Genomic DNA, 102894 nt, shown 5'->3' with positions numbered 1-102894 from the left:
TCGTGTTTCCCGGCAGCGCTGCGTTTTCAGCAGCAGAGAAGCGAGATTATGAACCGTGTTTCGCAGTTCGTCAACAACTTTTTAACATCAGCGTTGCGACTGCGGGGCTCAACTTCCAGGCCAGTTGTACGCGCCAGACTGCCGCACACCACCGACCCTGCTTCCCTCTTCCGCGCCGTGTTTCCGTTAGCGCGAAAGAGGCGTGATTCTAAGCACCCGCCCCCAACCACGCAAGCCCCTTTGTGAAAATATTTTGAAAAAGCCCCCGTGCGCTATCGCGCACGGGGGCTGGGGGGCTCGACGGGCCGCGTGATGCTGCCGACCTCCCGGTCGCCAGCAACACTTCCCTCTATATATAGAGGCGCGTCACTTGCCGCCCACCACTGCCTGCAGTTGCTCGATCGACACCGCATCGGCCATCGCCGCGTAGCCGGCGTCGCTCGGATGAATGCCGTCCCCGCTATCGTATCGACGCTGCAGCACGCTCGGGCGCGCCGGATCGCGCAGCACGGCATCGAAGTCGACCACGCCGTCGAACCCGCTACCGCTCCGGATCCACCGGTTCACCTCAAGCCGGATCGCCTCACGCTCCGCCGGCAGCCCAGCCGGCGTCAGCGTCGCGCCGAAGACCTTCACCCCCTGACGGTGCGCCGCTTCGATCAGCCGGCGGTAGCCGTCGATCAAAGATGCAGCCGTGACCTGCGTATGCGGGTGGTCGCAATCGAGCCCCGCGCGCGGCGGCATCGCCGCAAAGTTGATGTCGTTGATCCCGATCAGCACGATCGCGGCCTTCACACCCGCGCGCGACAGCGCATCGCGTTCGAATCGCGATGCCAGCGATGTGCCATAGCACGCCGAATCGCTGAGCAGCCGGTTCCCGCTGATACCAAGATTCGCGATGCCGATCGACTCCACGCCGGAGGCGCTCAGCCGACGCGCCAGTGCGTCCGGCCAGCGGTGGTTCCGGTTCACGCTCGAACGCAGCCCGTCGGTAATCGAATCGCCGATCGCCGCTACGCTGGCTCGCGCGGAACCGGCCTCGACCGCGAGCTCGCTCACCCATGCATATTGGGTAAAACGGGCGCGGAACGCGGCGGCGCCCGGATCACTCACGTGCCCTCCCGGTGCAGACACGTAATTGAACTGGTTCGACACACGGTGCCAGACCGTCATCCGTTGGTTCGGCCCCATCTGGAGGCTGATCGCATACGGCCGCCCGGCCGCCACTTCGATCGCTACCGGATCGCTTTCGAGTTCCTGGCCCGGCGCCAGCGTCACGGACGCCTTGCCGCCGAACCGGACCGGCACCGCCGCACCGGCAAGCGCCGCCCCTTCCCCGGCGCGCGCGAGGCTCGCCGCCTCGACGACCAGGGGCGCACGACCGTACGCATTGCTGACGCGGATCCGCGCGGCACGACCCGACACCGTCGGATACACGATCTGGCGCACGGCCCGTCCGGCCACGTCGGGTGCACGATAAAGCGGCGGCGGTGCGGCAAGGTCGGGAATCGGCTGCAGCGCGGTCGCCCACGCGGCCACCCATCCGGCCGGCTCGGCCGAGGCCGACGCCACGAGCGGCGAGACAAAGACGGCCGCACCCAGCACGGCCGCGGCGATACTGCTTCGGAATGACATCGGCAAAATCCTCGTCGGAAAGCGGGCATTGTGCCGCAGAAGACGCGAACCCCACGCGCCAGACCAGCACGATGCCACCCGATCGCGCCCCAACGTCCCTCGTTTACCCGAATCGCGCCGCAAATCCACAAGAAATTTATTAACCGACCGGTCGGTTGGTTTATACTTCGCACACATTCAACCGGACGAGAATCTCGCCATGTACACGCAATCCCTCGACATCCCCGGCAACGTCGCGCCGCTCGACGCCGCAGCCGAGTCGCCCGAGCAGGCGCGGTTCGATGCGGTCATGGCCGCCGACGGCAAGATCGAACCGCAGGACTGGATGCCCGACGCCTATCGCAAGACGCTGGTTCGCCAGATCTCGCAGCACGCGCACTCGGAAGTCGTCGGCATGCTGCCCGAAGGCAACTGGATCTCGCGCGCGCCGAGCCTGAAGCGCAAGGCGATCCTGCTCGCGAAGGTCCAGGACGAAGCCGGCCACGGCCTCTATCTTTATAGCGCGGCCGAAACGCTCGGCGTATCGCGCGATTCGCTGATCGACGCACTGCACGCCGGCAAGGCGAAATATTCGAGCATCTTCAACTACCCGACGCCGACCTGGGCCGACGTCGGCGTGATCGGCTGGCTCGTCGACGGTGCGGCGATCATGAACCAGATCCCGCTGTGCCGCTGCACGTACGGCCCGTACGCGCGCGCGATGATCCGCGTGTGCAAGGAAGAATCGTTCCACCAGCGCCAGGGTTTCGACGCGCTGCTGTCGATGATGAAGGGCACCGACGCGCAACGCGCGATGGTCCAGCAGGCCGTGAACCGCTGGTGGTGGCCGGTGCTGATGATGTTCGGCCCGAGCGACGCCGATTCGGTCCACAGCAATCAGTCCGCGAAATGGGGCATCAAGCGGATCACGAACGACGACCTGCGGCAGAAGTTCGTCGACGCGACGGTCGACCAGGCGAAAGTCCTCGGCGTGACCCTGCCCGACCCCGACCTGAAGTGGAACGAGGCGCGCGGCCACCACGACTACGGCACGATCGACTGGGACGAATTCTGGCGCGTGGTCAACGGCGACGGCCCGTGCAACAAGGAACGCCTCGCGACCCGCGTGAAAGCGCACGAGGACGGCGCATGGGTGCGCGAAGCCGCACTCGCCCACGAAGCAAAGCGCCGCGCGCGCGCCGAACAGCACGCCGCCTGAGCGGCGGCACACCATCGAATTCAGCATTCAGGAGAAAGTGATGAACAAGGAATGGCCGATCTGGGAAGTGTTCGTGCGCAGCAAGCAGGGGCTCGACCACAAGCATTGCGGCAGCCTGCACGCCGCCGACGCGTCGATGGCGCTGCGCATGGCGCGCGACGTCTACACGCGCCGCCAGGAAGGCGTGAGCATCTGGGTGGTGCCGTCGTCGGCGATTACCGCGTCCGATCCGAGCGAGAAGGCCGAGCTGTTCGAGCCGGCGGGCGACAAGATCTACCGTCACCCGACGTTCTACACGCTGCCCGACGAAGTCAACCACATGTAACGCCCGCGCCATGACGATCACGCCCGAACACCTCTCCTACGTGCTGCGCCTCGCGGACAACACGCTGATCCTCGGTCAGCGCAACGCCGAATGGTGCGGTCACGGCCCGATCCTCGAGGAAGACATCGCGCTCACCAACATGAGCCTCGACCTCATCGGCCAGGCACGCATGCTGTATACGCACGCGGCCGAACTCGAGCGCCAGCTCACCGGCGCAACGAAGACCGAGGACGACTACGCTTACTTCCGCACCGAGCGCGAGTTCGCGAACTTCACGCTCGCCGAGCTGCCGCACTACGGCCCGCTCGCCGGCACCGCGCACGCCGACAAGGACTACGCGGTGACGATCGTGCGCAACTTCCTGTACTCGGCGCTGATGCTGCACGTATGGACCGCGCTGGAAACGTCGACCGACACGCAGCTCGCCGCGATCGCCGCGAAGTCGGTAAAGGAAACCCGCTATCACGTGCAGCACGCACGCGAGTGGCTCGTTCGCCTCGGCGACGGCACCGACGAATCGCACCGTCGCGCGCAGGACGCGCTCGACTACCTGACGCCGTATACGCGCGAATTCTTCGCCGCCGATGCGATCGACGACGCGGTCGCAGCCGCGGGCATCGCTCCCGCACCGGCCTCGCTCGAAGCGGCATGGCGCGCTGACGTGGACGACGCGCTCGCGGAAGCGACGCTCACGCTGCCGGCCCCCGTGCAGCATGTGACGACCGGCAAGCAGGGCGAGCACTCGGAACACATGGGCTACCTGCTCGCCGAAATGCAAAGCCTCGCACGCCAGCACCCCGGCGCGACCTGGTAACCCCGACGCCACGGAGCCCGACGATGTCCGTCCAGACCGCCCCCGCTCATGTCGCGCCCACCGTGCACCGCGACGATCCGCTGCTCGCCCGTGCATGGGACGTGCTCGAAGCCGTGCCCGATCCCGAGATTCCGGTCGTGTCGATCCGCGAGCTCGGCATCCTGCGCGACGTCCGCCGCGCGGACGACGGCCGGCTCGAGGTCGTGATCACGCCGACCTACTCGGGCTGCCCGGCCATGTCGCAGATCGCGGAGGACATCGCCGCCGCGCTGCAGGCCGCCGACCTCCCGCCGCACCGGATCGAGACGGTGCTCGCGCCTGCGTGGACGACCGACTGGATCACGCAGGAAGCACGCGACAAGCTGCGCGCGTACGGCATCGCGCCGCCGGTCGGCCAGTGCGGCACCGCCGCGCCGCGGGAAAGCGTCGTGCGCTTCGTGCCGCGGCCGGTCGCGGCGCCCGCGTGCCCGCGCTGCGGCTCAGCCCGCACCGAGCGTCTCGCGCAATTCGCTTCCACGGCCTGCAAGGCGCTGTATCGCTGCGTCGACTGCCGCGAACCCTTCGACTACTTCAAACCTTATTAATCGATATGGCGACCCCGCAATTTCATCCGCTGCGTATCCGCGACGTGCGGCCCGAAACCGCCGACGCCGTCACCGTCTCCTTCGACGTGCCGCCCGAGCTGCGCGATGCGTACCGCTTCACGCAGGGCCAGTTCGTCACGCTGAAGACCCACATCGACGGCGAGGAAACGCGACGCTCGTATTCGATCTGCGTCGGCACGACGGACTACGACCGTGACGGCGAACTGCGCATCGGCATCAAGCGCGTGCGCGGCGGCCGCTTCTCGAACTTCGCGTTCGACTCGCTCAAGCCAGGCCACACGATCGACGTGATGACGCCGGACGGCCGTTTCTTCACCCACCTGAACGCCGATCACGGCAAGCAGTACGTCGCGTTTTCCGGCGGTTCCGGGATCACGCCGGTGCTCGCGATCGTGAAGACGACGCTCGAACTCGAGCCGCGCAGCACATTCACGCTGATCTACGGCAACCGCAGCGTCGACGCGATCATGTTCGCGGAAGAGCTCGAGGACCTGAAGAACCGCTACATGAACCGCTTCGTCCTCTATCACGTGCTGTCGGACGACCAGCAGGACGTCGCGCTGTTCAACGGCGTGCTCGATCAGGCGAAATGCGCGGAGTTCCTCGACACGCTGACGCCGGCCGACGCGATCGACGAGGCGTTCATCTGCGGGCCCGCGCCGATGATGGACGCGGCCGAGGCCGCGCTGAAGGCGGCCGGCGTGCCGCAGGCGAAGGTGCACGTCGAGCGCTTCGGCACGCCGCTGCCGCAGGCCGGCGCGCCGGTCGTCGAAATCACCGACCAGACGCCGGCCGCCGACCTGGAAATCGTGCTTGATGGCAAGAAGCGCAAGCTGCGGCTGCCGTACGAAGGCGTGAGCCTGCTCGATATCGGCCTGCGTGCGGGCCTCGCTCTGCCGTATGCGTGCAAGGGCGGTGTGTGCTGCACCTGCCGTGCGAAGGTGCTCGAGGGCGAAGTGCGGATGGAAAAGAACTACACGCTCGAAGCGCATGAAGTGAAGGACGGCTTCGTGCTCACGTGCCAGTGCCACCCGATCAGCGACAAGGTCGTCGTGAGCTTCGACGAGCGTTGAGCGACGTCGCGTCGCGGCGCCGGACGGTTTCTCGCCGTCACACATCTCGCTTACACTAGGGGCCGCCGGCCGGCTGGACATCGCAACGTCCGCCCGGCCGGCGGTTTTCTTTTGTTGACGACAGGCCGATGAGTACCATTCATGTGATTCAGGGCGGCACCGCCGCCGCGTCGCTGCGCGAGGCCCTCGCGCAAGCCGGACGCGACGAGCGCGTCGTCGGATTGCTCGACGATCTCGGGGTCGGGCCGCTCAAGGGCGCCGACGAGATGCCCGACACGCGCGCCGCCTTCTGGCAGCGCGTGCTCGGCGACCAGATTCCCGACTGGAACGCGGAGATCGAGGGCGAGTTCGCGCGCCTCGACCAGCTCGCGACGGATACGGGCCAGGTGGTCGTGTGGCATGCGCCGAGCGTCGGCGACAAACTGCTGCTGCGCCGCGTCGCCTATCACCTGCGCAACGTCCCGCAACGCCTGAACGAAGTGCGACTGTCGGCCGCCGACCTCGTCTCGGCGCAGCGCGCGGCGCTGTCGCGCACCGACCAGGCATGCGCGACCGGCATGTTCTCGCCCGCCGAACTGGCGCGGAAGCGCCCGATGGCCGCGCCGATCTCGGTGCTGCGCATCGGCCGCCTCGCGCTCGAATGGCAGGAGGCGAAGCACCAGAACGCCGAGTTGCGCTACTGGGTCAGCAACACGATCAAGAGCGGCCACTATGCGGACCTCGACGCGCTGATCGTCGCGCGCGCGGAAGCCGACTGGCGGCCCGCGGGGCGCCTCGTCGGCAGCATCATGGCCGACGCCGACCGCGGCGGGCTGTTCGTCAGCGACTCGATCGCCTGGTGGCGCTGCCGCGAACTCGCGGCGGCCGGCCGGCTCGAGCTGCAGGACGACGCGCCCGACGCCCTCTCTTCCACGCAGGTGCGCGCGGCCCGCACGGCCGCCACGCACCGCTAATCTTCCGCATTCGACCATGGCCCGTACCCGAGCGCCCGACCACGAATCCCAGCGCGAGCAGATCCTCGATCTGGCCGCTGAGAAATTCGCGCAGACGAGCTACCCGAGCACGTCGATGTCCGATCTCGCGACCGCGAGCGGCACGTCGAAGGCACGCCTCTATCACTATTACGAGAGCAAGGAAGCGATCCTGTTCGACTTGCTCGACCGCTACACGAAGCGGCTGATGCTGATCATCGCCGAGGTCGAAGGGGCGAGCCAGCGGCGCGGCCTCAGCGAGCGCGACGCGTTCGCGGAGCTGGTGCGCGCGTTCCTCGCCGAGTACGAAACGTCGCACAGCCGCCACGTCGCGCTGCTCAACGACGTGAAGTATCTCGAGGACGCGCAGCGCGAAATCGTGCTCGATCGCCAGCGCGACATCGTCGCGGCGTTCACACGGCAGCTCGCGCGCGCGTACCCGGACCGCATCTCGAAGGAAAACCAGACATCCGTGACGATGATGGTGTTCGGGATGATCAACTGGACGTTCACATGGCTGAAGCCCGGCGGCCGCCTCGGCTACCGCGACTTCGCCGAGCAGGTGATTGACCTGATCGAGCGCGGGCTGTCGACGGCTGCCTGATTGCCGCACAGCAGCAAACGTTGCAAGACAGGCACACTGCGGCCGCCTTTCGCGCATTTCATATGATGAATTTTAAATCTGTTAAAAATCAAATAGATACGAGATTAACTAAGCAGATTTAGAATTCATCCTCCAGTACAAACAAGGTCAAATACGGGTTTTCCCCAATCCAGGGGCTGACGGTCGGGTAAAATGCTGTTGCGTTGCACAACCCGCTGTACGGTCATACATTGAGGAACCCACGATGAACACGCAATTGAACGGCTCCGCCGATGTCGTCGGCACCGCCGGTAGTGCGCCGGTTCTCGTAAGGGAACTGGCTTCCAAAGACCGTGAGCAGATGCTCACCCACTTTCTCTCGCTCGACGAAGAGGACCGCCTGCTGCGCTTCGGCCAGATGGTGCCAGACCACGTGATCGAGAACTATGTCCGCACGATCGACTTCGGCCGCGACACCGTATTCGGCGTGTTCGACCACGACCTCGAACTGATCGGCGTCGGCCACCTGGCCTATCTGCCGGCCGACGGCGACAAGCGCACGGCCGAATTCGGCGTGTCGGTGCTCGAAAGCGCACGCGGCCGCGGTGTCGGCTCGAAGCTGTTCGAGCGCGCGGCGATCCGCAGCCGCAATACGCACGTGACGATGCTGTACATGCACTGCCTGTCGCGTAACGCGACGATGATGCACATCGCGAAGAAGTCCGGGATGCGGATCGAGTACGCGTACGGCGAAGCCGATGCGTATCTGTCGCTGCCGCCGGCCGATCACTCGACGATCATCGCCGAGATGCTGCAGGAACAGGCCGCGGTGTTCGACTACGCAATGAAGCGCCAGGCGCGCCGCACCACGAAGTTCATCGAATCGCTGATGCCCGCCGCCCTGACGGCGTAATGTCGGCCTGCCGGGCCGCGCCAGCGGCGCGCCTGGCCCCTCCCTTCCCCGCCGCGCACTAGCGCACCGAACGAATCGGCAACGCCGTCGTCTCCTTGAAGCATTCGAGCGAAAAGCTCGTCTTCACGTCGATCACCGACGGGTGATGCAGCAAGTGCTCCTGCACGAAGCGGGAAAAATGCGCCATGTCCTCGACCTGCACGCGCAGCAGGTAATCCATATCCCCCGTCATCGCGTGGCACGCGACCACTTCCGGCCAGGTCTGCACGGCCGCGCGAAACAGCTCCGCATGGGTCGCACCCGCACGCGCCGACGTCTCGTCGGCCCGCGCCGGCGCCAGGCCGCCGCGCTTCTCGAGCCGCACGCTTACGTACGCGAGCAGGTCGAGCCCGAGTTTCTGCGGATTCAGCAGCGCGACATAGCCGGTGATCACGCCGGTCTCCTCGAGCCGCCGAATGCGCCGCAGGCACGGGCTCGGCGACAGGTTCACGCGCTCGGCGATCTCCTGGTTCGACAGGCGCCCGTTCTCCTGAAGAATCGCGAGAATCCGCCGGTCGATGGCATCCAATTCGGCTTGCGCCATCTTCTGCCCTCCAATGAGTATTTTGAGACGGGAAATTGCGCCATCGTAGGTTGAGGCAATTAAGTTCGCAAGTTTACGCTCGCGGCTGCCCGCTACACTCTGTCGCACGTACCGATTCGTCGCGCACGCCGCCGCGTGCGCCACGTTCGACATCGAACCAGGCCGGACCTGCGCACGTCGCCCCGGCCGATCGCCCCCACTGGAGACACGCCATGCAGATCCCGAACTGGGACAACCCCGTCGGCACCGACGGCTTCGAATTCATCGAATACACGGCACCGGACCCGAAAGCGCTCGGACAACTGTTCGAACGGATGGGTTTCACCGCGATCGCGCGCCACCGCCACAAGGACGTGACGGTGTACCGCCAGGGCGACATCAACTTCATCATCAACGCCGAACCGGATTCGTTCGCACAACGCTTCGCGCGCCTGCACGGCCCGTCGATCTGCGCGATCGCGTTTCGCGTGCAGGATGCCGCGAAGGCGTACCAGCGCGCGCTCGACCTCGGCGCATGGGGCTTCGACAACAAGACCGGCCCGATGGAACTGAACATCCCGGCGATCAAGGGCATCGGCGATTCGCTGATCTACTTCGTCGACCGCTGGCGCGGCAAGAACGGTGCTCAACCGGGCGCAATCGGCGACATCAGCATCTATGACGTCGACTTCGAGCCGATCGCCGGCGCGAACCCGAACCCGGTCGGCCACGGCCTCACCTATATCGACCACCTGACGCACAACGTGCATCGCGGCCGCATGCAGGAATGGGCCGAGTTCTACGAGCGCCTGTTCAACTTCCGCGAAGTGCGCTACTTCGACATCGAAGGCAAGGTGACGGGCGTGAAGTCGAAGGCGATGACGTCGCCGTGCGGCAAGATCCGCATCCCGATCAACGAGGAAGGCTCGGATACGGCCGGCCAGATCCAGGAATACCTCGACGCGTACCACGGCGAAGGCATCCAGCACATCGCGCTCGGTGCCACCGACATCTACCAGGCGGTCGATGGCCTGCGCAGCAAGGATGTGAAATTGCTCGACACGATCGACACGTATTACGAACTGGTCGACCGCCGCGTGCCGAATCACGGCGAATCGCTGGAAGAACTGAAGAAGCGCAAGATCCTGATCGACGGCGCGCGCGACGACCTGCTGCTGCAGATCTTCACCGAGAACCAGATCGGGCCGATCTTCTTCGAGATCATCCAGCGCAAGGGCAACCAGGGCTTCGGCGAAGGCAACTTCAAGGCGCTGTTCGAATCGATCGAACTTGACCAGATCCGCCGCGGCGTCGTGCAGGACAAGGCCTGACGCAGCCGGCGGGCGGCGGCCCGGGGCAACCCGGGCCAGCCCGCACGATCCGGCGGCACAAAAAAAGGCGGGAATCCTCCGATTCCCGCCCTTTTTGCATTCCGGCGCGGCCCGCAGGCCGCGCGACCGGATCAACGCGCGTTCGCCTTCGACTCGACGGCGCGCTCGGCCGACGGCTGCGCGGCGGCGTCCTGGGCCGGCACGATCTGCTGCATCTGCGCGCCGGCTGCCGCCAGTGCGCTCGCGCCTCGCGCGTGCACCGGGCCGGTCATCGAGAAAAACGCGGCGGACACGATCAGGAAACTCTGGATATGACGTGTGTTCATTGCACCTCCTGTAAAACTGCCGGCGCCTCCCCGATTGCGTCGAAACGAACCCACGCGGCCGGGCACCTCCGGCAGGCCGACAAGATTAACGGCATTTGCCCGCAAATGGGGGCGGCTTTACATGCATTTACATGATGTAACGCATGGTCATGCCCTTTTTCAGCGGTGCGCCGCCGCATTTTGTCCGATGGGCGGCGGGTTTGCCCCAGTGCTACCATCGCTTGAAACCGGCCAATATGCCGGCCACTGCCGACGCGTCCACAAGATGCCGGAGGCAGTCGAGTTTTGGTGATCCCAAACTGGGTGGAGGAGACAGTTAATGAATGCCCCGCTAGACGCAGGCCAACGCGCATCGCTAGAAGCCGCGCTGAAGTCCGTCACGCTTGACGACAAATACACACTGGAACGCGGTCGCGCGTACATGAGCGGGATCCAGGCCCTCGTGCGCCTGCCGATGCTCCAGCAGGAACGCGATCGCGCCGCCGGCCTCAATACCGCCGGCTTCATCTCCGGCTATCGCGGTTCACCGCTCGGCGGCCTCGATCTGTCGCTCTGGAAAGCCAAGCAGCACCTGGCAGCCCACCAGATCGTCTTCCAGCCCGGCCTCAACGAAGATCTCGCCGCCACCGCCGTGTGGGGCTCGCAGCAAGTGAACCTGTACCCCGGCGCAAAGCACGACGGCGTGTTCGGCATGTGGTACGGCAAGGGCCCGGGCGTCGACCGCACGGGCGACGTATTCAAGCACGCGAACTCGGCCGGCTCGTCGCAGCACGGCGGCGTGCTGGTGCTCGCCGGCGACGACCACGCGGCGAAATCGTCGACGCTCGCGCACCAGTCCGAACACATTTTCAAGGCCTGCGGGCTGCCGGTGCTGTTCCCGTCCAACGTGCAGGAGTATCTCGATTTCGGCCTGCACGGCTGGGCGATGAGCCGCTACTCCGGCCTGTGGGTCGCGCTCAAGTGCGTGACGGACGTCGTCGAATCGTCGGCGTCGGTCGACATCGACCCGCATCGCACCGAGATCGTGCTGCCGACCGACTTCATCCTGCCGGAAGGCGGGCTGAACATCCGCTGGCCCGACCCGCCGCTCGTGCAGGAAGCACGGCTGCTCGACTACAAGTGGTACGCGGCGCTCGCCTATGTGCGCGCGAACAAGCTCGACCGCATCGAGATCGACTCCCCGCACGCGCGCTTCGGGATCATGACCGGCGGCAAGGCTTACCTCGACGTGCGCCAGGCGCTGACCGACCTCGGCCTCGACGACGCAACCTGCGCGCGGATCGGCATCCGCCTCTACAAGGTCGGCTGCGTATGGCCGCTCGAGGCACAGGGCGCGCAGGCGTTCGCGCGCGGCCTCGACGAAATCCTCGTCGTCGAGGAAAAGCGCCAGATCCTCGAATACGCGATCAAGGAAGAGCTGTACAACTGGCCCGACGGGCAACGTCCACGCGTGTTCGGCAAGTTCGACGAGAAGGACGGCGCCGGCGGCGAATGGTCGGTGCCGATGGGCAACTGGCTGCTGCCCGCGCACTACGAGCTGTCGCCCGCGATCATCGCGAAGGCGATCGCGACGCGCCTCGAGAAGTTCGAGCTGCCGTCCGACGTGCGTGCGCGCATCGCCGCGCGGCTCGCCGTGATCAACGCGAAGGAAATGGCGCTCGCGAAGCCGCACGTGCAGACCGAGCGCAAGCCGTGGTTCTGCTCGGGCTGCCCGCACAACACGTCGACCAACGTGCCGGAAGGCTCGCGCGCGATCGCCGGCATCGGCTGCCACTACATGACGGTGTGGATGGACCGCAGCACGAGCACCTTCAGCCAGATGGGCGGCGAAGGCGTGCCGTGGATCGGCCAGGCGCCGTTCACGGACGAGAAGCACGTGTTCGCGAACCTCGGCGACGGCACCTACTTCCACTCGGGCCTGCTGGCGGTGCGCGCGGCGATCTCGTCGAAGGCGAACATCACCTACAAGATCCTCTTCAACGACGCGGTCGCGATGACGGGCGGCCAGCCGGTCGACGGCGTGCTGACGGTGCCGCAGATCACGCACCAGCTCGCGTCCGAAGGCGCGAAGAAGATCGTGATCGTCACCGACGAGCCGGAGAAGTACGACAGCCAGAAGGCGCTGCTCGCGCCGGGCGTGACGATTCACCATCGCGACCAGCTCGACGACGTGCAGCGCGAGCTGCGCGAGATCGAAGGCACGACGATCCTGATCTACGACCAGACCTGCGCGACCGAGAAACGCCGCCGCCGCAAACGCGGCACGTATCCGGACCCGGCCAAGCGCGTCGTGATCAACGAAGCAGTGTGCGAAGGCTGCGGCGACTGCTCGGTGCAGTCGAACTGCCTGTCGGTCGAGCCGCTGGAAACCGAATTCGGCACGAAGCGCCAGATCAACCAGTCGAGCTGTAACAAGGACTTCTCGTGCGTGAAGGGCTTCTGCCCTAGCTTCGTCACGGTCGAGGGCGGCCAGTTGAAGAAGCCGAAGGCCGTGTCGGTCGACGGCAACGCACTGCCGCCGATCCCCGAACCGACGCTGCCGGACATCGACCGCGCGTACGGCGTGCTCGTCACGGGCGTCGGCGGCACGGGTGTCGTCACGATCGGCGCGCTGCTCGGGATGGCCGCGCACCTGGAAAACAAGGGCGTGACCGTGCTCGACGTGACCGGCCTCGCGCAGAAGGGCGGCGCCGTGATGAGCCATGTACAGATCTCGCACGCGCCGACCGACATCCACGCCACGCGGATCGCAATGGGCGAAGCCGACCTCGTGATCGGCTGCGACGCGATCGTCACGGCCGGCGACGAGTGCACGTCGCGGATGCGGCACGACACGACGCGCGTGGTCGTCAACAGCGCGCAGACGCCGACCGCCGAGTTCATCAAGAACCCGAACTGGGCGTTCCCCGGCCTGTCCGCCGAGAACGACATCCGTGCGGCTGCCGGCGAAGCCGTCGATTTCATCGACGCGAACCGCTTCGCGGTCGCGCTGCTCGGCGACGCGATCTACACGAACCCGTTCGTGCTCGGCTACGCGTGGCAGAAAGGCTGGCTACCGCTCACGCTCGCGTCGCTCGTCCGCGCGATCGAACTGAATGCGGTATCGGTCGAGAAGAACCGTGCGGCATTCGACTGGGGCCGCCGCGCTGCGCACGACCTGGCGAGCGTGAAGCAGGCCGCGGCCGGCGACGCGCGCCCCGCGCAAGGCGCCACGGTGATTTCGCTGCACACGAAGAAGGCGGTCGACGCGCTGATCGCGAAGCGCGTGGAATTCCTCACCGCGTACCAGAACGCCGCGTACGCAGCACGCTATGCGGCATTCGTCGACAAGGTGCGCGCGGCCGAGCGCGCGCTGGCAGACGGCGACACGGTGCAGGAACAGCTGACCGAGGCGGTTGCGCGCAACCTGTTCAGGCTGATGGCGTACAAGGACGAATACGAGGTCGCGCGGCTGCAGTCCGATCCGGCGTTCCTCGCGCGCCTGTCCGCGCAGTTCGAAGGCGACTGGAAGCTGAAATTCCACCTCGCGCCGCCGCTGTTCGCGAAGACGGACACGCACGGCCATCTCGTGAAAAAGGCATACGGCCCGTGGATGATGTCGGCATTCCGGCTGCTCGCTAAGGCGAAGTTCCTGCGCGGCACGGGGCTCGACCCGTTCGGCCGCACCGAGGAGCGTCGCACCGAGCGTGCGCTGATCGGCGAGTACGAAGCGCTGATCGGCGAGGTGCTCGCCAAGCTGAACGCGGCCAACCGCCCGCTCGCCCTCGACCTTGCGGCGCTGCCGGACGGCATTCGCGGCTACGGCCACGTGAAGGAGAACAACCTGCGCGCGGTACGCCAGAAATGGAACACGCTGCTCGCGCAGTGGCGGGCGCCGGCCGGCGGCCAGCCGCACCAACAGGTCGCGTAACGGCACACGGCGGGCCTTCGCGGTCCGGAGGCCCGCCGGCAAGCTGCTGCCGGTTCGCGTCACGATAAAAAAACGCCACGGAACGCAGGTTCCGTGGCGTTTTCCATTGCGCCGCGCGCGAAGCGCGGCACACGCGGGCGTGGACTTACTTCGTGTTCACGTTCGCGGCGGCAACGGCCGTCATGTTGATGATCCGGCGCACGGTCGCGGCCGGCGTCAGGATGTGGACCGGCTTCGCCGCGCCGAGCAGGAACGGGCCGACCGTCACGCCTTCGCCGCCGACCATCTTCAGCAGGTTGTACGCGATGTTCGCCGCTTCGACGTTCGGCATGATCAGCAGGTTCGCTTCACCCGACAGCGTCGTGCCGGGGAAGGCCTGCTTGCGGATCATTTCCGACAGCGCCGCGTCGCCGTGCATTTCGCCGTCGACTTCCAGGTTCGGCGCACGTTCGACGATCAGCTTGCGAGCCTCGCCCATCCGGCGCGACGATGCCGACGGCGCGCTGCCGAAGTTCGAGTTCGACAGCAGCGCAGCCTTCGGCACAATGCCGAAGCGCTCGATCTCGGCCGCCGCCTGGATCGTCATGTCGGCGAGCTGTTCGGCGCTCGGCAGCTCGTTCACGTACGTATCGCACACGAACAGGTTGCGGCCCGGCAGCATCAGCAGGTTCATCGCCGCGAAGTGCTCGGCGCCCTTCGCGCGGCCCAGCACCTGCTCGATGAACTTCAGGTGGCTGTGGAACGTGTCGATCATCCCGCAGATCATCCCGTCCGCGTCGCCCTGGTGCACGAGCATCGCGCCGATCAGCGTGTTGAACTTGCGCATCGCGGCCTTCGCGACTTCCGGCGTCACGCCGTCGCGCGCGCCGATCTCCTGATACGCCTGCCAGTAGCGGTGGTAGCGCGCATCGTCTTCCGGATCGACGATTTCGAAATCGGTGCCGGCCTTCAGCTTCGAACCGATCTTTTGCAGGCGCATGTCGACGACCGACGGACGGCCAACGATGATCGGCTTCGCGATCTTCTCCTGCAGCACGAACTGCGCGGCGCGCAGCACGCGCTCGTCCTCGCCCTCGGCGAACACGATGCGGGCCTGCTTCTGCTTCGCAGTCGCGAACACCGGGCGCATCACCATGCCGGTGCGGTAGACAGTCGCGCCGAGCTGCTCGCGGTAGGCATCCATGTCCTGGATCGGACGCGTCGCGACGCCCGAATCCATCGCGGCCTGTGCGACGGCCGGCGCGATCTTGATGATCAGGCGCGGGTCGAACGGCTTCGGAATCAGGTAGTCCGGCCCGAATTCGAGCGAGTGGCCTTCATACGCCTTCGCGACTTCCTCGCTCTGGTCGGTTTCCTGGGCCAGCTCGGCGATCGCGCGCACGCACGCGAGCTTCATTTCTTCCGTGATCGTCGTCGCGCCGACGTCGAGCGCGCCGCGGAAGATGAACGGGAAGCACAGCACGTTGTTGACCTGGTTCGGGTAGTCCGAACGGCCGGTCGCGACGATCGCGTCCGGGCGCACGGCCTTCGCGTCTTCCGGGCGGATTTCCGGTTCCGGGTTCGCGAGCGCCAGGATCAGCGGGCGGTCGCCCATCGTCTTGACCATGTCCTGCTTCAGCACGCCCGCGCTCGAGCAGCCGAGGAACACGTCGGCATCGACGATCGCGTCGGCGAGCGTGCGTGCGTCGGTGGTCGCCGCATAGCGCTGCTTCGACGGATCGAGGTTGCCGCGCCCTTCGTAGATCACGCCCTTCGAATCGGCGACGAGGATGTTCGACTTCGTCAGGCCGAGGTTCACCAGCAGGTCCAGGCACGCGATCGCCGCGGCGCCCGCACCCGAGCACACGAGCTTCACTTCGGACAGCTTCTTGCCGACGACCTTCAGGCCGTTCAGGATCGCGGCCGACGCGATGATCGCGGTGCCGTGCTGGTCATCGTGGAAGACGGGGATCTTCATGCGCTCGCGCAGCTTCTGCTCGATATAGAAGCATTCCGGCGCCTTGATGTCCTCGAGGTTGATGCCGCCGAGCGTCGGCTCGAGCATCGCGATCGCCTCGACGAGCTTGTCGGGGTCGGACTCCGACAGTTCGATGTCGAACACGTCGATGCCCGCGAATTTCTTGAAGAGGCAGCCCTTGCCTTCCATCACCGGCTTCGCGGCGAGCGGGCCGATGTTGCCGAGGCCGAGCACGGCGGTACCGTTCGTGATGACGCCGACGAGGTTGCCGCGCGACGTGTACTTCTGCGCGTCGAGCGGATCGGCGTGGATCGCTTCGCACGCAGCGGCGACGCCCGGCGAATACGCGAGCGACAGATCGAGCTGGTTCGACAGCGGCTTGGTCGGGGTGACCGAAATCTTGCCGGGTTTCGGGTTCAGGTGATAAGCCAGTGCGGCCTGCTTCAGTTGTTCGTCCATGATTGACCTGCGAGAGACATGCGAAATATTGACGGTTCAGTACACAGCACCTTCGGCCGCGTCTGCTTGAATCGAGGGGGTGATCGACTGCGAGACGGCACGCGACGCGCCGGGTCGGCACGCCATCGAACCTTGGCGGGTGGCAAGAGGAAAGTACAAAGTACTGAACGATTTCTAAGGGTCGCCTAGTGTACACCCCGCGCATGGCGCATGTTGGTGCAGCGCCGCATCCTCCGCATCAGCACGCGGGCGGTCAGGCCCCGTTTGTTTCGCCGGTGGTGAGCCGCGTGGCGAACCTGCGCGAATTCCGCCGAAAACCGGCCTGAATCGGGTAAAATAGCCGGCTACGCGCGCAGCGATGCGATTGGCCGTCCGATCGCGCCCCGGCCCCCTGGGCAGGTTCCCCTTGCTGCGCCACCGGGCCCGCGCCCGCTCTTCGCTCATCACCCAAGGAATGCCCATGACAGGCTACGATCGTCAGTCGATCTCGGATACGACCGCCAAAATCCTGCTCGAAGTACAGGCAGTGCACTTCAATGCAGAAAAACCGTTCATCTTCACGTCCGGCTGGGCAAGCCCCGTCTACATCGACTGCCGCAAGCTGATTTCGTATCCGCGCGTGCGCCGCGCGCTGATGGAGATGGCTGAAACGACGATCACGCGCGACATCGGCTTCGAGCAGATCGATGCGGTGGCGGGCGGCGAGACGGCCGGCATCCCGTTCGCGGCATGGATCGCGGACCGGATGATGGTGCCGATGCAGTACGTGCGCAAAAAGCCGAAGGGTTTCGGCCGCAACGCGCAGATCGAAGGCCATCTGGAAGAAGGCTCGCGCGTGCTGCTGGTGGAAGACCTGACGACCGACAGCCGCAGCAAGATCAACTTCGTCAACGCGCTGCGCACCGCAGGCGCGACGGTGAACCACTGCTTCGTGCTGTTCCACTACAACATCTTCAAGGAAAGCGTGTCGGTCCTGAAGGACATCGACGTCGACCTGCACGCGCTCGCCACGTGGTGGGACGTGCTGCGCGTCGCGAAGGCATCGGGCTACTTCGAGACGAAGACGCTCGACGAAGTCGAGAAATTCCTGCACGCACCGGCCGAGTGGTCGGCTGCGCACGGCGGCGCGACGTCCCCGAAGGACTGACGCCGCGTCGGCCCGCTGGCCGGCGTCCTGGCTGAACCAGCCGCCCGCTTCATCGCGGGCGGTTTTTTTTCGCCCGTCGATCCGCGCAGGAAACGATCGCGACCGCGGGTGGCGGCGTGCATCGCTCATCGAACCCTAATGCTAGACTTGATCCATCGCTGCCATCAGCTGCGCAGGCAACGCACTACGCCAACAATGCCGGACGCATCGGTCCGGCCCACGTGACGGGAGAAGCGCCATATGCGTGTGGATCGCCAGATCACTCCGCCTGCGCCATCGGGTCGCCCGTCGCCATTCCTCGCCGCCCTCCTTTACGCCGTCGCCCTCGCTGCCCTGCCCGCGCATGCGGAAGGTCCGTTCACCGTGACGAGCGACGACCTGAGCCCAGGCGGGCGCGTCCCCGCCGCGAACGTGTTCGACCGCGGCGACTGCAAGGGCGGCAACCGCTCGCCGCAACTCACCTGGCACAACCCGCCGCCCGGCACGCACGGTTACGCAGTCACGGTCTTCGATCCCGATGCACCGGGGCACGGCTGGTGGCACTGGGCCGTGGCGGGCATTCCGGCGACGGTCACGAGCCTGCCCGCCGACGCGAGCGCGTCCGGGTTCCTGCGGCGCATCGGCGCGAGCGAGGCGCGCAACGACTTCGGGATCGACGGCTACGGCGGCCCGTGCCCGCCGCCCGGCAAGCCGCACCGCTACGTGATCACCGTCTATGCGCTGAAAGGCGGCGACCTGCGCGTCGCGCAGGGCCGCCCCGCGCCGATGTTCGAGCACGAGATCGGCACGCTGGCGATCGGCACCGCGCAACTCACGGTCAACTACGGGCAGTAATGCGCATCGGGCGCCGGGCATTGCACGCCGCCGCACCGCGACTGCCAGCCGCCGCGGCATGACGGACTCCGCGAGCGCGCGGTTTCCCGTCATTTCGGCTTGCTAGACTGGTCGTCACCGGTCGCGGCGCCACGCCGCGCATCCGTCGCGCCGCCCGCCGGCGACGCGTGACGCGGCGCGCCTGCGGCCGCCGTTCCCGTTCCTTTCTGGAGAGCGCTTCATGTCGAACATCGTCATCGTCTATCACAGCGGCTACGGTCACACGCAGAAACTGGCCGAGGCCGTGCACGCGGGCGCGCAGGAAGCCGGCGCGACCGTGCGCCTGCTCGCCGTCGGCGACGTCGACGACGCGGGCTGGGCCGCGCTCGACGCGGCCGACGCGATCGTCTTCGGTGCGCCGACCTACATGGGCGGCCCGTCGGCGCAGTTCAAGCAATTTGCCGATGCGACGTCGAAAGCGTGGTTCACGCAGAAATGGAAGGACAAGATCGCCGCGGGCTTCACGAACTCCGCGACGATGAACGGCGACAAGTTCTCGACGATTCAATATTTCGTCACGCTGTCGATGCAGCATGGGATGGTGTGGGTCGGCACGAGCCTGATGCCGGCCAACTCGAAGGCGGCCACACGCAACGACATCAACTACCTGGGCGGCTCGACGGGCCTGCTCGCGCAGTCGCCGGCGGATTCGACGCCCGACGAGGGCCCGCTGCCGGGCGACCTCGAGACCGGCAAGGCATTCGGCCGGCGCGTTGCCGAAGCGACCGCCCGCTGGGTCGCCGGCCGCGGCTGAGCACGCCCCGGCGCCCGCGCCGCCGGGCGCCAAAGGGACACAAGACGGTCCGCCGGCCGTCTTTTTTTCGTCCCGCGCGGTGCAGGCGCGCCGGATGACGTCTTAAAATGGCGGATTCAGGGCGCGGGCCCCCGTTTCATTCAGTGAGAGCGAAATGAGCACCAAAGTTTTTGTCGACGGCCAGGAAGGCACGACCGGCCTCAAGATCTTCGAATACCTGTCGGCACGCAGCGACATCGAGATCCTGCGCATCGATGAAGCGAAGCGCAAGGACGTCGAAGAGCGCCGCCGCCTGATCAACGCGTCGGACGTCACGTTCCTGTGCCTGCCGGACGTCGCATCGCGCGAATCGGCGTCGCTCGTCGAGAACCCGAACACGACGCTGATCGACGCGAGTACCGCGTTCCGCACCAGCGCCGACTGGGCGTACGGTCTGCCGGAGCTGACCCGCGCGCAGCGCGAGAAGATTCGCACGTCGAAGCGCATCGCGGTGCCGGGCTGCCACGCATCGGCCTTCGTGCTCGCGATGCGTCCGCTCGTCGATGCAGGCATCGTCGCGCCGACGTTCGCCGCGCACAGCTACTCGATCACCGGCTACAGCGGCGGCGGCAAGTCGATGATCGCCGACTATGAAAACGCGGCGCCGGGCGGCAAGCTCGCGAGCCCGCGTCCGTACGCGCTCGGCCTCACGCACAAGCACCTGCCGGAAATGGCCGCGCACACGGGCCTCGCGAACCCGCCGATCTTCACGCCGATCGTCGGCCCGTTCCTGAAGGGGCTCGCGGTGACGACCTACTTCACGCCCGAGCAGCTCGCGAAGCGCACGACGCCGCAGGACGTGCAGCGCGTGTTCGCCGAGTACTACGCGGACGAAGCATTCGTGCGCGTCGCGCCGTTCGATGCGGACGCGAACCTGGACGGCGGCTTCTTCGACGTGCAGGCGAACAACGACACGAACCGGGTCGACCTGTTCGTGTTCGGCAACGAAGAGCGCTTCGTCACGGTCGCGCGCCTCGACAACCTCGGCAAGGGCGCATCGGGCGCCGCGATCCAGTGCATGAACCTGAGCATCGGCGCGGCCGAGGACGCGGGTCTCAAACGCTGATTCAACATCGCATGCAATGCAAAGCCGGCCACTGGCCGGCTTTTTATTTACTCGTATCAGGCAATATATAAAAAATCCCGGATCGCGCATTTACAAATATTTACAAGCTTTCCATTGCGTGATTACCAGTGAATTAATCCCACCCCTTCCTTATCCAGTCAATCCCGAATAGGGATAAACCGGATACCCGCCGCTTTAAACGCTGCCGTTATACGCAGGAAGGCTCTTCGCCGGCCTGTCCGGCGTCGTACATCCCCCACTCCGGCCGCTTCCGGCAGCCTGTCTCACGTTTTAATTCTTACTGAATGCCGCGTCAGACAAGGATTCAAAACACGATACCCGTTTCAATCGCCTTTTTTAGACGGGTTCATCAATTGACAGCAAAAATCAAGGCGGCGACATTAGCTCGCACAATTAAACGATTGGAGACAGCGGCATGTCGCACACCTTATCGAAGGGGGTGGCAACGGCCTTTGCCATTGCCCCTTTCCTGGTTGCATGTGGTGGGGGGGACGGCGGCGCACCCGCGCCGATCAATGCGCCCCAATGTTCCGGATCGAGCTGCGGCACGCAAGGGCCGCCGCCGTCACAGCCCGTCAACGGTTCGCTGTGCCCGGCCAACGCCGACATCGTGAAGAACACGTACCTCGGCGGCGCCGGTAGCGGCGAGATCGTCAGCGTCAACATCGACGCCGTGGCGATGACCTACACGCTCAAGTGGCTCGAATCGCCGATTCCGCTCGCGACCGGCACGGTCACGCCGAGCCGCGCAGGCACGACGATCACCGGTGCGGTCATGCACCCGCCGACCGGCACGCTGCCGACCGCGGAGCAGACGCGCTGCGCATTCATCCTCACGCCGGGCACGGGCAAGGCGCCGAACGGCACGACCTATTCGACGGCCGCCGACTTCAACCAGGCAAACCCGCCGATGCTGCTGGTCGGCATGGGTGTCGCGGGCGGCGGCATTCCGGGCGCGACGATCCAGTACGACGGGCTGACGATCATCCCGGGTCTCGTGCAAAACGTCGGCCAGGTACCGAACCGTCACTTCGACTTCTATCCGTTCCTCGGCTTCGCGAACACGACGACGGACCTCTCGAAGCTGCCGGGCACGTACAACGCGCTGATCTACCACCTCGTGCCGTCGGGCAACTACGCGACGAAGGGCACGAACTCGAGCGAGACGTTCGACGCGAACGGCGCCTGCACGTCGACGAGTTCGGGCGGCTGCCAGACGACCGGCAACCCGTGGACCGTGAACACCGCGAACGGCGGCTACTTCGACAGCACGAAGGCGCCGCAGACGCTGCCGCAAACGCAGTTGCCGATCGTCGGCGCGACCGGCAAGTCGGCCACCGCGCACATGGTGATCGGCCAGCTCAACGGCGCGACGGTGCCGGTGATCGTGCGCACGGGCAACGTGAACCTCGGCACGCCGCCGCTGCATACCGATGCGCAAGTCGACGACGAATCGGGCATCGCGGTGCTCGGCGCGGCAACGGCGATCACGTCGGGTGCGATCGACGGCGGCTACGCGGGCGCGGACTCGAACTTCAAGTACACCGCTGCGCTGATCCGCGGCAGCAACGCATCGTTCATCAACCCGAGTACGCAGGACGAGGAAGACGGTTTCACGCTCGACTACGGCCAGACGACGCCGGGCCTGCTCAACGCGACGACGATTCCGAAGAGCGGTAGCGCCGCCTCGGGCGTGGTGATCGCAACGGGCGGGCTGTACGCGGCGCTGATCCAGGGCACGGTGAACGGCGGCGTGACGCCGACGTCGGCGAATTCGACCACGTCGTCGGCCCCGTACTTCGGCGTGGGTGCGCAGATCAGCAAGTGACGAGGACGCGGCGGCGGCCGGCCCGCCGCCGCGTGATGCAGGGAAGGCACGAAAGCGCTCGGCACGGCGCAAGCAGGACGAGCACAACCAACAGAAGCGGCCGACAGGGAGCTGGCCGCCACACAAGACAAATCTGGAGGAGCAACATGAAGCGCAACCTCATTCTGGCGGCGGCCCTTGCCGCCCCCCTTCTTTCTGCTTGCGGCGGCGGCGACGACAATCCGCCCCCGCTCGTCGAAGACCGGCTCTGTCCGGCCTCGCTCGACTACACCACCGTGTTTACGGGTGGCGCGGGCAGCGGCGAACTCGCGAAGGTCCAGCTCGACACGACCAAGATGACCTGGCAGGTCACGTACGTCGAATCGGCGGTGCCGCAGACGACCGGCACCGTCGTGCCGACCCGCGCGGGCACCGTCGACAGCGGCACGCTCACGCAGGAAACGCTGCTGCCGACCAACAAGCTGAACCAGTGCGCATTCCGCCTGAACGGCGCGAGCCTCGATCCGTCGCGCCCGGCGCGCATCTTCGTCGGCATGGGCGTCGCGGGCGGCACGATTCCCGGCAAGGAAATCCAGTTCAACGGCGTGCTCGGCCAGGCCGCGGTGCCCGACACGAAATTCCCGTACTACCCGTTCATCGGCTTCTCGTCGATCGAGACCGACATCACGAAGGTTGCGGGCACATACAGTCACGTGGGCTTCGGTGAAGTGCCGTCGCAGAACTTCGCGCCGGCGTCGATCGACGCGAAGGTGACGATCAACGCCGACGGCAGCTGGACCAAGTGCGACACGACCGGCCAGTTCGCCGGCGGCGCGTGCACGCAGCAAGGCACGAACTTCGTGCAGTCGGCGGACGGCAGCGGCGCGTTCCAGTCGAACAACTACGCGAGCCAGCTGAAGCCGACGCTGTCGGCGACGCCGCAGGGCAAGGGCTTCATGATCGTCGGCAAGCTGCGCAACCAGCTCGTGCCGATCCTCGTCCGCACCGGCGTCGCGAACCCGAACCCGACGCCCGACAGCAACGGCGTGCCGGGTCTCACCGCCGACGACGAATCGAGCATCTCGATCCTCGCACCGCAGACGACGATCGCGGTCGGCTCGCAGAACGGCGAGTACATCGGCGTCGACAGCCAGTTCGACTACCGCACCACCGCGCTGACGAACAACCAGGCGACGCTGCTCGATCCGTTCAACGCGTCGCAGGCCTCACTCGCGACCGCGCTCGATCTCGACTACACGCAGAAGGTGCCGGGCACGGTCACGACGATCCACACGGGTGCCAGCAGCTCGACGCCGACCGGCAAGTTCATCTTCACGGGTGGCGTGTTCGGGTTCCTCGACAACGCCGGATCGACGCCGTATTTCACGATCGGCGCATTCGTCCAGTAAGCGGAGGGGGAAGCCGTGATGAAGAAAACCCTTCTCCGTGCCGCGGCCGGCGCCGCCGTGCTGGCGCCGCTCGCGGCGCACGCGCAGAGCGCCGGCAGCAACGTCGTCACGCTGGGCTGGTTCCACGTGATGCCGCAGCAGAGCAGCACGCCGATGGCGACCAACGTCGCGCCGACGCCGATCAACACGCCGCTGCGGCTGCCGCCGTCGTTCACGTCGCCGGGCACCGGGCTGCACACCAGCGGCGCCGACACCGTCGGCCTGACGGTCAGCCACTTCCTGACCGACCATATCGCGGTGACATCGGTGGCCGGCGTGCCGCCGGTGTTCAAGGTGTCGGGCCAGGGCACGATCAAGCCGCCCGGCCCTGCCGGCGCGCTCGGCACGCAGAACATCGGGCTGGCGTCGGTCAACCCGATCGTGAAGAGCGTGCGGCAATGGAGCCCGGCCGTGCTGCTGCAGTACTACTTCGGGCAGGCGACCGCGAAGTTCCGGCCGTTCCTCGGCCTCGGCGTGTCGTACAACTGGTTCAGCGACCTGCAGCTCAACACGAACTTCATCAAGCAGACGCAGGACAACCTCGGCGCGGTTCTCGCCGCGGGCGCGGGCAAGCCGGGTACGACATCGGTGGAGGCGAAGGCGTCGTCGTCGTGGCAGCCGGTGTTCAACGCGGGGCTGCAGTACAACATGACGGAGCATTTCGGGCTGGTCGCGTCGGTAACGTACATCCCGCTGAAGACGACGTCGACGGTGACGATCAAGGCAGCCGACGGCACGGTGCTCTCGGAGTCGAAATCGGACCTGAAGGCCGACCCGATCATCAGCTACGTCGGGATGACGTACAAGTTCTGAGCGCGGCGACGGACGACGAATGGAGGGCCGCGACAAAATCGCAGGCAAAAAAAAGCCCGCCTAAGAGGCGGGCTGAATCCATATCAGAGGAGACATGGAGGAGACAGGTGCAACTATAGCGAATCGGTTTCCGCAATGCAACATTTCCGTAGAGAAAATAAGGATTTTCCCTCGAAGTTCGCCTCTAGACTGGCTTCATTGCATCTGACCCCACCCTGTTTTCCCGATCGAGCACTTCGCCCAGCGCATCGCGCAGCAGCGCGACCGGCCGCGCCAGCCGGCCCGGCAGTGCGCCGTGCACGATCCACACGTTGATCCGCGTCTCGAGCCCCACCGTTTCCACCACTCTCAGCGCATCGCGATGCGCGCTGCGCGCCAGCGCGTTCGGCGCGGCGATACCGATGCCCGCGCCGCGCGCGACGAGCGACAGCTGCAACTCCGAACCGAATGCCTCGACCGCGACGTCGAACGGTAGCCCGGCCGCACCGAGCATGCGGCTCAGCGCCGAACGCATCCCGCAGCCGTCCTGGCTCAGCACCCACGGAAAACCCGACAGCGTGTCGATCGACAGCGGACCGTCCGGCAGCGGAAAGTCGCGCGCGGCGACGAGCACCGTCGGCTGCGTGCCGAGCAGCGTCGCGACGAACGCGTCGGGCAGCGCCGCACTGGCCGGCACCATCACGGCCGCGACGTCGAGCGCGCCACGCTCGACGCCCTGCATCAACGCGGGCGACCAGCCGGCCGTCACGCGCAGCGTGAGGCGCGGAAATGCGTCACGCAGCCGGTCGATCGGCTGCTCGAGCGCCAGCTCGGACAGGAACGGCGGCACGCCGATGCGCAGTTCGCCCGACGGCTCGCTGTCCGGCGCGCCCGCCGCCATCAGCGCGTCGACCGCGCACAGCACGTTGCGCGCGAGCGCGTAGACGTCGCGCCCGGCGGCGGTCGGCTTCAGCGGCTTGCTTTGCCGTTCAAGCAGCGGCATGCCGAGCAGCGTTTCGAGGTTCTGCACGCGCCGCGTCAGGCCCGGCTGCGTCAGGTGGAGTTTCGCGGCCGCGGCGACCATCGACCCGCTGTCGACCACCGCGACGAATGCCTGGAGATCACGCGTATTCAAAACAAACTCGCATAATCATGTTATTGATATTTCAATTGTCGCATAAACATCGGGCACCTACGATGGGTACTTCTTCGACCCACTCGCCAGGCTTCCGATGAACTGCCCTGCCACCCCTTGCCCCGCCGCCATTCGCACGCCGGTCAGCACGCCGCCCGCATTGAGCGCGGGCATGACGCTGTTCTTCGCCGCGACGGTCGGCGTGATCGTGATGGACCTGTTCGCCGCACAACCGCTGACGGGCCCGATCAGCGCCGACCTGCGCCTGCCGCCCGCCCTGGCCGGCCTCGTTGCGATGCTGCCGCAGCTCGGCTACGCGGCCGGGCTCGTGCTGCTCGTACCGCTCGTCGACCTGCTCGAGAATCGTCGATTGATCGTCACGACGCTGGCCGCGTGCGCGGCCGCGCTCGCGCTGCCGGCGTTCACGCGGTCCGGCACCGTGTTCCTGCTGGCGACGTTCGTGGCCGGCGCTGCGTCGAGCGTGATCCAGATGCTCGTGCCGATGGCCGCGTCGATGGCACCCGAGGCGCAGCGCGGCCGCGCGGTCGGCAACGTGATGAGCGGGCTGATGCTTGGCATCCTGCTGTCGCGGCCGCTCGCGAGCCTGATCGCGGGCTCGGCCGGCTGGCGCGGGTTCTACGTGCTGGCCGCGCTCGCGAACGCCGCAATCGCCGTCGTGCTCGCGCTGCGACTGCCGTCGCGCACGCCGTCGATCACGGCCGGCTACCGCGCGCTGCTCGCATCGATGGGGCGCCTGCTCGCCGACGAGCCGGTGCTGCGCCGGCATGCGCTGTCGGCCGCGCTCGCGATGGCCGCGTTCAGCGCATTCTGGACCGCGGTCGGGCTGCGGCTCGCGCAACCGCCGTTCGGCCTCGACCTGCACGGCATTGCGCTGTTCGCGTTCGCCGGTGCGAGCGGTGCGATCGTCACGCCGCTCGCGGGCCGCGCCGGCGACCGCGGCCATGGCCCGGCCGCGCAGCGGATCGCGCACGGCACGATGCTCGTAGCGCTCGTCGTGCTCGGGATCGCGGGCGCCGGCTGGTTCGGCTTCGACGCGCACGCCCATCGCAGCCTCGCGCTCGCGCTGCTGGCCGGCGGCGCGGCGCTGCTCGACGCGGGCGTCATCGTCGACCAGACAATCGGCCGCCGCGAGATCAACCTGCTCAACCCGGCCGCGCGTGGCCGCCTGAACGGGCTGTTCGTCGGGCTGTTCTTCATCGGCGGCGCGCTCGGCGCGGTGCTCGCAGGCACCGCGTGGGACTGGGGTGGATGGAGCGCGGTATGCGGCGTGGGGTTCGCGTTCGCCGGCGCGGCCGCCGTCTTCGGGCTCACGGACGGACGCCGGGCCGGCGCAACGGCGTTGACGCGCCCGCGTGCGTAGGCCAAGCGTGACGCAGGCCCGAAAGGCCGAACGCCCCGCCCTCTGGCGAGGGACGGGGCGTTCGGTGCACCGGTGCCAGTGCGAAATCAGTGACGGACCAGCGCCATCATCGCGCCGAAGCCGACGAACAGCCCGCCCGTCAGCCGGTTGAAGATCTTCGCCACGCTCTGGCTCTTCAACGTCGCGCCGATGCGCGTGCCGAACGACGCGTAGACGAGATACCAGCTCACCTCGATCACCGCGAACGTGACGACGAGCATGCCGAACTGCGGCAGCGTCGGCTCGGCCGCGTTGATGAACTGCGGCAGCAGCGCGGCCGCGAACAGGATCGCCTTCGGGTTGCTGCCCGCGACCAGGAATCCGTTGCGGAACAGCGTCCCGCGCGATGCCGGCGCGGCCTGGCGCGACACGGTTTCGACGTCGGCGGCGGGCTGCTCGCCGTCGACGCGGGCGCGCCACGCCTTCACGCCGAGGTAGATCAGGTAGGCCGCGCCCGCAAAGCGCAGCGTATTGAACATCGCCGGCCACGCTTCGAGCACCGCGCCGAGGCCCGCCGCCGACACCGACAGCATCAGCACCAGCGCGGTGAGACAACCGGCCATCGTCCACGTCGAACGCCGCAGCCCGTGCCGCGCGCCGTGCGTCATCACCAGCAGCATGTTCGGGCCCGGAATCGCCGACACGACGAACACCGTCGCCACGAAAAGCCACCATGTATGCAAGTTCATGCGCGCCTCTGCCTCGATGTAAGGGAAAACGAAACATCGATTATGCCGGTGCGCCGGCCTTCTGTCGCGCGACGGATCAGCGGCCCGCGCGGCGCAGCGCGACTTCGCCGAGCACCGCGAAATCCTGCTCGCCGCCGCCGTGTGCAAGCGCATCGAGCAGGTTGTCGCGCACGACGCTCGCCACCGGCAGCGGCACCGATACGGCGTCACCGGCTTCCAGCGCGAGGCGAACGTCCTTCAACCCGAGGCGTGCCTTGAAGCGCGCGGGCTCGTAGCGCCGCTCGGCGATCATGCCGCCGTAGCCTTCGTAGACGGGGCCCGGAAACACGCTGCCGGTAATGACGTCGAGGAAATCGCGCATCGCGACGCCATGCGCGCCGAGCAATGCAGCGGCCTCGCCGAGCGTCTCGATCGCCGACGCGAGCGTGAAGTTCGCGGCGATCTTCGCGACGTTCGCGTGCTGCGGCAGCGACCCGAACCGCCAGGTCTTCTGGCCGATCGCGTCGAACAGCGGCTGCACGCGGTCGATCGCCTCGGCCGGGCCGCCCGCCATGATCGTCAGGCGCGCGGCGGCCGCGACGTCGGGCCGCCCCATCACCGGCGCGGCGACGTAATGGATGCCGCGCGACGCATGCGCGTGCGCGAGCGATTCGGCCAGCGCGACCGACACCGTCGCCATGTTCACGTGAATCAGGCCGCGCGGCGCCTGTGCGAGCAGCGCATCGTCGAAGATCGCGCGCGCCGCGGCGTCGTCGGCCAGCATCGAGAACACCGCGTCGCCGCGAAACGCGTCGGCCGGCGTGTCGACGATCTGCGCGCCGACGGCAACGAGCGGCTCGGCGCGCTCGCGCGACCGGTTCCAGACCCGCACCGTGTGCCCGGCCTTCAGCAGGTTCGTCGCGATTGCCTGCCCCATTTCACCCAGCCCGATAAATCCGAGATCCATTTCCCGCTCCTTCGCTCCGTGAAGCGGGGAGTTAAACACAGATGTGCCGCGGCTGCAGGGCACGCAGCCGGCCATGCGCAGTGCCATACTGCGCGCATGCCGACCGCGACCTTCCGCTTCCACGACGAACTGAACGCCTTTCTCCCGCGCGCGCAGCGCGACCGCGCGTTCGGGCACGCATGCGCGCGCGACGCGACGCTGAAGCACGCGATCGAGGCGCTCGGCGTCCCGCATACGGAAATCGGCCGGCTGTGCGTGAACGATGCGCCGGCCACGCTCGACCGGCCGCTCGACGAAGGCGACCGGGTCGAAGCCTTTCCGGAACGCGCGCAGCCAGCGGCAAACGGGGCCGCCGTGCCGCCGCCGGCGCAATGGCGCTTCGTCGCCGACGCGCATCTCGGCGGCCTCGCGCAACTGCTGCGCCTCGCGGGTTTCGACACCCGCTACGACAACCACTACCGCGACGACGAGCTCGCGGCGCTCGCCGCGCGGGAGGGCCGGATCGTGCTAACCCGCGACCGCGAGCTGCTCAAGCGGCGCGCGGTCGAGCGCGGCTGCTACCTGCACGCGCTGCAGCCAGCCGACCAGCTGCGCGAACTGTTCGCGCGGCTCGATCTCGCGCCGCACATGCGACCGTTCCGGCTGTGCCTGCGCTGCAATGCGCCGCTGCATCCGCTCGACGCGGCGGCTGCAGCGCCGCGCGTGCCGGCCGGCGTCCGGCAGCGGCACCGGCGCTTCGCCGCGTGCGACGTATGCCGGCGCGTGTTCTGGGAAGGCTCGCACTGGCGGCGCATGCGCACGGTGGTCGACGCGATGCGCACGCCGCCGGCGGCGCCGCTGCCCGGCGAACCCGGCGCCTGAAAAAACAAGACCCCGCATGCGTGAACATGCGGGGTCTCGCGACGAGTGGCCGGCGGTGCCGGCCCCGGTCGAAGCGCTTAGTTGGCTGCGCCTGCGTCGTTCGTGCCGGCTGCCGATGCGGCTGCGGCCTTCGCCTTGCCCTTGGCCGAACCGTGGTGCTTCAGCGTGTGCTTCGGCTTGCTGTGATCCTTCTTCATCGGTGCGGAAGCCGGTGCCATCGCGCCTGCCGGCGCCGATGCCGTCTCCTGTGCGAATGCCGAAACCGATGCGAGTGCGAATGCTGCGGTCATGATCGAAGCGAGCGTCTTCTTCATTGTTCTTCCTTTAGCGGAGAAAAAGTCAAACGTACCGGTAAGTAAAGATGCGAGGCATCGCATCGGAGCCCCAGGCCACGAGGCCGGCTTTCGCCGTTCCGCCGCGACAAAACCTGACGCACTGGTTCCATAACGCACCGCGTTCGCGGCAAGTTGACACGTTGCGTGCCCCCTCGGGTTTCCCCGAGGGAGCACGCCTATTCCCCTGCCGGCGACCGGTCCGGCGGCGGCTGCGGCGCCGCCGCCAACCCGCTCGCGCGCCGTCGGGGCGACGCTTATACTGGCGTCCATCCGTCCCTTTCCCCGGAAACCGGATCGCGGCAGGTCGCCAGGCCGCCGCCGTCTCGAGGCGCTCAAATTGCCCGATCACAACCTGGACAAACTGAAGATCGACCGGCGGCCGCTCGCACCGGCGCCCCGCCGGCGCCGGTGGCTCCGCTATGGGGTCGCCGCCGCGGCCGTCATCGGCGCGATCGCCGCCGGCCTCGCGCTGACCGGTCGGCCGGCCGTCGAAACCACCGCCGTCACGTCCGCCTACCCGTACCAGAACGACACGCAGCTCAATGCGACCGGCTACGTCGTGCCGCAGCGCAAGGCCGCGGTCGCGTCGAAGGGCCAGGGGCGCGTCGAATGGCTCGGCGTACTGGAAGGCACGCGCGTGAAGAAGGACGAGATCATCGCGCGCCTCGAAAGCCGCGACGTCGAAGCCTCGCTGGCGCAGGCGCTCGCGCAGGTGAAGGTCGCCCGCGCCAACCTGGGCGTCGAGCAGGCCGAACTGAAGGACGCGGAGATCGCGTTGCGCCGCACCTCGGTGCTCGCGCCAAAGGGCGCCGTGCCGGCCGCGCAGCTCGATACCGACACGGCCCGCGTGAACAAGGCGCGCGCGTCGGTCAACAGCGACCAGGCCGCGATCGCGTCCGCCGAGGCCAACGCACAGGCCGCGCAGGTCGCGGTCGACCAGACGGTGATCCGCGCCCCGTTCGACGGCATCGTTCTCGCGAAGCACGCGAACGTCGGCGACAACATCACGCCGTTCTCGTCCGCGTCGGACAGCAAGGGCGCCGTCGTGACGATTGCCGACATGGACACGCTCGAGGTCGAGGCCGACGTCGCCGAATCGAACATCGCGAAGATCCGCGCCGAGCAGCCGTGCGAGATCCAGCTCGACGCGCTGCCCGACATGCGCTTCGCGGGCCGCGTGTCGCGCATCGTGCCGACCGTCGACCGCTCGAAAGCCACCGTGCTCGTGAAGGTGCGCTTCGTCGACCGCGACGACCGCGTGCTGCCCGACATGAGCGCGAAGATCGCGTTCCTGTCGAAGCCCGTGTCGGCGCAGGACCGGCGGCCCGTGACGGCCGTGCAGGCGAGCGCGGTCGTGGAACGCGACGGGCGGCCGGTCGTGTTCGTCGTGACGGACGACGTCGTGCACGCAGTGGCCGTGACGGCCGGCATGCGGATCGGCGAACTCGTCGCGATCCGCGGCGTGAAGCCCGGTGACACGGTCGTCCTTGCGCCGGGCCCGAAGCTGAAGGACGGCGCGAAAGTGACCGTCGCGAAGAAGTAGCGCACGCGTGAACGACGCCCCGCCGCCCCTCGTCGAAATCAGCCACGTCGCGAAGTCGTACCGGCGCGGCAACCAGATCGTGCCCGTGCTGACCGACATCACGCTCGACATCGGCGAAGGCGACTTCGTCGCGCTGATGGGGCCGTCCGGTTCCGGCAAGAGCACGCTGCTGAACCTGGTGGCCGGCATCGACCGGCCCGACAGCGGCGAGCTGCGCGTGGGCGGGCTCGACATCTCGCTGCTCGCGGAGGCGCAACTGGCCGAATGGCGCGCGGCGAACGTCGGCTTCATCTTCCAGTTCTACAACCTGATGCCGGTGCTCACCGCGTTCGAGAACGTCGAGCTGCCGCTGATGCTCACGCACCTGTCGCGCCGCGAGCGGCGCGAACGCGTCGAACTCGTGCTCGACATGGTGAATCTCGGCGACCGGACGAGCCATTACCCGTCCGAGCTGTCGGGCGGCCAGCAGCAGCGCGTCGCGATCGCGCGCGCGCTGATCACCGATCCCGTGCTGATCGTCGCCGACGAGCCGACCGGCGACCTCGACCGCGCGTCGGCCACCGACGTGCTCGCGATGCTGCAGCGGATGAACGCCGAACTCGGCAAGACGATCATCATGGTGACCCACGACGCGCACGCGGCCGGCGCCGCGCGCTCGCTCGTGCATCTGGAAAAAGGGGAACTGATCGATGGGCACGCCGGCTGACCGGCCGCGGGAGCGCGCGCGATGTACGTGCTGAAGCTGATCGCGCGCAACGCGCTGCGGCACCGGCTGCGCACGCTGCTGACCGTGCTCGGGCTGACCGTCGCCGTGCTCGCGTTCGGGCTGCTGCACACCGTGGTCGATGCGTGGTACGCGGGCGCGGCCGCCGCATCCAGCGGGCGGCTCGTCACGCGCAATGCGATCTCGCTCGTGTTTCCGCTGCCCGTGAGCTACGAGAACCGGATTCGCGGCGTCGAAGGCGTGACGGCCGTGGTCCGCTCGAACTGGTTCGGCGGCATCTACCGCGACCCGAAGAACTTCTTCGCGAGCTTCGCGGTATCGGACAACTATCTCGACCTGTACCCGGAATTCATCGTCCCGGACCCGCAGCGCGCCGACTACGACCGCGACCGGCGCGGCTGCCTGGTCGGGCGCCAGCTCGCGACGCAGTTCGGCTTCAAGATTGGCGACGTGATCCCGCTGAAAGGCACGATCTACCCGGGCACCTGGGATTTCGTCGTGCGCGGGATCTTCGACGGCCGCGACGACTCGACGATCACCCGCCAGCTGGTGTTCCACTGGGACTACCTGAACGAGACGGTGCGCCAGCGCACGCCGAAGCAGGCCGACCAGGTCGGCGTATTCGTGCTCGGCGTCGCGAACCCCGACGACGGCGCGTCGATCGCGCGCAACGTCGACGCGGTGTTCAAGAACTCGCTCGCCGAGACGCTGACCGAAACCGAGCAGGCGTTCCAGCTCGGCTTCGTCGCGATGTCGAACCAGATCATCGCGGCGATCCGCGTCGTGTCGTACGTCGTGATCCTGATCATCATGGCCGTGATGGCCAACGCGATGGCGATGAGCGCGCGCGAACGCACGGCCGAATACGCGACGCTGAAGGCGCTCGGCTTCGGCCCCGGCTTCCTCGCGCTGATCGTGTTCGGCGAATCGGTCGTGATCGCGGTGGCCGGCGGCGGGCTCGGGATCCTCGCGACGCCGCCCGCCGCGAGCCTGTTCAAGCAGGCGGCCGGCGGCATCTTCCCGGTGTTCAAGGTGTCGGCCGAGACGGTCATGCTGCAGGCCGCGTGCTCGGTCGCGGTCGGCTTCGCGGCGGCGCTCGTGCCGGCGTGGCAGGCGGCGCGCGTGCGCGTCGTGGAAGGCCTGCGGGCGATCGGGTAGAAGCATGGCGATCCCGCTCAACTACATCGCGCGCAACCTGTGGACGCGGCGGCTCACCACCGCGCTGACCGCCGGCGGGATGGCGCTCGTGATCTTCGTGTTCGCGACGGTGCAGATGCTCGACGCGGGGCTCACGAAGACGCTCGTGTCGACCGGCGAACCCGACAACGCGGTGGTGATCCGCAAGGGCGCCGAAACCGAGATCCAGAGTTCGATCGACCACCAGCAGGCCAACGCGCTCGAGATGCACCCGGCCGTCGCGCTCGGCCCCGACGGCCGGCCGCTCGTGTCGAAGGAAGCGGTCGTGCTGATTTCGCTGGTCAAGACGTCGTCCGGCAAGCCGTCGAACGTCGTGATCCGCGGCGTGTCGCCGGCCGGCCTCGCGCTGCGCCCGCACGTGAAGCTCGTCGCCGGCCGCATGTTCACGCCCGGCTCGTCGGAGATCATCGTCGGCAGCGCGATCGCGAAGGGGTTCAGCGGCACGCAGCTCGGCGACAGCCTGCATTTCGCGCAGCGCGACTGGACCATCGTCGGCATCTTCGACGCGGGCGGCAGCGGCTTCGATTCGGAGATCTGGGGCGACGTCGACCAGCTGATGCAGTCGTTCCGGCGCACCAGCTATTCGTCGATGGTGCTGCGCATCCCGGGCGCCGACGGCTTCGCGCGCTTCAAGGCCGACATCGACGTCGACCCGCGTCTCACCGACGAGGCGAAGCGCGAGCAGACCTTCTACGGCGACCAGTCGAAGGCGCTGTCGAAGTTCATCAACATCCTCGGCATCACGCTGTCGACGATCTTCTCGATCGCCGCGATGATCGGCGCGATGATCACGATGTACGCGTCGGTCGCGAACCGCGTCGCCGAGATCGGCACGCTGCGCGCGCTCGGCTTCAAGCGCATGAGCGTGCTCACCGCGTTCCTGCTCGAAGCGCTGCTGCTCGGCTTCGTCGGCGGCGTCGCGGGGCTTGCGTGCGCGTCGCTGATGCAGTTCGCGTCGTTCTCGACGACCAACTTTCAAACCTTCGCCGACCTGTCGTTCCGCTTCGTGCTGACGCCCGCGATCGTCGTGAAGACGCTGCTGTTCTCGCTCGCGATGGGGCTCGTCGGCGGGTTCCTGCCGGCCCTGCGCGCCGCGCGGCTGAAGATCGTCGACGCGCTGCGCGCGCAGTGACGCGCGGCCCCGCCGCTCAGCGCACGCGCGGCACCCACGCACCGTGGAACCCGGCCGGCACGCGGCGCGGCAGGTGCACGGTCGCGACCGGCCCGCCGTCGATCGCACGCGCATCGAGGATCACGACGTCGCTCGTATCCGACGCCGCGCGGTAGACCATCACCAGCAGCCAGCCGTCGTCCTCGTCGACGCCGCCCGGGCGCGGCACGAACACCGGCTCGCCGTTCTGGTCGCCGGCCGGCACCGCGTAGCGCGTCGTCGCGCCGCGCGCGTGGTCGAAGCGCATCACGCCGCGCATTTCCGCGTTGTTAGGCTGCTCGACCGCATACAGGTAACGGTAAGGGCGCCCCGTGCGGCTTTCGTTGATGCGCGGCAGCTCGATGCCGCCGTCGGCGAGCGGCCCTTCGTCGATCAGCCCGTTCGCCGTATCGATCACGTAGCGCCACAGCTGGCCGACCGGGTTGTCGGCGAAGCGGCCCGTGCGCGCGTCGAACCGCAGGAACCACGGATAGCGCACCGCATCGAGCACGATGCAGGATTCGTCGCAGTCGTATGCGTTCACGACGTGCTGGATAAAGCACGGCTCGATGCCGAACCAGCGCATGTCGCCGCCGTGACGCGGGATCACGCCGATGCGCGCGGGCCGGTCGTCGTGCCAGCGCAGCGGCATCCGGTGGCCCTGCTTCAGCAGCGAGAAGTCGTAGCCGACGTTCAGGTCGAGCAGCAGGCTGCGGGTTTCGGTGATCGCGAGATCGTGCATCATCGACGGCGCGCCCAGGTCGATCTCGATATCGACGCGCTGCACGCCTTGCGCGTCGGCAACGCCATAGCGCAGCCACGGTGCGCGCCAGTCCGCGCGAAACGCGATCAGCTCGCCGGTCACCGGATCGACCTTCGGATGCGCGGTCATCCCGCCGCCGAGGCTTGCGTGCCGCGCCGGCACGCCGAGCGAATCGAGCGCTGCCGTGATCGCGAACGGCGCGCCGCCCTCCGCCAGCGCAAGCAATTCGCCGGCGTGCTGCAGCACGCTCACGTTCGGATTGGTGTCGGGCAGGCGCGATGCCTCTTCAGGCGCATGCACGGCGGCCCAGCGCTGCGTGCGCGCCCAGCGGTTCCGGTAGCCGATCGCGCGGCCGCCTTCGAACGCGATCGCATGCAGCATAGCGGCTTCCGGCCACCATGACAGCACGTCGTTTCCTTCGAAGCGGCCGCCCGGCGGATTCGGGCCGTTGCGCAGCAGCGTGCCGTCGAGTTCCCGCGGGATAGCGCCGGTCACGTGCAGGTCGACGAGATCGACTTCGTCGGCGACCGGCGCGATCGCGCCGCGGTTCAGGTCGAATGCGGTCATGGCGTCGGATGCTCCTTTCAGCAGTCTTCGGTGGACGGCGGCAGCTCGCCGCGCGCCAGCGCGAGCGCATGGTCGCGCACGTCGTCCGGCCAGCCGGCGATCAGCTCGGCGAGCCGTGCCGGGTCGTTCGCATACAGCGCCCGCGCGGCCTCCTCGAACCCGGGCAGGTCGCCCGCCATCGCCGACATGAAGTGGTAGGCGCGCGCCTGCGCGTCGCGTTGCCGGTCGGCTTGCGCGTACGTGCGTCGTGCGTCCTCGACGAGCTTGCGCAACGCAACCGACGCGCCGCCGGGCTGCGTAGCCAGCCATTCCCAGTGACGCGGCAACAGCGTGACCTCGCGCGACACGACGCCGAGCTTCGGCCGACCGCGGCCGCGCTGTTCACCCGCGCCGGCCGGCTCGCCGGCGGCACCCGCGGCGTCGCCCGACGGCGGCGCGTAGCGCGCGCGGATTTCGTCCGCCGTGCCGCGCAGGTCGAGATCGATCGAGCGGCCCGTCGCATCGTCGAAGATCAGGATCGTGCCGGGCATCGCGTCGCCGGCAGCCTGCCGGACCGCGAGCGCGACCGTCGCGAGCGGGCCCGACGCGAGCCGTCGATGGCCGTCGAAGGCCGTGTAGGAAGGGAGAAGTGTGGTGGTGGTCATCGTGGGCGCCCGCGGGCTGGAATCGGAATATCGCTATTTTTATCCGGGTATAAATTGAATGTCAATATTATCCGGGTAAAAAAGCAGCGCCCGCGCGCGCCATCCCTTCGGGCGATCATGACGCCAGTCAGATCGCGCGGGCCGGAATCGCGATGTCGCGTGCGCTTGCCAGCGCATCGTCGACCGATACATGCCCTTCGAACGCCGATGACGCCGGCAGCGGCAGGTTTTCCTCGATCGCCTGCGCGAATTGCACGCCTGCATCGTCGGCGAGCCGCGCACGCAGCGCGGCAATGCGCGGGAATGCCGCGGGCTCGAACACCGCGTGATAGTCGGCCCAGCGCGCGATCCCGGCGAAGTACGCGTCGGCCAGCGTGCGCCGTGCGCCCAGCAGCCACGGGCCGTCACCGCGCGCGAGCATCGCCTCGAGCTGCCGGTGCGCCTTCAGCACCTTGCCGCGGCCGTACGCCTGCAACGCCGCTTTCTCGGCGCCTTCGGTGTCGTGTTCGTACACATGCCAGAGCGCGCCAAACGCGTTGAAGAACGTCGTGTTCAGCCACGCCAGCATCCGGTTCAGCCGGTCGAATTCCGCGCTGCCCTGGCGGAACGCGAGGCCGCTGTCGAGCGCCTGCGCGCCGATGTGGCCGAGAATCGCGAGGCTTTCGGTCAGCACGTCACCGTTTGCGGTCACGAACGCCGGCGTCTCGGCGACGGGGTTCAGCGCGAGGTACGCGTCGCTTGTCACGATGCCCGGCATCGTAACGCGCGACAGCCGGTACGGGCGGCCGATCCATTCGAGCGCAACGATCGAGCCGAACGAGCAGCCGGCGGGAACACCGTAGAGAAGGATGGGAGACATGGGAGATTCCGCAGAAGTTGAACGAGCAGTCATGCTCCCATGGCGAACGATGGCGCAGTAGCCGCTAAAATTGAAACCCATCGTTTCTCCATGTGGACGCTGGAAGTGAATCTGAACGATCTCTACCTATTCGTGCAGGCGGTGGACGCCGGCAGCATGTCGGCCGCCGCGCGCCGGCTCGACCTGCCAAAATCGACGGTCAGCAAACGCGTTGCCGAGCTCGAGCGCACGCTCGGCGCGCGGCTCGTGCATCGCACGTCGCGCAGCTTCCGGCTCACGCCGGTCGGCACCGAGTTCTTCGAACATGCACGCGCGGCCGTGATCGAGGCCGAAAGCGCACGCGACGCGGTGCTGCGACAAGCCGCCGAGCCGGCCGGCGTCGTGCGGATCACGAGCTCGGTGCCGGTCGCGCAGCACATCCTCGCGCCGTGCCTGCCTGCACTGGCGATCGCGCACCCGAAACTGCTGCTGCAGATTCACGCGAGCGACCGCCTCGTCGACATCGCGCAGGAAGGCTTCGACATCGCGGTGCGCAGCCATTTCACGCCGCTGCCCGATTCCGCGCTCGTGCAACGGCCGCTCGCGGCATCGCCGATCGTCGCCGTGGCGTCGCCGGCCTATCTCGCGCGTGCCGGCACACCGGACGCGCCCGCCGATCTCGCGCAGCATGACGGGTTGCAACCGGGCCAGCAGCCGTGGCGGCTGCAACGCGACGGGGACACCGTCGACGTGACGCCGCGCCTGCGCCTGCTAGCCGACGAATCGACGCTGCTGCTGCAGGCGGCGACGGCCGGCCTCGGCATCGCGTGCCTGCCCGACTGGATCGCCGGCGCCGCGCTCGCGTCCGGTGCCCTCGTGCGCGTGTTGCCCGGCTGGCGCGCCGGCACCGTCACGACGACGCTGCTGATGCCGCACCGGCGTGGCCAGTTGCCCGGCGTGCGTGCCGCCGTCGAGTTTCTCGCGCAGCACGTGGCGCGCCATCACGGCACCGCCTCGGACGACGCACGCGTCTGAGCGGTCGCCCGATCGATCGATTCAAATCGTGAATCGATCAAGTCAGCAATTGGCATGAAAGCGCACATTTCGACATGACAGAATGACCCGGACGCCCTGCCCGCCCGCATCGGCGTCCGGCCTCCGGCCGGCGTTACCCAAACGAATGGCGCGCACCGACGCGCCTGCCGCACGACGGCACCTTCCGCCCTTCGGAGGAGACAGTCATGAATCCGCTTCACGCGCTGTCGGCGTCCGCGTCGGCAACGGCCCGGCGCACGCGCGTGCGCTGGCTGGTGCTGGCCGTCCTGTTCGCGGTCACGACGATCAACTACGCGGATCGCGCGGCGATCGCGATCGCGGGCCCGAGCCTCGCCCGCGCGCTGCACCTGAGCCACGTGCAGATCGGCTTCATCTTCTCCGCGTTCGGCTGGTCGTACGTGATCGCGCAACTGCCGGGCGGCTGGCTGCTCGACCGCTACGGGTCGCGCATCGTCTATGCGTTCAGCATCTTCTTCTGGTCGCTGTTCACGCTGCTGCAGGGCTCGATCGGCTTCTTCGGCGGCGCGGCCGCGTTCGCGCTGCTGTTCGGGCTGCGCTTCCTCGTCGGCGCGGCCGAGGCGCCGTCGTTCCCGGCCAACAGCCGGATCGTGTCCGCGTGGTTCCCGGCCGCCGAGCGCGGCACCGCGTCGGCCATTTTCAATGCCGCGCAGTACGCGGCGACCGTCGTGTTCGCGCCGCTGATGGGCTGGCTCGTGCACGCGTTCGGCTGGCAGTCGGTGTTCGCGGTGATGGGCGTGCTCGGCTTCGCGTTCGTCCTGGTATGGAACCGCACGATGTACGACCCGAAGGACCACCCGAACATCAACCGCGTGGAACTCGACTACCTCGCCGAAGGCGGCGCGCTCGTCAACATCGATCAAGCGACGGGCGGGCGCGACGGCGGCCCGTCGATGCGCCACGTGAAGGCGCTGCTGAAGAGCCGGATGCTGATCGGCGTGTACGTCGCGCAGTACTGCATCAACGCGCTCACCTATTTCTTCATCACCTGGTTTCCCGTCTATCTCGTGCAGGCGCGCGGGATGTCGATCCTCAACGCGGGGCTCGTCGCGTCGATCCCGGCCGTGTGCGGGTTCCTCGGCGGGATTCTCGGCGGCGTCGTGTCCGACGGGCTGCTCAAGCAGGGCCGCTCGCTATCGGTCGCGCGCAAGGTGCCGATCGTGTTCGGCATGCTGCTGTCGATGTCGATGATCGTCTGCAACTACACCGATTCCCACGTGCTTGTCGTGCTGTTCATGGCGCTGTCGTTCTTCGGCAAGGGGCTCGGCGCGCTCGGCTGGGCCGTCAACGCCGACACCGCGCCGCGCCAGATCGCGGGCTTGAGCGGCGCGCTGCTCAACACGTGCGGCAACCTCTCCAGCATCACGACGCCGATCGCGATCGGCTATATCGTCGACCGCAGCGGCTCGTTCAACGGCGCGCTGGTCTACGTCGTCGCGCACGCGCTCGTCGCCGTGATCTGCTACCTGTTCGTCGTCGGCGAGATCCGCCGCGTCGAGCTTCAATGAACGGCACGGGCCGCGACGGCGCAGCCGGCGGCCCGCGCACCACCGGAACCAGGAGCGAACCGATGTCCGAATCCCGCCGTGCCGGCACCCCGCACGTCACGCGCATGCAGGTGATTCCCGTCGCCGGCCGCGACAGCATGCTGCTCAACCTGTGCGGCGCGCACGCACCGTACTTCACGCGCAACCTCGTGATCCTCGACGACAGCAGCGGACGCACGGGCGTCGGCGAAGTGCCGGGCGGCGAAGGCATCCGCCATGCGCTCGAGCGCATGACGGATCTCGTCGTCGGCCAGTCGATCGGACGCTACCAGGCGACGCTCAACACGGTGCGCGCGGCGCTGTCCGGCGCAGGCCCGGGTGCGGGCCGCACGATCCGGCACGAGGTGACGTCGGCCGGTGAAGCAGCGGTGCTGCGCCAGCCACATGAGATCAACCTGCGGCTCGACAACGTGATCACCGCGATCGAGGCAGCGCTGCTCGACCTGCTCGGCCAGCACCTCGACGTGCCGGTCGCCGCGCTGCTCGGCGAAGGCCAGCAGCGCGACGCGGTGCCGATGCTCGCTTATCTGTTCTATATCGGCGATCGCGGCCGCACCGACCTGCCGTATCGTGACGAAGCACAGGCGCATACCCCGTGGTTCCGGCTGCGCAACGAGGAAGCGCTCACGCCGGCCGCGATCGCGCGGCAGGCCGAAGCCGCGGTCGATCGCTACGGTTTCGCCGATTTCAAGCTGAAGGGCGGCGTGATGGCCGGCGCCGACGAGATGGAAGCGATCGCCGCGATCAAGGCACGTTTCCCGGACGCGCGCGCGACGCTCGACCCGAACGGCGCGTGGTCGCTCGACGAGGCCGTCGCGCTGTGCCGCGGGCAGGGCCACCTGCTCGCCTATGCGGAGGATCCGTGCGGGCCGGAAGGCGGCTATTCGGGCCGCGAGGTGATGGCCGAATTCCGCCGCGCGACGGGGATCCCGACCGCGACCAACATGATCGCGACCGACTGGCGGCAGATGGATCACGCGGTACGGCTGCAGGCGGTCGACATCCCGCTCGCCGATCCGCATTTCTGGACGATGCAGGGGTCGGTGCGGCTCGCGCAGCTGTGCCGCGACTGGGGGCTCACGTGGGGCTCGCACTCGAACAACCACTTCGACGTGTCGCTCGCGATGTTCACGCATGCGGCAGCGGCCGCGCCCGGCACGATCACCGCGATCGACACGCACTGGATCTGGCAGGAAGGCGACGCGCGGCTCACGCGCGAGCCGCTGAAGATCGTCGGCGGCCAGGTCGCCGTGCCGGAGCGGCCGGGGCTCGGGATCGAGCTCGACATGGCGCAGGTCGAGGCCGCACATGCGCTGTACAAGGAGGTCGGCGGTACCGCACGTGATGACGCGGTCGCGATGCGCTACCTCGTGCCGGGGTGGGCGTACGATCCGAAGCGGCCGAGTTTCGGGCGGGGGTGACGGCGGCGGGTCGCGGCGGGTGGTTGCCAAACACGGAAACCGCCCGCATCCTGCCGGCTGCCTGAATCGGACAGCTCGGCGAACGATTCGGCGCCCCATCCACCCGGAAGAAAAGCGTTCGCCATGACGTCTCCCGATTCGACACCGCGACAGATCATCGTCCTCGTCCTGTATTCGGCGCTGGGCCTGCCCGCGAGCATGGCCGTCGCCGGTTATGTCGCGCCCCTGATCACACAGAACGTATCGAACTTCGAAGGAGGCGCCGGCTATGCGGCGCTCTGGTGGATCATCCTGCTGACCTGCGCGTTCTACGCGCTGTCGATGGGCATCGCCGTACTACTGCGGAAGAGAACGGCGATTCTCGCGGTCATCACGGTGGCGTTCGCCGCGCTGGCGGTGCCTACGTTCAGACTGATCCATGAATTGCTGGCGAGCTGCTGCAGCAACGCAACCTGAGCGTCACGTTCACGATGCAGAAGACCAACAAGATTCCCGACGTGAGCGCCACGACCGATTGGGATCGCGTGGCGGACAAGACCGGCATCATTCGCGGCGACGGCACCGTGCCGGCGTGATCGGCGGACGCACAGGCACGTGGCCTGAAGCCGGGTGTGCCGGGCGAAGGGGCCAAGGGCGTGCAGATGGCGTTCATGCAGGCCGGGTATGAGCACATGAAGCGTTACGCGCATCCCTGGACCCGCTGGGCGCTTCTCTACAGCGTGGTGCAGATCGTGAAGGATATCGATGTACCGGGAGGGGCGTGATGGCGCGTTTCGTTCGCACTCTTTTTTTGCTGGCGAGTCTGTGTGCCTGCTTTCAAGCGTTTTCCGTGGAACCAACGGTGAACAATTCTCTGCTGTCCAAAGTACGCCCGTGGTGCATCGGCCGGCTCGTATTCGACCGGCCCGTATCGAGCGAGATCTCGAACGAGAATTACAAGTATCGCGGGGAAAAGCTTGTCACGACGCATAACGTGCTGGTGGGGACCTACGACGCCAAGGTCGCGGTGCGGGAGAAGGAACTGCGTACCAAGCAGCGCGTGAATCCCGTTAATTTGGAAGAGAAGACAGGGCATGCGTGGCTGGAAAAGGCGTTTTCTCCGGTACCGCACTCGCGGATTTTCGTCTTCAACAATGCGGTGGCCAAGGCGGCAATCTTGCCGTTCGATACCGAAGGTTACCTGTTCGCGAACCGCACGCTCATCCATACGACGGGCATGATCGGCGCGGATGTCCTGGACCGGGCCGAGAGCACCTATAACGACACCTATCGCCGCATTAAGATGCGCGATAACTGGACCGTGCCGACGGAGCCCGGCTTCTGCTTCGATGGCGGCATCGTCACCGGTGCGTCGACCTACACGGAAGAAGTGAGCCAGTCGTTCGCGCTGATGCCGGGCCGGCCGGCGCTGCTGGTGATCAAGTTGCGCGACGCGGTGGATGGAGATCAGGCCCCGCCGCTGACCAGCACTCTGCCCGCGTTGCGTGCGAAACTCGATCGCATGCCGGGCAGCTATCGCATCCTGCGGCAGGGCAAGCGGACGGTGGCTGGCATGGACGCCGAGGAAGTGCTATTTGCGCTGAAGGACGGCGATGTCACGGTGTATCGCTTCTACCTGCTCGCGCCGGGGAATCCCGCGACGTTGGCACAGCCGCACACCTCGGTCGAATTGCTGTTGGGCGCCCCGGCGCGTGACGACCTGCCTCCGAACCAGTCCACCTCGCCGGTCGATGAGGCGGGGGCGCTGCAGACGTGGGACACGCTGGTGAACAGCCTGCGCGCGCGACCAGGCGCGGTCTGACCGGAGCCGAACGATGCGCCGTTACGATATTGTGAGGGGCGACCTGACGACGGTCGGCGGGATCGTGCAGGGCGGCGATCCTCCGGAACCAACGACTCGAAGGCTCTTCGGCGTGCCACGATGGTCGGCTAGATCGAATGTAGGGCTCCACGTTCGCTCAAAAGACCACATAAACCATTAACATTCAATCACTTACGCAAAAGCTCCGTAGTGTTCAATGTAGAGTCCCCGTTGACGCCGATTGACACTGTGGATGACGAGCTCGTCCACGTCACAAGGGGTGTGCGCATGACAAGAAGTACAGCCGCGTCACGAATGCATCCTCGGGGACACGTGACGCCGCTGACAAGAATGTGGGACAGGTGATTTGTGTGGATGATGCAGGTCAGCTAGGCGCTCTAGCCTCACTATGCGGATCAGTGCGACCAAACAAAAAGCCGGCTCAAGGCCGGCTTTTTGTTTGCGAAGCATAAGGCTGCACTTTGTCAACGGAAGCATAACTTTGCACCTGATGCAAAATTATCCTTCCTGTCACAACTTTGGTGCAACTAGGAATCTTGTTGGTGGAGCGGAGGAGGATCGAACTCCCGACCTTCGCATTGCGAACGCGACGCTCTCCCAGCTGAGCTACCGCCCCAACAGTCAACCATCATACACACGCATTTCCGCGCTTGGCAATAGGGGTTGAATCGCCCCTGAAACCTTACTTTGACGGCGCGCCAGCCAGCACCCATTCGACCACCGAACGCACGTCGGCGTCGCTCATGCGCGGGTGCGCGGGCATCGGAATGGCGCCCCAGACGCCCGAACCGCCCTCCTTCACCTTCTTCGACAGCTTGGCCACGGCCTGCGGATCGGCCTTGTAGCGGGCGGCGATATCCTTGAACGACGGACCGACGAGCTTGCGGTCGACCGCATGGCAGCCCATGCACGCGTTGCCGCGCGCGACCTTCAGGCCGTCGCCGACATCCGCGTGCGCGGCGCCCAGCGTACCCACCACGAGCGCCGCGGCCGCGACGCCCTGCACCATCCACTGTTTCATCTGCTTCATCTGCATGCTCTTCATTGCGACGGGGCCTTCGGGTTGCCCGGATGCACGCTCGACGAATTCGAGATCGGCGCGGGCGACTGCAACGGCGTGGATTGCACCGACGCGTCGGGCACGGCGCCCACCGTCGCGGTATCCGCCGGCGCGGCGGCAGCCTGCGCGCCGGATGCGCCGCTCGCGGGCGATGCGTTCTGCAGCGCCTGCGCGTCCTGCGGCTGGATGTACTGGAACACCTTCACGACCTTCTCGACGCCCGGCACCTGGCTGGCCGCTTCCGCGCCGCGATTGCCCTCGTCGACCGTCACGAGCCCCATCAGGTAAAGGTTGCCGCGTTCGCTGACGACCTTGTAGTAGTTCGCCGAGATGCCCTTCGTCGCGATCAGCTCGGACTTCACGCGCCCTTCGAGGTACGAGTCGTTCGCGCGCGACGACAGCGACGACGCCGGCTCGACCGACAGCTCGTTGACGATGCCGTTCACGTTGTTGATGGCGCGCACGATTTCCTCGGCGCGCTGCTTCGACGCATCGTTCGGCACTTCGCCCGTCAGCAGCACGCGGCGGTTGAACACCGTCACGTTCACGTGCGACTGGTCGGGCAGCCCGCTGTTGATCTGCGAGAGCGCCTTGACCTGGATCTCGCGATCCTCCGTCTGCGCGCCGAGCGTACGGCGATCGGTCGCGATCAGCGCGCCGCCGCCGGCCGCTGCACCCACGACCCCGAGCACACAACCCTGCAGCGACACGGCGAGGCCCGCCGTCAGCGCAGCCAGCAGCGTGGTTCTGACGAGCGTCTGTTTGACGCGGCTTTGATTCATCGACGGCTCTCCTTCGTTCAATCCTCACCCAGCAGCATCGCGTCGATGCCGTCGCACAGGCAGTGGATGGTCAGCAGATGGACTTCGTGGATGCGCGCCGCGCGAACGGCGGGCACGCTGATCGGAATATCGGTATCACGCAGCGCAGCCGCGACCGCATGGCCGTCGCCGCCCGTCAGCGCGACGACGGTCATCTCGCGCTCGTGCGCTTCGTCGATCGCCGCCAGCACGCGCGGCGACGCGCCGGCCGGATCGAGCACCAGCAGGATGTCGCCGGTCTGGCCGAGCACGCGCACCTGCTGCGCGAACAGTTGCTCGGCGGACACCGCGCCCGCGAGGCCGCCCTGCGACGCGTCGGTGGCCAGCGCGATCGCGGGCAGGCCCGGGCGCTCGCGCTCGAAGCCGCCGACGAGCGACACGGCGAGGTAGTGCGCGGCGGCGGCCGACGGGCCGTCACCGCAGGCGACGATCTTGTTGCCGTTCGCCAGCGCGGCGAACATCGCATCGACCGCGGCTGCGATCGGCAGCGACAGCGCGTCGGCCGCTTCGGCGTGAAGCGCGGCACTGTCGCGGAAATGTTGCTGAATACGTTCGACTGACATCGATTCCTGGTGAACTGGGCGCGTGGCACGCATCGCGCGACATCGTGGGTGCGGCGAGTTTACCGTACTCCGGCGCCCTCTCCGGGGGTCCGGCAAGAACTCTTTACATCTCGTCACAGCTCGCCGCTACGCATCGTCGGCACGAAATGCATCACGCAACCACGCGAGCCGGCCGGCCTCGAACGCGACGACGTCGAAGCGGCACGCGGCGCCGGCGCCGTGCCGCGCCCAGAACTGGAGCGCGGCCGCGACCAGACGCCGCCGCTTGCGCCAGCCGACGCTCGCGGCCGCGCCGCCATGCCGGATGCTGCGCCGCGCGCGCACCTCGACGAACACGAGCATGCCGTCGGGCTCGCGCATCACGAGATCGAGCTCGCCGCCGCGCATCGTCACATTCGCCGCGACGAAGACGAGGCCACGGCGTTCGAGAAACTGCCGTGCGCGCTGCTCGAATGCCGCGCCGACCGGTTTGGATCGTGCCGCACCGGAAAAGTTGTCGCCCGCGCGCGGCAAACCGCGCCCGTCACCCGGCCGCGCCGCCTCAGCGTGGCACAATGCCGTCCTTGTTCCGCCTGCGCCGCGATTGCGCGCATTGCCTGCCATGACTGCCCTCCTCGAACTCGCGCAAACGCAGCACTACCCGAGCGCCGCGCTCTACGTGGTCGCTACGCCGATCGGCAACACCGCCGACATCACGCTGCGCGCACTGCACGTGCTCGGCCTCGCCGATCGCATCGCGGCCGAAGACACCCGCAACACGGGCCAGCTGCTCGCCCGCTACGGGATCTCGAAGCCGCTCGTCGCCGTGCACGAGCACAACGAACGCGAAGCCGCGCAACGCGTGGTCGAACTGCTGCGCGCCGGCGAACGCGTGGCCTACGTATCGGACGCCGGCACGCCCGGCATCTCGGACCCCGGCGCGCGGCTCGTCGACGCGGTGCGCGCCGCCGGCTTCGCGGTGATCCCGCTGCCGGGCGCGAGCGCGGCGGTGACCGCGCTGAGCGTGGCCGGCGACTGGGCCGGCGCGTTCACGTTCGCGGGCTTCCTGCCGCCGAAGGCCAAGCAGCGCGCGACCGCGCTGCAGGCGCTGGTATCGCATCCGTATGCGCTGGTGTTCTACGAAGCCCCCCACCGGATCGCCGAAACCGTCGCCGCGCTTGCCGATGTGTTCGGCCCCGCGCGCCGACTGCTGATCGCGCGCGAACTCACCAAGCTACACGAGCAGTTGTTCCAGGGCACCCTGGCCGAAGGACAGACCTGGCTCGCCGGCGATGCGAACCGGCAGCGCGGCGAGTTCGTGCTGGTCGTCGAAGGCGCGCCGGCGACGAGCGGCGAAGCCGACGTCACCGCGCACGACGCGCTGCTCAAGCTGCTGCTGGAAGAGGTGCCGGTGAAGAGCGCGGCCAAGCTCGCGGCCGCGCTGACGGGCGCGTCGCGCAACACACTGTATGCGCGAGCGCTTGCGCTGAAGGATGAGCACTGACGCGCGAGCCGGCCGGCACCGGGAAACCGGCGCCGGCATCGCGCGTCGCCGGAAAGACAAAGGGCTGCCCGAGGGCAGCCCTTTTGAATGAGCGGACGGATCCGCCGCGTTACTTCGTCGAGACCGACGCGAGCATCTCGTCGCGTGCCTCGCGCGCTTCCTGCGGCGACAGCCCTTCGATCTTCACGCGGCCCGTGCCGGCGTGCACGAGGCCGATCAACTTGGCGGCCGCATACGACAGGTCGAGCACGCGGCCGCGCTTGAACGGCCCGCGATCGTTGACCTTCACGACGACCCACTTGCCGGTCGACGCGTTCGTTACCTTGATGTACGACGACAGCGGCAGCGTGCGGTGCGCGGCAGTGAGCGCGTTCATGTTGAAACGCTCGCCGTTCGCGGTGCGGCGACCGTGGAAATCCCGCCCGTACCAGGAGGCGCGCCCCGTCTGGCGGAAGTCGGACACATCCTTGGCGTCGATCGGCTCGGCGTCGGCCAGCGACGGCTTCTTCGCGTCCTTGCTGTCGGCAGCCGGCATCGATGCCAGCGCGGAATCGAAATTCAGTTGCTGCTTGTCGTTGTCCGCCTTGGCGGCAGCGGCCGTCTTGTCGACCGCGTTCTTCTGGTCCGCGCTACCGGTGGTCTGGCTGGGTGGCACCGCACAGCCCGTCAACGCAAAAAATAATGCAATGGTCCCGAATCGACTCGGAAATCGTACGTTCATCGACGTGTCGCCTTCTGGTTCGGGCCGCTGCTTCATCACGCTGCTTCACAGCGCAGACACGCGGCCCGGACGGCAAATGCGTGCACGCCTCGCTCGGATACGAGCAGGCGGCTAGCATGGGCGCGGCTTTCGTCTATGCCGCAACCGTCCTGATTAGCTTTCACGTCTGGCGCAACCTGTCCCCAACAGCCTGACCAGACCCCACATGCCGCCATCGAACATGGCTTCACGTTCGCGCGCGTCGATACGACCAACGCACAGGAACGGCGGCACAGGCCTCATCCGGCAGCGCGGCAGCAGGGCCGCAGGCGGGCGCGCAGCACCCGGCCGGACAAGACGTGAGCACCGAATGCTCGGTGCTGGATACACCGCCGGACTCCCCGGCGGCTGATGCTTGACGGTGATTTCGATGCCCCTTTTAACGGGGCCGAAACACCAGCGAATTGCGTGAAATCCACGCGCAATGGGGCGCATTATACATAAATCAAAACGCCATCTCGAAAAGCGGCCCGGCCGGACCATTGATTCTCTCTATGGCGGTAACAATCGACATGCTCCGGGATTGCCCGGAGACACGTGTCGCGCGATGCACCACGCGGGCGGCAGGCAGCACGCGCGACCGGTACAATCGCTCCTTTTAGCCGCCGGTGCCTCCATGAAAGTCACGCTCATTCCGGTCACGCCGTTCCAGCAGAACTGCTCGCTGCTCGTCTGCGAGAAGACGGGCCGCGCCGCCGTCGTCGATCCGGGCGGCGACCTCGACCGGATCGAACAGGAAGTCGCGCGACAGAACGTGCAGGTCGAGAAGGTGCTGCTCACGCACGGACACATCGATCACTGCGCGGGCGCGAAGACGCTCGCGACGCATTACGGCGTACCGATCGAGGGGCCGCAGGAAGAAGAGCGCTTCTGGATCGAGAAGCTGCCGATGCAAAGCGAACGCTTCGGCTTTCCGGCCGCCGACACCTTCGAGCCCGACCGCTGGCTGAACGACGGCGACACCGTGCGGTTCGGCGACGAGACGCTCGAGGTCTATCACTGCCCCGGCCACACGCCGGGCCATGTCGTGTTCTTCAGCCGCGCGCATCGCGTCGCCATCGTCGGCGACGTGCTGTTCGCCGGCTCGATCGGCCGTACCGATTTCCCGCGCGGCAATCACGAGGATCTCGTCCGCTCGATCAAGGAGAAGCTGTGGCCGCTCGGCGACGACGTGACGTTCGTGCCGGGCCACGGCCCGGTGTCGACGTTCGGCGACGAGCGCCGCACGAACCCGTTCGTGTCCGACAAGGTGTTCGGATGAACCAGACCGCCATCCAGGAAATCTACGTCAGCACCGACGTCGAGGCCGACGGCCCGATTCCCGGCCCGCACTCGATGCTGAGCTTCGCGTCGGCCGCCTACACCGAGGACAAGCAGCTGATCGCGACGTTCTCGGCCAACCTCGAAACGCTGCCGGGCGCGCAGGCGCACCCGGTGCAGGAAGCGTGGTGGAAGACCGAGCCCGAAGCATGGGCCGCGTGCCGGAAGGATTTGCAAGCGCCCGAAGCGGCGCTGGTCGCGTACGTCGACTGGGTCGAGGCGCTGCCCGGCAAGCCGGTGTTCGTCGCGATGCCGGCCGGCTTCGATTTCACGTTCATGTTCTGGTACATGATGCGCTTCGCCGGGCGCTGCCCGTTCTCGTGGTCGGCGCTCGACATCAAGACGCTCGCGTTCGCGATGACGGGCCTGCCGTACCGCAAGGCGATCAAGCCGCGTTTTCCGAAGCACTGGTTCGACGACCATCCGCACACGCACGTCGCGCTCGACGATGCGATCGAGCAAGGCGCGCTGTTCTGCAACATGCTGGCCGACCTGCGCCGCCAGCAGGCCGCGATCGCGGGCCTCGCGGTGTCGGACACCGATCGATCGGAAAACGCAGGGGCGGGACAAAACCCCACGGATCCGCGAGCAAATTAGCGAATCTTTCTCAACAACGCGACGCCTGATTGCCTTTCCTTTCCCGGCCCTCTAACATTCAGCGTGTTGTAGTTGCCGCATGGAGGCGCAGGTGACGCTCGATTCCTTTTCGCAAAAAATCCTTCGCCTGTTGCAGCTCGACGCGCGCCGTTCGGTCCAGGAGATCTCGGACCAGGTCGGCCTGTCGAGCACGCCGTGCTGGCGCCGCATCAAGGACATGGAACAGTCGGGCGTGATCCAGCGCTACACGGCGCTGCTCGATCGCGAGAAGCTCGGCCTGCACGTCTGCGCGCTCGCGCACGTGCACCTGACCCGCCACAACGAAGGCGGCGTCGAGCAGTTCGAGCGAGAGATCGCGACCTGCCCGGAAGTCACCGAGTGCTACAGCACGACCGGCGAAGCCGATTACATCCTCAAGATCGTCGCGCCGGACATCAAGGCCTACGACGTGTTCCTGCACGAACGCATCTTCAAGATCCCTGCCGTGTCGCAGGTGCGCACGAGCGTCGTGCTGCGCGAAATCAAGTTCGACACGCAACTGCCGCTGTAACGCACCGGCACGCGCTGGCGGCCGGACGTCGCGCGTGCCCGCGGCAGGTCACGCCTGCGCGGGCATCGTGCGCGTGAAGCCGATCCGGCGCGCGCCGAACTCGCGCTTCAACGCGTCGGCGTCGAGCCGGCCGGCCAGCGCCGCGTCGGTGTCGTGCGGATCGCAGGCAAGCGTCACGTCGATCTCGAGCCCCGTACTCAGGTAATGCAGGTTGATTGCCGCCGCACGCAACCCGCGCTGCGCGAGCGCCGCCTCGAGCCGTGCCGCGATCTCGCCGCGCGGCGGCAGCGCGAGCGCGGGACGGCGCGCCGCGTCGTTCTCCGGGTCGACGTGGATCAGCGCATCGAGCACGCGCGAGTCGGTCAGCACGCGCGCACGCGCGGTCTCGGCGATGTAGTGCCCTTCGGAGACGGAGATTTTCGGGTCGACCAGGATGTGCGCGTCGACGAGCGCGGCATCGCCCATCTTGCGCGTGCGCAGGTCGTGCACGTCGCGCACGCCGGGCGTCGCCGCGAGCAGCGCGCGGATCTCGGCCGTATCGGTCGTATCGAGCGCACGGTCGGAGAGGTCCTGCAACGCGTCATAGCCGAACGTCCAGCCCATGCGCGCGACCATGAAGCCGACGATCGCCGCCGCGATCGGGTCGAGCAGTTTCACGCCGGCCAGGCTGCCGACGATGCCGATCGCGACGACGAGCGACGATGCGGCATCCGAGCGCGCATGCCACGCGTTCGCGACGAGCATCGCCGAGCGCACGCGCCGCGCCTCGCGCAGCATGTAGCGAAACAGCGCCTCTTTCGACACGAGCACTGTCAGCGCGACGAGCAGCGCGGAAAAATGTATCGCCGGAATGTTTTCGAGATTAACGAGACGGTCGCCGGCCCGCCAGAGCATGCCGACGCCGACCGCAATCAGGATTGCGCCGAGAAACAGCGATGCGACGGTCTCGTAGCGGCTGTGTCCGTAATTGTGGTCGGCATCCGGCGATGCGCCGCTATGCCGATTCGCAACCAGCACGACAAAATCCGAGATCAAATCTGAAACCGAATGTACCCCGTCGGCAATCAACGCCTGCGAATGCGCAATCACCCCGACGGCGATCTGAAATGTCGCAAGCACGACATTCAGGACAATACTGACGAACGTGCTCTTGCGTGCAACCGCGTGCTTATCTGCGCTCTGCGCGTCGCCGGAAAACGTGGACATGAAATATGGGATATCGGTGTGCGATACCCAATTCTATCAAGGGCGCCCCGTGAACCCCGCCAATACCCACAAATTTCTTATTTAAATCAACCGCTTATGCGAACGGGTCGCATTTCCATTCACAGCGGATCATTACATTTTCATGACAGCGCGATGGGCGTGGCGGCCGCCGAAAACAAAAAAGCCGCGCTCCTTAACGGACACGCGGCTCTTTTGAAGAGCAGGTAATTTAAACAAACGTTTAAATTGCGAACTGCTCGCGGTTCTTGCCCGCGATCCAGCGCGGCGGCTTGCCGCGGCCCGACCACGTCGCGCCCGTTTCCGGATCGCGGTATTTCGCGGCAACACCTGCACGCGGACGGCCAACCTTGCCTGCCTTCGCGCGGCTGAGACCGAGTTCGGCGAGCGAAAAGCCGTAGTCGGCGATTTTCTGCTTCACGTCATTCAGCACTTCAGCGTATTCACGCGACTTCGCTTCTTCGATTTGCTTCTCCAGCTTCTCCCGCTGGGCCAGCAGGTCCTTGTAAGAAGACATAGTTTCCCTTTCTATCTGACCAATGGCGCCGGTCTGCAGCCAGCTCACCATTCATGAAATATATGTGCCTCGGATTTTTGAAGGCAGAGATTAGCACAAAAAAGATTTGATAGAAGCGAGATTCATGAAAATCCCGAGCTCAATTGAAATTCACGTGTGTCATTTTGACCGGTCGCGGCCTTTTCTCAAATTTTCACGTTCCTACACAGAGATTAGGACATTAGCCATTTCCTATTAAGTCTATCAACATACGCAATTACCCTGCATTCAAAAAAATCGAAGCTTTCATCAGACGACAGCTTTGCGAAAATCGGATGGTGCGACTCGCCAAACGAACAAGGCGCGGACAAGCCGGCATCCGCGACGTCAGGTCACGTCTCGCGCGCGTGCAATCAGCCGTTCGCGCAATGCGCCCGCATCGGCCAATGGCGTATCGAACGGCGTACGCACGCGGCGGCCGTCATGTCGCCAGTCGGCGCCGTGGCAATCGACACCGAGCAATTCGAGCCCGTCGCGGCGCGCATCGCCAGCATCGTACGCGTCCCATAACGCCCGTTCCTCGTCGAACGCGAGCGGCGGCAGCCCATCGAGATGCGTGCCGTCGACCCAGCCCATGCGCCCGAAACCGCCGATATAGCGCAGCCGCTCGACGTCGAGCGCCCAGAACGTGAAATCGCCGAGCGCGAGATAGCGTGCGGCGTCCGGCTCATAACGACAGTAGCGCGCGGTGACGTGCGGATCGTCGCCGAGCGGCACGAACCGGCCGAGCAGCGTCGCGCGCTCGGCATTCAGCACATCGCCGCCGGGTGCGTCGACGACGAGGAAGCCCGCGCGCGGATCGGCGGCCAGATTGCGCGTGTGCTCCGCGAGGCCACTCACGAGGATCACGGGACGATGGCTTGCATCGGGTGCAAACGGGACGACCGTCGGATACGGGAAACCCTGCGGATCGCGCGAATGGGTGGCGAGCGTGCCGAGCGCGCAGCGGTGCAGCAGATGCACGGCGAGAGCGGGATCGATGTTCAAGAGGACTCCTGCGGTCGAAGGGTGGCGCGCCGAGCACGCCATGCGCTTCGATGTTACCCGCGGGCGCGCCGCGCCGCGCATCGGCCGAACGGCCTATGCGGCCGAACGCGGATCGCCGGGCAATCGCCGGATCATCGGCCAAACGGCCATCGCCCGGCACGATCGTAAGCGGTTCGATAGAATCGGACGGATCCGACGGGCGCCGCGTGCGCCCGTGCATGACTTTTGACGAGCGTTGCCGTGTCCGAATCCTCCTCCCCCGAATCGTCGTCCCCGTTCGCCATGCCGCCCGACGCGCATCGCGTGCTGTCGCTTCCGGCCCGCCAGCGGGCGCGCGCGGCGTCGATGGCGCTGTTCTTCGTCGCCGGCATGATGTTCGCGTCGTGGGGCGTGCACGTGCCGACCGTGCGCGACAAGTTCGCGCTGAGCCCCGGGCTGCTGTCGATCGCGCTGTTCGCGGTCGCCGTCGGCTCGATCGCCGCGATGCTGACCATCGCGCGCTGGATCGCGCGCGTCGGCTCGCGCACCGCGTGCCTCGCGGGCGGGCTCGTGATGTCGGCCTGCGCGGCGCTGATCCTCGTCGTGCCCGACTACCCGATGCTGCTCGCCGTGCTCGCGCTGTTCGGCTTCTCGATGGCGACACTCGACGTCGCGATGAACGCCGAGGCCAGCGCGGTCGAAATCGCGATCGGCCGGCCGATCATGTCGTCGCTGCACGGCATGTTCAGCATCGGCGGGATGGCAGGCGCGGCCGCCGGCGGCGCGCTGCTGTCGGCCGGCATGGCGCCGGCCGTGCATCTCGCGCTCGCGGCGGCGACCAGCGCGACGGTGCTCGTGGTCGCCAGCCCGGCCGTGCTGCCGCATGTGCCGCACCACGAACACGCGCACGGCGGCGGCAACCGCTGGCGCTCGCCGGCGTTGTGGATGCTCGGCGGCATCGCGCTCGTCGCGCTGATCGCCGAAGGCGCGATGTACGACTGGGCGACGGTCTACATGCGCGACGTCGTCGCGGCGAGCCCCGCGCTCGCCAGCGCCGCCTATGCCGCGTTCTCGGGGGGGATGGCCATCGCGCGCTTCGCGGGCGACGCCGTGCGCGCCCGCTTCGGCGCCCCGCAGCTCGTGTTCGCGAGCGCGTCGCTCGCCTGCGCGGGGATGATCGGCGCGCTGCTGCTGCCGTATCCGGCCACGGTGCTGACCGGCTTCACGCTGATGGGTCTCGGCCTCGCGAACATGATGCCGGTGCTGTTCGCGGCCGCCGCGCGGGTGAAAGGCATCCACGCGGCCGAAGGGCTCGCGCACGTGGCCGGGCTCGCGTATTTCGGCATGCTGTTCGGTCCGGTCGTGATCGGCGCCGTCGCGCAGGCCGCGAACCTGACGATCGGTCTGTCCGTCGTCGCGCTGTGCGCGGCGCTCGTCGCGGCCGTCGCGCCGAAGGTGCTCGCGCGGCTGAAGATCTGACGGGGCGCGGCGGGCGCCGGCCCAAAAAGAAAGCGCGCATGCGTTGCCGCATGCGCGCTTTCACCCCTTCTGTTGACCGCTTGTCGGGTTACATCTTCACTTCGTCGAGCAGCGACTTCTTGCCGTTCTTGTAGTTGTACAGCGAGATCACGCCGTGCTGCAGGTCGCCCTTCGAGTCGAAGGTCGTCGTGCCGATCACGCCCGAGTAGTTCGTCGACGGCATCGCGGCGAGGATCTTCGCCGGATCCGTCGAGTTCGCGCGCTTCATCGCATCGACGATGATGTACACGGCGTCATACGTGAACGGTGCGTAGATCTGGATCGGCTGGCCGAAGCGCTTCTCGTACTTCGCCTTGAACGCTGCGCCGCCCGCCATCTTCTCGAGCGAAGCACCGGCTTCCGAGCACACCACGTTGTCGGTCGCGTCGCCGGCCAGGTCGGCCAGCTTTTCCGTGCACACGCCGTCGCCCGCGAAGATCTTCGCGCGCAGGCCGAGCTGCTTCGCCTGTTTCGCGAACGGGCCGCCGGTGGCGTCCATGCCGCCGTACATGATCGCGTCCGGATTCTCGCCCTTGATCTTGGTCAGAATCGCGCGGAAGTCGACCGCCTTGTCGTTCGTCGCGTCATGCGACATCACCTTCAGGCCGAGCGCCTTGGCCTTCTTCTCGAACTCGTTCGCGAGACCCTGGCCGTACGCGGTCGAATCGTCGACCACGGCCACGCTCTTGATGCCCTTCGAGTGCGCGTAGTTCGCGAGTGCCGGGCCCTGCTGCGCATCGGTGGCCACCACGCGGTACGTGGTCTTGAAGCCCTGCTGCGTGTAGGCCGGGTTGGTCGCCGACGGCGAGATCTGCACGATGCCCGCATCGCTGTAGATCTTCGAAGCCGGGATCGACGTGCCCGAGTTCAGGTGGCCGACCACCGCGACGACCTTGTCGTCGACGAGCTTCTGCGCAACCTGCGTGGCTTGCCGCGGGTCAGCAGCGTCATCCTGCGGGTCGAGTTGCAGCGTGATTTTCTGGCCGCCGATCGTGAGACCCTTCGCATTGATCTCCTCGACTGCAAGACGCGCACCGTTCTCGTTGTCCTTGCCCAGGTGTGCAATGCCGCCCGTCAAGGGCGCGACGTGGCCGATCTTGACGACTTGATCGGCGGCCGCGTTGCTTGCAGCTGCAACGCACAGCATCGCCGCAGCGGTGATCGGCAGCAGCTTTTGCATCTTGATATTCATGTAAGTCTCCAGTTTCGGTCCCAATAAACGCCATCGCCCGGTGCCCCGCTGCCATCCCTGTGTTTGCAATCACTGGACGATTCGCCGGTTGCATCGTTCATGCACTTGGCCTCAAGCACGTGAAAACCGCCGCTTTTAGCAGCCGCCCGCCCGTACTTGCGCGCAAGTGTAGGTGATCAAATTAATTTGTGGGACTTTTTTGGGGTAGTGGTAACACTACCGATATGCGTACTTTGGAATGACGACTCGAACATCGCTGCAAGCCCCGCCTGATAAGGGTTTCCGCTAATTCTCGGCGGCCTGCCGAAAGGCCGTTTCAAAACATTCCGGGGGCATTTCGATTCGGTATTTTGTGTCCGTGATCATTGAGTGAAACGCGCGTGACAACGCGCGTTTCATCGTCCGATATGAACGATTCAGGCCGCCGCCGCACGCCATTCGGTATCGAGCGCGTCAACGAGCTGCGACGTCGTCAGCGCGTCGCCGCGCCGTCGCGCGAGCGGTGCGCCCTGCCCGGCCCACAGCGACAGGTAGTCGCCGTTGTTGGCGCGTGCGGCGGCCTGGCGCAGCGGCTGCGTCAGCGCGTTCTGCACCGGGTACGGCGCGACGTCGGCCATGCGCTCGCCGAGCCGCGCCATCAGCGTGTTGCGCAGCCCGCGCGCGTGGCGGCCGGTGATCGCGCGCGTAACCTGCGTCGACGTATCGGCGCTCGCGAGCAGGCGCGCCTTCCAGTCCGCCGCGATCGCGCTTTCCGTGCAGGTGAGAAACGCGGTGCCGAGCTGTGCGCCCTGCGCGCCGAGCGCGAGCGCGGCCGCGATCCCGCGGCCGTCCATGATGCCGCCCGCGGCAAGCACGGGCAGGCCGGTCGCGTCGACCAGTTGCGGCACGAGCGCGAGCGTACCGATCAGCGCGTCATCGGCGGAACCGATGAACGTGCCGCGATGGCCGCCCGCCTCGGCGCCTTGCGCGGACAGCGCGTCGGCGCCGGCCGCCTGCCATGCGAGCCCCTCGGCCACGTGCGTCGCCGTGCCGATCACGTAGGTGCCGGCGGCCTTCAGGCGCGCGACGTCGGCGGCATCGAGCACGCCGAACGTGAAGCTCGCCACGGGCACGCGCAACGCCACGAGTGCATCGAGCTGGGCGCGAAAGTCGGGGGCGTAGCGCGCGGGCGCGGTGCCCGGCGGCAATCCGAGCGTCGCGTTCAGCGGGTCGATCGCGGCCAATGCGCGGGTGACGGTCGCCGCGTCGGGCGCGGCGTCCGGCAGCACGAACAGGTTGATCGCGAACGGGCGATCGGTCGCCGCGCGAATGGCTTCGACTTCGGACGCGAGGCGCTCGGGCGCGAACGCGCCGGCGCCGAGACTGCCGAGCGCGCCGGCATTCGAGGCGGCGGCGACCATCGCGGTCGTGGTCGCGCCGACCATCGGCGCCTGCACGAGCGGCAGGCGCAGGCCGAAGCGTTCGGAAAAAGGCGTGGAAAACAGACGGGCAGACATGGCGAATCCTTCGATGACGATGCGCGAAAGCGCTTTGTAAAGGCCGGCACATCGACTCTATCGAAGTGGCGCAGCGCCGAAAAATGAATAATCGAGATCGAAACGATCGCTGCGCGAGAAGCGGGCGCGTACCCTGCAATGACACGGGATCGGTGGCACACTCTAGGGCCTGTTCCACCCCGGGGGGCGCATCGCGCACCCCGTTCGCCAGGAGTTCAGAACGTGACTGCCCAATGGATCGACATCCCCACCGGTAACGACAGCTTCGGCGGCTATCTCGCACTGCCCAAGCGCGGCAAGGGCCCTGCCGTCATCATCATCCAGGAGATCTTCGGCGTGAACTCGCACATCCGCGCGGTCGCCGACCAGTACGCCTCCGACGGCTTCGTCGCGCTCGCGCCGGACGTGTTCTGGCGCACGCAGCCGCGCGTCGAGCTGACCTACGAAGGCGCGGATCGCGACAAAGGCATCGAGCTGATGAAAAAGACCGACGTGGGTCTCGCGGTCGCGGACATCGGTGCGGCCGCCGATGCGTTGCGCGCGCGCCCCGAAGTGGCCGGCAAGGTCGCCGCGATCGGTTACTGCTTCGGTGGCCAGCTCGCGTACCGCGCGGCCGCGACCGGCAAGATCGATGCGGCAGTGGCTTACTACGGCGGCGGCATCCAGAACGCGCTCGACCTCTCCGGCAAGGTCGCGCAGCCGATCCTGTTCCACTACGCGGAAAACGACCACGGAATCCCGCTCACGGCCGTCGAACAGGTGAAGGCCGCATTCGCCGGCCACGGCCATGCGTCGTTTCATGTGTATCCGGGCGCCGAGCACGGCTTCAACTGCACGGACCGCGCGTCGTACAACCAGCGCGCGTCGGCGCTCGCGCATGGCCGCACGCTGACCTTCCTCGCCGAGCACCTCTAAAAACGGCCGGCCGCGGGCCCGCGCACCGGGCCCGCGTTATGCTGCCGTCATCGCCACGGGTCACAACGGGGGTGACTGCGATGCACTCGGACTATCTCGCGCATGACGCGATCGGCCTCGCCACGCTGGTACGCGAACGCAAGGCGAGCCCGCGCGAACTGCTCGACGCCGCGATCGGCCAGGCCGAAGCGGTCAACAGCGCGATCAATGCGATCGTGCTGCAGGACTACGAAGCCGCACGCCAGCGTGCGGCCGCCACACCCGACGGCGGCGCCGACGCACCGTTCGCCGGCGTCCCCTATCTCGTGAAGGATCTCGGCGCGGCGGTGGCCGGGCTGCCGCTGTCGATGGGCAGCCGGCACTACCGCTATTTCGTGCCCGCCGACGATTCGCCGGTGATCGCGCGAAGCCGCGCGGCCGGTCTCAACGTGTTCGGCAAGACCAACACGTCGGAGATCGGCCAGATGCCGTACACGGAACCCGAGCTGTTCGGCGCGTGCCGCAACCCGTGGAGTCTCGATCACACGCCCGGCGGCTCGAGCGGCGGCGCGGCGGCGGCCGTCGCGGCCGGCATCGTGCCGATCGCGCATGCGTCCGACGGCGGCGGCTCGATCCGCATTCCGGCATCGTGCTGCGGGCTGTTCGGACTGAAGCCGAGCCGCAACCCGGTACTCGTCGACCTGCCTTCGAACGGCGAGCTGGTCGTCCAGCATGCGGTCACGCGCAGCGTGCGCGACAGCGCGCTGCTGCTCGACGTGACGACCGGCCAGACCTTGCCGGCCGGCTCGCCCGGCACGTTCCTCGGCGAGCTCGACACGCCGCCCGGCCCGCTGCGGATCGGCCTCGTGCTCGACCCGATGCTCGCGCCGGCGCTCGCCGACGACACGCGCGCGGCGCTCGACGACGCGGCCGCGCTGCTCGAATCGCTCGGCCACCATGTCGAGCCGGCGACGCTGCACGTCAACTACGCGCGCGCGGCCGAAACCTTCCTCACGCTATGGGCGACGATCGCCGAGGAGATGGTGCTCGGTGCGCGCGCGCTGACCGGCCGCACGCCGAAGCGCGGCGAATTCGAGGCCGCGACGTGGGCGATGGCCGTGGTCGGCCGGCGCCTCGCGCGCACGCGCCTGCCGGACGTGCTCGAATGGCAGCGCCAGCTCACGGTGCAGGTGGCCGGCCTCGTGTCGCGCTACGACGCGATCCTGTGTGCGTCGCTCGCGGGCCCGCCGGTGAAGATCGGCGAGTTGCAGCCGACGCCGTTCGAATCGGCGCAGATGAAGGTGCTCGCCGCGCTGCCGGTGAAGCCGCTGCTGAAGGAAATGCTCGCGAAGTCGTCGGAAAAGGCGTTCAAGTGGGCCGGCTGCACCGAGCTGTTCAACCTGACCGGCCAGCCGGCGATGTCGGTGCCGCTCTACTGGAACGCGCGCGGGCTGCCGATCGGCGTGCAGTTCGCCGCGCGCCACACCGACGACGGGCTGCTGCTCAGGCTCGCCCGGCAGCTCGAACAGGCGCGGCCGTGGTTCGACCGCCGCCCGCCGCTGATGCAGGCGCAGCGCTGACGCACGCGGCCCCGCTCCACAGGCCTCGAAAAAAAGCCCCGCCGGCACAAACCGGCGGGGCTTTTCCCTATGCAATCGCGCGAGCGCGCTTACACGACGAGCCGTTCGCAGATCGTCCGCGTCGCGGCCGCCGTGTTCAGCGTATAGAAGTGCAGCCCGGGCACGCCCGCGTCGACCAGACGCTGGCACAGGCTCGTGACGACGTCCGCGCCGAACGCGCGGATCGACTCGCGATCGTCGCCGAAGCTCTCGAGGCGGCGCGCGACCCAGCGCGGCACTTCGGCGCCGCACATCTCGGAGAAGCGCATCAGCTGCGAGAAGTTCGTGATCGGCATGATGCCCGGCACGATCGGCACGTCCACGCCCAGCTTGCGCGCATCGTCGACGAAGCGGAAATACGCGTCGGCGTTGAAGAAGTATTGCGTGATCGCGGAATTCGCGCCGGCTTTCACCTTGCGCGCGAAATTCTCGAGATCGGCCTTCGGCGAGCGTGCTTGCGGATGGTACTCGGGATAGCCGGCGACCTCGATGTGGAACCAGTCGCCATGCTCGGCGCGGATGAAGCTGACGAGCTCGGACGCATAGCGCAGCTCGCCGACCGCGCCCATCCCGGACGGCAGGTCGCCGCGCAGCGCGACGATATGCCGGATGCCGTACGAGCGGTACTGGTCGAGGATCGCACGCAGGCTGTCGCGCGACGAGCCGATGCACGACAGGTGCGGCGCGGCCTCGAGGCCGTCCTTCTGCATGTCGAGCACGGTATCGAGCGTGCCCTGCTGCGTCGAGCCGCCGGCGCCGAACGTCACGGAGACGAATTTCGGCTTCAGCGGCAGCAGTTGCGCACGCGTGGCGCGCAGCTTCTCGACGCCTTCCGCCGTCTTCGGCGGGAAGAATTCAAACGAGAGTTCGATCGGTTTCATGATTCGGTGGGAACAGGCTCAGGCCTCAGCCGATGTCGCGCTGACCGAAGATCAGCGCGGACAGCAGCCACGACACGATGCTGTACAGGATCGAACCGAAGAACGCGGACCAGAAGCCCGACACCTCGAAGCCCTTCAGCAGCGACGACGCGAACCAGAAGCACAACGCGTTCACGACGAGGATGAACACCCCGAGCGTGACGATCGTGACGGGCAGCGTCAGCAGGATCAGCACCGGGCGGATCACCGTGTTGATCAGGCCGAGCACGACCGCCACGATCAGCGCCGTGCCGAAGCTCTTGATGTGGATCGACGGCACGAGGTACGTGATGATCAGCAGCGCGAGCGCGTTGATGACCCAGGTGAGGATGACGCTCATGGAGTGCTCCGGTTCGGTTGTCGATCGGTACGATCAGTAGCCGCCGCCCGCTGCCGCGGGTGCCCGAAGGCGCGCCGCGGCAGCCGGCGATCCGGCGCCGTGCCGCCGTACCGTGGGCACGTCGGCGACGCGCGCACGGCACCGCGGCAGCGGCGCATCGGATCAGTAGCGGTAGTGGTTCGGCTTGAACGGGCCATCCTTCTGCACACCGATGTACGACGCCTGCTCGTCCGACAGCACGGACAGGTTCGCGCCGATGCGCGCGAGGTGCAGGCGCGCGACCTTTTCGTCGAGGTGCTTCGGCAGCACGTACACCTTGTTCTCGTACTCGCCGCCGCGCACGAACAGCTCGATCTGCGCGAGCGTCTGGTTCGCGAACGAGTTCGACATCACGAACGACGGGTGGCCGGTCGCGCAGCCGAGGTTCACGAGGCGGCCTTCCGCCAGCAGGATCACGCGCTTGCCGTCCGGGAAGATGATGTGGTCGACCTGCGGCTTGATGTTTTCCCACTGGTACTGGCGGGTCGACGCGACGTCGATTTCCGAGTCGAAGTGACCGATGTTGCAGACGATCGCGTTGTGGCGCATCGCCTTCATGTGATCGTGGTTGATCACGTGGTAGTTGCCGGTCGCCGTCACGAAGATGTCGGCCTTGTCGGCCGCGTATTCCATCGTCACGACGCGGTAGCCTTCCATCGCCGCCTGCAGCGCGCAGATCGGATCGATTTCGGTGACCCACACGGTCGCGCCCAGGCCGCGCAGCGACTGCGCGCAGCCCTTGCCCACGTCGCCGTAGCCCGCGACGACCGCGACCTTGCCCGCGATCATCACGTCGGTCGCGCGCTTGATGCCGTCGACCAGCGATTCGCGGCAGCCGTACAGGTTGTCGAACTTCGACTTCGTGACCGAATCGTTCACGTTGAACGCCGGGAACGGCAGGCGGCCGTCCTTTTCCATCTGGTACAGGCGGTGCACGCCGGTCGTGGTTTCCTCGGTCACGCCCTTGATGTGCGCGAGGCGCGTCGAGTACCAGGTCGGGTCCGCGTCGAGGTGCTTCGCGATCGACTTGTACAGCGCGACTTCTTCCTCGTTGGTCGGCTTCGCGATCACCGAACGGTCCTTCTCGGCCTTCGCGCCGAGGATCAGCAGCAGCGTTGCGTCGCCGCCGTCGTCCAGGATCATGTTCGCGAATTCGCCGTTCGGCCATTCGAAGATGCGGTGCGAGAACTCCCAGTATTCGTCGAGCGATTCGCCCTTGAACGCGAACACCGGCGTGCCGGCTTCGACGATCGCGGCAGCGGCATGGTCCTGCGTCGAGAAGATGTTGCACGAGGCCCAGCGGACGTCCGCGCCGAGCGCCTTCAGCGTCTCGATCAGCACGCCCGTCTGGATCGTCATGTGCAGCGAACCGGCGATGCGCGCGCCCTTCAGCGGCTGCTGTGCCTTGTATTCGTCACGGATCTGCACGAGGCCCGGCATTTCGGTCTCGGCGATATTCAGTTCCTTGCGGCCCCAGCCGGCCAGCGCCATGTCGGCGACGACGTAATCGTTGGAAGCTTTGGAATCGATCATGGCGTTCATCACGCCCTCCTTTCTAAAAAGTTTCTAGATTGGTGACGTGAGCGCCGTTCAGGAAGCGGAACCGGCGCGGTTGTGCCGCACGGCTGCTTGGTGAAGCCTTCCGAGCCTGGCGGACGCAGGATGGTCCGTCGCAACGCTCCTCGGAAAGCGGAGAGGATTGTAGCAAATCGGCGCGCAGAATGCGCAAGCGCGGCGCACACACGGCGCAAGCGCGCGGCGCCGTCGCGCGCGGCCGTCAGGAAAGGGTCAGGACTCCGCGCCGACCCACGCCTGTTCGCGCAGCCGCGCGCGCAGGCGCGCGACGGCCTGGCTGTGCAGCTGGCACACGCGCGATTCGCTCACTTCGAGCACCGCGCCGATCTCGCGCAGATTCAGACCCCGTTCGTAGTACAGCGACATCAGCAGCTTCTCGCGCTCCGGCAGCCGCTCGATCGCCTCGACGAGCGCTTCGCGCAGGTGCTCGTCGAGCAGCGCCGACAGCGGATCGGCGTGATCGACGCGGTAGCGGTCGAGGAACGGCTCGTCGTCGGCCGCACGGTCGAAATCCTCGTAGTAGATCAGCTGGCTGCCGTGCAGGTCCTGCAGCATCCCCTGGTATTCGTCGAGCGGCATGTTCAGGTGCTGCGCGATCTCGGTCTCGCTCGCCGAGCGGCCGAGGTGCTGCTCGACCTGGTGCACCGCGTGCTCGACCTCGCGCGACGTCTTGCGCAGGCTGCGCGGCAGCCAGTCGTTGCTGCGCAGCTCGTCGAGCATCGCGCCGCGAATGCGCTGCGTCGCGTAGGTCTCGAACTGCGCGCCCTGGTCTTCCTTGTAGCGGCCGGCCGCGTCCATCAGGCCGATCATGCCGGCCTGGATCAGGTCGTCGAGGTCGACGCTCGCCGGCATCTTCGCGACGAGCTGCAGCCCGAGGCGGCGCACGAGCGGCGCATATTGCGCGAGCACGTCGGCCTGGGACATCTTTCCTTGAGCGTTGTACATCATGGCTCTCTCCTTCCGGTGGCCCTCACGCGGCGTGTGCCGCGCCCGCCTCATACGACGGCTTGCCGCCCGCGTGCACGGCGCGGCCCGCACCCGAATGCGGGCGCATCGGCCAGTACAGCAGGTCGGCGGCAATCTGCCGGTAGTCGCGCGCGGCAGCCGACGACGGGAACGCGTCGACCACGACACGCATCAGCTCGCGTGCGTGCTCGACGAGCGGATCGGCGCTCACGCAGCCCGCGTCGGCGATCGACACCGTCAGGTAGCGGCTCGCGACGCCCGCGAGGTTGTCGAACGCGACCTTCGCGTCCGCGTGGCTGCCGACGTGATTGGTCAGCACGCGGAACTGCGCGAGCGCATGCGCGAAATGCAGCCGCTTCATGCACGCGTACGCCTCGGTGATCGCCTGCGCGGCGACCCGCGTGACGACCAGCACGTCGTGCGCTTCACGTGCGAGCGTCGAGAACGAACCGTCGGCGCCGAGCTGCGCGTCGACGAGGACGATGTCGGCCGGCCCGTCGATGAAATCGCTCAGTTGCGCATCGGTGTAGCCGGTGCGTGCGAGCCGCGCCGCGCCGCACAGGCCGAAGCCGGCCGCGACCCGCGTGCGTTCGCCGTCGCGCAGCCACGCGCCCGCCAGCGTCGCGCTGGCCGAATGCACGTCGGCACGCTCGTCGACGACGAGCACATCCTTGCCGAGCGACGCGAGCGCCGCCGCCAGGTTCACGACGGTGGACGTGCAGCCGACACCCGCCGGCCCGCCCGTCACCGCGACGATGCGCGACGCGCGCCCGGCCAGCAGGCGCCGCAGCCCTTCGGCCTGGTCGATGATTCGTTTATCCAAATCGCACCTCGTGCAGCTCGGCGGTGGAACGTGCGGTCAGTGCGGAGAGCAGCGTCGGCATGTCCTCGTCTTGCGGCACGAAGGGCGAGCCGTCGCGCGGTACACAGAACGCGCTCTTCAGCAGGAATTTGGTCGACGCGACGTACAGGTTCTCCGGCACCTTCTGGCCGGTCGACACGTAATGGATCGGCAGCTTGTAGCGGATCACCGTGTCGAGCACGCCGCCGAGGTGGGTCGCCTCGTCGAGCTTCGTGAGGATGCAGCCGGCCAGGTCCGGATGCTCACCCGCGCTGCGGTACGCCTGCACGACTTCGTTGAGCGTGTCGCCGTGGCTCGTCGCGTTGAGCAGCAGCAGGCGCTGCACCGGCGCGTTCGCCCCGTGCAGCATCGCGATCTGGTCGGATACCGCGCGGTCGCGCTGGCTCATGCCGATCGTGTCGATCAGCACGATGTGCTTGTTGCGCAGCTCGGACAGCGCGAGCGCGAGGTCGCCCGCATCCTTCACCGCGTGCACCGGCACGCCGAGGATCTTGCCGAAGATGCGCAGCTGCTCGTGGCCGCCGATCCGGTAGCTGTCGGTGGTCAGCAGCGCGACCTTGCTCGCGCCGAAGCGCATCACGCAGCGTGCGGCCAGCTTCGCGGTGGTGGTCGTCTTGCCGACGCCCGTCGGCCCCATCAGCGCGAACACGCCGCCGCGCTCCATCAGCGCATCCTCGCTTTCGAGCACCGGCAGGTTCGACGCGAGCACCGACTGCGCCCATGCGGCGGCCTGTTCGAAGGTCTGCGCGCCGTCGCCGGCCGGCATGTTGTCGACCAGCATCCGCACAAGCTGCGCGGAAAAACCGGCCGCGAACAGGTGCTTCGTCAGCGCGCCATGCACGGCGCTGCGACGCTGGCGGTCGTGCCACAACAGGCTGTCGAACTGTTCTTCCATCATCCCGCGCAGTTCGCCGAGCTCCTGCATCACCGTATCGTTGACGATCCGCTCGATGCGCGACTTCACTGCGTCGGCCACCGCGGCCGCGGTGTCGGCGGACAGGCGCGTGCGCTCGGCCGTCTTCGCGGCATAGGCCGCGTTCGCGTTCGTGTCGGGCGCGCGGGCGGCGGCCGGCATCCGGCGTTCGGCGTCGCGCACGATGTCGCGCGCCCAGTCGGGCGGCGTCGCGCTCGCGGCGGCCCGCGGGGCAGGCGCGTTCGCCTGCGGCGCGGCGGGCGCCGCCTGCGCGCGCGCCATCAGCGCGTCACGCTGTTGCGTCAGGCGCTTCGCGTGCTCGACGAGCCACGGTGCGGGTTCGGAGGCGGCGGCCGGGGCCGCGGCAGGCGGCGCTGCCGCAGCCGGCGCGTCGTCATCGATCGCCGACGGTTGCGCCGCCGAGTCGTCCGCTTCGGCGCTTGCGCCGAACACCGACGAGAACACGTCCGGCAGCCCGCCTTCACCTGCCGCATACGGATTGACCGTCGGGCGGGCCAGCGCCGCGCCCGGGCGCGACACGATGCCCGGCACCGCGGCGGCCGGCACGGATTCCGGCACGCGCGGCGCGGCGATGCGCGGGCGCGCCGCAGCCGGCGGCGTCACGGCGGCCAGGTCCGAATCTGCAAGCGCAACGATTTCCACGCTGCCGTCATCGAGCGTGCGGTTCGACAGCACGACCGCGTCGGCGCCGAGCGCCTCGCGCACGAGACGAAGTGCGTCGCGGCTCGTTGCGCCGGTGAATTTGCGAATGTTCAAGCGGAACCCCCGATGACGTTAACGACTTTGATCGTGCGTGTGTCCGGCACTTCGGCGTACGACAGCACTTTCAATTGCGGCAGGCTGCGGCGCAGGAAACGCGCGAGCATCGCGCGCAGCGCGTGCTGCACCAGCAGCACGGGCGGCAGCCCGAGATTCTGTTGACGCAGCATCGCCTGTTGCGTGCCGGTCAGAAGGTTGTGCGCGAGGCCGGGTTCGAGGCCCGGGTTCGCGCCGGTGGCGAGCGCCTGCGACAGCACGCGCTCGAGATTCGAGTCGAGGCCCATCACCTGCATCTCGCCTGCGCCCGGATACCACTGCTGCGTGATCGCGCGGCCGAGCGCCAGCCGCACGGCGGCCGTGATCTCGAACGCATCGCCGCGGCCCGCGTGTTCGGACACGGCCTCGAGGATCGTGCGCATGTCGCGGATCGGCACGCCTTCCTCGAGCAGGTTCTGCAGCACCTTCTGCAGGGTCGTCAGCGAGATCGTCTTCGGGATGAGGTCCTCGACGAGCGACGGCGCGTCCTTGCCGGTGCGCTCGACGAGCGACTGCACTTCCTGGCGGCCGAGCAGCTCGGCCGCGTGCTGGACGACCAGATGATTCAGGTGCGTCGCGACGACCGTGCTCGCGTCGACCACCGTGTAGCCGTACACCTGCGCCTGTTCGCGCATCGCGACGTCGATCCACACGGCCGGCAGCCCGAACGCGGGATCCTGCGTGACGGCGCCCGGCAGCGCGGCCGTCACCTGGCCGGGGTTGATCGCGAGCCACTGGCCCGGGAACACTTCGCCGACGCCGATCTCGACGCCCTTCAGCGCGATCCGGTACGCGTTCGGCCGCAGCTCGAGGTTGTCGCGGATATGGATCACCGGCGGCAGGAAGCCGATTTCCTGCGCGAATTTCTTGCGGATGCTCTTGATGCGCTTGAGCAGTTCGCCGTCGCTGTTCTTGTCGACGAGCGGGATCAGCCGGTAACCGACTTCCAGCCCGAGCGGGTCGATCAGCTGCACGTCGTCCCAGGTCGCCTCGTGGCTGTCCGACGGCAGCGCCGCGGGCGGCGCGATGTCGGTCAGGTCGCCGGCCGCCTTGCGGGCCGCCGCGCGCTTGGTCTGCGTGCGGGCCAGCCAGATCGCGCCGCCGCCGAGCGCGAGGAACGCGAAGTGCGGCATGCCGGGGATCAGCCCCATCAGCCCGATGATCGCGCCGGTGATGTTCAGCACGCGCGGGTTCGTGAACAGCTGGCCGGTGATCTGCGTGCCGATGTCCTCGTCGGTCGCGACGCGCGACACGATCACGCCCGCCGCGGTCGAGATCACGAGCGACGGGATCTGCGCGACGAGGCCGTCGCCGATCGTCAGCAGCGTGTAGTTCGTGCCGGCCGCGGCGAACGTCATGTCGTGCTGGACCATCCCGACGATCAGCCCGCCGATCACGTTGATCGCCATGATGATCAGGCCGGCGATCGCGTCGCCGCGCACGAACTTCGACGCGCCGTCCATCGACCCGTAGAACTCGGCTTCCTGCGACACGGCCAGGCGGCGCTTGCGGGCCTGCTCTTCGTTGATGAGGCCCGCGTTCAGGTCGGCGTCGATCGCCATCTGCTTGCCGGGCATCGCATCGAGCGTGAAGCGCGCGGACACTTCGGCGATCCGCCCCGCGCCCTTCGTGATCACCATGAAGTTGATGATCATCAGGATCACGAACACGACGATACCGACCGCGAAGTTGCCGCCGACGAGGAAGTGGCCGAATGCCTCGATCACCTGGCCGGCCGCGTCCGGGCCCGTGTGGCCTTCGAGCAGCACGACGCGCGTCGACGCGACGTTCAGCGACAGGCGCAGCAGCGTCGAGAACAGCAGCACGCTCGGGAACGCCGCGAAGTCGAGCGGCTTCATCGTGTACATGCTGACGAGCAGCACCATCACGGACAGCGCGATGTTGAACGTGAACAGCAGATCCAGCAGCAGCGGGGGCAGCGGCAGGATCATCATCCCCAGGATCATGCAGATGAGGATCGGGCCCGCGAGCGCGCGCAGGTTGGTGCCCGCGAACGGGTTCGGGCGCTTCGCGAACAGGCCGGTCGGGGTGCTCATGCCGCACCTGCCTTGCCGAGCGTGTCTTCGGCTTCCTCGCGTTCGTCTTCGGCGGGCACCGACGCGCCCTTGTCGAGGTCGGCCGGCACCGCCAGATCGACCGGCGCCGCCGGGAACGCGCCGCCTTCCGAACGGAAGCGCTTGAGCTGGTAGACCCACGCGAGCACTTCGGCGACGGCCGAGTACAGCGAGCCGGGAATCTCGCGTTCGAGTTCGACGTTGTGATACAGCGCACGCGCGAGCGGCGGCGCCTCGAGCAGCGGCACGTTGTGCTCGGCCGCGAGTTCGCGGATGCGCGCGGCGACGAGGTTCACGCCCTTCGCGACGACCTTCGGCGCGCGCATCTCGCCGTCCGTGTATTGCAGCGCGACGGCGAAGTGCGTCGGGTTCGTCACGACCACGTCGGCCTTCGGCACAGCCGCCATCATCCGGCGGCGCGCGATCGCGCGCTGCTGCTGGCGGATGCGCCCCTTCACGTGCGGATCGCCTTCGTTCTCGCGATGCTCGCGCTTCACTTCTTCCTTCGTCATGCGCAACTTCTTGTTGTACTGCCAGATTTGGTAAGGCACATCGAGTGCGGCGACCACCAGCATCCCGGCGACCGTCGTGCCGCAGCACACGGCGACCAGGTGCAGCGCATCGGGCAGCGCCGCGCCGAGCGGCTGCGTCGCGAGGCCGAGCAGCTCGTCCTTGCTGCGCCAGATCGCGACGCCGCCGATCCCGCCGACGACCAGCGTCTTCGCGAGCGACATCCCGAGCTGGATCGGCCCCTGGATCGAGAAGATCCGGCCGAGGCCGGAGATCGGGTTGAGGCGGTCGAACTTCAGCTCGAACGTCTTCGACGAGATCAGCCAGCCGCCGAGCGCCATCGGCGCGAGCAGCGCGGCGACGCCGGTGAGCGCGAGGATCGGCAGCAGCGCGGCAAAGCCTTCGAGGCTCGCGCTGCCGGCCGCCGACAGCATCCGGTTCGTGTCGAACGCGGTCGCGCGATCGAACGTGAACGCGCCGCGCAGCATCGCCTGCAGATGCCCGCCCGACGGGCCCGCGAGCAGCCAGGCGCCATAGAACCCGGCCGCGAGCAGCGCGAACGAAGCCAGCTCGCGCGAACGCGCGACCTGCCCCTCCTCGCGCGCCTTCTCGCGGCGCCTGGGAGTGGCGGCTTCGGTCTTGTCGAGATCGCTCTCGTCTGCCACGTGGCCTCCAGTCGGGTACGGCGGAATGCCGCTTTCCAGTGACACCGATTATTCATGGAGGCGTCAAACGCCGATCGGTCGAGCAAAGCCGGGAAAGGGGGGTATTTCGGGGAATCGGGGGAGCCGGCGCGAACGGGCCTGGAAGGGGGACGGAACGGTGTGCGGCGCGGCGGAAAAACGCGCCGATCAGTGCGATCGCGGGGTGTCGGCTCCGGACCCAGCGGCGACGGCGTGAAGCGAGGAAGAAGCGCGGAAAGGGAGAAGCGGTGAAACGGCCTGGCGGGTGCGACGCGAAACCCTGCCCCGACGCGACGGCGTCGCGCGTCGGAGCAGGCGTCGGTCAGGCTGCCGCGACCGGATCCTCGCCGAAGCGGTTCGGACCTTCGGTGCCGCGCGAGCACATCCACACGAGCAGCAGGATGCCGCCGACGATCGGAATCAGCGCGAGCAGCAGAAACCAGCCCGAGCGGCCCGTATCGTGCAGCCGGCGCACGCTGACCGCGATGCTCGGAATGATCAGCGCCAGCGAAGCCAGGCCGATCACGACGAGCAGCAGCAGCGTGATCAGCCCCGCGTCGCGGCCCGCCGCGCCGATGATCTGCGCGGCGATCGACAGCGCGCAGGTCAGCAGCGCGAAATACCAGTATTCGGCACGGCGCGCACGGCCTTCGAATGTCGCGTATTTATTGAGTGCGGAACGAACGGCTTCTGAAAAATTCATCTTATTACCCTCCTGTTTTATATAGACGACCCCGGAAACAACGCCGGCATTATATGTTTGAATTTCGACGGACTCCATCTGTTTTCACATACCGGGTAGTGCGTGCGCCCGGCCGTATTGCCGCCCGAACGGCGCGGGAGCGGCTGCAACAGCGGAATGCGACACCATCGGCTTGCATGCCGCGTCATTTCAATAATCTTGAAGACCTGACAGAAACTGCAGCCCGGGATAATCCGGCATTTGATTACATCAGAATGAAATCCGGGTGCGATCGATAATCGGCGAAAGTGTGCCGCATTCGATTAACAGGCCGGCATTACGCAGGCGTGCAAAGCGCGCCACCCTTCGCCATTCCCGATTCCCGATTCCGGTCGAACCGCACCATGCTCCGCCATCCGCTCGTGCCGTGGCTGTCGCTCGCCTGCGTGCCAATAGCCGGCTGCGCAGGCGCGCCGGCTCCGCCGCCGGGCGCGTATGCGGCGCGCCGGTCGGCCCCGTCGCACCACGCTCCGCGTCCGGACAAAAAAAGGGGGCGATCGCTCGCCCCCTTGTTCCTACGTCCCGCCGTGCCGCGTCAGAACGCGACGAAAGGCGCCGCGCCGCCGCTCGACGTCTTGTCCATCCCGAAGTAGATCGTCTTGCCGTAGAAGTGCGGCATGCCGATATCGAGCCAGCTGGACGAACCGAACGGCCCCGCGATGTCGTTGAACGCGAACGTCGACGGGTTCGAGAACAGCGAATCCGCGTTCACGACGGGCATCGATACCGTGCCGCTCACACCGTTCTGGCCGGTCAGCGTCGCCGAATAGGTGGCCGACGCCGTCGGGCAGTAGAACTGCGTGTTCTTCGAACAGACCGTCTGCGACGAATCGTTGAAGAAGTACGCATTCGAACCCGTATCGAAGAACGCCGTCACGTTGCGCCCGAGGAACGCCGCGTTGACGTCGCCCGTCGTGGTCGACGTCATCACGGTCTTCCCGGTCAGGTCGGGCAGGCCGAACGTCAGCGTCCCGGTTGCGCTCGCCTGTCCGTTGTTCGAGATGGTCGGCATGCTCACGCTCACCCCGCTGCTGTCGGCGAAATGATGCACGGGGTTGGCCACCTGCTGGGCCACCGGCACGAGCGCAATCGTGCAGTTCGCGTTGTCGCCGTTCGGGCATGCGTAGTAGTTGTTGTTCGTCGACGTGGACGTCGCGCAGGTCGTACCGCAGTCGACCGGCGCCGGCCCGATGCCGAGGATCCCGTTCGCGCCGAGCGCGCTCGCCGTGTTGGCCGACGCGCCGCCGTTCGTGCACGAGCTCGGCACGTTCGTCGTGCCGAGGTCGCCGATGATCTGCACGGGCAGCGAGCTCGCCTGCTCGGAGCCGATCGACAAGTCGACCGTGCGCACCGAACCCCACGTATAGCTCGACACGAACTTGCCGCACTCGGCAACCGGCGCGCCGCCGCTCGTCACCTGCGGGAGGCTGCCGAGCACGCCCGACACGGCGCTGCCGACGAGCCGCAGCCCGTAGGACGCGGTATCGACGAGCACGTTGTTGACCACCTGGCAGTTCGACGTGCCCGGCGCACAGACCTTCAGGCTGATGGTCGGGATGTTGATCACGTTCGCGACGCCGGCGTTGACGGTGATGACGGCCGTGTTCCCGGAATTGCCGTCCGAGCCGCCGTTACCGTTGTTGCCATTGTTGCCGTTATTGCCCGAACTGCCGCCGCCGTCGCCGCCGCCGCATGCCGTCACGAGGACGGCCGTCGCCGCCGCGAGGCCCAGCACGCCGAGCCAGCGCTTGAATGTACGAGGAATTCTCAAGATCGCTCTCCCGCTGTCACTGGATGTCGGTGCCGGTCAGGCCGGCAGGCAGCGCCGCCGGCAGCCACGCCTGGCCCGAGAAGGCGCCCATGTGGCCGCCTGTCCGGATCACGAGGCCGCTCGTGTCGACGGACACGGGCGCGCGCCAGCCGCGCGCCTTGTGTGCCGCCTGGACGCCTGCGGTGTACTGCGGGAAATAGCTGCCGAGCAGCGAAGCGAGATCCGGCATCGTCGGCCCTTGCCACGCGAGGCCGAACACGCTGCCGGCGGCCGACGTGTATTCGTGGATGACGGTGCCCGATCCGAGCGTGATCTCGCGGACGGTATAGGCGGCCGTGCTCGTCTGCACGCCGTCTGCCGAACGCATTGCGCGCTGCAACGCGCGCACGGTTGCGGCCTGATCGTCCGCCGGCGGCGACATCGGCGCGCCGCCCAGTTCCGCGTATGCGTGGACGCTCCACAGCACACCCATTGCAGCCGTCGCGTGCGCGACAGCCCAGCCCAAGCGTTTCAGCTTCACGTTCCCCCCCAAGGGACTGGCTTCGTTGCCGGTGGTGCGGCCATCGGGCCCGCGCCGCCAGCAAACATATGAAATCGTACGAATGACGCTACGTTGCTACTGACGCGTAGTATGCCTGCTGAGTGTGTCGAAGTGTCAATTTGACGCAGGACGACCCTCGGCCTCACGGGTGAGACGCGCGCGGGAATGGGGTGCGGGGAACATGGGACGCATGCATCGGGCGCCGCCGCGACACGCGGCGCGCCGATGCATGCGGCAGGCTCAGAAGCCCAGGCTGGCGAGCAGGTCGTCGACCTGCCCCTGGTCCTGGACCACGTCGGTCTTGCCTTCCGGCGCGATCTGCGGGCCGTTCAGCAGCGACTCGGGGCTGCCGGTCGAACTCATCTGCTCGGCCGCGAACGCAGCCGCGGTGGCCGCGAACTGCTCGCGCCGCTCAGGCGCGATGTTCTCGACGAGCACGGTGAGGAGCTGCTGCTCGATCAGGTAGACCATGTCCATGATCTTCTTGATCACCTGCCCGGTCAGGTCCTGAAAATCCTGCGCGAGCATGATCTCGAGCAGTTGCGCGCTGGTCGCCGACGTCGATTCGGGCAGCGTGCGCAGGAACGTGCGGGTATCGTCCATCAGCGCGCGCACTTCCGCGTGCTCGATCGGTGCCGCATACCACTGCGCCCAGCGCGCGTCGAGCGCCTCGGCCTCGTTCTGGATGCGCGCCTGCATCGGCTTCGCGACCTCGATCGCGTTCAGCACGCGCACGGCGGCCTGCTCGGTCATCGTCGCGACGTAGCGCAGCCGGTCGCGCGCATCGGGTACGGCTTCCGCCGCCCGCTCGACGTGCTTGTCGAGCCCGAGCTCACGCATCGAATCGCGCAGCGTGCGTGTGACATGGCCGATACGCGCGAGGATGCGGTCGCTTGCGAAATCGGCGCCTTCGGCGTGGCCGTCGGCGCTGAACCCCGCACCCGTCAGCGCGGCATGGATCGGCTCGTTCACGTCAGCTCCCGGCCTTCGCCATCTTGTCGATGATCTTGTTCAGCTTCTCGTCGAGCGTTGCCGCCGTGAACGGTTTCACGACGTAGCCGCTCGCGCCGGCCTGCGCGGCCGCGATGATGTTCTCCTTCTTCGACTCGGCCGTGACCATCAGCACCGGCAGGTGCGTGAGCGTCGCGTCCGCGCGGATTTCCTTCAGCATCGCGAGGCCGTCGAGGTTCGGCATGTTCCAGTCGGAGATCACGAAGTCGAAACCGCCGCCGCGCAGCCGCGCAAGGCCGGCCGCGCCGTCCTCGGCCTCGTCGACGTTCGAGTAGCCCAGTTCCTTGAGCAGGTTGCGGACGATCCGGCGCATCGTCGGGAAATCGTCCACCACCAGGATTTTCATGCTCTTGTCCATCGTCGTTCCTTTCCAGATTCGTTTCCGTCAGGACGCGTATCGTGGCACGCGCCCCGTGGCATTCCATTCAAACGCGCTGCACGCGATCGCCCATCGTCGCCAGGCGTGCCATCACGCGGCGGCTCATCTCGGCGAGCGACACGATCTCGTCCGCGCCGCCCAGCGCGATCGCCTCGCGCGGCATCCCGAACACGATGCAGCTTGCTTCGTCCTGCGCGAACGTGTGAGCGCCCGCGCGTTTCATTTCCAGCAGGCCGGCCGCGCCGTCGCGGCCCATCCCGGTCAGGATCACCCCGATCGCGTTCTTGCCCGCGTGCGTCGCCGCCGAGCGGAACAGCACGTCGACCGACGGGCGGTGCCGGTTCACCGGCGGCTCGTCCGACAGTTGCGCAATATAGTTCGCCCCGCTTCTCGCAAGCAACAGGTGCGCGTGGCCCGGCGCGATATACGCGTGGCCCGGCAGCACGCGCTCGCCGTGCTCCGCTTCCTTCACCGCGATCCGGCACAGGCCGTTCAGCCGCTGCGCGAACGACTTCGTGAAGCCGGGCGGCATGTGCTGCGCGATCAGCACGGCCGGCGCATCCGGCGGCAGCGGCGTCAGCACTTCGCGGATCGCCTCGGTGCCGCCCGTCGACGCACCGATGATGATCAGCTTCTCGGTACTGACGAGCGGGTTGTTGATCATCGGCGCGGCCGGGTGGCTGTCCGCCGCGCGCGCGACGGCCTGCGGCTGCGGCGCCTGGCGCACGCGCGCACGCGACGCCGCGCGGATCTTGTCGGCGAGCTTTTCCGCATAGTCGAGCATCCCGTCGCGAATCCCGACGCGCGGCTTCGTGACGAAATCGACCGCGCCGAGTTCGAGCGCGCGCAGCGTGATTTCCGAGCCGCGCTCGGTCAGCGACGACACCATCACGACCGGCATCGGCCGCAGGCGCATCAGCTTCTCGAGGAAGTCGAGCCCGTCCATGCGCGGCATTTCGACGTCGAGCGTGAGCACGTCGGGGTTGTGCTGCTTGATGAGCTCGCGCGCGACGAGCGGATCGGGCGCGGTCGCGACCACCGTCATGTCGGGCTGGCTGTTGATGATCTCGGTCATCAGGCTGCGGATCAGCGCCGAATCGTCGACGCACAACACTTTGATCTTCTGCACTGCGGTCATGCCTCCTGCTTTCTTGATAGGTTCGCCGCCCGCACGCCGCCGGCCGGCGCCGCGCTGCGCGCACCGAACAGCTCGATGCGCGGCCGCGCCGGCTGCGGCGGGGCCGGACGCTTCGCCGAGAACAGCTCGACTTGCGGACGCGGCCGTGCGGCGCGGGCGCGATCGGCCTCGCGGGCGAGCGCGGCTTCGCGCTCGGTGACGCCCGGCACCTGCAGCCGCAGCTTCTTCACCATCGCGCGCCCGCTGTTCGCCATGAACGCGACCTTGCGCGGGTGCACGCCCTGCAGGTCTTCCGCCGTGATGCGGATGCGTTCGAGCGCCAGGTAGCGGCGCACGAAATCCGCGTTGCGGTCGCCGATGTTGATCGTCGTCATCCCGGCCAGCACGGCGGCGCCCCCGAACACCTTCGCCTCGAAGCGTTCGCGGCGCCCGCCGGCCTTGATCATCTCGTTGATCAGCACTTCCATCGCATACGCACCGTAGCGCATCGATTCCGACGCGGCCGCGCCCGGATCGGCGCCGTCGTCGGGCAACATGAAGTGGTTCATCCCGCCGATGCCCGCGTACGGGTCGTGCAGGCACGCGGCGACGCACGAGCCGAGCACGGTCATCAGCACCATGTCCTCGGACGTCGTGTAGAACTCGTTCGGCAACAGCTTCACGCCGGGACGGCCGAAGTGATTGTCGAAGTAGCGATTGGTTGCGATCGGCAGGGCGCTCATCCGCGCTCTCCAAAAGCGGGCGCGGCGCCCGCGGCCCGTGCGCGCACCGGCGACGGCATCGCCGCCGCAGGCGCCTGCGCACCACGCGACCGCGTGCCGATTGCGGCGTCGCGGGTCAGTTCATACACCGTCTGCCCGCGCAGCCGGAACGCCTGCGTGACATACGTGAAATTCTCCGAGTGGCCGGCGAACAGCAGCCCGCCCGGCTTCACGAGCGGCTCGAAGCGCGACAGCACCTGCCCCTGCGTCGGCTTGTCGAAATAGATCATCACGTTGCGGCAGAAGATCGCGTCGAACGGCTTCGCGATCCCGTAGTCCGCATCGGTCAGGTTCAGCTGCTCGAAGCGGATCATCGCGCGCAGCTCGGGGCGCACCTTCACGCGGCCGGCCTGCGCGCCCGTGCCCTTCAGGAAGAAGCGCTTCAGCCGCTCGGGCGACAGGTGCTTGACCTGGTCGTACGTGTAGATGCCGGCTTCCGCCTTCGCGAGCACCTGCGTGTCGAGGTCGGTCGCGAGGATCGACGCGCCGCGCGCCGCCGATTCGCCGAGCGCCTCGATCAGCGTGATCGCGATCGAGTACGGCTCCTCGCCGGTCGACGCCGCCGAGCACCACACCGACACCGGTGCCGGCCGTCCCTTCACGAACTCCGACAGGATCGGGAAATGGTGCGACTCGCGGAAGAACGCGGTCAGGTTTGTCGTGAGCGCATTGGTGAACGCTTCCCACTCGAGCGGATCGTCTTCCTGCTCGAGCAGGTCGAGGTAGTCGCGGAACGTGTCGAGGCCGCGTGCCCGCAAGCGGCGCGCGAGACGGCTGTACGCCATGTCGCGCTTGTGCTCGGACAGCGAGATCCCCGCGCGTTGATGGATCAGCGCGCGAATGCGTGCGAAATCCGCGCTCGTGAACGCGAAGTCGCGCCCCGGCTCGCCCGCGCGAGGCGAGGCATCCGGTGCATCGGGTCGAAACGGCGCGCGCGCGTGCGACATGGTTTAGAAGGTCTCCCAATCGTCATCGGACGTGCCGGCCGTGGCCGCCGCCGGCTTCTCGCCGTTCAGCGCGGGGCGCACGAGCGCGGGCTTCGCGGCCGGCTTGTCGGCCGGCGCGGCGGTTTTCGCGAGACGCGGCCCATAGCCGCCCGCGGCCGTGCCGCGGGAAGCCGGCGCATCCTTGTGCGCGTGCGCGCCCGTATCGGCCGCACGCTTCGGTTCATGGCCCGCACCCGACGCAGCCGATGCAGCCGCAGCGGCCGCACGCGGTGCCGGCGCGGCGCGCCGTGCCGGTTGTGCGGCAGCTTGCGGCGCCGCATCGAAACGCGGCTCCGACGTCAGCGCCGGCACGGCCGCAGGCTCATGCGCAACCGGCCGCGCGACTCCGCGCGACGGCGCGAGCACGATGCCGCCCGCCACGCGCCAGCCCGACACGATCGCCTTCATCTGGCGCGTCTGCTCCTCGAGCGACGCGGCCGCGGCGGCCGCCTGCTCGACGAGCGCCGCGTTCTGCTGCGTGACCGAATCCATCTGGCCGACCGCGCGATTGACCTGCTCGATGCCGGTCGACTGTTCGTCCGACGCGGCGCTGATCTCGCCCATGATGTCGGTCACGCGGCGCACGGCCTGCACGATCTCGTCCATCGTCGAGCCGGCACGCGCGACGAGCGCCGACCCGCTTTCGACCTTCTCGGCCGAATCGCCGATCAGCTGCTTGATTTCCTTCGCGGCGCTCGCGCTGCGCTGCGCGAGCGAGCGCACCTCGCCCGCGACCACCGCGAAGCCGCGGCCCTGTTCGCCCGCGCGGGCGGCTTCGACTGCCGCGTTCAGTGCGAGGATGTTGGTCTGGAACGCGATGCCTTCGATCGTGCCGATGATGTCGACGACCTTGCCCGAGCTCGCCGCGATGTCCTGCATCGTCGACACGACCTGGCCGACCACGTCGCCGCCCTGCGTCGCGATGTCCGATGCGTTCACCGCGAGCTGGCTGGCCTGCCGCGCGTTCTCCGCGTTCTGCCGCACGGTGCCCGTCAGCTGCTCCATGCTCGACGCGGTTTCCTGCAGCGATGCGGCCTGCTCCTCGGTACGCTGCGACAGGTCGATGTTGCCGGTCGCGATCTCGCGCGCGCCGACGTCGATCGATTCGGTGCCGCGATGCACGGCCTGCACCATCGTCGTGACGGCGTCCTGCATCCGCTTGATGCCGCCGAACAGGCGGCCGATCTCGTTCGTGCTGAACACGTTCACCGGCTGCGTGAGGTCGCCGCCGGCGATGCGCTCGAAGTGCGCGATCGCGTCCTCGAGCGGCTGCACGATCAGCCCGCGCAGCGCGAAGCGGATCGCGATCACGACGACGAACGCGATCGCGATGCCGGCCGCGATCAGCCCGATCATCAGCGAGATCTGCGATTGCGTCGCGGCCTGGCGATCTTCCGCACGCTTCTGCAGCGACGCGACCACCGCCGACGCGGCCTGGTCGTACGCGACGAACAACGGGCTGATCTTGGTATCGGCCACAGCGTGGTACGCGGCCATGTCGCCCGCGCGCGCGGCCGCGAACTCGGGCTCGACGCCTTCCTTCACGATCGTCGTGTAGCGGGTGGTCAGGTCGTCGACGAGCGCGGGCTCGACGCCGAGCTTCGACGTCGACTGGAACGCCTGCCAGTTCTGGTTCGACTTCGCGTACAGCTCCTGTGCGCGGTCGAGCACCTTGGCTGCCTCGGCCGTGTTGCCGGCTTCCGTCAGCGACCGGAAGCGGTCGAGCGACACACGCGCACGCAGCAGGTACGACGACGTGTCGTCGAGCGTATGGATCGCCGGCAGGTCGACGTGCGCGATCTCGTCGAGCGAGCGGCTCGCGTGATTCAGCGCGTACAGGCCGAGCCCGCCGACGGCTGCGGCCAGCGCCACCAGGATGAGTCCGACCGCCGTGAGCGTCGTGCGGATCGACCAGTTATGCAACATTGCAGATTCTCCCTAGATTCCTGCGCGCGCGGCGCGCTTACCCGCCAAGCGTCTCGATCAGCGCCATTTCACGGCTCGACATCAGCTTCTCGATGTCCATCAGGATCAGCATCCGGCCGTCGACCGTGCCGAGGCCCGTCAGGTACTCGGTCGTCAGCGTCGCGCCGAATTCCGGCGCCGGCATGATCTGGTCGGTCTGCAGCGTCAGCACGTCCGACACGCCGTCGACCACCATCCCGACCACGCGGTGCGCGACGTTCAGGATGATCACGACGGTCTGGTGGTCGTACTCGACGCGGCCGAGATGGAACTTGATCCGCATGTCGACGATCGGCACGATGATCCCGCGCAGGTTGATCACGCCCTTGATGAATTCCGGCGCGTTCGCGATGCGCGTGACGCTGTCGTAGCCGCGGATTTCCTGCACCTTCAGGATGTCGATCCCGTACTCCTCGTCGCCGAGCGTGAACACGAGGAATTCCTGGCCCGTCGCGTCGCCTTGTTCCGCATCGCGGCGGCTCGTTGCCGCGTTCGCCGCGGCCGGATTGATCATTTGGACTTCAGCAGACACGTTTGCCCCCAATCGGTTGAATGGCGAGTGACATCAGAACATCGCGAGCTCGGCGCCGGCACGGGCGCCGTGCGTCGCACGGGTTTCACGGTTCAGCGCCGCGACGTCGACGATCAACGCGACGCTGCCGTCGCCGAGAATCGTCGCCGCCGAGATGCCGTGCACCTTGCGGTAATTGGTTTCGAGGTTCTTCACGACCACCTGCTGCTGGCCGACCAGCTCGTCGATCAGCATCGCGAAACGGCGCCCCTCGGTTTCCATGATCGTGACGATTCCTTGCGTCGGGTCGGTGCGCGCGTCGTCGACCGAGAACACCTCGTGCAGCGCGACCAACGGCAGGTATTCGCCGCGCACGCGCACCACGCGTTCGCCGTTGCCGACCGTGTAGATGTCGTCGTTCGACGGCTGCAGCGACTCCATCACGAAGTTCAGCGGCAGGATGAAGATCTCGTTGCCGACCTTCACCGACATCCCGTCGAGGATCGCGAGCGTGAGCGGCAGCACGATCCGCGTGGTGGTGCCGCGGCCGGCCACCGACGTGATCTCGACATGGCCGCCCATCGACTGGATGTTGCGCTTCACGACGTCCATCCCGACGCCGCGGCCCGACACGTCGGTCACCGTCTCGGCCGTCGAGAAGCCCGGCGCGAAAATCAGTTGCCAGACTTCGTCGTCGCTGATGTTGTCGGACACCTGCATGCCCTGTTTCGCGGCCTTCGCGAGGATTCGCTCGCGGTTCAGGCCTGCGCCGTCGTCGCTCACCTCGATCACGATGTTGCCGCCGTGATGCGCGGCCGACAGCACGAGCTGGCCCACCGCGTCCTTACCGGCGGCCACGCGCTTGTCGACCGTCTCGATCCCGTGGTCGAGGCTGTTGCGCACGAGGTGGGTCAGCGGATCGATGATCCGTTCGATCAGGCTCTTGTCGAGTTCGGTCGCCTGGCCGAACGTGACGAGCTCGACCTGCTTGCCGAGCTTGCCGGCGAGGTCGCGCACGAGACGCGGGAAACGGCTGAACACGTAGTCCATCGGCATCATGCGGATCGACATCACGGCTTCCTGCAGGTCGCGCGCGTTGCGCTCGAGCTGCGCCATCCCGTTGAACAGGCGGTCGTGCAGCGCCGGATCGAACGCGCTCGCGGTTTCCGCGAGCATCGCCTGCGTGATCACGAGTTCGCCGACCAGGTTGATCAGCTGATCGACCTTCTCGACGCCGACGCGAATCGAGCTGCCTTCGGCGCCCGACGCGGCAGCGGCGGCCGGGCGGGCACGCTTGTCGTCGTGATGCGCGGCGGGCTGCGGCGCGTGGTCGGCAGGCGCTTGCCGGGCCGGCTGCTGCGCTTGCGCGGCAGCGGCGGCCGGCTCGGCGGGCGCGGGTGCGGCCGGCTGCGGCGCCGCGGCCTGCGGCACGAATACCTCGGCGCGCACCGGTTGCGCGGCGGCGGCCGGTTCTGCTGCAGGCGCCGCGGCTTCCGGTGCGGCAGCCGGTGCGGCCGGCGCCGTGCCGCGCCCGACGCGGATCTGGCTTTCGTCGATCACGAAGCAGCACACGGCGACGATGTCGTCGGACGGCACGTCCGATTCGACCCACAGCGTCAGGTCGGCGCCGGCTTCCTCGCGGGCCACGATCCGGCCGAGGTTGCCGAGCTCTTCGGTGAGCAGTTCGCGATCCTTCGCATCGACGCCCACGAGCGTGATCTTCAGGTGCGGACCGCCTTCGCCCGCATCGGCGGCGGCCGCCGGATGCGCGGCCGCGAGGGCCTGCTCGATCACGTGGTCGGGCACGCGATCGTCGCTGGCGGCCGGTTCCACGGCCGGAGCAGCCGGTGCGGCCGGTGCGGCGGCGGCAGCCGCCGGCGCCACGGGCGCAGCCGCGGCGGCAGCCGGCGCACCCGCGCCGCTCTCGGCCTTCAGCCGTTCGAGCTTCGCGCAGATCGTCGCGGCGGCGGCCGCGTCCGGTTCGGCGCTCGCGCGGTAGTCGACGAGCTGGTCGGACAGCACGTCCTTCGTCTCCAGGAACGCGTCGACCATTTCCTTGGTCAGCGTCAGCTCATGGTTGCGCGCGCGGTCGAGCAGCGATTCGAGGATGTGCGTCGTATCGGTCAGCGCGGAAAAGCCGAACGTCGCCGCGCCGCCCTTGATCGAATGCGCGGCGCGGAAGATCGCGGCCAGATCCTCGGGGTCGGGCGAGCCGACGTCGAGGTTCAGCAGCAACTGCTCCATCTGCGCGAGCAGCTCGTCCGCTTCGTCGAAAAATGTCTGGTAGAACTGAGTGATGTCGAGAGTCATGCCCGGTCCCGGGTTGAATGCGTCGCGTGAATGTCAGGAGGCGGCCGGCTCGGACAGCGTCGCGACCAGGTCGACCAGCACGGCGGGGTCGATCGGCTTTTCGATCCAGCCGGTCGCGCCCGCCTCGCGTGCGGCGTCCTTGAACGCGTCGCTGCCTTCCGTCGTCAGCACGAGAATCGGCGTTTCCGTATAGGCGGTCAGCTTGCGCAGCGCGGCGATCACTTCGAGCCCGCTCTTGCGCGGCATGTTCTGGTCGGTCAGCACCAGGTCGTACGGCACGGTGGCCGCCAGATCGAAGCCGGCCTCGCCGTCCGGCGCCACCGTCACGTCGTAGCCGGCCTGCATCAGCGTTGCCTGCAGCAGCGCACGCATGGTCGCGGAGTCGTCGATGGCGAGAATGGTTCGGATCATGTCTGTCTCGGAATCGTGTAAACGTCAGGGTTTCGGCACGGCGACGGCGGACGCCGCGAGCGCCGGGCGCACCGCCGGCGCCGGGGCCAGCTGCTGCGCGAGCTGCTGCGAGCCGGCCGCATCGGCCGACAGCGTCGTGGTCGTCGCATCGTCGCGCATCAGCGCCTCTTCGGATTTGCGGTTCAGCACGATCACGCTGATCCGGCGGTTTTCCGGATCGAGCGGGTCGGCCTTGTTCAGGTTCTGCGTCGACGCGAGGCCGAGCACGCGCAGCACTTTCGCCTCGTCCATGCCGCCGGAGATCAGCTCGCGGCGCGACGCGTTCGCGCGGTCGGCCGACAGCTCCCAGTTGCTGTAGCCGCCCTCGCCGCCCGCGTACGGCACGGCGTCGGTGTGGCCCTGGACGATGATCCGGTTCGGCACGTCGTTCAGCGTCTTGCCGATCTCGCGCAGGATGTCGCGCATGTACGGCTCGACGTTGTCGCTCGACATCGCGAACATCGGCCGCTTCTGCGTATCGACGATCTCGATGCGCAGCCCCATCAGCGTGGAATCGATGCGGATCTGCTGCTTGAACTGGCGCAGCGTCGGGTTGGCCTCGATCGCGGCCATCAGCTTGATCTGCAGGTCGTGCAGGCGCGCCTGCTCGAGCCGGTCCTGCGCGCCTTGCGCCTGCGACCGGGAATGCTCGTCGCCCATCTTCGCGAGGCGTTCGGCGAGCTGCGTCGTGCCGTCGGTGCGGCGCAGCGTGCCGGCGTCGACGCTCGACAGATCGCGGCCGCCGCCGTTGATGATGCTGGAATCCTGCGAGCTGCGGTCGCCGCTGCCGAACAGCGCGGCCTTCAGCGGCGTGTTGAAGTATTCGGCGATCCCCTTCAGCTGCACCGGCGTGACCGAGCTCAGCAGCCACATCAGCAGGAAGAACGCCATCATCGCGGTCATGAAGTCCGCGTACGCGAGCTTCCATGCGCCGCCGTGGTGGCCCTTCTTCGCCGGGGCCACCCGCTTGACGACGATTGCGCGATCCTTGCTCTTGCTCATTGGTCGCTCCGCGTCACTTCGCCTTCACGCGGCGCACGTGCTCTTCGAGCTCGGAGAACGACGGACGCTCGGTCGAGAACAGCACCTTGCGGCCGAACTCGACCGCGATCGCCGGCGCATAGCCGTTCAGCGTCGCGAGGATCGTCACCTTGATGCACTGGAACATCTTGGTCGACTCGGCGACGCGCTGCTCCGCGAGGCTCGCGAGCGGCCCGATCAGCCCGTACGACAGCAGGATCCCGAGGAAGGTGCCGACCAGCGCCTGCGCGATCATCGCGCCGAGCACCGCGGGCGGCTTGTCGGCGGATGCCATCGTGTGCACGACGCCCATCACGGCCGCGACGATACCGAACGCCGGCATCGCGTCGCCGACGCGCATCAGGGCATGCGCGGGGCCTTCGCCTTCCGCGTGGTGCGTCTCGATCTCCTCGTCCATCAGGCTTTCGATCTCGAACGCGTTCATGTTGCCGCCCACCATCAGGCGCAGGTAGTCGGTCAGGAACTCGACGATGTGATGATCGGCGAGGATCTTCGGGTATTGCGTGAAGATCGGGCTCTTTTCCGGATCGTCGATGTCGGCCTCGAGCGTGAGCGTGCCTTCCTTGCGTGCCTTCGCGAGCAGCACGTAAAGAAGCGCCATCAGCTCCATGTAGACATCCTTCGTGTATTTCGAGCCCTTGAAGAGCGTCGGCAGCACGCGCAGCGTGGCCTTGATGGTCTTGCCGCCGTTGCCGAGGATGAACGCGCCGACGCCCGCACCCACGATCATCAGGATCTCGACGGGCTGGATCAAGGCGCCCAGATGCCCGCCTGCCAGCGCATAACCGCCGAAGACGGACAACAGCGTCACGAGTGTTCCCACGATAATCAGCACTGCCTGTCCCTCACGAATGACCGGCGGGGAGACCGCCGTTAAACAGGTTTACGGCAGTCGGCAGGAAAACTTTCGCGGGCGGCCAGGCGGCAGCCCGACGGTGTTTACCAGCAATTTGCAGACGATTCGCGCTACCCGGCGCGGCCTGATCGCCCCGCTGGGCCCCGCCGGGCGGCGCTCAGGCCGCGGCGGCGGCCAGTTCGGCGCGCGCGGCCGCGGCCTTGCGGGTCTTGCCTGCGCGCGACGGCGGCTGGCAGAGGCCGCAGACGAAACCTTGATGTGGATCATGCGCATGCGCGACGAAGTGGCCGCCGCAGCGCGTGCACGGGGTCATCTGCAGCATCCCCGAATCGAAGAAGCGCACGAGCGTCCACGCGCGCGTGAGGCTCAACGCGGCCTCGTCGCCGGACAGGTTCACGTGCTCCTGATAGAGCCGGTACGCCTTCACGATCGACTGGATCGGCTCGCAGCGGCCGTGGTCCTGCATGAACCGGTAGATGTTGTAGAACAGCGACGAGTGGATGTTCGGCTGCCACGTCATGAACCAGTCGGTCGAGAACGGCAGCATCCCCTTCGGCGGCGACACGCCCTTCAGTTCCTTGTACAGCTTGATCAGACGGTCCCGCGACAGGCTCGTCTCCGCTTCCAGGAGCTGCAGCCGGGCGCCCAGTTCGATCAGTTCGATGGCGAGAGTGATTTCCTTCACCTCGATCACGACGCTTTTGCTTGCCATGGTGATAACCGTCCGCTTGACGTTATTCGGATGGATGGCCAACACGCTGCCCACCGGCGCGGCACGCCGGGACAAACGCAAGGCGGGATGGATCAGCGGACGCCTTCGACCTGCTGCCCGGCCATCAGGATGGCCGAGTGGGCGTGCGCGACGACATCGCTGCGGCCCTTGTCGGCGAGCGACGACAGCAGCGCGTGATCATCGAAGCGGAAGCGGCACAGCATCTGGTTGGACGCAGCCAGTTTCACAGTCTGCGCGAGCGTGAGGTTGGCGAGCACGTCGGCGAGTTCCTGGGAGATTCCCATGCGGAACATGCCCATCGCCTTGTCTTCCCGCAGCAGGCGTTGCGCAAGGAGGAGGTACGACAGGTTGACCTCTTTGATCTCACTGAGCATTTCGCTGGTAGCGCTCATGATTCCCCCGTTAAAGAGCTTTGCTTTGGCCATTCGTGTTATGAAAACGTTTGCTCGATCAGAGCGCTCTTGGCGCACAGTCGGCTCGTTTATAGTCTTACAGGGCGAATTTTGGCCAAACGGCATTTATGCCGGTATCAGCGAAGTGGCGTATGCCATGCAGGATTTGTCTGTAAACCGTGTAGGAATTTTTCCGACAAAGCGAATTGAAAGGAGCAATCGGGAAAGCGAGTGGCGGCGCGGATTCGGCGGCGATGTGTCCGATGGCCTCCGGGCGGTGACGAAAGGCTTGCCGGCAAGGCTGCCGACAATCGGATCGGTAAAAATTATAGTGGTTTTTCACGATGGCGCAACAATAGTTGCTTCTATCTCGATTTCTGTTTCCCTGCCCTTTTTCTCGGGGTTTTCGCGTATTTCATCGTGTAACAAGCCTTAAGTGTTTGAAAAAACACTCGAACCCCTCGGGGCGATATCGATAATGGACTCCAATGGGCGGCGGCGCGAGCCGTACCGGCCCGCCCCGCAGCTTGCCGTCCGGCGCCCCGCGCACCCCGCCCAGGGCACGGCCACGTACCGCCAACCGCGTGCGTCGGCGAGTTCCGCAACCTTGCACGGGATCCGCACCGGCGCCACCGCGCCCCTGGATCGACACTGGAGAACACCCATGCGAATTGCCCAGATCGCGCCGCTTTACGAAGCCGTTCCGCCGAAGCTCTACGGCGGCACCGAGCGTGTCGTGTCCTACCTCACCGAGGCGCTCGTCGAACTCGGCCACGACGTGACGCTGTTCGCCAGCGGCGACTCCGTCACGTCGGCCCGACTCGAGGCGGCGTGGCCGCGCGCCCTGCGGCTCGACCCGTCAATCCGCGATTCGATGGCGCCCCATATGCGGCTCCTCGAAAAGGTCGCCCGGGTCGCGCACGAATTCGACGTGCTGCACTTCCACCTCGACTACCTGCCGTTCCCGCTGATGTCGCGCCTCGACACGCCGTACGTGACGACGCTGCACGGCCGCCTCGATCTGCCGGAGCTGCAGCCGGTATTCGACGCATTCCCGGACGCGCCGGTCGTGTCGATCTCGAACAACCAGCGCAAGCCGCTGCCGCAGGCCGCGTGGGCCGGCACCGTCTATCACGGGCTGCCCGACACGCTGCTCACGCCGCAGCCGGGCGTGAAGCCCGAATACCTCGCGTTCCTCGGCCGGATCTGCCCGGAAAAGCGCGTCGACACCGCGATCCGGATCGCCGCGCAAAGCGGGCTGCCGCTGAAGATCGCCGCGAAGGTCGACAAGGCCGACGCCGACTATTTCAAGGAAGTGATCGAGCCGCTGCTCGGCCAGGCACACGTCGAATTCATCGGCGAGATCAACGAGGCGCAGAAGCCCGCGTTCCTGTCCGGCGCGAAGGCGCTGCTGTTCCCGATCGACTGGCCGGAGCCGTTCGGCCTCGTGATGATCGAGGCGATGGCCTGCGGCACGCCGGTCGTCGCGTTCAACCGCGGCTCGGTGCCGGAAGTGATCGAGGACGGCATCACGGGCTTCATCGTCGAGGACGTTCAAGGCGCGGTCGGCGCGCTGCACCGGATCGACAGCCTGTCGCGCACCGCCATCCGCAAACGTTTCGACACGCGCTTCAGCGCGAAGGCAATGGCGCAGCGTTATGTCGACACTTACGAATCGCTGTGCACGGGAACCCGTCAACCGGTATTGCGCCGGGTCGCCGGCGCCTGACACGGAATTCCGCAAGGAAATATTCCGTAATCAAATCCGCGCCGAAATCGGCGCGCAAAACAAAAGAGCCGCCTCTCGAGGCGGCTCTTTTGTTTGGGATTTCGGTCATTCGATCAGGAAACGATCGCGGTTTTTACCGACGATCCAATTCGGCGGCTTGCCTCGCCCGCTCCAGGTCGCGCCCGACTTCGGATCGCGGTATTTCGGGGGCAGCGGCGCCTTCTTCGGCGGGCGCCCGCGCTTCGCTCGCTCCGCGAAGCCCAGATCCTGGGCAGTCAGCCCATATTCGGCGATTTTTTGCTGGACTTCCGCAATCACCGCCGCCACTTCCTGGCGGCGCACATCGTCCGCCTGAGCCTGCAGATCGGCGATCTGCGCCTTGAGTTTCGCGTATTGAGACATTTTTCGACTCCCCTTTTGACGATGCGGCCCCGGCGAACTCGACCGGGACACCAGCATCCGTTACGTCATCCGCACTGCCGCCCTACCCTTCGAAATTAATGCTGTCATCTTTAACCGATTCGGCTATATCGAGAATGCGGACTTATTCTAATAAAAGGCATTCGTCAGCCATTCAAATTTAACAATCGTTGACCCTCCCCGACCCGATTCATTTCCTATAATCCAGACCAATTCCGGGTGACGGTTTAAATCCGTCGCGTCGTCCGGTTGTCTTCAATCCACTTGAACGAGGTCCTTACATGAATCTTTCTCAGCGTCTCGCTGCAGAGGTATTCGGCACGTTCTGGCTGGTGCTCGGCGGGTGCGGAAGCGCCGTGCTGGCCGCCGCCTTTCCGGGCCTCGGCATCGGCTTTGCCGGTGTCGCACTTGCCTTCGGCCTGACTGTGCTGACGATGGCATTCGCAATTGGCCACATTTCGGGCTGCCACCTGAATCCGGCGGTGAGCGTCGGCCTGACGGTCGCCGGCCGCTTCCCCGCACGCGATCTCGTGCCGTATATCGTGGCGCAGGTGGTCGGCGCGACGCTCGGCGCATTCGTGCTGTACCTGATCGCAAGCGGCAAACCGGGCTTCGACGTCGTCGGCAGCGGCTTTGCGACGAACGGCTTCGGCGAGCGCTCGCCCGGCCACTACGCGCTCGGCGCGGCGTTCATTTGCGAAGTCGTGATGACCGGCTTCTTCCTGTTCGTGATCCTGGGCGCCACCGACAAGCGCGCACCGGCCGGCTTTGCGCCGATCGCGATCGGCCTTTGCCTGACGCTGATTCACCTGATCTCGATTCCTGTCACCAACACGTCGGTGAACCCCGCCCGCTCGACCGGCCCCGCACTGTTCGTGGGCGGCGAAGCGATCGGCCAGCTCTGGCTGTTCTGGGTGGCGCCGATCATCGGCGCGGCACTCGCCGGGATCATCTACCCGCTGGTCGCGGGGCGTGACAACGCCGTCGACCTGCTGCCGGTATCCGCTCGCACAAGCGAATAAAACACTACGGGGTCAAGCGAGCAGAGCAGCGAGCCTCACGCTGTCCAAGAAGATCGAGGCAGGTCATTTCGACGGGCGTCACTGGCGCCCGTTTTTCATTGGCGCCGCGGCGGGACGCTCAGGATGCGGCGACGTTGTCTTCGAGCGAGAACAGCGTGCGCAGGTGGCGGGCGACGCCCGCGTCGAAGTTGTTGCCGATCCGCGGGATGTGCGGGAGCCGCGCGACCAGGTCGGGGTTCGCGTTGTTCATCATGAACGCGTGGCCGGCGGTTTCGAGCAGGTCGATATCGTTCATGTTGTCGCCGAACGCGATGCAGTGGCCGGTGTCGACGCCGAGCCGCGCGAGCACCGAGCGCAGCGCGCGGCCCTTCGACACGTTCGCGGTCATCACTTCGAGGCAGTCGGGCAGCGAGTACGTGACGTACAGCGCATCGCCGAAGCGCACGCGCATCTGCTCGGCGACGACCGCCAGATCGGCCGGATCGCCGATGTACAGCACCTTCGCGATATCCGCGCCGTCGTGCGCGGGCATGTCGATCACGTCGTAGCGGAAGCCCGAATCCTGGTGGAATTCGAGCAGGTGCGGCGCATCGCGGTCGATCAGCCAGCCCTGGTCGGTGAACAGGTTGACGATCACGCGACCGTGCGCGCCGACGACGTCCGGCTGCACCAGGCCGCGGACGATCGCCGGATCGATGTCCTGCGCGTGGATCGTCGTGTCGTCCGGCGCATGCACGCGCGCACCATTCGACGTGATCAGGTACGGCCGGATCCCGAGCACGTCGCGAATGCCGGCGACGTCCGCGTAATGGCGCCCGGTGGCGATCACGAACTGCAGGCCGTCGCGGTCGAGCCGGCGGACGGTGTCGATCGTGTACCGATCGAGCTGGTGGTCGCTGTTCAGCAGGGTACCGTCGAGATCGGTGGCGATGACTTTGTACATGGGACGGAAGAATGGCGCTCAGGGCTCTGCGGAACGGCCATTTTAACGTCGTGCCCGGTCGCTCGCCGGACGGTTCCCGGTCGATCGCCGCCCGCAGCCCGGTTGCGGTGCGCCTTCGATCACCGTCGCAACGCCTTCAGCCTCCTTCCGCGGCCCGCAGCGCCTGCAGCGCGAGCCGCAGCGCGCCGTGCGCGGAATCGTCGAGCGGCGCGCGCAGCCGGGCGGCATGACGCGCCGGCACGGCCGGTGCGAGTGCGTCCGCCAATCCGCCGCACAGCGCGACCGGCAGCGCCTGCTGCGGATCGAGCGCGTCGATCATCTTGCCGATCTCGTCGCCCGCCTGCGCGATCAGCGCGCCCGCGACCGGATGCGAACGGTGCGCGAGCACGATCGGTGCAAGCCGCGCGTAGATCGTCTGGTTTGCATCGCACGACCACTGGACGAGCGCGTCGCGATCCTGCGCGCCCGTTTCCGCGAGCAGCGCATTGGCGAACGCATCGCGCGGCGCGCGGCCGTCGAGCGCCTGCTGCGCATACGCGAGCGCTCGCACGCCGAGCCATGCGCCGCTCGCCTCGTCGCCGGACGGAAAGCCGAAGCCGCCCGCAATCCGGCATGCGCCGGACGCGTCGAGCGCCGCCGCGATGCTGCCGGTGCCGAGCGCGACGATCAACCCCGGCGCGCCGCCGTGCGCGCCGACGACGGTCGTATATGCATCGCTCTCGACCGCGAGCGCGTCGAGCGGCGCCTGCGCGCGGAACGCGGCGAGCCACGCCGCATTGTTCACGCCCGCGAGCCCGCAGCCGAGCGCGCACTGCGACCACTCGAACGCGAAACCGGCTTGCGTGAACGCGTCCGCGCACGCCGCGCCGATCGACGCCCACGCGCGCTCGATGCCGAGCCCGAGCCCCGACGGGCCGCCGCGCCCCTGCGCGAGCTCGCGCCCGTGCCGGTCGGCCAGCACCGCGCGCGTGCCCGTGCCGCCACCATCGATGCCGATCGCAAAAAGTAATGCCGCCATGCCTTCATCCCGCTGATTCGAACAGGCGCCAAGCTTAACCGGATCGGCGCCGCGCGCCCATCTGCCGTTCGGCAGGCTGTTCCGTGGAAGGGGCTTCCGCTATGCTGACGCGATCGAATCGACACTGAATACGAGGCGGACGATGTCGCAGCGGTGCAACTGGGTGAAGACGGAAGCGGATGCTCACTATCACGATACCGAGTGGGGCGTGCCCTCGCACGACGATCGCCATCTGTTCGAAATGCTGATCCTGGAAGGCGCGCAGGCCGGGTTGTCGTGGTCGACGATCCTGAACAAGCGTGCGGGCTATCGCGAAGCCTTTGCGGATTTCGACGTCGATGCCGTCGCGCGCTTCACGCCGAAGCGCATCGAGAAGCTGCTGGAGAATCCTGGCATCGTGCGCAACCGCGCGAAGGTCGAGTCGGCGGTCACCAATGCGCGCGCCGTGCAGCGCATCCGCGAAGAGCACGGTTCGCTCGCCGCGTTCCTGTGGTCGTTCGTCGGCGATACGCCCGTGCAGAATGCATGGCAGTCGTACCGCGACGCGCCCGCGTCAACCGAACAGTCCGACGCGCTCAGCAAGGCGTTGAAGGCTTACGGCTGCAAGTTCGTCGGTTCGACGATCTGCTATGCGCTGATGCAGGCCACCGGCATGGTCAACGATCACGAGGTCGGCTGCCCGTGCCACGCGCAATGCGCGGCGCTCGGCGGCAAGCAGCCCGCACGCCGGCGCAAGGCGGGCTGACGGCACGGAAGCGCGCCGGAACCGCAGCATCCCCGGGATTTTCCCGGCCCCAAAAGCAAAACGGCGGAGCGGCTTCTTTCGAAGCACGCTCCGCCGTTTCGCGGCGAACCGTAAGACGCTCTTAGTGGAGCTTCTTCGGCAGCATCTGGCTGCGCAGGCGCTTGTGCAGGCGCTTGACGGCTGCTGCCTTCTTGCGCTTGCGGACTGCGGTCGGCTTTTCGTAGGACTGGCGTTCGCGCAGCTCAGCGATCAGGCCATTTTTTTCGATAGCACGGCGAAAGCGGCGAATCGCCACTTCGAACGGCTCGTTTTCTTTCAGAAGAATCGTCGTCATGTCGTTCCTAAATTGCTTAAACGGTCAAAAACGTAGCGGCCAAGCGCCACGCACCGGCCATCCGAGCGTCCCCACAAACAGGCGAAACGAGCGGAAATACGGCCTCGGAGGCCGGAAAAGAGAGGCGGAAAGCACCGCGAGTACGCTTCACAGCCGCGTGCAGCGCCGCGTTTGACTGCCAGCAGACGTGCCGAAAACGGCAGAGGCTTGACAGAAATCTCAATTCAGCCCGCCATCATAGCAGGGAATCACAGACAAAACCACCCTTTTGTCGATCGTGTGTGCACAGGCGAACGACTGCGTGGTCGGGCCGCTCTCCGGCCCCATCCATCCGGCGTCACGCCGGCGCCCATCCGAAATGACAAAGAAGGATAAAAAATCGGGCCGAATCTCAATGCACCCCTCAAGTTTTGTTTTGGTGCGCCGAAATCCTGCTCTGAGGCGGCCAGCAATGAACGAGTGCTTCCGCCGACGCCAAAACGGCTTTCCAGGGCTTTCGGCTTAAACAGGAGAATTTTCCATGCTCGGAATTAACAGCAACATCAACTCGCTGGTTGCACAGCAGAACCTCAACGGCTCGCAAAACGCCCTGTCGCAGGCAATCACGCGCCTGTCGTCGGGCAAGCGCATCAACAGCGCGGCAGACGATGCAGCAGGCCTCGCGATCTCGACCCGGATGCAGACCCAGATCAACGGTCTGAACCAGGGCGTGTCGAACGCGAACGACGGCGTGTCGATGATTCAAACGGCATCGAGCGCACTGTCGTCGCTGACGAACAGCCTGCAGCGTATCCGCCAGCTGGCCGTCCAGGCGTCGACGGGCACGATGTCGTCGACCGACCAGGCAGCACTGCAACAGGAAGTTGCGCAACAGATCCAGGAAGTGAACCGTATCGCGTCGCAAACGACGTACAACGGCACGAACATCCTGAACGGCAACGCAGGCATCGTGTCGTTCCAGGTCGGCGCGAACGTCGGCCAGACGATTTCGCTGGACCTGAGCCAAAGCATGTCGGCTGCGCAGATCGGTGGCGGCGTCGTTCAGAACGGCCAGACGGTCGGCTCGATCACGGGCCTCAGCCTTGATGCCAACGGCAAGTATACGTCGTCGGGCGCAGTCGTCACGGCGATCAATGTCACGTCGGACGGCAAGGGCGGCTTCACGTTCACCGACCAAAACGGCTCGGCACTGACGGCCGCGGAGACGAGCGCCCTCGTGGTTACGACCGCAGCCGCTTCGAACGGCACGGTCGTTTCGCAGATCGCAATGAGCTCGAGCGCCGTTAGCACAAGCATGCCGGCGGCAGTGACCACCGCGATCACGAACGCAGTCGCGCAGATCAACGCCGTCAACACCCCGGCCACCGTGTCGAACCTCAACATCAGCACGGTCAGCGGCGCGAACGTCGCGATGGTGTCGATCGACAACGCGCTGCAAACGGTGAACAACGTTCAGGCACAGCTGGGCGCGGCGCAAAACCGCTTCACGGCAATCGCCACGTCGCAGCAAGCTGAATCGACCGACCTGTCGTCGGCACAGTCGCAGATCACCGACGCGAACTTCGCGCAGGAAACGGCGAACATGTCGAAGAACCAGGTGCTGCAACAAGCTGGCATCTCGGTGCTCGCACAGGCAAACTCGCTGCCGCAGCAGGTCCTGAAGCTCCTGCAGTAATCGCGTAGCAACCCGCGGCCGGGCCACGCATAACGCGCGGCCCGGCCGCAAGCGCTTGGTGCGCGGGGCCCCGTCCCGCCGCCAGGTTTTCACCCCGCATCTCACGGATCACCCGCCGCACGGAGCACTACGATGTCGACGATCAATTCCGCCGTCACCACCGCCAACAGCTCGGCCAACAGCGCGCTGCAGCAGGCCGCCCAATCGATCATCAGCGGTTCGACCGGCAACTCGTCGATGGACGTCAACTCGCTCGTGACGGCACTCGTCAATGCGAAGACCGCCGGTCAGGCCGCCGCGCTCACCGCGCAGCAGTCCAGCGACAACACCCAGATTTCCGCGTACGGCGCCCTTTCGGCGGCGCTCAGTGCGCTCCAGGCCGGCGTCACGACGCTGTCGAACGGCTCGCTGCAGAACACCTTCACCGCGACCATGAGCGGTACCGGCATTACCGCGACCGCCGGCGCGGGCGCCGTCGCCGGCAGCTATTCGATCAACACCACGCAGATCGCGACGTCGCAGTCGCTGTCGTCGGCCGCGTTCGGTGCGTCGACGGCGCTCGGCACCGGCACGATGACGCTGTCGCTCGGCAGCCAGTCGTTCTCGGTCAACGTGGGCAGCACGAACAACACGCTGTCGGGCATCGCCGCCGCGATCAACACCGCGACCGGCAACCCGGGCATCGTCGCATCGGTCGTCAACGGCAGCGACGGCGCCCACCTCGTGCTCAGCTCGACGCCGACCGGCGCGGCGAACACGATCAGCGTCGCGGTCAGCAACGTGACCGGCGACAACGGCCTGTCCAGCCTCGGCGTCACGTCGACGGCCAGCACGACGGGCGGCCAGTCGAGCTTCACGTCCGCGAACAGCAGCGCCGCGTGGAAGCAGAGCACGGCCGCGCAGGACGCCACGTTCACGATCAACGGCATCGCCGCGACGAGCGCGAGCAACACCGTCACGAGCGCGATCACCGGCGTCACGGTGAACCTGACCTCGGCCGCCGCCGGCACGACGCAGACGCTGACGATCGCCACCAACACGCAATCGCAGGCGTCCACGATCAACAATTTCGTGACGCTCTACAACACGCTCGTCACGACGATGAACACGCTGTCGAGCTTCTCGTCCGGCGCGTCGTCGCAAGGCCCGCTGCTCGGCGACTCGACGCTGAACACGATCCGCAACGCGCTCGCATCGGTCGTCGCGGGCGGCGTGACCAGCAACGGCTCGACGGTCAACCTCGCGTCGATCGGCGTCACGCTGCAGGCCGACGGCACGCTGCAGGTCGACAACACGGCGCTCAACACCGCGCTGCAGAGCAACCCGACCGGCGTCGCAGCGCTGTTCAACTCGACGAACGGGATCGGCCAGCAACTGACGACCGACATCACGAACTACACGCAGACGGGCGGGATGATCGCCGCCCGCACGACGGCGCTCAACAACGACCTGACGAGCGTCGCCACGCAGCAGACGAACCTGTCGAACTACACCGCGCAGCTGACCAGCCAGTACCAGGCGCAGTTCACCGCGCTCAACACGCTGATGGCGACGATGAACAGCAACTCGCAGTACCTGACGCAGCTGTTCGGCGGCACGAACAGCGCCGGCGCACTGTCGAGCAACAAGAGCTGATCGCCCACCGGACCGGAGAGCCACGATGCAACAGACCGAACTGATCGCCCAGCTCGACGCGCTCACCGACGCGATCGAACATGCGGCCGCGATGGCCGACTGGATCGAGGCGGCGCGCCTGGTCGACGTGCGCGATCCGCTCGTCGCGTCGCTTGCGGCCGACCAGCCGTCGGCCGGCATCGCCGCGATTCGCCGGATGCAGGCCAGCAACGCACGCATCTTCGCCGACGCGCAACGCGCGCAGCAGGAGCTGACCGGCGAATACCAGGCGGCGATGGGCCGCGTGCAGGCGGTCGGCCAGTACCAGAGCGTCGCGAGCCGCTGACGCGCGCCCGGCACCGCGCCACTGACGGCGCCGGCGCACCAACCTGACAACAAGAACTACACGCTGATGTGAGGGCGTGCTCGTTCGCCTCTGCCCGCCTCGTGCGGGCATTTTTTTGGGGCGCCACCAACCGCGCCGCCCCGGCCTCGGCCGACCGTTCAATCGGCCAAACTAGCCCGGCTTTTCCCGTCATCTCGCGGCATCGGCGCGGCGGCACGCTACCCATAATGGTATCGACCGACTTTCCGCAGATTTCATCATGTTCTCGACCGAACTGTCCGTTTCCACCCCGCTCACGCCTGAACAGCAGCTTGCGCAGGACATCGCGCTCGTCATGGACAACGCGCTCGAGCGCCAGCGCAGCGGCGCGTTCGACGACGCCCGGGCGCTGTACGAAGCCATCCTCGACGCGGTGCCCACGCATGGGGATGCGCATTACAACCTCGCGGTGCTGATGGTCGATACGGGCCACCCGGCTGACGCGGTGCCTCATTTCGAAGCCGCCATCGGCGCGAGCCCGGACAACGGCTACTACTGGGTCAGCTACATTCATGCGTTGCATCGCAGCGGGCAAACGGCCGCCGCATGGATCGCGGTCGAAATCGCGCAGCAGCGCGGCATACGTGGTCCCGCGCTTGAAGGGCTGATCGGGCAAATGGCGTCGCCCGACAAGGTATACGCGACTGCGGCGACCGACCGCGCATTGAGCAGCATCGACGTGATGATCGTTGCAGAGACGGCGGTCGGCACATCAAGGAGAGATGATGCAAGCAAACCGGGCCCTCGCGCCAATCCGAACCTGCTGCAAAAACACGCGGCGCTCTTCAACAAAGGCAGACACGCAGAAGCCACCGCGCTAGCACAGCGGCTGACCACCGAATACCCGAACGATGGAGCATGCTGGCGCGCGTTATCCGCATCACTTCACCGAGAAGGGCGCTACGCAGAGATGATCGATGCCGGCACGCGCACGATCGCATTGCTTCCAGACGAAGTGCTCGTGCGTATCCTGCTCGCCGATACTCTCCGCGCGATGCAACGCATCTCGGAAGCAGACGAACAGTGCCGCCGCCTTCTCGAGCTCGCGCCGGACAACGCCGAGGCGTTGCGGATCCATGGCCTCGTGCTGTTCGCGCTACGCCGCCCGAACGAAGCACTCGCCGCCTGTCGGCGCTCGGTCGAACTTGCACCCGCAGCAGCCGCACCGAAAAGCACGCTTGGCTTCGTACTGCTCGAACAGGGCGCAACGCAGGAAGCGGTGGGCTGGCTGAAGCGTGCGATCGAAATCGACCCCACAGACAGCGTGACCCACAGCAGCATGCTGTTCTGTATCGCGCACAGCAGCGATTTCGATCCGCAGGCGCTCGTTGCGGAACACCGCAAGTTCGGCGAGCGCTACGACAATTACAAGCACAAGCGCGCGGCTGTCTTCTCGAACCCGCGCGAACCGGCGCGCAAGCTGCAGGTCGGCTTCGTGTCGGGCGACCTGTTCAGTCACGCGGTCGCGTCCTACGCGGTGCCCGTGATCGAGCATCTCGCTTCCGATCCCGGCATTGCGATGCACTTCTATCACAACCACTTCGAAGAAGATCAGACGTCCGAGCGCTTCAAGGCCCACGCCACGACCTGGCGCAACGTCTTCGGCATGAGCGACCAGGCCTTCCTCGAACGCGTGCGCAACGACGGCATCGACATCATGATCGACCTATCGGGCCACACCGGCCGCAACCGGCTTGTCGCGCTGGCGCAGCGCGCGGCGCCGGTTCAGGCGTCGTGGATCGGCTATCCGGCCACCACCGGCCTCAGCAAGATGGACTACTACCTGACGGACCGCTTCGTCGCGCCGCACGGCGCGTTCGACGACCAGTTCGTCGAGCAGATCGTGCGGCTGCCCGCGATCGCGCCGTTCATGCCGCCGCCGAATTGCCCGCCCGTGAACGTGCTGCCGGCGCTGCACAACGGCTATACGACGTATGCCAGCTTCAACCGCCTGAACAAGCTGAGCCCGCACGTGATCGAGGTCTGGGCGCGTGTGCTGCACGCGGACCCGACCGCGCGCATGGCGCTCGGTGCGATCGGCAGCAACGGCGACCAGCAGACGCTGACCGAATGGTTTGCAGCCTCCGGCATCGATGCCAGCCGCCTGACGTTCCACCGGCGCTCGAACATCCCCGTTTACATGCAACAGCACCACGGTGTCGACCTCTGTCTCGACGCGTTCCCGTACACCGGTTCGACGACGACGCTGAATGCGCTGTGGATGGGCGTGCCGACCGTGACGATCCCCGGCGCGACGCTCGCCGGGCGCGGCAGCGCGGGCTGGCTGCAGCACGTCGGGCTCGACGCGTACATCGCGACGGACGAGGACGATTTCGTCGCGAAGGCACTCGCGCTCAGCCGCGACACCACCGCGCTGCAGGCGCTTCGCGCCGGCCTGCGCACGCGCTGCGGGGAATCCGCCGCGTTCCGGCCGGCTGTCGTCGCGGCCGGGCTGTCGTCGGCGCTGCGCACGATGTGGACCCGCTGGTGCGCGGGAGAGCCCGCCACCGCATTCGACACGCCGCTGTTCGACGACGTGGCGATCGCACAGGCCGCGGCCAAGGCCTGAACCTCACGTCAAGATCGAGAGAAACCATCATGACCGCCAGCCTGCCCGCGTCGTCCGTCGCGCAACTGCCGCACGAACGCATCTACGTCACGCAGCCGCACCTGCCGCCGCTCGACGAATTCCTGCCGTACCTCGAGAAGATCTGGGAGAGCCGCACGCTGACCAACGGCGGCCCGTTCCACCAGCAGTTCGAGCGCGCGCTGTGCGAGTATCTCGGCGTGCCGCACCTGTCGCTGTTCGCGAACGGCACCCTCGCGCTCGTCACCGCGCTGCAGGCGCTGCGCATCAACGGCGAAGTGATCACGACGCCGTACTCGTTCGTCGCCACCGCGCATTCGCTGCTGTGGAACGGCATCAAGCCGGTATTCGTCGACGTCACGCCCGGCACGCTCAACCTGGACCCGGCGCGTATCGAGGCGGCGATCACGCCGCAGACCACCGCGATCATGCCCGTGCACTGCTACGGCAATCCGTGCGACGTCGAGGCCATCCAGAAGATCGCCGACAACTACAACCTGCGCGTGATCTATGACGCCGCGCATGCGTTCGGCGTGCAGAACGCCGGCGGCAGCGTGCTCACCCACGGCGACCTGTCGGTGCTGAGCTTCCACGCGACGAAGGTGTTCAACACGTTCGAAGGCGGCGCGATCATCTGCCCCGACGCCAAGACCAAGCAACGGATCGACCACCTGAAGAACTTCGGTTTCGTCGACGAAGTCACGGTCGTCGCACCCGGCATCAACGGCAAGATGAGCGAGATCAACGCCGCCTTCGGGATGCTGCAGTTGCAGCACATCGACGGCGCACTCGCGCGCCGCCGCGAAATCGACACGCTGTACCGCTCGCTGCTGAGCGACGTGCGCGGCATCCGCTGCGTGCCGCTCGGCGACCAGACCGTCGCGAACCACGCGTATTTCGCGATCCTCGTCGACGAAGACTATCCGATCGACCGCGATGCGCTGTACCAGAAGCTGCGCAGCTACGACGTGTATGCGCGCCGCTACTTCCATCCGCTGATTTCGGAATTCCCGATGTATCGCGGGCTGCCGTCCGCCAATCGCGACAACCTGCCTGTCGCCTCCGAGGCCTCACGCAAGGTGCTGTGCCTGCCGATCTACCCGGCGCTCACCGACGACATGGTCCGCCGTATCGTCGAGCTGATCGCGCGCTGACGCGCGCCGTCTACAGGTAACGCTCGCCGGCCGCGCGCGCGCGGACCCGGCGGGCCGGATTGCCGTACGCGACCGTGTACGGCTCGACGTCGTGCAATACGACCGAGCCCGCACCGACGACGCTGTGCTCGCCCACCGCGATCCGGTGCCGCAGCATCGCACCGAGACCGATCGCCGCGCCGTGGCCGATCCGGCAGTTGCCGCCGGTGACGACGCCCGGCGCGAGGCTCGAGAAATCTTCCATCACCCCGTCGTGGTCGAGCGATGCGTTCGTGTTGACGATGCATCCGCCGCCGATCGTGCAGCACGGATTGATCACCGCGCCGGCCATCACGACCGTGCCCGCGCCGATCGTCGACGCTTTGCCGACGCACGCGGCCGGATGCACCGCCGACACGCACGGCAAGCCGGGCACGAGGGCCGCGAGCTCGGCCGTCACTTTCTCGCGCGCGTGGTTGTCGCCGATCGCAACCAGCAGCCCGGCAATCCCGTGCGCGTCGATCAGATGCGGCAGGTCGCGCTCCGCACCCAGCACCGTGTAGCCGAGCGTCTCCTCGCCACGGGGCCGGAACGAATCGATCAGCCCAGCGATCCGGTACCGACCAGCCTGTTCGACGATGTCGATCACGACCTTGGCGTGACCGGACGAGCCGACGATGACGATGTTTTCCACGCGAGCCTCGGTTGATCTGAAAAGCAGAAGCGGCGTTGCCATTGCCGCATTTCCCGGAGTATGACGTATCGCCATGCGCGTGCGGCACGCGCCGCCACTTCAGACGGCACGCACCGCGTCACCCATCGTCATGCGACTGACAGCGAAATGCGCGGCGAACGCTCCGCGCAAGCGCTCCGCCAGCTGGATCCAGTTGTCGTCGCGCCCTCTGCGGAACAACCGCACGGTGCCCGGATACCACGGCGAATCGTCGCGGTCGTGCATCCAGCGCCAGTCCACATCCTGATTCGGCAGCAACACCCAGCAAGGCTTGCCGAGCGATGCGGCGAGATGCGCGGTCGACGTGTCGACGCACACCACGAGATCGAGTTGCGCGACGATCGCGGCCGTATCCGCGAAATCGTCGATCTCCGAGCCGAGGTGCAGCAACGGCAGGCCACCCGGCGGCTGACGCGCCTCATCCTCGCCCTGCCCCTTCTGCAGGCTCACGAAATTCACGCCCGGCACACTCCATAGCGGTGTCAGCAACGCGAGCGACGGCAGCGAGCGGTGCGCATCGTTGTGATGCTTCGGGTTGCCCTTCCACACGAGGCCGACACGCGGGCCGGCCGGCAACGCATCGAGGCGCGCGCGCCAGCGCGCGACGCGGGCCGGATCGGGCACGAGCCGCACCGGCGGCGGGATCGTCTCGAGCGTCGTACCCGCATGCATCGGCGCGCTCAACAGGCTCGTCCAGTAATCGAACTGCGCCGCCTGCGCGATCGCCGTCTCGTGATCGAGCACGGCGTCGACGCCGTCGACCGACTCCATCAGCCGATGCAGCGCGGGCTGGCACGCGAACACCACGCGCGCCGCGTGCCGCGCCCTGAATTCCGCGAAATAGCGGCTGAACTGCAGCATGTCGCCGAGGCCGTCCTCCTGCCAGACGAGCAGCGTCTTGCCAGCGAGCGGCTCGCCTTGCCACTGCGCGCACGGCAACACCTCGCGGGTCCGGCGGTGCACGAAAGCCGATTGCTCGTAGCGCGATTCGTAACGCCGCCAGCCTTCGTCGAAGCGGCCCAGGCCGAGCAGCAGCGTCGCCAGACCGAAACGCGCGTCGCCATAGTCCGCGCGCAGTTCGAGCGCGCGGCGGTACGCGTGTTCGGCTTCGTCGTGGCGGCCGGCATGCGCGAACGTCGTGCCGAGGTTGTAGTGCACTTCGGCCATGTCCGGCGCGAGCGACAGCGCCTCGGCGAACGCGGCCATCGCTTCGTCGTGGCGGCCTTGCGCGCGCAGCACGCAGCCGAGATTGTTGTGCGGCTGCGGCTGGCCGGGGCGGCAGCGGATCGCATCGCGGTAGGCCGCTTCCGCTTCCGGCAGGCGATCGAGATTCTGCAGCGCGACGCCGAGGTTGTAGTGCGCCTCCGGGTGATCCGGGCACAGCGCGAGCGCCTGGCGGCTGGCGGCTTCCGCTTCCGGCAGCCGCTGCATGTCGACGAGGATCGCGCCGAGATTGGCGTGCGCGAGCACGGCGTCGGCGCGCACGGCAATCGCGAGCCGGTAGGCCAGTTCCGCCTCGGCCTGCCGGCCGAGCACGCGCAGCAGGTTGCCGAGATCGGTCAGCACGTCGGCCGACTGCGGCTCGATCAGCAGCGCCTGCCCGAGCGCCTGTTCGGCTTCGTCGAACCGGCCGAGCGCTTCGAGCACCTTGCCGAACCGGTGATGGTGCGACGCCCGCAACGGCGCGATGGACGCGAGCTGCCGGCGCAGGAGCGCCTCGGCGTCGGGCAGGCGCCCTTGCGACACGAGCAGCGCGCCGAGGCCGTCGTACGGCGGCTCGAACGCCGGCATCGCGTCGATCGCGCGCCGCCACCACGCTTCCGCGTCGGCCAGACGGTTCAGGCCGAGCGCGCAGACGGCCGCGACGTGCAGCGCCGCGACGGCCGGCGCCGGCCGGTCGAGCAGCGGTGCGACGCGCGCCAGTGCATCGGCGAACTGTCCGTCCTGGCACAGCGTCGCGGCGTGTTGAACCAGCGCGGATGCGTCGAGAGCAGGTGTCATGTCATGCGGCGCGGCGCGAACGGACGGTCAGACCGTCGTCGATACGGCAGCCGGTTGGCCGGACTGGCTGACGGCACGATCCTTGGCTTCCTGGAGCGCCGCGAGCATGTCGAGCGCCAGTCCTTCGTCGGCGGTGAGGTCGGCCAGAAATGCTGCGTTGTTCTGCTTGATCCAGTCGAACGGCATGTCCCACCACGCGAGTTGCAGCAGCCGTTCGCGCACTTTCTCCGTGAAGCGGAAGCGCACCAGACGGGCCGGCGAACCCGCATAGATGCCATACGCCTCGGTACGGAAATTGGGCGGAATGACGGTACGCGCGCCAATCACGCATCCGCTCTCGATCTGGCTGCCGCCAAGAAACATGGCTTCGTCGCCGATCCAGATGTCGTTGTGGATCACGGTATCCGGGTATTGCGGCATCGACACATTGTCGAGGCCGTTACCATAGATGCTGAACATGCTCGTCGAAATCGTGCGCATCTCGTGCTGGCCGTTCAACAGGAATCGCAGGCGCAGGCCGCCGGCCACGTACTTGCCGATCACGAGCTTCTGATGGCCCACGTCGTACTTGGCGATCGAGCCCACCCCGATCGACGAACACCGGCCGATATGAAACGTACCGACCGGCGCTTCTTCATCGACCCAGTTGCGGAAAAAATTGTTCGGAATCGCCGAAAAGGCGCCATCCCGGTAGCCGAGCACGATGAAATGCTTCGACCACGCATGGTCAGGCAGCACGCCAATACAATCGTCGGAGGTCGTAACGTTCATTCGCGGTCGCAAGTGTGCCGGTGCGGCGGCTCGATGCCCGGCCGCTCGATACGGCGGTGGAAAACGTCGCGGCACATCGGCCGCGAGCATGGACGGTGCAGTATAGAAAGCCGTCGACGGCGACCGACCCCGGAGAAGAACGGCGTTCTGGCTTCTGTTCCGGCGATGAGGACTGGTACGGTCCCGCGTCTGCGGCCCGAGTGCGTTTGGCGTCGACGTGGAAATGCCGTCAGGGTCGATGACTGGCGCGCGAAACATGCGGCGCTCGAGTATTCACGCCCGACGTTTCATCGAGATACTCGGACATGGGCAATGCCCTGACGGCGCGCTGCTGCAGTCGCCACCAACGGTGCGCGCCCGCCCTCGCGTCGCTGCGCCACACCCCCGCGCTCAATTACTCGACGAACACCCGCCGCAACTGCTCGAACTGCACGAGCTGGAGCTGCACGAACTTGACGAACTGCAGTTCGACGACGAGCAACTGCTGTCCGACGCATCGATCGAACCGCCGATGCCCGCTTTGGCGGCGGCGAGCGTCGATATCCGCGACGCGGTCTGCACGGTTTGCGAATACACCGACCATGCGGTGCCGGC

The 102894-nt window shown here is 67.1% G+C and carries 100 protein-coding genes, 1 tRNA gene and 1 riboswitch (1 of these 102 running past the window's edge); of the genes, 47 read left to right on the top strand and 54 right to left on the bottom strand.

Features of this window, described 5'->3' with window-relative positions; all coding sequences use genetic code 11:
• Positions 1 to 206 (top strand): hypothetical protein (locus tag LGN17_RS26555; protein WP_226199516.1); only part of this gene is annotated, 206 nt, incomplete at its 5' end.
• 160 nt (positions 207 to 366) lie between these two features.
• Here the strand turns inward: LGN17_RS26555 and LGN17_RS26550 are convergent.
• On the bottom strand, positions 367 to 1635 hold the full coding sequence (locus LGN17_RS26550) for an SGNH/GDSL hydrolase family protein (protein ID WP_226199513.1): 1269 nt from the start codon (positions 1633 to 1635) through the stop codon (positions 367 to 369).
• Between the two features lie 199 nt (positions 1636 to 1834).
• On the opposite strand from LGN17_RS26550, the gene paaA reads away from it, so the two are divergent.
• The 8 genes from paaA (at position 1835) to LGN17_RS26510 (ending at position 8117) form a co-directional block, all read left to right on the top strand.
• Complete coding sequence (paaA, locus tag LGN17_RS26545) at positions 1835 to 2833, top strand: 1,2-phenylacetyl-CoA epoxidase subunit PaaA (RefSeq protein WP_039366897.1); 999 nt, start codon at positions 1835 to 1837, stop codon at positions 2831 to 2833.
• A 40-nt stretch (positions 2834 to 2873) separates the two neighbouring features.
• Entirely contained in the window at positions 2874 to 3158 is a 285-nt protein-coding gene (gene paaB, locus LGN17_RS26540; protein WP_027788585.1) for a 1,2-phenylacetyl-CoA epoxidase subunit PaaB, read from the top strand.
• Positions 3159 to 3168: 10 nt separating this feature from the next.
• Positions 3169 to 3972, top strand: coding sequence for a 1,2-phenylacetyl-CoA epoxidase subunit PaaC (paaC, locus tag LGN17_RS26535; protein ID WP_226199510.1), 804 nt, complete (start codon positions 3169 to 3171; stop codon positions 3970 to 3972).
• A 23-nt stretch (positions 3973 to 3995) separates the two neighbouring features.
• Positions 3996 to 4556, top strand: coding sequence for a 1,2-phenylacetyl-CoA epoxidase subunit PaaD (gene paaD / locus LGN17_RS26530; RefSeq protein WP_226199508.1), 561 nt, complete (start codon positions 3996 to 3998; stop codon positions 4554 to 4556).
• Positions 4557 to 4561: 5 nt separating this feature from the next.
• Positions 4562 to 5650, top strand: a complete 1089-nt coding sequence (paaE, locus tag LGN17_RS26525; protein WP_226199506.1) for a 1,2-phenylacetyl-CoA epoxidase subunit PaaE — start codon at positions 4562 to 4564, stop codon at positions 5648 to 5650.
• Between the two features lie 128 nt (positions 5651 to 5778).
• Complete coding sequence (locus LGN17_RS26520) at positions 5779 to 6603, top strand: DUF1835 domain-containing protein (RefSeq protein WP_226199504.1); 825 nt, start codon at positions 5779 to 5781, stop codon at positions 6601 to 6603.
• 16 nt (positions 6604 to 6619) lie between these two features.
• The gene (locus LGN17_RS26515; RefSeq protein WP_006482923.1) at positions 6620 to 7225 is read left to right on the top strand and encodes a TetR/AcrR family transcriptional regulator; all 606 of its coding nucleotides are present in this window, start codon (positions 6620 to 6622) and stop codon (positions 7223 to 7225) included.
• Positions 7226 to 7469: 244 nt separating this feature from the next.
• Complete coding sequence (locus tag LGN17_RS26510; protein WP_226199502.1) at positions 7470 to 8117, top strand: GNAT family N-acetyltransferase; 648 nt, start codon at positions 7470 to 7472, stop codon at positions 8115 to 8117.
• Between the two features lie 58 nt (positions 8118 to 8175).
• On the opposite strand, the gene LGN17_RS26505 is transcribed toward LGN17_RS26510, so the two are convergent.
• Positions 8176 to 8700 carry an Lrp/AsnC family transcriptional regulator gene (locus LGN17_RS26505; protein ID WP_226199500.1) on the bottom strand — a complete coding sequence of 175 codons (525 nt, stop codon included), beginning with the start codon at positions 8698 to 8700 and terminating at the stop codon, positions 8176 to 8178.
• Positions 8701 to 8912: 212 nt separating this feature from the next.
• Here LGN17_RS26505 and hppD point away from each other — a divergent pair, with 212 nt between their 5' ends.
• Entirely contained in the window at positions 8913 to 10010 is a 1098-nt protein-coding gene (gene hppD, locus LGN17_RS26500) for a 4-hydroxyphenylpyruvate dioxygenase (RefSeq protein ID WP_226199498.1), read from the top strand.
• Positions 10011 to 10141: 131 nt separating this feature from the next.
• On the opposite strand, the gene LGN17_RS26495 is transcribed toward hppD, so the two are convergent.
• A complete protein-coding gene (locus tag LGN17_RS26495) occupies positions 10142 to 10336 on the bottom strand; it encodes a hypothetical protein (RefSeq protein WP_174954851.1) in 195 nt (64 codons plus the stop codon).
• A gap of 319 nt (positions 10337 to 10655) precedes the next feature.
• On the opposite strand from LGN17_RS26495, the gene LGN17_RS26490 reads away from it, so the two are divergent.
• A complete protein-coding gene (locus LGN17_RS26490; RefSeq protein ID WP_226199496.1) occupies positions 10656 to 14246 on the top strand; it encodes an indolepyruvate ferredoxin oxidoreductase family protein in 3591 nt (1196 codons plus the stop codon).
• Between the two features lie 145 nt (positions 14247 to 14391).
• On the opposite strand, the gene LGN17_RS26485 is transcribed toward LGN17_RS26490, so the two are convergent.
• Positions 14392 to 16662: an NADP-dependent malic enzyme gene (locus LGN17_RS26485; RefSeq protein ID WP_226199492.1), complete on the bottom strand. Its 2271-nt coding sequence runs from the start codon at positions 16660 to 16662 to the stop codon at positions 14392 to 14394.
• Positions 16663 to 17122: 460 nt separating this feature from the next.
• Between LGN17_RS26485 and LGN17_RS26480 the strand changes: the two genes are divergently transcribed.
• The 7 genes from LGN17_RS26480 to LGN17_RS26450 all read left to right on the top strand — a co-directional run bounded on the left by LGN17_RS26480 (position 17123) and on the right by LGN17_RS26450 (position 24630).
• Entirely contained in the window at positions 17123 to 17809 is a 687-nt protein-coding gene (locus LGN17_RS26480; protein WP_011350651.1) for an orotate phosphoribosyltransferase, read from the top strand.
• Positions 17810 to 18049: 240 nt separating this feature from the next.
• Positions 18050 to 18643 carry a YbhB/YbcL family Raf kinase inhibitor-like protein gene (locus tag LGN17_RS26475; protein ID WP_226199489.1) on the top strand — a complete coding sequence of 198 codons (594 nt, stop codon included), beginning with the start codon at positions 18050 to 18052 and terminating at the stop codon, positions 18641 to 18643.
• A 220-nt stretch (positions 18644 to 18863) separates the two neighbouring features.
• Positions 18864 to 19436, top strand: a complete 573-nt coding sequence (locus tag LGN17_RS26470) for a flavodoxin family protein (RefSeq protein ID WP_069246909.1) — start codon at positions 18864 to 18866, stop codon at positions 19434 to 19436.
• 154 nt (positions 19437 to 19590) lie between these two features.
• Positions 19591 to 20541 (top strand): N-acetyl-gamma-glutamyl-phosphate reductase, encoded by a 951-nt coding sequence (argC, locus tag LGN17_RS26465; RefSeq protein WP_174918426.1) that lies wholly within the window; start codon positions 19591 to 19593, stop codon positions 20539 to 20541.
• Between the two features lie 436 nt (positions 20542 to 20977).
• Positions 20978 to 22390, top strand: coding sequence for a DUF2957 domain-containing protein (locus tag LGN17_RS26460; RefSeq protein ID WP_226199487.1), 1413 nt, complete (start codon positions 20978 to 20980; stop codon positions 22388 to 22390).
• Between the two features lie 146 nt (positions 22391 to 22536).
• Complete coding sequence (locus tag LGN17_RS26455) at positions 22537 to 23778, top strand: DUF2957 domain-containing protein (protein WP_226199484.1); 1242 nt, start codon at positions 22537 to 22539, stop codon at positions 23776 to 23778.
• An 18-nt stretch (positions 23779 to 23796) separates the two neighbouring features.
• Complete coding sequence (locus LGN17_RS26450; RefSeq protein ID WP_226199481.1) at positions 23797 to 24630, top strand: OmpW/AlkL family protein; 834 nt, start codon at positions 23797 to 23799, stop codon at positions 24628 to 24630.
• A 184-nt stretch (positions 24631 to 24814) separates the two neighbouring features.
• On the opposite strand, the gene LGN17_RS26445 is transcribed toward LGN17_RS26450, so the two are convergent.
• Positions 24815 to 25744 carry a LysR family transcriptional regulator gene (locus LGN17_RS26445; protein WP_226199477.1) on the bottom strand — a complete coding sequence of 310 codons (930 nt, stop codon included), beginning with the start codon at positions 25742 to 25744 and terminating at the stop codon, positions 24815 to 24817.
• A gap of 97 nt (positions 25745 to 25841) precedes the next feature.
• Here LGN17_RS26445 and LGN17_RS26440 point away from each other — a divergent pair, with 97 nt between their 5' ends.
• A complete protein-coding gene (locus LGN17_RS26440; protein ID WP_226199475.1) occupies positions 25842 to 27125 on the top strand; it encodes an MFS transporter in 1284 nt (427 codons plus the stop codon).
• A gap of 86 nt (positions 27126 to 27211) precedes the next feature.
• Here LGN17_RS26440 and LGN17_RS26435 read toward each other — a convergent pair whose 3' ends face one another.
• Both LGN17_RS26435 and LGN17_RS26430 read right to left on the bottom strand, forming a co-directional pair.
• Entirely contained in the window at positions 27212 to 27853 is a 642-nt protein-coding gene (locus LGN17_RS26435) for a LysE family translocator (protein ID WP_175958306.1), read from the bottom strand.
• 76 nt (positions 27854 to 27929) lie between these two features.
• Complete coding sequence (locus LGN17_RS26430) at positions 27930 to 28874, bottom strand: NAD(P)-dependent oxidoreductase (protein WP_226199538.1); 945 nt, start codon at positions 28872 to 28874, stop codon at positions 27930 to 27932.
• A gap of 21 nt (positions 28875 to 28895) precedes the next feature.
• Between LGN17_RS26430 and LGN17_RS26425 the strand changes: the two genes are divergently transcribed.
• Entirely contained in the window at positions 28896 to 29660 is a 765-nt protein-coding gene (locus LGN17_RS26425) for a Mut7-C ubiquitin/RNAse domain-containing protein (protein ID WP_226199472.1), read from the top strand.
• Between the two features lie 77 nt (positions 29661 to 29737).
• Here LGN17_RS26425 and LGN17_RS26420 read toward each other — a convergent pair whose 3' ends face one another.
• Positions 29738 to 29974: a hypothetical protein gene (locus LGN17_RS26420; protein ID WP_226199469.1), complete on the bottom strand. Its 237-nt coding sequence runs from the start codon at positions 29972 to 29974 to the stop codon at positions 29738 to 29740.
• A gap of 358 nt (positions 29975 to 30332) precedes the next feature.
• On the opposite strand from LGN17_RS26420, the gene LGN17_RS26415 reads away from it, so the two are divergent.
• The 4 genes from LGN17_RS26415 to LGN17_RS26400 are packed head-to-tail and all read left to right on the top strand — an operon-like array spanning position 30333 to position 34591.
• On the top strand, positions 30333 to 31538 hold the full coding sequence (locus tag LGN17_RS26415) for an efflux RND transporter periplasmic adaptor subunit (RefSeq protein ID WP_226199467.1): 1206 nt from the start codon (positions 30333 to 30335) through the stop codon (positions 31536 to 31538).
• 7 nt (positions 31539 to 31545) lie between these two features.
• Positions 31546 to 32244 carry an ABC transporter ATP-binding protein gene (locus LGN17_RS26410; RefSeq protein ID WP_011350637.1) on the top strand — a complete coding sequence of 233 codons (699 nt, stop codon included), beginning with the start codon at positions 31546 to 31548 and terminating at the stop codon, positions 32242 to 32244.
• A gap of 21 nt (positions 32245 to 32265) precedes the next feature.
• Positions 32266 to 33420, top strand: coding sequence for an ABC transporter permease (locus LGN17_RS26405; protein ID WP_226199464.1), 1155 nt, complete (start codon positions 32266 to 32268; stop codon positions 33418 to 33420).
• Between the two features lie 4 nt (positions 33421 to 33424).
• On the top strand, positions 33425 to 34591 hold the full coding sequence (locus LGN17_RS26400; RefSeq protein ID WP_226199460.1) for an ABC transporter permease: 1167 nt from the start codon (positions 33425 to 33427) through the stop codon (positions 34589 to 34591).
• 16 nt (positions 34592 to 34607) lie between these two features.
• Here the strand turns inward: LGN17_RS26400 and LGN17_RS26395 are convergent, their stop codons facing one another.
• The 3 genes from LGN17_RS26395 to LGN17_RS26385 all read right to left on the bottom strand — a co-directional run bounded on the left by LGN17_RS26395 (position 34608) and on the right by LGN17_RS26385 (position 37442).
• Positions 34608 to 35939 carry a carotenoid oxygenase family protein gene (locus LGN17_RS26395; RefSeq protein WP_226199458.1) on the bottom strand — a complete coding sequence of 444 codons (1332 nt, stop codon included), beginning with the start codon at positions 35937 to 35939 and terminating at the stop codon, positions 34608 to 34610.
• A gap of 17 nt (positions 35940 to 35956) precedes the next feature.
• Complete coding sequence (locus LGN17_RS26390) at positions 35957 to 36583, bottom strand: DUF2239 family protein (protein ID WP_226199456.1); 627 nt, start codon at positions 36581 to 36583, stop codon at positions 35957 to 35959.
• A 127-nt stretch (positions 36584 to 36710) separates the two neighbouring features.
• The gene (locus LGN17_RS26385; RefSeq protein WP_226199454.1) at positions 36711 to 37442 is read right to left on the bottom strand and encodes a glutathione S-transferase family protein; all 732 of its coding nucleotides are present in this window, start codon (positions 37440 to 37442) and stop codon (positions 36711 to 36713) included.
• A 39-nt stretch (positions 37443 to 37481) separates the two neighbouring features.
• Between LGN17_RS26385 and LGN17_RS26380 the strand changes: the two genes are divergently transcribed.
• From LGN17_RS26380 to LGN17_RS26355, 6 genes are all read left to right on the top strand, one after another.
• Entirely contained in the window at positions 37482 to 38456 is a 975-nt protein-coding gene (locus LGN17_RS26380; RefSeq protein ID WP_226199452.1) for a LysR substrate-binding domain-containing protein, read from the top strand.
• Between the two features lie 206 nt (positions 38457 to 38662).
• Positions 38663 to 40003: an MFS transporter gene (locus LGN17_RS26375; protein WP_226199448.1), complete on the top strand. Its 1341-nt coding sequence runs from the start codon at positions 38663 to 38665 to the stop codon at positions 40001 to 40003.
• A 62-nt stretch (positions 40004 to 40065) separates the two neighbouring features.
• Positions 40066 to 41463, top strand: a complete 1398-nt coding sequence (locus LGN17_RS26370; protein WP_226199445.1) for an enolase C-terminal domain-like protein — start codon at positions 40066 to 40068, stop codon at positions 41461 to 41463.
• A gap of 123 nt (positions 41464 to 41586) precedes the next feature.
• Positions 41587 to 41919, top strand: a complete 333-nt coding sequence (locus LGN17_RS26365; protein WP_226199443.1) for a hypothetical protein — start codon at positions 41587 to 41589, stop codon at positions 41917 to 41919.
• A gap of 155 nt (positions 41920 to 42074) precedes the next feature.
• Positions 42075 to 42227, top strand: a complete 153-nt coding sequence (locus LGN17_RS26360) for a hypothetical protein (protein WP_226199440.1) — start codon at positions 42075 to 42077, stop codon at positions 42225 to 42227.
• Positions 42228 to 42304: 77 nt separating this feature from the next.
• Positions 42305 to 43264, top strand: coding sequence for a T6SS immunity protein Tli4 family protein (locus LGN17_RS26355; protein WP_226199437.1), 960 nt, complete (start codon positions 42305 to 42307; stop codon positions 43262 to 43264).
• A gap of 561 nt (positions 43265 to 43825) precedes the next feature.
• Here the strand turns inward: LGN17_RS26355 and LGN17_RS26350 are convergent.
• From LGN17_RS26350 to LGN17_RS26330, 5 genes are all read right to left on the bottom strand, one after another.
• A tRNA-Ala gene (locus LGN17_RS26350) sits at positions 43826 to 43901 on the bottom strand.
• 66 nt (positions 43902 to 43967) lie between these two features.
• Positions 43968 to 44330: a c-type cytochrome gene (locus LGN17_RS26345; protein ID WP_175958246.1), complete on the bottom strand. Its 363-nt coding sequence runs from the start codon at positions 44328 to 44330 to the stop codon at positions 43968 to 43970.
• Complete coding sequence (locus LGN17_RS26340; protein ID WP_226199434.1) at positions 44327 to 45127, bottom strand: BON domain-containing protein; 801 nt, start codon at positions 45125 to 45127, stop codon at positions 44327 to 44329. Before LGN17_RS26340 ends, LGN17_RS26345 begins: the two co-directional genes overlap by 4 nt.
• 17 nt (positions 45128 to 45144) lie before the next feature.
• Positions 45145 to 45729, bottom strand: a complete 585-nt coding sequence (locus tag LGN17_RS26335; RefSeq protein WP_226199431.1) for an SIS domain-containing protein — start codon at positions 45727 to 45729, stop codon at positions 45145 to 45147.
• A gap of 126 nt (positions 45730 to 45855) precedes the next feature.
• Positions 45856 to 46284, bottom strand: a complete 429-nt coding sequence (locus LGN17_RS26330) for a YraN family protein (RefSeq protein ID WP_226199535.1) — start codon at positions 46282 to 46284, stop codon at positions 45856 to 45858.
• A 46-nt stretch (positions 46285 to 46330) separates the two neighbouring features.
• Between LGN17_RS26330 and rsmI the strand changes: the two genes are divergently transcribed.
• The gene (rsmI, locus tag LGN17_RS26325; protein WP_226199428.1) at positions 46331 to 47212 is read left to right on the top strand and encodes a 16S rRNA (cytidine(1402)-2'-O)-methyltransferase; all 882 of its coding nucleotides are present in this window, start codon (positions 46331 to 46333) and stop codon (positions 47210 to 47212) included.
• A gap of 109 nt (positions 47213 to 47321) precedes the next feature.
• Here the strand turns inward: rsmI and LGN17_RS26320 are convergent, their stop codons facing one another.
• The gene (locus LGN17_RS26320; protein WP_175958250.1) at positions 47322 to 47933 is read right to left on the bottom strand and encodes a septal ring lytic transglycosylase RlpA family protein; all 612 of its coding nucleotides are present in this window, start codon (positions 47931 to 47933) and stop codon (positions 47322 to 47324) included.
• A gap of 655 nt (positions 47934 to 48588) precedes the next feature.
• Between LGN17_RS26320 and LGN17_RS26315 the strand changes: the two genes are divergently transcribed.
• The 3 genes from LGN17_RS26315 to LGN17_RS26305 all read left to right on the top strand — a co-directional run bounded on the left by LGN17_RS26315 (position 48589) and on the right by LGN17_RS26305 (position 50439).
• Positions 48589 to 49233: an MBL fold metallo-hydrolase gene (locus tag LGN17_RS26315; RefSeq protein ID WP_175958251.1), complete on the top strand. Its 645-nt coding sequence runs from the start codon at positions 48589 to 48591 to the stop codon at positions 49231 to 49233.
• Positions 49230 to 49889: an exonuclease gene (locus tag LGN17_RS26310; RefSeq protein ID WP_226199421.1), complete on the top strand. Its 660-nt coding sequence runs from the start codon at positions 49230 to 49232 to the stop codon at positions 49887 to 49889. Before LGN17_RS26315 ends, LGN17_RS26310 begins: the two co-directional genes overlap by 4 nt.
• A gap of 79 nt (positions 49890 to 49968) precedes the next feature.
• Positions 49969 to 50439 (top strand): Lrp/AsnC family transcriptional regulator, encoded by a 471-nt coding sequence (locus LGN17_RS26305; protein ID WP_006477376.1) that lies wholly within the window; start codon positions 49969 to 49971, stop codon positions 50437 to 50439.
• Between the two features lie 48 nt (positions 50440 to 50487).
• Here the strand turns inward: LGN17_RS26305 and LGN17_RS26300 are convergent, their stop codons facing one another.
• From LGN17_RS26300 to LGN17_RS26290, 3 genes are all read right to left on the bottom strand, one after another.
• Positions 50488 to 51645: a cation diffusion facilitator family transporter gene (locus LGN17_RS26300; protein ID WP_226199419.1), complete on the bottom strand. Its 1158-nt coding sequence runs from the start codon at positions 51643 to 51645 to the stop codon at positions 50488 to 50490.
• A gap of 241 nt (positions 51646 to 51886) precedes the next feature.
• A complete protein-coding gene (locus LGN17_RS26295; RefSeq protein ID WP_006491875.1) occupies positions 51887 to 52180 on the bottom strand; it encodes an H-NS family nucleoid-associated regulatory protein in 294 nt (97 codons plus the stop codon).
• Positions 52181 to 52546: 366 nt separating this feature from the next.
• The gene (locus LGN17_RS26290) at positions 52547 to 53206 is read right to left on the bottom strand and encodes a HugZ family protein (RefSeq protein WP_226199416.1); all 660 of its coding nucleotides are present in this window, start codon (positions 53204 to 53206) and stop codon (positions 52547 to 52549) included.
• Between LGN17_RS26290 and LGN17_RS26285 the strand changes: the two genes are divergently transcribed.
• A complete protein-coding gene (locus LGN17_RS26285) occupies positions 53199 to 53435 on the top strand; it encodes a hypothetical protein (RefSeq protein ID WP_226199413.1) in 237 nt (78 codons plus the stop codon). The genes LGN17_RS26290 and LGN17_RS26285 overlap by 8 nt on opposite strands.
• 53 nt (positions 53436 to 53488) lie before the next feature.
• Entirely contained in the window at positions 53489 to 54664 is a 1176-nt protein-coding gene (locus LGN17_RS26280; RefSeq protein WP_264166069.1) for an MFS transporter, read from the top strand.
• Positions 54665 to 54752: 88 nt separating this feature from the next.
• On the opposite strand, the gene LGN17_RS26275 is transcribed toward LGN17_RS26280, so the two are convergent.
• Positions 54753 to 55895 carry a branched-chain amino acid ABC transporter substrate-binding protein gene (locus LGN17_RS26275; RefSeq protein ID WP_226199408.1) on the bottom strand — a complete coding sequence of 381 codons (1143 nt, stop codon included), beginning with the start codon at positions 55893 to 55895 and terminating at the stop codon, positions 54753 to 54755.
• A 416-nt stretch (positions 55896 to 56311) separates the two neighbouring features.
• Complete coding sequence (locus LGN17_RS26270; RefSeq protein WP_226199406.1) at positions 56312 to 57391, bottom strand: NAD(P)H-dependent flavin oxidoreductase; 1080 nt, start codon at positions 57389 to 57391, stop codon at positions 56312 to 56314.
• Between the two features lie 222 nt (positions 57392 to 57613).
• Here LGN17_RS26270 and LGN17_RS26265 point away from each other — a divergent pair, with 222 nt between their 5' ends.
• Entirely contained in the window at positions 57614 to 58306 is a 693-nt protein-coding gene (locus LGN17_RS26265; protein ID WP_226199404.1) for a dienelactone hydrolase family protein, read from the top strand.
• Between the two features lie 80 nt (positions 58307 to 58386).
• Positions 58387 to 59865, top strand: a complete 1479-nt coding sequence (locus tag LGN17_RS26260) for an amidase (RefSeq protein WP_175958259.1) — start codon at positions 58387 to 58389, stop codon at positions 59863 to 59865.
• An 89-nt stretch (positions 59866 to 59954) separates the two neighbouring features.
• On the opposite strand, the gene metF is transcribed toward LGN17_RS26260, so the two are convergent.
• The 24 genes from metF to flhD all read right to left on the bottom strand — a co-directional run bounded on the left by metF (position 59955) and on the right by flhD (position 85190).
• Positions 59955 to 60785 carry a methylenetetrahydrofolate reductase [NAD(P)H] gene (gene metF, locus LGN17_RS26255; RefSeq protein WP_175969896.1) on the bottom strand — a complete coding sequence of 277 codons (831 nt, stop codon included), beginning with the start codon at positions 60783 to 60785 and terminating at the stop codon, positions 59955 to 59957.
• A gap of 25 nt (positions 60786 to 60810) precedes the next feature.
• Positions 60811 to 61164 (bottom strand): phage holin family protein, encoded by a 354-nt coding sequence (locus LGN17_RS26250; RefSeq protein ID WP_011882923.1) that lies wholly within the window; start codon positions 61162 to 61164, stop codon positions 60811 to 60813.
• Between the two features lie 162 nt (positions 61165 to 61326).
• Positions 61327 to 62745 carry an adenosylhomocysteinase gene (gene ahcY, locus LGN17_RS26245; protein ID WP_175958261.1) on the bottom strand — a complete coding sequence of 473 codons (1419 nt, stop codon included), beginning with the start codon at positions 62743 to 62745 and terminating at the stop codon, positions 61327 to 61329.
• A 32-nt stretch (positions 62746 to 62777) separates the two neighbouring features.
• Positions 62778 to 62893: riboswitch (S-adenosyl-L-homocysteine riboswitch) on the bottom strand.
• A 98-nt stretch (positions 62894 to 62991) separates the two neighbouring features.
• Positions 62992 to 63726 (bottom strand): RNA polymerase sigma factor FliA, encoded by a 735-nt coding sequence (locus tag LGN17_RS26240; RefSeq protein ID WP_006484033.1) that lies wholly within the window; start codon positions 63724 to 63726, stop codon positions 62992 to 62994.
• Between the two features lie 22 nt (positions 63727 to 63748).
• Positions 63749 to 64567 carry a MinD/ParA family protein gene (locus LGN17_RS26235; RefSeq protein ID WP_226199397.1) on the bottom strand — a complete coding sequence of 273 codons (819 nt, stop codon included), beginning with the start codon at positions 64565 to 64567 and terminating at the stop codon, positions 63749 to 63751.
• The gene (gene flhF, locus LGN17_RS26230; protein WP_226199391.1) at positions 64560 to 66296 is read right to left on the bottom strand and encodes a flagellar biosynthesis protein FlhF; all 1737 of its coding nucleotides are present in this window, start codon (positions 66294 to 66296) and stop codon (positions 64560 to 64562) included. Before flhF ends, LGN17_RS26235 begins: the two co-directional genes overlap by 8 nt.
• The gene (gene flhA, locus LGN17_RS26225) at positions 66293 to 68392 is read right to left on the bottom strand and encodes a flagellar biosynthesis protein FlhA (RefSeq protein WP_175958264.1); all 2100 of its coding nucleotides are present in this window, start codon (positions 68390 to 68392) and stop codon (positions 66293 to 66295) included. The genes flhF and flhA overlap by 4 nt, the downstream gene beginning before the upstream one ends.
• A complete protein-coding gene (gene flhB, locus LGN17_RS26220; RefSeq protein WP_226199387.1) occupies positions 68389 to 69585 on the bottom strand; it encodes a flagellar biosynthesis protein FlhB in 1197 nt (398 codons plus the stop codon). Before flhB ends, flhA begins: the two co-directional genes overlap by 4 nt.
• A gap of 340 nt (positions 69586 to 69925) precedes the next feature.
• Entirely contained in the window at positions 69926 to 70306 is a 381-nt protein-coding gene (locus LGN17_RS26215) for a DUF805 domain-containing protein (RefSeq protein ID WP_226199385.1), read from the bottom strand.
• A gap of 574 nt (positions 70307 to 70880) precedes the next feature.
• Positions 70881 to 72116 carry a DUF3443 family protein gene (locus LGN17_RS26210; protein ID WP_226199381.1) on the bottom strand — a complete coding sequence of 412 codons (1236 nt, stop codon included), beginning with the start codon at positions 72114 to 72116 and terminating at the stop codon, positions 70881 to 70883.
• 16 nt (positions 72117 to 72132) lie between these two features.
• Positions 72133 to 72636: a DUF2844 domain-containing protein gene (locus LGN17_RS26205; protein ID WP_175958267.1), complete on the bottom strand. Its 504-nt coding sequence runs from the start codon at positions 72634 to 72636 to the stop codon at positions 72133 to 72135.
• A 261-nt stretch (positions 72637 to 72897) separates the two neighbouring features.
• The gene (gene cheZ, locus LGN17_RS26200; RefSeq protein ID WP_226199379.1) at positions 72898 to 73629 is read right to left on the bottom strand and encodes a protein phosphatase CheZ; all 732 of its coding nucleotides are present in this window, start codon (positions 73627 to 73629) and stop codon (positions 72898 to 72900) included.
• Position 73630: 1 nt separating this feature from the next.
• Complete coding sequence (gene cheY, locus LGN17_RS26195; RefSeq protein WP_011350601.1) at positions 73631 to 74026, bottom strand: chemotaxis response regulator CheY; 396 nt, start codon at positions 74024 to 74026, stop codon at positions 73631 to 73633.
• 67 nt (positions 74027 to 74093) lie between these two features.
• Entirely contained in the window at positions 74094 to 75185 is a 1092-nt protein-coding gene (locus tag LGN17_RS26190) for a protein-glutamate methylesterase/protein-glutamine glutaminase (protein ID WP_226199377.1), read from the bottom strand.
• Positions 75182 to 75907 (bottom strand): chemoreceptor glutamine deamidase CheD, encoded by a 726-nt coding sequence (gene cheD / locus LGN17_RS26185; RefSeq protein ID WP_226199372.1) that lies wholly within the window; start codon positions 75905 to 75907, stop codon positions 75182 to 75184. The genes LGN17_RS26190 and cheD overlap by 4 nt, the downstream gene beginning before the upstream one ends.
• Positions 75904 to 76893, bottom strand: a complete 990-nt coding sequence (locus tag LGN17_RS26180) for a CheR family methyltransferase (RefSeq protein WP_226199369.1) — start codon at positions 76891 to 76893, stop codon at positions 75904 to 75906. Before LGN17_RS26180 ends, cheD begins: the two co-directional genes overlap by 4 nt.
• Before the next feature lie 3 nt (positions 76894 to 76896).
• Positions 76897 to 78858, bottom strand: coding sequence for a methyl-accepting chemotaxis protein (locus tag LGN17_RS26175; RefSeq protein WP_226199368.1), 1962 nt, complete (start codon positions 78856 to 78858; stop codon positions 76897 to 76899).
• Positions 78859 to 78895: 37 nt separating this feature from the next.
• Positions 78896 to 79411, bottom strand: coding sequence for a chemotaxis protein CheW (gene cheW, locus LGN17_RS26170; protein ID WP_043185043.1), 516 nt, complete (start codon positions 79409 to 79411; stop codon positions 78896 to 78898).
• A 51-nt stretch (positions 79412 to 79462) separates the two neighbouring features.
• Positions 79463 to 81718 carry a chemotaxis protein CheA gene (gene cheA / locus LGN17_RS26165; RefSeq protein WP_226199366.1) on the bottom strand — a complete coding sequence of 752 codons (2256 nt, stop codon included), beginning with the start codon at positions 81716 to 81718 and terminating at the stop codon, positions 79463 to 79465.
• Positions 81719 to 81751: 33 nt separating this feature from the next.
• Positions 81752 to 82129, bottom strand: coding sequence for a response regulator (locus LGN17_RS26160; protein ID WP_175969882.1), 378 nt, complete (start codon positions 82127 to 82129; stop codon positions 81752 to 81754).
• 24 nt (positions 82130 to 82153) lie between these two features.
• Positions 82154 to 83170 carry a flagellar motor protein MotB gene (gene motB / locus LGN17_RS26155; protein WP_226199364.1) on the bottom strand — a complete coding sequence of 339 codons (1017 nt, stop codon included), beginning with the start codon at positions 83168 to 83170 and terminating at the stop codon, positions 82154 to 82156.
• Between the two features lie 13 nt (positions 83171 to 83183).
• Positions 83184 to 84044: a flagellar motor stator protein MotA gene (gene motA, locus LGN17_RS26150; protein ID WP_011350592.1), complete on the bottom strand. Its 861-nt coding sequence runs from the start codon at positions 84042 to 84044 to the stop codon at positions 83184 to 83186.
• A 178-nt stretch (positions 84045 to 84222) separates the two neighbouring features.
• Entirely contained in the window at positions 84223 to 84777 is a 555-nt protein-coding gene (gene flhC / locus LGN17_RS26145; RefSeq protein ID WP_011350591.1) for a flagellar transcriptional regulator FlhC, read from the bottom strand.
• A gap of 92 nt (positions 84778 to 84869) precedes the next feature.
• Complete coding sequence (flhD, locus tag LGN17_RS26140) at positions 84870 to 85190, bottom strand: flagellar transcriptional regulator FlhD (RefSeq protein ID WP_011350590.1); 321 nt, start codon at positions 85188 to 85190, stop codon at positions 84870 to 84872.
• Here flhD and LGN17_RS26135 point away from each other — a divergent pair.
• Both LGN17_RS26135 and LGN17_RS26130 read left to right on the top strand, forming a co-directional pair.
• A complete protein-coding gene (locus LGN17_RS26135) occupies positions 85189 to 85626 on the top strand; it encodes a hypothetical protein (RefSeq protein ID WP_226199540.1) in 438 nt (145 codons plus the stop codon). The two genes, flhD and LGN17_RS26135, sit on opposite strands and share 2 nt — an antisense overlap.
• A 228-nt stretch (positions 85627 to 85854) precedes the next feature.
• On the top strand, positions 85855 to 86919 hold the full coding sequence (locus LGN17_RS26130) for a glycosyltransferase family 4 protein (protein WP_226199359.1): 1065 nt from the start codon (positions 85855 to 85857) through the stop codon (positions 86917 to 86919).
• Positions 86920 to 87024: 105 nt separating this feature from the next.
• On the opposite strand, the gene LGN17_RS26125 is transcribed toward LGN17_RS26130, so the two are convergent.
• Positions 87025 to 87321, bottom strand: a complete 297-nt coding sequence (locus LGN17_RS26125) for an H-NS histone family protein (RefSeq protein WP_021162849.1) — start codon at positions 87319 to 87321, stop codon at positions 87025 to 87027.
• Positions 87322 to 87620: 299 nt separating this feature from the next.
• On the opposite strand from LGN17_RS26125, the gene aqpZ reads away from it, so the two are divergent.
• Positions 87621 to 88361, top strand: coding sequence for an aquaporin Z (gene aqpZ / locus LGN17_RS26120; RefSeq protein ID WP_226199356.1), 741 nt, complete (start codon positions 87621 to 87623; stop codon positions 88359 to 88361).
• A gap of 118 nt (positions 88362 to 88479) precedes the next feature.
• On the opposite strand, the gene LGN17_RS26115 is transcribed toward aqpZ, so the two are convergent.
• Together LGN17_RS26115 and LGN17_RS26110 are read right to left on the bottom strand one after the other, a co-directional pair.
• Entirely contained in the window at positions 88480 to 89304 is an 825-nt protein-coding gene (locus LGN17_RS26115) for a Cof-type HAD-IIB family hydrolase (RefSeq protein WP_226199353.1), read from the bottom strand.
• A gap of 136 nt (positions 89305 to 89440) precedes the next feature.
• Positions 89441 to 90322: a BadF/BadG/BcrA/BcrD ATPase family protein gene (locus LGN17_RS26110; protein ID WP_226199350.1), complete on the bottom strand. Its 882-nt coding sequence runs from the start codon at positions 90320 to 90322 to the stop codon at positions 89441 to 89443.
• Positions 90323 to 90464: 142 nt separating this feature from the next.
• On the opposite strand from LGN17_RS26110, the gene LGN17_RS26105 reads away from it, so the two are divergent.
• Positions 90465 to 91067, top strand: coding sequence for a DNA-3-methyladenine glycosylase I (locus LGN17_RS26105; protein WP_175958282.1), 603 nt, complete (start codon positions 90465 to 90467; stop codon positions 91065 to 91067).
• A gap of 121 nt (positions 91068 to 91188) precedes the next feature.
• Here LGN17_RS26105 and rpsU read toward each other — a convergent pair whose 3' ends face one another.
• Entirely contained in the window at positions 91189 to 91401 is a 213-nt protein-coding gene (gene rpsU / locus LGN17_RS26100) for a 30S ribosomal protein S21 (protein ID WP_006401410.1), read from the bottom strand.
• A 520-nt stretch (positions 91402 to 91921) separates the two neighbouring features.
• Between rpsU and LGN17_RS26095 the strand changes: the two genes are divergently transcribed.
• The 5 genes from LGN17_RS26095 (at position 91922) to vioA (ending at position 98816) form a co-directional block, all read left to right on the top strand.
• Positions 91922 to 93076: a flagellin gene (locus LGN17_RS26095; protein WP_226199345.1), complete on the top strand. Its 1155-nt coding sequence runs from the start codon at positions 91922 to 91924 to the stop codon at positions 93074 to 93076.
• Positions 93077 to 93208: 132 nt separating this feature from the next.
• Positions 93209 to 94711: a flagellar filament capping protein FliD gene (gene fliD / locus LGN17_RS26090; protein ID WP_226199343.1), complete on the top strand. Its 1503-nt coding sequence runs from the start codon at positions 93209 to 93211 to the stop codon at positions 94709 to 94711.
• Between the two features lie 25 nt (positions 94712 to 94736).
• Positions 94737 to 95036, top strand: a complete 300-nt coding sequence (locus LGN17_RS26085) for a flagellar protein FliT (protein WP_226199340.1) — start codon at positions 94737 to 94739, stop codon at positions 95034 to 95036.
• A gap of 259 nt (positions 95037 to 95295) precedes the next feature.
• On the top strand, positions 95296 to 97644 hold the full coding sequence (locus LGN17_RS26080; RefSeq protein ID WP_226199337.1) for a tetratricopeptide repeat protein: 2349 nt from the start codon (positions 95296 to 95298) through the stop codon (positions 97642 to 97644).
• 29 nt (positions 97645 to 97673) lie between these two features.
• Complete coding sequence (vioA, locus tag LGN17_RS26075) at positions 97674 to 98816, top strand: dTDP-4-amino-4,6-dideoxy-D-glucose aminotransferase VioA (protein ID WP_226199332.1); 1143 nt, start codon at positions 97674 to 97676, stop codon at positions 98814 to 98816.
• A gap of 10 nt (positions 98817 to 98826) precedes the next feature.
• Here the strand turns inward: vioA and LGN17_RS26070 are convergent, their stop codons facing one another.
• The 4 genes from LGN17_RS26070 to LGN17_RS26055 form a co-directional block, all read right to left on the bottom strand.
• Entirely contained in the window at positions 98827 to 99489 is a 663-nt protein-coding gene (locus LGN17_RS26070) for an acetyltransferase (RefSeq protein ID WP_226199330.1), read from the bottom strand.
• Positions 99490 to 99588: 99 nt separating this feature from the next.
• Entirely contained in the window at positions 99589 to 101529 is a 1941-nt protein-coding gene (locus tag LGN17_RS26065; protein WP_226199328.1) for a tetratricopeptide repeat protein, read from the bottom strand.
• A 27-nt stretch (positions 101530 to 101556) separates the two neighbouring features.
• The gene (locus tag LGN17_RS26060; RefSeq protein WP_226199532.1) at positions 101557 to 102300 is read right to left on the bottom strand and encodes an acetyltransferase; all 744 of its coding nucleotides are present in this window, start codon (positions 102298 to 102300) and stop codon (positions 101557 to 101559) included.
• A 390-nt stretch (positions 102301 to 102690) separates the two neighbouring features.
• Positions 102691 to 102894: the end of a TIGR04222 domain-containing membrane protein gene (locus LGN17_RS26055; protein ID WP_226199325.1), read on the bottom strand. 1440 nt of this gene lie beyond the right edge of the window; the window shows 204 of its 1644 coding nt (coding positions 1441-1644); the start codon falls outside the window, past its right edge; the stop codon is at positions 102691 to 102693.

Origin of the sequence: Burkholderia sp. AU30280 (assembly GCF_020420125.1) — a bacterium.
GTDB lineage: Bacteria > Pseudomonadota > Gammaproteobacteria > Burkholderiales > Burkholderiaceae > Burkholderia.
The sequence above is the reverse complement of the archived record's forward strand: the minus strand, read 5'-3'. Positions and strand labels throughout refer to the sequence as shown.

Coding starts and splice junctions, on each gene's coding strand:
- cheY (WP_011350601.1), bottom strand. CDS start 74,026: ATGGACAAGAGCATGAAAATCCTGGTGGTGGACGATTTCCCGACGATG.
- LGN17_RS26375 (WP_226199448.1), top strand. CDS start 38,663: ATGAATCCGCTTCACGCGCTGTCGGCGTCCGCGTCGGCAACGGCCCGG.
- LGN17_RS26320 (WP_175958250.1), bottom strand. CDS start 47,933: ATGAACGTACGATTTCCGAGTCGATTCGGGACCATTGCATTATTTTTT.
- LGN17_RS26250 (WP_011882923.1), bottom strand. CDS start 61,164: ATGAGCGTCATCCTCACCTGGGTCATCAACGCGCTCGCGCTGCTGATC.
- flhA (WP_175958264.1), bottom strand. CDS start 68,392: ATGAGCACCCCGACCGGCCTGTTCGCGAAGCGCCCGAACCCGTTCGCG.
- LGN17_RS26485 (WP_226199492.1), bottom strand. CDS start 16,662: ATGGACGAACAACTGAAGCAGGCCGCACTGGCTTATCACCTGAACCCG.
- paaB (WP_027788585.1), top strand. CDS start 2,874: ATGAACAAGGAATGGCCGATCTGGGAAGTGTTCGTGCGCAGCAAGCAG.
- hppD (WP_226199498.1), top strand. CDS start 8,913: ATGCAGATCCCGAACTGGGACAACCCCGTCGGCACCGACGGCTTCGAA.
- LGN17_RS26395 (WP_226199458.1), bottom strand. CDS start 35,939: ATGACCGCATTCGACCTGAACCGCGGCGCGATCGCGCCGGTCGCCGAC.
- LGN17_RS26275 (WP_226199408.1), bottom strand. CDS start 55,895: ATGAATATCAAGATGCAAAAGCTGCTGCCGATCACCGCTGCGGCGATG.
- cheA (WP_226199366.1), bottom strand. CDS start 81,718: ATGACTCTCGACATCACTCAGTTCTACCAGACATTTTTCGACGAAGCG.
- LGN17_RS26365 (WP_226199443.1), top strand. CDS start 41,587: ATGACGTCTCCCGATTCGACACCGCGACAGATCATCGTCCTCGTCCTG.
- LGN17_RS26065 (WP_226199328.1), bottom strand. CDS start 101,529: ATGACACCTGCTCTCGACGCATCCGCGCTGGTTCAACACGCCGCGACG.
- LGN17_RS26335 (WP_226199431.1), bottom strand. CDS start 45,729: ATGTCAGTCGAACGTATTCAGCAACATTTCCGCGACAGTGCCGCGCTT.
- LGN17_RS26270 (WP_226199406.1), bottom strand. CDS start 57,391: ATGTCTGCCCGTCTGTTTTCCACGCCTTTTTCCGAACGCTTCGGCCTG.
- LGN17_RS26425 (WP_226199472.1), top strand. CDS start 28,896: ATGCCGACCGCGACCTTCCGCTTCCACGACGAACTGAACGCCTTTCTC.
- LGN17_RS26125 (WP_021162849.1), bottom strand. CDS start 87,321: ATGTCTCAATACGCGAAACTCAAGGCGCAGATCGCCGATCTGCAGGCT.
- LGN17_RS26400 (WP_226199460.1), top strand. CDS start 33,425: ATGGCGATCCCGCTCAACTACATCGCGCGCAACCTGTGGACGCGGCGG.
- LGN17_RS26295 (WP_006491875.1), bottom strand. CDS start 52,180: ATGTCTTCTTACAAGGACCTGCTGGCCCAGCGGGAGAAGCTGGAGAAG.
- LGN17_RS26115 (WP_226199353.1), bottom strand. CDS start 89,304: ATGTACAAAGTCATCGCCACCGATCTCGACGGTACCCTGCTGAACAGC.
- cheD (WP_226199372.1), bottom strand. CDS start 75,907: ATGAGCGCCCTGCCGATCGCAACCAATCGCTACTTCGACAATCACTTC.
- LGN17_RS26440 (WP_226199475.1), top strand. CDS start 25,842: ATGAACTGCCCTGCCACCCCTTGCCCCGCCGCCATTCGCACGCCGGTC.
- LGN17_RS26510 (WP_226199502.1), top strand. CDS start 7,470: ATGAACACGCAATTGAACGGCTCCGCCGATGTCGTCGGCACCGCCGGT.
- aqpZ (WP_226199356.1), top strand. CDS start 87,621: ATGAATCTTTCTCAGCGTCTCGCTGCAGAGGTATTCGGCACGTTCTGG.
- LGN17_RS26460 (WP_226199487.1), top strand. CDS start 20,978: ATGTCGCACACCTTATCGAAGGGGGTGGCAACGGCCTTTGCCATTGCC.
- LGN17_RS26080 (WP_226199337.1), top strand. CDS start 95,296: ATGTTCTCGACCGAACTGTCCGTTTCCACCCCGCTCACGCCTGAACAG.
- argC (WP_174918426.1), top strand. CDS start 19,591: ATGAGCACCAAAGTTTTTGTCGACGGCCAGGAAGGCACGACCGGCCTC.
- motB (WP_226199364.1), bottom strand. CDS start 83,170: ATGAGCAAGAGCAAGGATCGCGCAATCGTCGTCAAGCGGGTGGCCCCG.
- LGN17_RS26160 (WP_175969882.1), bottom strand. CDS start 82,129: ATGATCCGAACCATTCTCGCCATCGACGACTCCGCGACCATGCGTGCG.
- LGN17_RS26300 (WP_226199419.1), bottom strand. CDS start 51,645: ATGTCCACGTTTTCCGGCGACGCGCAGAGCGCAGATAAGCACGCGGTT.
- LGN17_RS26345 (WP_175958246.1), bottom strand. CDS start 44,330: ATGAAGAGCATGCAGATGAAGCAGATGAAACAGTGGATGGTGCAGGGC.
- paaA (WP_039366897.1), top strand. CDS start 1,835: ATGTACACGCAATCCCTCGACATCCCCGGCAACGTCGCGCCGCTCGAC.
- fliD (WP_226199343.1), top strand. CDS start 93,209: ATGTCGACGATCAATTCCGCCGTCACCACCGCCAACAGCTCGGCCAAC.
- rpsU (WP_006401410.1), bottom strand. CDS start 91,401: ATGACGACGATTCTTCTGAAAGAAAACGAGCCGTTCGAAGTGGCGATT.
- LGN17_RS26475 (WP_226199489.1), top strand. CDS start 18,050: ATGCGTGTGGATCGCCAGATCACTCCGCCTGCGCCATCGGGTCGCCCG.
- LGN17_RS26385 (WP_226199454.1), bottom strand. CDS start 37,442: ATGTCTCCCATCCTTCTCTACGGTGTTCCCGCCGGCTGCTCGTTCGGC.
- LGN17_RS26550 (WP_226199513.1), bottom strand. CDS start 1,635: ATGTCATTCCGAAGCAGTATCGCCGCGGCCGTGCTGGGTGCGGCCGTC.
- LGN17_RS26110 (WP_226199350.1), bottom strand. CDS start 90,322: ATGGCGGCATTACTTTTTGCGATCGGCATCGATGGTGGCGGCACGGGC.
- LGN17_RS26405 (WP_226199464.1), top strand. CDS start 32,266: ATGTACGTGCTGAAGCTGATCGCGCGCAACGCGCTGCGGCACCGGCTG.
- LGN17_RS26490 (WP_226199496.1), top strand. CDS start 10,656: ATGAATGCCCCGCTAGACGCAGGCCAACGCGCATCGCTAGAAGCCGCG.
- LGN17_RS26505 (WP_226199500.1), bottom strand. CDS start 8,700: ATGGCGCAAGCCGAATTGGATGCCATCGACCGGCGGATTCTCGCGATT.
- LGN17_RS26060 (WP_226199532.1), bottom strand. CDS start 102,300: ATGAACGTTACGACCTCCGACGATTGTATTGGCGTGCTGCCTGACCAT.
- LGN17_RS26380 (WP_226199452.1), top strand. CDS start 37,482: ATGGCGAACGATGGCGCAGTAGCCGCTAAAATTGAAACCCATCGTTTC.
- LGN17_RS26430 (WP_226199538.1), bottom strand. CDS start 28,874: ATGGCCGGCTGCGTGCCCTGCAGCCGCGGCACATCTGTGTTTAACTCC.
- flhD (WP_011350590.1), bottom strand. CDS start 85,190: ATGAGCGCTACCAGCGAAATGCTCAGTGAGATCAAAGAGGTCAACCTG.
- LGN17_RS26435 (WP_175958306.1), bottom strand. CDS start 27,853: ATGAACTTGCATACATGGTGGCTTTTCGTGGCGACGGTGTTCGTCGTG.
- LGN17_RS26455 (WP_226199484.1), top strand. CDS start 22,537: ATGAAGCGCAACCTCATTCTGGCGGCGGCCCTTGCCGCCCCCCTTCTT.
- LGN17_RS26105 (WP_175958282.1), top strand. CDS start 90,465: ATGTCGCAGCGGTGCAACTGGGTGAAGACGGAAGCGGATGCTCACTAT.
- ahcY (WP_175958261.1), bottom strand. CDS start 62,745: ATGAACGCCATGATCGATTCCAAAGCTTCCAACGATTACGTCGTCGCC.
- LGN17_RS26310 (WP_226199421.1), top strand. CDS start 49,230: ATGAACCAGACCGCCATCCAGGAAATCTACGTCAGCACCGACGTCGAG.
- LGN17_RS26240 (WP_006484033.1), bottom strand. CDS start 63,726: ATGATGTACAACGCTCAAGGAAAGATGTCCCAGGCCGACGTGCTCGCG.
- LGN17_RS26340 (WP_226199434.1), bottom strand. CDS start 45,127: ATGAATCAAAGCCGCGTCAAACAGACGCTCGTCAGAACCACGCTGCTG.
- LGN17_RS26450 (WP_226199481.1), top strand. CDS start 23,797: ATGAAGAAAACCCTTCTCCGTGCCGCGGCCGGCGCCGCCGTGCTGGCG.
- vioA (WP_226199332.1), top strand. CDS start 97,674: ATGACCGCCAGCCTGCCCGCGTCGTCCGTCGCGCAACTGCCGCACGAA.
- flhC (WP_011350591.1), bottom strand. CDS start 84,777: ATGGCAAGCAAAAGCGTCGTGATCGAGGTGAAGGAAATCACTCTCGCC.
- LGN17_RS26480 (WP_011350651.1), top strand. CDS start 17,123: ATGACAGGCTACGATCGTCAGTCGATCTCGGATACGACCGCCAAAATC.
- LGN17_RS26470 (WP_069246909.1), top strand. CDS start 18,864: ATGTCGAACATCGTCATCGTCTATCACAGCGGCTACGGTCACACGCAG.
- LGN17_RS26135 (WP_226199540.1), top strand. CDS start 85,189: ATGATTCCCCCGTTAAAGAGCTTTGCTTTGGCCATTCGTGTTATGAAA.
- LGN17_RS26305 (WP_006477376.1), top strand. CDS start 49,969: ATGGAGGCGCAGGTGACGCTCGATTCCTTTTCGCAAAAAATCCTTCGC.
- LGN17_RS26190 (WP_226199377.1), bottom strand. CDS start 75,185: ATGACCGCAGTGCAGAAGATCAAAGTGTTGTGCGTCGACGATTCGGCG.
- metF (WP_175969896.1), bottom strand. CDS start 60,785: ATGAAACCGATCGAACTCTCGTTTGAATTCTTCCCGCCGAAGACGGCG.
- rsmI (WP_226199428.1), top strand. CDS start 46,331: ATGACTGCCCTCCTCGAACTCGCGCAAACGCAGCACTACCCGAGCGCC.
- LGN17_RS26215 (WP_226199385.1), bottom strand. CDS start 70,306: ATGAATTTTTCAGAAGCCGTTCGTTCCGCACTCAATAAATACGCGACA.
- LGN17_RS26180 (WP_226199369.1), bottom strand. CDS start 76,893: ATGTCGCACGCGCGCGCGCCGTTTCGACCCGATGCACCGGATGCCTCG.
- LGN17_RS26515 (WP_006482923.1), top strand. CDS start 6,620: ATGGCCCGTACCCGAGCGCCCGACCACGAATCCCAGCGCGAGCAGATC.
- LGN17_RS26260 (WP_175958259.1), top strand. CDS start 58,387: ATGCACTCGGACTATCTCGCGCATGACGCGATCGGCCTCGCCACGCTG.
- paaD (WP_226199508.1), top strand. CDS start 3,996: ATGTCCGTCCAGACCGCCCCCGCTCATGTCGCGCCCACCGTGCACCGC.
- cheW (WP_043185043.1), bottom strand. CDS start 79,411: ATGATCAATCCGGCCGCGGCGAACGCGGCAACGAGCCGCCGCGATGCG.
- LGN17_RS26085 (WP_226199340.1), top strand. CDS start 94,737: ATGCAACAGACCGAACTGATCGCCCAGCTCGACGCGCTCACCGACGCG.
- LGN17_RS26495 (WP_174954851.1), bottom strand. CDS start 10,336: ATGAACACACGTCATATCCAGAGTTTCCTGATCGTGTCCGCCGCGTTT.
- LGN17_RS26095 (WP_226199345.1), top strand. CDS start 91,922: ATGCTCGGAATTAACAGCAACATCAACTCGCTGGTTGCACAGCAGAAC.
- LGN17_RS26370 (WP_226199445.1), top strand. CDS start 40,066: ATGTCCGAATCCCGCCGTGCCGGCACCCCGCACGTCACGCGCATGCAG.
- LGN17_RS26280 (WP_264166069.1), top strand. CDS start 53,489: ATGCCGCCCGACGCGCATCGCGTGCTGTCGCTTCCGGCCCGCCAGCGG.
- LGN17_RS26315 (WP_175958251.1), top strand. CDS start 48,589: ATGAAAGTCACGCTCATTCCGGTCACGCCGTTCCAGCAGAACTGCTCG.
- LGN17_RS26285 (WP_226199413.1), top strand. CDS start 53,199: ATGTTCAAGAGGACTCCTGCGGTCGAAGGGTGGCGCGCCGAGCACGCC.
- LGN17_RS26175 (WP_226199368.1), bottom strand. CDS start 78,858: ATGTTGCATAACTGGTCGATCCGCACGACGCTCACGGCGGTCGGACTC.
- LGN17_RS26420 (WP_226199469.1), bottom strand. CDS start 29,974: ATGAAGAAGACGCTCGCTTCGATCATGACCGCAGCATTCGCACTCGCA.
- paaE (WP_226199506.1), top strand. CDS start 4,562: ATGGCGACCCCGCAATTTCATCCGCTGCGTATCCGCGACGTGCGGCCC.
- LGN17_RS26520 (WP_226199504.1), top strand. CDS start 5,779: ATGAGTACCATTCATGTGATTCAGGGCGGCACCGCCGCCGCGTCGCTG.
- LGN17_RS26130 (WP_226199359.1), top strand. CDS start 85,855: ATGCGAATTGCCCAGATCGCGCCGCTTTACGAAGCCGTTCCGCCGAAG.
- paaC (WP_226199510.1), top strand. CDS start 3,169: ATGACGATCACGCCCGAACACCTCTCCTACGTGCTGCGCCTCGCGGAC.
- LGN17_RS26390 (WP_226199456.1), bottom strand. CDS start 36,583: ATGACCACCACCACACTTCTCCCTTCCTACACGGCCTTCGACGGCCAT.